Source organism: Shewanella waksmanii ATCC BAA-643 (assembly GCF_000518805.1).
Lineage (GTDB): Bacteria > Pseudomonadota > Gammaproteobacteria > Enterobacterales > Shewanellaceae > Shewanella > Shewanella waksmanii.
Map to the genome: position 1 here is coordinate 1 of NZ_JAEH01000008.1, position 115,343 is coordinate 115,343.

At 46.0% G+C, this 115,343-nt stretch carries 98 protein-coding genes, 1 pseudogene and 1 riboswitch (1 of these 100 running past the window's edge); of the genes and pseudogenes, 63 read left to right on the plus strand and 36 right to left on the minus strand.

The features are described 5' to 3' along the window. Positions 1–105 precede the first annotated feature (105 nt). From dapD to map, 3 genes are read right to left on the minus strand one after another with little or no spacing between them, the layout of a single operon-like run. Positions 106–930 (minus strand): 2,3,4,5-tetrahydropyridine-2,6-dicarboxylate N-succinyltransferase, encoded by an 825-nt coding sequence (gene dapD, locus L865_RS0105125; RefSeq protein ID WP_028772242.1) that lies wholly within the window; start codon positions 928–930, stop codon positions 106–108. 47 nt (positions 931–977) lie between these two features. Further along, positions 978–3,551, minus strand: a complete 2,574-nt coding sequence (gene glnD, locus L865_RS0105130) for a bifunctional uridylyltransferase/uridylyl-removing protein GlnD (protein WP_028772243.1) — start codon at positions 3,549–3,551, stop codon at positions 978–980. 54 nt (positions 3,552–3,605) lie between these two features. Beyond that, positions 3,606–4,403 carry a type I methionyl aminopeptidase gene (gene map, locus L865_RS0105135; protein WP_028772244.1) on the minus strand — a complete coding sequence of 266 codons (798 nt, stop codon included), beginning with the start codon at positions 4,401–4,403 and terminating at the stop codon, positions 3,606–3,608. Positions 4,404–4,678: 275 nt separating this feature from the next. Here map and rpsB point away from each other — a divergent pair, with 275 nt between their 5' ends. The 17 genes from rpsB to tilS all read left to right on the plus strand — a co-directional run bounded on the left by rpsB (position 4,679) and on the right by tilS (position 24,347). Then, on the plus strand, positions 4,679–5,407 hold the full coding sequence (gene rpsB, locus L865_RS0105140; protein WP_028772245.1) for a 30S ribosomal protein S2: 729 nt from the start codon (positions 4,679–4,681) through the stop codon (positions 5,405–5,407). Between the two features lie 121 nt (positions 5,408–5,528). Then, a complete protein-coding gene (gene tsf / locus L865_RS0105145; protein ID WP_028772246.1) occupies positions 5,529–6,377 on the plus strand; it encodes a translation elongation factor Ts in 849 nt (282 codons plus the stop codon). A 135-nt stretch (positions 6,378–6,512) separates the two neighbouring features. Further along, a complete protein-coding gene (gene pyrH, locus L865_RS0105150; protein ID WP_028772247.1) occupies positions 6,513–7,250 on the plus strand; it encodes a UMP kinase in 738 nt (245 codons plus the stop codon). Between the two features lie 49 nt (positions 7,251–7,299). Next, positions 7,300–7,857 carry a ribosome recycling factor gene (frr, locus tag L865_RS0105155; RefSeq protein WP_028772248.1) on the plus strand — a complete coding sequence of 186 codons (558 nt, stop codon included), beginning with the start codon at positions 7,300–7,302 and terminating at the stop codon, positions 7,855–7,857. Positions 7,858–7,939: 82 nt separating this feature from the next. Further along, the gene (locus L865_RS0105160; RefSeq protein WP_028772249.1) at positions 7,940–8,731 is read left to right on the plus strand and encodes an undecaprenyl pyrophosphate synthase; all 792 of its coding nucleotides are present in this window, start codon (positions 7,940–7,942) and stop codon (positions 8,729–8,731) included. Between the two features lie 15 nt (positions 8,732–8,746). Further along, the gene (locus L865_RS0105165) at positions 8,747–9,604 is read left to right on the plus strand and encodes a phosphatidate cytidylyltransferase (protein ID WP_028772250.1); all 858 of its coding nucleotides are present in this window, start codon (positions 8,747–8,749) and stop codon (positions 9,602–9,604) included. Positions 9,605–9,608: 4 nt separating this feature from the next. Next, a complete protein-coding gene (gene ispC, locus L865_RS0105170; protein WP_028772251.1) occupies positions 9,609–10,799 on the plus strand; it encodes a 1-deoxy-D-xylulose-5-phosphate reductoisomerase in 1,191 nt (396 codons plus the stop codon). 17 nt (positions 10,800–10,816) lie between these two features. Then, complete coding sequence (gene rseP / locus L865_RS0105175) at positions 10,817–12,178, plus strand: sigma E protease regulator RseP (protein ID WP_028772252.1); 1,362 nt, start codon at positions 10,817–10,819, stop codon at positions 12,176–12,178. Between the two features lie 31 nt (positions 12,179–12,209). Further along, the gene (gene bamA, locus L865_RS0105180) at positions 12,210–14,693 is read left to right on the plus strand and encodes an outer membrane protein assembly factor BamA (protein WP_028772253.1); all 2,484 of its coding nucleotides are present in this window, start codon (positions 12,210–12,212) and stop codon (positions 14,691–14,693) included. Positions 14,694–14,761: 68 nt separating this feature from the next. Beyond that, positions 14,762–15,256 (plus strand): OmpH/Skp family outer membrane protein, encoded by a 495-nt coding sequence (locus L865_RS0105185; RefSeq protein ID WP_037470575.1) that lies wholly within the window; start codon positions 14,762–14,764, stop codon positions 15,254–15,256. Between the two features lie 6 nt (positions 15,257–15,262). Then, complete coding sequence (lpxD, locus tag L865_RS0105190) at positions 15,263–16,288, plus strand: UDP-3-O-(3-hydroxymyristoyl)glucosamine N-acyltransferase (RefSeq protein WP_028772255.1); 1,026 nt, start codon at positions 15,263–15,265, stop codon at positions 16,286–16,288. A gap of 33 nt (positions 16,289–16,321) precedes the next feature. Beyond that, positions 16,322–16,783 carry a 3-hydroxyacyl-ACP dehydratase FabZ gene (gene fabZ / locus L865_RS0105195; RefSeq protein ID WP_028772256.1) on the plus strand — a complete coding sequence of 154 codons (462 nt, stop codon included), beginning with the start codon at positions 16,322–16,324 and terminating at the stop codon, positions 16,781–16,783. After that, entirely contained in the window at positions 16,780–17,547 is a 768-nt protein-coding gene (lpxA, locus tag L865_RS0105200) for an acyl-ACP--UDP-N-acetylglucosamine O-acyltransferase (protein ID WP_028772257.1), read from the plus strand. Before fabZ ends, lpxA begins: the two co-directional genes overlap by 4 nt. Positions 17,548–17,621: 74 nt before the next feature. Next, positions 17,622–18,770: a lipid-A-disaccharide synthase gene (lpxB, locus tag L865_RS0105205; RefSeq protein WP_028772258.1), complete on the plus strand. Its 1,149-nt coding sequence runs from the start codon at positions 17,622–17,624 to the stop codon at positions 18,768–18,770. Continuing rightward, complete coding sequence (rnhB, locus tag L865_RS0105210; protein ID WP_028772259.1) at positions 18,770–19,390, plus strand: ribonuclease HII; 621 nt, start codon at positions 18,770–18,772, stop codon at positions 19,388–19,390. The genes lpxB and rnhB overlap by 1 nt, the downstream gene beginning before the upstream one ends. Before the next feature lie 104 nt (positions 19,391–19,494). Further along, the gene (gene dnaE / locus L865_RS0105215) at positions 19,495–22,968 is read left to right on the plus strand and encodes a DNA polymerase III subunit alpha (RefSeq protein WP_028772260.1); all 3,474 of its coding nucleotides are present in this window, start codon (positions 19,495–19,497) and stop codon (positions 22,966–22,968) included. A gap of 2 nt (positions 22,969–22,970) precedes the next feature. Further along, entirely contained in the window at positions 22,971–24,347 is a 1,377-nt protein-coding gene (gene tilS, locus L865_RS0105220; protein WP_028772261.1) for a tRNA lysidine(34) synthetase TilS, read from the plus strand. A 35-nt stretch (positions 24,348–24,382) separates the two neighbouring features. Here the strand turns inward: tilS and dgcS are convergent, their stop codons facing one another. Beyond that, positions 24,383–25,261 carry a diguanylate cyclase DgcS gene (gene dgcS, locus L865_RS0105225; protein ID WP_028772262.1) on the minus strand — a complete coding sequence of 293 codons (879 nt, stop codon included), beginning with the start codon at positions 25,259–25,261 and terminating at the stop codon, positions 24,383–24,385. 437 nt (positions 25,262–25,698) lie between these two features. On the opposite strand from dgcS, the gene L865_RS0105230 reads away from it, so the two are divergent. Then, positions 25,699–27,648: a monovalent cation:proton antiporter family protein gene (locus tag L865_RS0105230; protein WP_028772263.1), complete on the plus strand. Its 1,950-nt coding sequence runs from the start codon at positions 25,699–25,701 to the stop codon at positions 27,646–27,648. A gap of 156 nt (positions 27,649–27,804) precedes the next feature. Then, positions 27,805–28,563, plus strand: a complete 759-nt coding sequence (locus L865_RS23185; RefSeq protein ID WP_084632472.1) for an SGNH/GDSL hydrolase family protein — start codon at positions 27,805–27,807, stop codon at positions 28,561–28,563. Here L865_RS23185 and L865_RS0105240 read toward each other — a convergent pair. Beyond that, complete coding sequence (locus L865_RS0105240) at positions 28,538–29,662, minus strand: patatin-like phospholipase family protein (RefSeq protein WP_028772264.1); 1,125 nt, start codon at positions 29,660–29,662, stop codon at positions 28,538–28,540. The two genes, L865_RS23185 and L865_RS0105240, sit on opposite strands and share 26 nt — an antisense overlap. Before the next feature lie 204 nt (positions 29,663–29,866). After that, positions 29,867–31,576 (minus strand): proline--tRNA ligase, encoded by a 1,710-nt coding sequence (locus L865_RS0105245; protein WP_028772265.1) that lies wholly within the window; start codon positions 31,574–31,576, stop codon positions 29,867–29,869. A gap of 307 nt (positions 31,577–31,883) precedes the next feature. Here L865_RS0105245 and L865_RS0105250 point away from each other — a divergent pair, with 307 nt between their 5' ends. The 3 genes from L865_RS0105250 (at position 31,884) to L865_RS0105260 (ending at position 34,381) form a co-directional block, all read left to right on the plus strand. Continuing rightward, positions 31,884–32,315: a GNAT family N-acetyltransferase gene (locus L865_RS0105250; RefSeq protein WP_028772266.1), complete on the plus strand. Its 432-nt coding sequence runs from the start codon at positions 31,884–31,886 to the stop codon at positions 32,313–32,315. Beyond that, positions 32,312–32,809, plus strand: a complete 498-nt coding sequence (locus tag L865_RS0105255) for a GNAT family N-acetyltransferase (protein ID WP_028772267.1) — start codon at positions 32,312–32,314, stop codon at positions 32,807–32,809. Before L865_RS0105250 ends, L865_RS0105255 begins: the two co-directional genes overlap by 4 nt. A 270-nt stretch (positions 32,810–33,079) precedes the next feature. After that, positions 33,080–34,381, plus strand: coding sequence for a phosphatase PAP2 family protein (locus tag L865_RS0105260; protein WP_028772268.1), 1,302 nt, complete (start codon positions 33,080–33,082; stop codon positions 34,379–34,381). A gap of 61 nt (positions 34,382–34,442) precedes the next feature. Here L865_RS0105260 and L865_RS0105265 read toward each other — a convergent pair whose 3' ends face one another. The 6 genes from L865_RS0105265 to L865_RS0105290 form a co-directional block, all read right to left on the minus strand. Then, complete coding sequence (locus tag L865_RS0105265) at positions 34,443–35,069, minus strand: acyltransferase (RefSeq protein WP_028772269.1); 627 nt, start codon at positions 35,067–35,069, stop codon at positions 34,443–34,445. A 21-nt stretch (positions 35,070–35,090) separates the two neighbouring features. Then, a complete protein-coding gene (gene tsaA / locus L865_RS0105270) occupies positions 35,091–35,804 on the minus strand; it encodes a tRNA (N6-threonylcarbamoyladenosine(37)-N6)-methyltransferase TrmO (RefSeq protein WP_028772270.1) in 714 nt (237 codons plus the stop codon). A gap of 21 nt (positions 35,805–35,825) precedes the next feature. After that, positions 35,826–36,209: an Rcs stress response system protein RcsF gene (rcsF, locus tag L865_RS0105275; RefSeq protein ID WP_028772271.1), complete on the minus strand. Its 384-nt coding sequence runs from the start codon at positions 36,207–36,209 to the stop codon at positions 35,826–35,828. Between the two features lie 64 nt (positions 36,210–36,273). After that, on the minus strand, positions 36,274–37,548 hold the full coding sequence (locus L865_RS0105280) for an amidohydrolase family protein (protein ID WP_028772272.1): 1,275 nt from the start codon (positions 37,546–37,548) through the stop codon (positions 36,274–36,276). After that, positions 37,548–40,598 carry an amidohydrolase family protein gene (locus L865_RS0105285; protein WP_028772273.1) on the minus strand — a complete coding sequence of 1,017 codons (3,051 nt, stop codon included), beginning with the start codon at positions 40,596–40,598 and terminating at the stop codon, positions 37,548–37,550. Before L865_RS0105285 ends, L865_RS0105280 begins: the two co-directional genes overlap by 1 nt. 164 nt (positions 40,599–40,762) lie before the next feature. Further along, a complete protein-coding gene (locus tag L865_RS0105290) occupies positions 40,763–41,155 on the minus strand; it encodes an H-NS histone family protein (RefSeq protein ID WP_028772274.1) in 393 nt (130 codons plus the stop codon). A gap of 309 nt (positions 41,156–41,464) precedes the next feature. Here L865_RS0105290 and L865_RS0105295 point away from each other — a divergent pair, with 309 nt between their 5' ends. The 5 genes from L865_RS0105295 (at position 41,465) to L865_RS0105315 (ending at position 47,244) form a co-directional block, all read left to right on the plus strand. Then, on the plus strand, positions 41,465–42,214 hold the full coding sequence (locus tag L865_RS0105295) for an electron transfer flavoprotein subunit beta/FixA family protein (protein WP_028772275.1): 750 nt from the start codon (positions 41,465–41,467) through the stop codon (positions 42,212–42,214). Then, positions 42,214–43,137 carry an electron transfer flavoprotein subunit alpha/FixB family protein gene (locus L865_RS0105300; protein WP_028772276.1) on the plus strand — a complete coding sequence of 308 codons (924 nt, stop codon included), beginning with the start codon at positions 42,214–42,216 and terminating at the stop codon, positions 43,135–43,137. The genes L865_RS0105295 and L865_RS0105300 overlap by 1 nt, the downstream gene beginning before the upstream one ends. Positions 43,138–43,293: 156 nt before the next feature. After that, a riboswitch (Lysine riboswitch) is annotated at positions 43,294–43,513 on the plus strand. Between the two features lie 79 nt (positions 43,514–43,592). Further along, positions 43,593–45,158, plus strand: coding sequence for a Na+/H+ antiporter NhaC family protein (locus tag L865_RS0105305; RefSeq protein WP_028772277.1), 1,566 nt, complete (start codon positions 43,593–43,595; stop codon positions 45,156–45,158). A 531-nt stretch (positions 45,159–45,689) separates the two neighbouring features. Then, the gene (locus L865_RS24490) at positions 45,690–46,460 is read left to right on the plus strand and encodes a transporter substrate-binding domain-containing protein (RefSeq protein ID WP_051484455.1); all 771 of its coding nucleotides are present in this window, start codon (positions 45,690–45,692) and stop codon (positions 46,458–46,460) included. A 202-nt stretch (positions 46,461–46,662) separates the two neighbouring features. After that, positions 46,663–47,244: a thymidine kinase gene (locus L865_RS0105315; RefSeq protein WP_028772278.1), complete on the plus strand. Its 582-nt coding sequence runs from the start codon at positions 46,663–46,665 to the stop codon at positions 47,242–47,244. A 15-nt stretch (positions 47,245–47,259) separates the two neighbouring features. Here L865_RS0105315 and L865_RS0105320 read toward each other — a convergent pair whose 3' ends face one another. Further along, positions 47,260–47,682 (minus strand): hypothetical protein, encoded by a 423-nt coding sequence (locus L865_RS0105320; protein ID WP_028772279.1) that lies wholly within the window; start codon positions 47,680–47,682, stop codon positions 47,260–47,262. Between the two features lie 313 nt (positions 47,683–47,995). On the opposite strand from L865_RS0105320, the gene L865_RS0105325 reads away from it, so the two are divergent. Continuing rightward, positions 47,996–49,573, plus strand: a complete 1,578-nt coding sequence (locus L865_RS0105325; RefSeq protein WP_028772280.1) for a methyl-accepting chemotaxis protein — start codon at positions 47,996–47,998, stop codon at positions 49,571–49,573. 117 nt (positions 49,574–49,690) lie between these two features. Here the strand turns inward: L865_RS0105325 and L865_RS0105330 are convergent, their stop codons facing one another. From L865_RS0105330 to L865_RS0105365, 8 genes are all read right to left on the minus strand, one after another. Next, positions 49,691–50,347: a 3-oxoacid CoA-transferase subunit B gene (locus L865_RS0105330; protein ID WP_028772281.1), complete on the minus strand. Its 657-nt coding sequence runs from the start codon at positions 50,345–50,347 to the stop codon at positions 49,691–49,693. Between the two features lie 15 nt (positions 50,348–50,362). Beyond that, complete coding sequence (locus L865_RS0105335) at positions 50,363–51,061, minus strand: CoA transferase subunit A (RefSeq protein WP_028772282.1); 699 nt, start codon at positions 51,059–51,061, stop codon at positions 50,363–50,365. A 47-nt stretch (positions 51,062–51,108) separates the two neighbouring features. Next, positions 51,109–51,999 carry a hydroxymethylglutaryl-CoA lyase gene (locus L865_RS0105340; protein WP_028772283.1) on the minus strand — a complete coding sequence of 297 codons (891 nt, stop codon included), beginning with the start codon at positions 51,997–51,999 and terminating at the stop codon, positions 51,109–51,111. 1 nt (position 52,000) lies between these two features. Further along, positions 52,001–54,019 carry an acetyl/propionyl/methylcrotonyl-CoA carboxylase subunit alpha gene (locus tag L865_RS0105345; RefSeq protein ID WP_028772284.1) on the minus strand — a complete coding sequence of 673 codons (2,019 nt, stop codon included), beginning with the start codon at positions 54,017–54,019 and terminating at the stop codon, positions 52,001–52,003. A 60-nt stretch (positions 54,020–54,079) separates the two neighbouring features. Continuing rightward, positions 54,080–54,919: an enoyl-CoA hydratase-related protein gene (locus L865_RS0105350; protein ID WP_425423607.1), complete on the minus strand. Its 840-nt coding sequence runs from the start codon at positions 54,917–54,919 to the stop codon at positions 54,080–54,082. After that, positions 54,919–56,526 carry a carboxyl transferase domain-containing protein gene (locus tag L865_RS0105355; protein ID WP_028772286.1) on the minus strand — a complete coding sequence of 536 codons (1,608 nt, stop codon included), beginning with the start codon at positions 56,524–56,526 and terminating at the stop codon, positions 54,919–54,921. Before L865_RS0105355 ends, L865_RS0105350 begins: the two co-directional genes overlap by 1 nt. 78 nt (positions 56,527–56,604) lie before the next feature. After that, positions 56,605–57,774: an isovaleryl-CoA dehydrogenase gene (locus tag L865_RS0105360; protein WP_028772287.1), complete on the minus strand. Its 1,170-nt coding sequence runs from the start codon at positions 57,772–57,774 to the stop codon at positions 56,605–56,607. A 96-nt stretch (positions 57,775–57,870) separates the two neighbouring features. Beyond that, entirely contained in the window at positions 57,871–58,272 is a 402-nt protein-coding gene (locus L865_RS0105365; RefSeq protein ID WP_028772288.1) for a MerR family transcriptional regulator, read from the minus strand. A 465-nt stretch (positions 58,273–58,737) separates the two neighbouring features. Between L865_RS0105365 and L865_RS0105370 the strand changes: the two genes are divergently transcribed. From L865_RS0105370 to L865_RS0105390, 5 genes are all read left to right on the plus strand, one after another. Next, a complete protein-coding gene (locus tag L865_RS0105370; protein WP_028772289.1) occupies positions 58,738–60,642 on the plus strand; it encodes a propionyl-CoA synthetase in 1,905 nt (634 codons plus the stop codon). 706 nt (positions 60,643–61,348) lie between these two features. After that, positions 61,349–61,774 carry an MAPEG family protein gene (locus L865_RS0105375; RefSeq protein WP_245608396.1) on the plus strand — a complete coding sequence of 142 codons (426 nt, stop codon included), beginning with the start codon at positions 61,349–61,351 and terminating at the stop codon, positions 61,772–61,774. A gap of 144 nt (positions 61,775–61,918) precedes the next feature. After that, positions 61,919–63,028, plus strand: a complete 1,110-nt coding sequence (locus L865_RS0105380) for a serine hydrolase domain-containing protein (protein ID WP_245608397.1) — start codon at positions 61,919–61,921, stop codon at positions 63,026–63,028. Between the two features lie 52 nt (positions 63,029–63,080). Further along, on the plus strand, positions 63,081–63,428 hold the full coding sequence (locus tag L865_RS0105385) for a hypothetical protein (protein WP_028772292.1): 348 nt from the start codon (positions 63,081–63,083) through the stop codon (positions 63,426–63,428). Between the two features lie 126 nt (positions 63,429–63,554). Next, positions 63,555–65,012: an amidohydrolase family protein gene (locus L865_RS0105390; protein WP_028772293.1), complete on the plus strand. Its 1,458-nt coding sequence runs from the start codon at positions 63,555–63,557 to the stop codon at positions 65,010–65,012. 83 nt (positions 65,013–65,095) lie between these two features. Here L865_RS0105390 and ggt read toward each other — a convergent pair whose 3' ends face one another. Both ggt and L865_RS0105400 read right to left on the minus strand, forming a co-directional pair. After that, positions 65,096–66,823: a gamma-glutamyltransferase gene (gene ggt / locus L865_RS0105395; RefSeq protein WP_028772294.1), complete on the minus strand. Its 1,728-nt coding sequence runs from the start codon at positions 66,821–66,823 to the stop codon at positions 65,096–65,098. Between the two features lie 275 nt (positions 66,824–67,098). After that, entirely contained in the window at positions 67,099–67,755 is a 657-nt protein-coding gene (locus L865_RS0105400) for a class I SAM-dependent methyltransferase (RefSeq protein ID WP_028772295.1), read from the minus strand. A 357-nt stretch (positions 67,756–68,112) separates the two neighbouring features. Here L865_RS0105400 and L865_RS23195 point away from each other — a divergent pair, with 357 nt between their 5' ends. The 8 genes from L865_RS23195 to L865_RS0105440 all read left to right on the plus strand — a co-directional run bounded on the left by L865_RS23195 (position 68,113) and on the right by L865_RS0105440 (position 73,789). After that, entirely contained in the window at positions 68,113–68,385 is a 273-nt protein-coding gene (locus L865_RS23195; RefSeq protein ID WP_037470577.1) for a hypothetical protein, read from the plus strand. 27 nt (positions 68,386–68,412) lie between these two features. Next, positions 68,413–68,628 carry a hypothetical protein gene (locus tag L865_RS0105410; RefSeq protein WP_028772296.1) on the plus strand — a complete coding sequence of 72 codons (216 nt, stop codon included), beginning with the start codon at positions 68,413–68,415 and terminating at the stop codon, positions 68,626–68,628. 68 nt (positions 68,629–68,696) lie between these two features. Then, positions 68,697–69,167 carry an SPFH domain-containing protein gene (locus L865_RS0105415; RefSeq protein ID WP_028772297.1) on the plus strand — a complete coding sequence of 157 codons (471 nt, stop codon included), beginning with the start codon at positions 68,697–68,699 and terminating at the stop codon, positions 69,165–69,167. Positions 69,168–69,201: 34 nt separating this feature from the next. Beyond that, complete coding sequence (locus L865_RS0105420; protein ID WP_037470578.1) at positions 69,202–69,765, plus strand: GNAT family N-acetyltransferase; 564 nt, start codon at positions 69,202–69,204, stop codon at positions 69,763–69,765. Between the two features lie 99 nt (positions 69,766–69,864). Further along, complete coding sequence (locus L865_RS0105425) at positions 69,865–70,350, plus strand: hypothetical protein (protein WP_157577457.1); 486 nt, start codon at positions 69,865–69,867, stop codon at positions 70,348–70,350. 28 nt (positions 70,351–70,378) lie between these two features. After that, a complete protein-coding gene (locus tag L865_RS0105430) occupies positions 70,379–70,861 on the plus strand; it encodes a WbuC family cupin fold metalloprotein (protein ID WP_028772300.1) in 483 nt (160 codons plus the stop codon). Between the two features lie 139 nt (positions 70,862–71,000). After that, entirely contained in the window at positions 71,001–71,594 is a 594-nt protein-coding gene (locus L865_RS0105435) for a GNAT family N-acetyltransferase (RefSeq protein ID WP_028772301.1), read from the plus strand. After that, the gene (locus L865_RS0105440) at positions 71,591–73,789 is read left to right on the plus strand and encodes a hypothetical protein (RefSeq protein WP_028772302.1); all 2,199 of its coding nucleotides are present in this window, start codon (positions 71,591–71,593) and stop codon (positions 73,787–73,789) included. The genes L865_RS0105435 and L865_RS0105440 overlap by 4 nt, the downstream gene beginning before the upstream one ends. A gap of 60 nt (positions 73,790–73,849) precedes the next feature. Here L865_RS0105440 and L865_RS23200 read toward each other — a convergent pair. After that, positions 73,850–74,850, minus strand: a pseudogene (locus tag L865_RS23200) (NADP-dependent oxidoreductase). A gap of 229 nt (positions 74,851–75,079) precedes the next feature. On the opposite strand from L865_RS23200, the gene L865_RS0105450 reads away from it, so the two are divergent. From L865_RS0105450 to L865_RS0105470, 5 genes are all read left to right on the plus strand, one after another. Continuing rightward, entirely contained in the window at positions 75,080–75,535 is a 456-nt protein-coding gene (locus L865_RS0105450) for a MarR family winged helix-turn-helix transcriptional regulator (protein WP_028772303.1), read from the plus strand. A gap of 297 nt (positions 75,536–75,832) precedes the next feature. Next, complete coding sequence (gndA, locus tag L865_RS0105455; protein WP_028772304.1) at positions 75,833–77,374, plus strand: NADP-dependent phosphogluconate dehydrogenase; 1,542 nt, start codon at positions 75,833–75,835, stop codon at positions 77,372–77,374. A gap of 147 nt (positions 77,375–77,521) precedes the next feature. Then, the gene (locus tag L865_RS0105460) at positions 77,522–77,797 is read left to right on the plus strand and encodes a hypothetical protein (RefSeq protein ID WP_037470580.1); all 276 of its coding nucleotides are present in this window, start codon (positions 77,522–77,524) and stop codon (positions 77,795–77,797) included. Between the two features lie 29 nt (positions 77,798–77,826). After that, positions 77,827–78,387 (plus strand): protein tyrosine phosphatase family protein, encoded by a 561-nt coding sequence (locus tag L865_RS0105465; protein WP_169732691.1) that lies wholly within the window; start codon positions 77,827–77,829, stop codon positions 78,385–78,387. Between the two features lie 141 nt (positions 78,388–78,528). Beyond that, positions 78,529–79,551, plus strand: coding sequence for a phospholipase A (locus L865_RS0105470; RefSeq protein WP_342666125.1), 1,023 nt, complete (start codon positions 78,529–78,531; stop codon positions 79,549–79,551). Between the two features lie 50 nt (positions 79,552–79,601). Here L865_RS0105470 and L865_RS0105475 read toward each other — a convergent pair whose 3' ends face one another. Further along, positions 79,602–81,134, minus strand: coding sequence for a DUF3612 domain-containing protein (locus L865_RS0105475; RefSeq protein WP_028772308.1), 1,533 nt, complete (start codon positions 81,132–81,134; stop codon positions 79,602–79,604). A gap of 184 nt (positions 81,135–81,318) precedes the next feature. On the opposite strand from L865_RS0105475, the gene L865_RS0105480 reads away from it, so the two are divergent. Continuing rightward, a complete protein-coding gene (locus L865_RS0105480; RefSeq protein WP_028772309.1) occupies positions 81,319–81,876 on the plus strand; it encodes an aldolase/citrate lyase/malate synthase family protein in 558 nt (185 codons plus the stop codon). A gap of 91 nt (positions 81,877–81,967) precedes the next feature. Here L865_RS0105480 and L865_RS0105485 read toward each other — a convergent pair whose 3' ends face one another. Beyond that, the gene (locus L865_RS0105485) at positions 81,968–82,888 is read right to left on the minus strand and encodes a 1,4-dihydroxy-2-naphthoate polyprenyltransferase (RefSeq protein ID WP_256871083.1); all 921 of its coding nucleotides are present in this window, start codon (positions 82,886–82,888) and stop codon (positions 81,968–81,970) included. Between the two features lie 366 nt (positions 82,889–83,254). Here L865_RS0105485 and L865_RS0105490 point away from each other — a divergent pair, with 366 nt between their 5' ends. The 6 genes from L865_RS0105490 (at position 83,255) to ompW (ending at position 87,683) form a co-directional block, all read left to right on the plus strand. Beyond that, positions 83,255–84,172, plus strand: coding sequence for an SDR family NAD(P)-dependent oxidoreductase (locus L865_RS0105490; RefSeq protein WP_028772311.1), 918 nt, complete (start codon positions 83,255–83,257; stop codon positions 84,170–84,172). A 103-nt stretch (positions 84,173–84,275) separates the two neighbouring features. Beyond that, positions 84,276–85,133, plus strand: a complete 858-nt coding sequence (tesB, locus tag L865_RS0105495) for an acyl-CoA thioesterase II (protein ID WP_028772312.1) — start codon at positions 84,276–84,278, stop codon at positions 85,131–85,133. A gap of 33 nt (positions 85,134–85,166) precedes the next feature. Further along, positions 85,167–85,565, plus strand: a complete 399-nt coding sequence (locus L865_RS0105500) for a YbaY family lipoprotein (RefSeq protein WP_028772313.1) — start codon at positions 85,167–85,169, stop codon at positions 85,563–85,565. A 206-nt stretch (positions 85,566–85,771) separates the two neighbouring features. Continuing rightward, the gene (locus L865_RS25415; protein WP_157577463.1) at positions 85,772–85,909 is read left to right on the plus strand and encodes a hypothetical protein; all 138 of its coding nucleotides are present in this window, start codon (positions 85,772–85,774) and stop codon (positions 85,907–85,909) included. 232 nt (positions 85,910–86,141) lie between these two features. Beyond that, entirely contained in the window at positions 86,142–86,720 is a 579-nt protein-coding gene (locus L865_RS23205; protein ID WP_051484458.1) for a nucleotidyltransferase family protein, read from the plus strand. 300 nt (positions 86,721–87,020) lie between these two features. Then, the gene (gene ompW / locus L865_RS0105515) at positions 87,021–87,683 is read left to right on the plus strand and encodes an outer membrane protein OmpW (RefSeq protein ID WP_028772314.1); all 663 of its coding nucleotides are present in this window, start codon (positions 87,021–87,023) and stop codon (positions 87,681–87,683) included. Positions 87,684–87,751: 68 nt separating this feature from the next. On the opposite strand, the gene L865_RS0105520 is transcribed toward ompW, so the two are convergent. Continuing rightward, positions 87,752–88,525: an SDR family NAD(P)-dependent oxidoreductase gene (locus L865_RS0105520; protein ID WP_028772315.1), complete on the minus strand. Its 774-nt coding sequence runs from the start codon at positions 88,523–88,525 to the stop codon at positions 87,752–87,754. 119 nt (positions 88,526–88,644) lie between these two features. Here L865_RS0105520 and L865_RS0105525 point away from each other — a divergent pair, with 119 nt between their 5' ends. Continuing rightward, positions 88,645–89,052 (plus strand): YbaY family lipoprotein, encoded by a 408-nt coding sequence (locus L865_RS0105525; RefSeq protein WP_028772316.1) that lies wholly within the window; start codon positions 88,645–88,647, stop codon positions 89,050–89,052. 74 nt (positions 89,053–89,126) lie between these two features. Continuing rightward, on the plus strand, positions 89,127–90,071 hold the full coding sequence (gene metA, locus L865_RS0105530) for a homoserine O-acetyltransferase MetA (protein ID WP_028772317.1): 945 nt from the start codon (positions 89,127–89,129) through the stop codon (positions 90,069–90,071). Positions 90,072–90,085: 14 nt separating this feature from the next. On the opposite strand, the gene L865_RS0105535 is transcribed toward metA, so the two are convergent. Next, a complete protein-coding gene (locus L865_RS0105535) occupies positions 90,086–90,952 on the minus strand; it encodes an RluA family pseudouridine synthase (protein ID WP_037470582.1) in 867 nt (288 codons plus the stop codon). Positions 90,953–91,216: 264 nt separating this feature from the next. Here L865_RS0105535 and L865_RS0105540 point away from each other — a divergent pair, with 264 nt between their 5' ends. From L865_RS0105540 to L865_RS0105555, 4 genes are all read left to right on the plus strand, one after another. Next, positions 91,217–92,212 (plus strand): hypothetical protein, encoded by a 996-nt coding sequence (locus L865_RS0105540; RefSeq protein WP_211237690.1) that lies wholly within the window; start codon positions 91,217–91,219, stop codon positions 92,210–92,212. A 139-nt stretch (positions 92,213–92,351) separates the two neighbouring features. Beyond that, a complete protein-coding gene (locus L865_RS0105545) occupies positions 92,352–92,735 on the plus strand; it encodes a VOC family protein (RefSeq protein ID WP_028772320.1) in 384 nt (127 codons plus the stop codon). 59 nt (positions 92,736–92,794) lie between these two features. Beyond that, positions 92,795–93,241 (plus strand): GyrI-like domain-containing protein, encoded by a 447-nt coding sequence (locus L865_RS0105550; RefSeq protein ID WP_028772321.1) that lies wholly within the window; start codon positions 92,795–92,797, stop codon positions 93,239–93,241. A gap of 110 nt (positions 93,242–93,351) precedes the next feature. Beyond that, positions 93,352–94,032, plus strand: coding sequence for a helix-turn-helix transcriptional regulator (locus tag L865_RS0105555; protein ID WP_028772322.1), 681 nt, complete (start codon positions 93,352–93,354; stop codon positions 94,030–94,032). 10 nt (positions 94,033–94,042) lie between these two features. On the opposite strand, the gene panP is transcribed toward L865_RS0105555, so the two are convergent. The 7 genes from panP to L865_RS0105590 form a co-directional block, all read right to left on the minus strand. Continuing rightward, the gene (panP, locus tag L865_RS0105560) at positions 94,043–95,701 is read right to left on the minus strand and encodes a pyridoxal-dependent aspartate 1-decarboxylase PanP (protein WP_028772323.1); all 1,659 of its coding nucleotides are present in this window, start codon (positions 95,699–95,701) and stop codon (positions 94,043–94,045) included. A gap of 210 nt (positions 95,702–95,911) precedes the next feature. Next, on the minus strand, positions 95,912–97,048 hold the full coding sequence (locus L865_RS0105565) for a glycerate kinase (RefSeq protein WP_028772324.1): 1,137 nt from the start codon (positions 97,046–97,048) through the stop codon (positions 95,912–95,914). A gap of 74 nt (positions 97,049–97,122) precedes the next feature. Further along, entirely contained in the window at positions 97,123–98,481 is a 1,359-nt protein-coding gene (locus L865_RS0105570) for a GntP family permease (RefSeq protein WP_028772325.1), read from the minus strand. Positions 98,482–98,759: 278 nt separating this feature from the next. Next, positions 98,760–99,914 (minus strand): sugar diacid recognition domain-containing protein, encoded by a 1,155-nt coding sequence (locus L865_RS0105575; protein WP_028772326.1) that lies wholly within the window; start codon positions 99,912–99,914, stop codon positions 98,760–98,762. An 88-nt stretch (positions 99,915–100,002) separates the two neighbouring features. Next, on the minus strand, positions 100,003–101,007 hold the full coding sequence (locus L865_RS0105580; RefSeq protein ID WP_028772327.1) for a sensor domain-containing diguanylate cyclase: 1,005 nt from the start codon (positions 101,005–101,007) through the stop codon (positions 100,003–100,005). Positions 101,008–101,039: 32 nt separating this feature from the next. Next, positions 101,040–101,645: a uracil-DNA glycosylase family protein gene (locus L865_RS0105585; protein WP_028772328.1), complete on the minus strand. Its 606-nt coding sequence runs from the start codon at positions 101,643–101,645 to the stop codon at positions 101,040–101,042. Next, positions 101,645–102,220 (minus strand): hypothetical protein, encoded by a 576-nt coding sequence (locus L865_RS0105590; RefSeq protein ID WP_028772329.1) that lies wholly within the window; start codon positions 102,218–102,220, stop codon positions 101,645–101,647. Before L865_RS0105590 ends, L865_RS0105585 begins: the two co-directional genes overlap by 1 nt. A 440-nt stretch (positions 102,221–102,660) precedes the next feature. Here L865_RS0105590 and L865_RS0105595 point away from each other — a divergent pair, with 440 nt between their 5' ends. From L865_RS0105595 to L865_RS0105615, 4 genes are all read left to right on the plus strand, one after another. Further along, positions 102,661–104,874: a winged helix-turn-helix domain-containing protein gene (locus tag L865_RS0105595; RefSeq protein WP_028772330.1), complete on the plus strand. Its 2,214-nt coding sequence runs from the start codon at positions 102,661–102,663 to the stop codon at positions 104,872–104,874. Between the two features lie 563 nt (positions 104,875–105,437). Further along, positions 105,438–107,492, plus strand: coding sequence for a GEVED domain-containing protein (locus tag L865_RS24495; RefSeq protein ID WP_051484459.1), 2,055 nt, complete (start codon positions 105,438–105,440; stop codon positions 107,490–107,492). Between the two features lie 1,041 nt (positions 107,493–108,533). Next, complete coding sequence (locus L865_RS0105610) at positions 108,534–111,371, plus strand: TonB-dependent receptor plug domain-containing protein (RefSeq protein ID WP_028772332.1); 2,838 nt, start codon at positions 108,534–108,536, stop codon at positions 111,369–111,371. Between the two features lie 181 nt (positions 111,372–111,552). Continuing rightward, on the plus strand, positions 111,553–113,973 hold the full coding sequence (locus L865_RS0105615; RefSeq protein WP_028772333.1) for a M6 family metalloprotease domain-containing protein: 2,421 nt from the start codon (positions 111,553–111,555) through the stop codon (positions 113,971–113,973). Between the two features lie 180 nt (positions 113,974–114,153). Here L865_RS0105615 and L865_RS0105620 read toward each other — a convergent pair whose 3' ends face one another. After that, positions 114,154–115,343: the 3' portion of an MtrB/PioB family decaheme-associated outer membrane protein gene (locus L865_RS0105620; RefSeq protein WP_028772334.1), read on the minus strand. It continues 910 nt past the right edge of the window; the window shows 1,190 of its 2,100 coding nt (coding positions 911–2,100); its start codon lies beyond the right edge, outside the window — the gene reads right to left on this strand; the stop codon is at positions 114,154–114,156.

The window sequence follows — 115,343 nt, forward strand, 5'->3', positions numbered from 1 at the left end:
GAATGAAAACCCCAAATGAGGTGCATGAAAAAGCCAGTTGGGAATACCAACTGGCTTAATAAAAACCGTCAACCTATTTTAGGACTAGACACTTACTGTTGCGAATTAGTCTACGATACGTAGTAACTCGTTTATGCCCACTTTACCGCGGGTTTTTTCATCGACTTTCTTAACGATGATTGCCGCATAAAGGCTGTAAGTGCCACACTTTGATGGTAGGTTACCAGATACTACTACTGAGCCTGCTGGAACACGGCCGTAATGTACTTCGCCGGTTTCACGGTCAAAAATACGGGTGCTTTGACCAATGTAAACGCCCATTGAGATAACACTGCCTTCTTCAACAATTACACCCTCTACAATTTCAGAGCGCGCGCCAATGAAGCAGTTATCTTCAATGATAGTTGGGCCAGCTTGTAGTGGTTCTAAAACACCACCAATGCCGACACCACCAGATAGGTGAACGTTTTTACCAATTTGCGCACATGAACCAACCGTTGCCCATGTATCAACCATAGAGCCTTCATCAACGTAGGCACCTAAGTTAACGTACGATGGCATCAGTACGGTATTTTTGCCGATGTATGAGCCTTTTCTCACTGCCGCTGGTGGTACGACGCGAATCGCTTCTTCTTTGAAGCGAGCTTCGTCATAGTCGGCAAATTTCATTGGGACTTTATCAAAGTACTTGGTTTCGGCACCATCAATAACACCGTTATCGAAAATGCGGAAAGAAAGTAGCACAGCCTTTTTTAGCCATTGGTGTACATGCCACTGGCCATCAATTTTTTCAGCAACACGCGCTTCGCCTTTGTCTAGCATCGCGATAGCTTTTTCAACATCAGCACGAACACTTGGATCTACTGAGTTCGGTGTAATTTCAGCGCGAGCTTCAAAAGCTGCTTCTATACGTTGGCGTAAAGCCTCCATTAATGTCTCCCAAATTTGCTATATAAAATCGATAAAATGAATATTTTCTATTGTGCTGCTGGCTTTTGTAGCGCTTCGACAAGCGCCTCAGTCAATTGCTGTTGTGTCTGCTCATCTAGCTGCTGACCCTCGGCCGTTTGCAGGATAAAGAAGTCTTCGGCGCGTTCCCCAATGGTCGTGATCTTCGCTGCCAACAATTTGACCCGACAACGATATAAAATATCGCCGACTTTTGCTAGTAGGCCAGGGGTATCCAAGGCGATTAATTCCATCATACTGGTGCCAGGTTTAGGCGATGGAATAAATGTGATCTGAGTGCGAACGTTAAAAGGCTTCATGCGACGCGGCAGTTTTCTGAACTTAGGTAGCTTGGCAGTGTCACCTAAAAGCGCCTTATTGATGGCTTTTTTAATGCCCTGAATCCTTGATGGCTGGGCGACAGGGCTACCATCTTGTTCTAAAATCACAAATGAGTCGATGGCATAATTGTCCTTCGAGCTCATAATGGTTGCATCATGTACATTGATATTTTTATTGTCCAATACCGCCATAACCGTGGCGAATAACTTAGGCTTATCTGGACTATATACAAATAGCTCAGTGCCGCCACGGGTCGTGTGTTTTGATATTAGAGTCAGCACTTCTTTGCTTTTGTGCTTCAATATGGCTTCAGCGTGCCAAGCTAATTGATTAGGCTGGTGGCGCAAAAAATAGTCAGCTTTGAAACGTTGCCATAATTTATCGAGCTCTTTCTCTTTCACTCCGCGTCTAAGGAGATCTTTCTTAGCTTTTGCTTGATGTTCACGTACGCGAGCGCGGATATCAACAGGCTTTTCTTTGCCGCGAGCCAATACCCGCTGGGTTGAAAAGTAGAGATCTCGTAATAGTGAGCCTTTCCAGTTGTTCCAGGTTTTTTCATTGGTGGCGCATATATCGGCCACCGTTAGACAGTAAAGGTAACTTAGGTGCACGGCATCGCGTACTTTCTCGGCAAACTCAGCGACAACATCGGGATCAGATATGTCACGGCGCTGCGCAGTTACTGACATTACCAGATGATTTTTCACTAACCAGCTCACCAAACGACCGTCGTGTTTATTCATGCCATGCTTTTCGCAAAACTCCAACGCATCCACGGCGCCAAGCTGGCTGTGATCGCCGCCGCGACCTTTACCTATATCATGGAATATGGCTGCGAGAACCAACAGACCTTTCTTCGGCAGTTGATTGATTAACACTGATCCCAGCGGAAACTCCTCTTTTTGTTCAGGCTGCGAGAAGCGGTCAATATTTTGCACTAACCTATGGGTATGTTCATCGACGGTATAGGCATGGAACAGATCAAACTGCATCTGGCCTTCAATTTGTCGCCAAGCCGGCAGATAGGCCGACAAAATGCCATGTTGATGCATTAGCGAAAGCGCGGCTATGCCCCGTGGATGACGCAGAATTTCTAAAAACAGTTGCCGACAGGGTGCGAGCTCCATCAGCGGCGTCCTTAATGCGCGGCGTTGACGGCGCAAACTACGCAATGTTGGGGCATAAATACCTTTGATATTTGAGTTTTTAGCAATCTGTAAAAACAGGTTGAGAATTTCGGTCGGTTGCTCAAACAGTTCGGGATTTAAGCTCTCAATGTACATACCACGGCGCTGGTAGTTGTCATTAATCGGCTTGATTTCCAGCGCCTTTGTATGGCCTAACGTGGCGCGTTTAAACAGTTGCAGCAGCATTTGATTCAGTTCCATTACGCGCCTAACTGTGCGGTAATAGCGTTTCATCATTTTCTCTACTGCTAACACGGTCCCGTCGGCATAGCCTAGCAATTCTGCCACTTGGCGTTGCATGTCAAACAGTAATCGGTTTTCATCGCGGCCAGAAATCAAATGTAAGGCAAAGCGCAATTGCCATAAAAAGGCTTGGCATTCGAGTAGCTCTTGCAGCTCATCGGGTTCAAGAAAACCGTGCGCGACCAACTCTTCTGCACAAGCAGCGTCAAAATAGCGCATTGCAACCCAAGCAATGGTATGAATATCTCGTAATCCACCGGGGCAGGATTTGACATTGGGCTCAAGATCAAAGGCATTCGCTTTCTCATGGCGGGCAACTTGCTCGTCGCGTTTGGCAATGTAGAAAGCACTGGCTGGCCAAAAGTCAGCTTGTCTTATGCGGTCATATAACTCATCAAATAAAGATTGCTCGCCGATAAGCTGGCGAGACTCTAAGAGGTTAGTGGCAACAGTGACATCGTTTTTGCCCTGCTCGATGGTTTCATCGACAGTACGTACGCTATGGCCGACCTCTAAGCCTGCATCCCACAAGAAGGCGATAAATGCGCCGAGGCGCTCTTCATCGGCTTTGCTTAGGTCGGGGGCAATCAAAAACAATAGATCAATATCAGATTGTGGATGTAGCTCACCGCGGCCATATCCCCCCACGGCAATCAATGAAATAGGCAGTTCAGTTAACCCTTCGTCTTTCCATTGATTAATGAGGACCTCATCGACAAACCGGCACCGTTGGCTAACGAGTTCGGTGATCGAGTCTTTATTACTAAATTGTTCGAGCAACTGCTGATTAAGTTCGGTTAATGACAGCTTGGCAGATAAGGCGTTTTCCATTTGACGTCCTGTAGCACAACAAAGGCAACCATGAGGTTGCCTTTGTGAGGAGAGTTAATGATTAATGCTGCGAGCGATATCTTCTTCGCTACGTAAGGTGAGAATTTCAACCCCAGTGTCAGTCACCAACAACGTGTGTTCCCATTGTGCTGAATTCTTACCATCTGAGGTGGTAACCGTCCAGCCATCATCTTTATCCAGTATACAAGTATGGCGACCGGCATTAATCATAGGCTCAATGGTGAAGCACATGCCTGGACGTAATACGGTTTTGTCACCATTTTTGTAATGCATGACCTGTGGTTCTTCATGGAACGTTGAGCCAATACCGTGACCGCAATAATCTTTTACGATGGTGTATTTCTCAAGACCAGTTTTCTTACTCTTGATGTATTTTTCAATGATGGTGCCAATTTCACCCAGTTTCATTCCTGGGCGAACTTTCTTGATGGCTTCGTATAAGCTCTCTTGAGTGATACGACAAAGACGTTTGTTCTTAGGAGATACATCACCAACAAAGAACATTTTTGAAGTATCGCCATGGTAACCATCTTTAATCACAGTAATATCAATATTGATAATGTCGCCATCTTTGAGTGGGGTGTCATTGGGAATACCGTGACAAATAACATCATTGACCGAGGTACAGATAGATTTAGGAAAACCGTGATAATCTAGCGGGGCCGAAATTGCACCATGTTCTTGGGTATATTTAGCACAAATGTCATTGAGGCTATTGGTAGTGACACCGGGCTTCACATGCTCGGCAATCATCTCTAATACATCAGCCGCTAGCTTGCCTGCTGCGCGCATTTTTTCGATCTCTTCAGCGGTTTTAATCACAATACTCATTCAGTGTTCTCTTGTCTGTCTACGCGATTTTTCAGATGGTGATTTTACGCCAAAAAGTTGTGTTCTGGCTACCAATATGGTATAAAGCGCGCCGTTGTGTTTGACTCTTACTTGATCAATTTTATTGGTATACGTAAGAGTTGATATGGCGGCCATTATACATGGCTATTTTAAAATACTAAATCACACACGTATCGACACGTTCTTCGGGGTGCCAATTAATTGGTCGGAGATATGGGATACGTGGAGGTCTAACCCCTAAATAAGGTAATAAAATGACTACAGTTTCAATGCGCGACATGCTTCAAGCCGGTGTTCACTTCGGTCACCAAACTCGTTACTGGAACCCAAAGATGAAGCCATTCATCTTCGGCGCTCGTAACGGTGTACACATCATTAACCTAGAGCACACTGTGCCTATGTTCAATGAAGCACTAGCGTTCATCAGCAACGTTGCATCTAAAAAAGGTAAAGTTCTTTTTGTAGGTACTAAGCGTGCTGCAAGCGAAGCGATCAAAGAAGCTGCTGTTTCTTGTGATCAGTACTACGTTGATCACCGCTGGTTAGGCGGTATGTTGACTAACTGGAAAACAGTTCGTCAATCAATCAAGCGTCTAAAAGATCTAGAAAGCCAGTCTGTAGACGGTACTTTCGACAAGCTAACTAAGAAAGAAGCGCTAATGCGTACTCGTGAACTTGATAAGCTAGAGAAGTCTCTAGGCGGAATCAAGAACATGGGCGGTCTTCCTGACGTTATCTTCGTTATCGGTGCTGACCACGAGCATATCGCTATTAAAGAAGCTAACAACCTAGGTATTCCAGTTGTAGCTGTTGTTGATACTAACTCTTCACCAGACGGTATTAACTACATCATTCCAGGTAATGATGATGCGATGCGTTCTATCCGTTTGTACACTGAATCAGTTGCTGCTGCGGCAAAAGCTGGTCTAGGTCAAGATCTAGCAGTACAAGCTGAGCAAGACGGTTTCGTAGAAGCTGAATAATAAGGCGCGATGATTTTCATCCCCCCTTATTAACCAAAAAGAAATGATTGGTGAACAGGGGCCACAAGGCCCCTGTTTTTTATCAAATGAATTTGTAGAATTATCTGTAGAGGATTTAACAATGGCAATTACTGCTGCCCAAGTTAAAGAACTTCGTGACCGCACTGGCGCTGGCATGATGGACTGTAAAAAAGCTCTAACTGAAACCAATGGTGACATTGAGCTTGCAATTGACAACATGCGTAAAAGTGGTGCTGCGAAGGCTGCTAAAAAAGCAGGTAACATCGCTGCTGAAGGTACTATCCTTATCAAGAGTGGCGAAGGCTTCACTGCACTTCTAGAAGTTAACTGTCAAACTGACTTCGTAGCAAAAGATGCTAACTTCCTAGCATTTGCTAACCAAGTTCTTGAAGTTGCTACTGCAGCTAAAGTAACGATTGAAGACTTAAAAGCACAGTTTGAAGAAACTCGTGTTGCACTAGTTGCTAAAATCGGTGAAAACATCAACGTTCGTCGCGTTGAGTACATCGACGGTGCTAACGCTGCTTCTTACCGTCACGGTGAGCGTATCGGTGTAGTTGTTACCGGTGAAGCTGACGAAGAGACACTAAAGCACGTTGCTATGCACGTTGCTGCTTCTAAGCCAGAATTCGTGAACCCAGAAGATGTTCCAGCTGACGTTGTTGAGCGTGAAAGAACTCTTCAGGTTGAGATCGCGATGAACGAAGGTAAGCCTCAAGAAATCGCTGAGAAAATGGTTACTGGCCGTATGAAGAAGTTTACTGGTGAGATCTCTCTTACTGGTCAAGCTTTCATCATGGAACCTAAGAAAACTGTTGGCGAAATTCTTAAAGAGAAAGGCGCAACAGTATCTAACTTCATTCGTCTAGAAGTTGGTGAAGGTATCGAGAAGAAAGAAGAAGATTTTGCTGCTGAAGTAGAAGCACAAATCGCCGCTTCTAAGGCTTAATTCGTTAAGCTGTAAGATACCCCCAAAACCGCAGCAATCGCTGCGGTTTTGTTATATCAATTTTTTATTTGTAGCATGCATTTTGTCAGCCAAAATTGGTATGATACTCATCGACTCTAATCAGGAATAAAAACTATGAGCACAAATCCTAAACCTGCATTTCGACGTATTCTATTAAAACTCAGTGGTGAAGCACTGATGGGTGAAGAAGGTTTTGGTATTGACCCTAAAGTCCTTGACCGTATGGCTCAAGAGGTAAAAGAGCTGGTTGAGTTAGGCATTCAGGTTGGTGTTGTGATTGGTGGCGGTAACTTATTCCGTGGTGAAGGGTTGGCGACTGCGGGGATGAATCGTGTTGTTGGTGACCATATGGGTATGCTAGCAACAGTGATGAATGGTTTGGCAATGCGCGATGCATTGCACCGTGCCTATGTTAATGCACGCTTGATGTCGGCAATTCCGCTTAAAGGTGTATGTGACGATTATAACTGGGCTGAAGCTATCAGTTTATTAAAATCTGGCCGCGTAGTGATATTTGCTGCGGGCACAGGTAACCCATTTTGTACCACTGATTCAGCAGCCTGTTTGCGTGGTATTGAAATTGAAGCCGAAGTAGTATTAAAAGGCACTAAGGTCGACGGTGTTTATTCAGATGACCCAGTTAAAAACCCTGAAGCCGTTAAATATGACCGTATGGGTTATGATGAAGTCCTAGACAAAGAATTAAAAGTGATGGATCTGGCGGCGTTTACGTTGGCGAGAGATCACGATATGCCTATTTTGGTATTTAACATGAATAAGCCTGGTGCGCTTCGTCGTGTTATCATGGGTGAAGACGAAGGCACTTTCATTAAAAAACAAAGTGCTGAATAATCCAGAACATAAATCAATTAAAAACTGAGTGATCAAAAGGATATTTAACGTGATTAACGAAATCAAAAAAGATGCTCAAGAACGTATGGCTAAGTGCGTTGAAGCAACAAAAACTCAAATGGCTAAAGTACGTACTGGTCGTGCTCACCCAAGTTTACTTGATTCAATTAAAGTGTCTTATTACGGCTCATTGACACCACTTAAGCAAGTGGGCAACGTATCTATTGAAGATTCTCGTACTTTAGCGGTAACTGTATTTGATACCACTATGATCCCTGTTGTTGAAAAAGCGATCATGAGTTCTGATTTGGGTCTTAACCCAATGTCAGCTGGTACGACTATTCGTATCCCGCTACCTGCATTGACAGAAGAGCGTCGTAAAGATTTAATCAAAGTGGTACGTGCTGAGGCTGAAAACGGCCGTATTGCTATTCGTAATGTTCGTCGTGACGCTAACTCTGATGTGAAAGCACTAGAGAAAGAGAAAGAGTGTACTGAAGATGATGTGCGTCGCACTGAAGACGAAATCCAAAAATTCACTGATGCGCATATTAAGCAAATCGAAGAAATTTTGGTTGCAAAAGAAGCAGAATTGATGGAAGTCTAAACTCCCTGTCTCAAGACTAGAGTTAACACGCCGTGTAGGGGTATACTACACGGCGTTTGTCTATTTTTAAGGGTTGTACTAGATGTCAATCGAATCCCAGTCAGATACTGATAAAGTTGCTGCGGATCTAGCGGAACTGGTTAAACAGTCAATACCAAAGCATGTTGCTATCATTATGGATGGCAATGGTCGTTGGGCACAAGCTCAAAGCAAGCCACGTGTGGTCGGCCACAAAGCCGGTGTTAAAACGGTGCGACGAGCTGTTAGCACTGCACGTGAGTTAGGTATTGGATCGCTGACATTGTTTGCATTTTCGAGCGAGAATTGGCGTCGTCCCGATAAAGAAGTCACCTTGTTGATGGAGCTGTTTTTTACGGTTCTGCAACGGGAAATCAAATTACTGCATAAAAATGGTGTTCGCCTAAATATTATCGGTGATATAAGCCGTTTCTCCGAAAGACTTCAGAAACAAATTGCAGCCGCCATGGCCAAGACTGCTGATAACGACGGTCTCATTCTTAATGTTGCCGCTAACTATGGCGGCCGTTGGGATATCTTACAGGCTGCTCAAGCATTAGCTAAAAAAGTAGAAACTGGTGAAATCAGCAGCAGTCAAATGACCGAAGAGGGGTTAAGTGAGCATTTGTGCATGCAAAATCAACCTGAAGTTGATTTAATGATCCGCACTGGCGGTGATTACCGCATTAGTAATTTTGTGCTTTGGCAAGCAGCCTATGCAGAGTTGGTATTTACCGATATTTTATGGCCTGATTTTGATGAACATGCATTCAAACAGGCGATTGATACTTTTGCCAGTCGTCAACGCCGCTTTGGGTTAACGGGTACGCAAATAGAAACGTTACAAGCCGAGTAATAAAGAGGGAAGGTTTTGCTAAAACAACGAATAATAACAGCAAGTTGGTTAATCCCTTTAGTGATAGGCGCAGTCTTTTATGTGCCAAGTCAGTATTTTTCGTGGGGACTTGTCGCCGTTTTCCTTATCGCAGCTAAGGAGTGGGGACGCATTATTGATAAAAATTGTAATATTACCCAGTGGAGCTTCACCATTACCATTGGTTTTCTTTTAGTTGCGCTTAATTTATTTGTGCCATCCCATGAGGTTTGGTTTAAAGGGACCTTGCACCCGGTGATGCTGGCTATCATACTGATAGGGGCAATGTGGTGGGCGATATCGTTAGTTTTTGTGATTAGCTACCCTAAAAGCGCAGCATTTTGGCGTAATAGCCCCACTTTTAAATCGATGTTTGGCCAGTTAACTTTGGTTCCTTGTTTCGCATCTCTTATCGCGCTTAAATCATTGAGTTCTGCTGCGATGCCGTTTTATGGCGGCACACTGATTTTCTTTGTGATGATGGTTGTGTGGGCGGCCGACACCGGTGCGTACTTCGCGGGTAAGCAATTCGGTAAACGTAAGCTAATGCCCAATGTGAGCCCAGCCAAAACCATTGAAGGTTTGCTCGGCGGCCTAGTTGCAACCATGCTGGTTGCTTATGCGGTAATGACAGTTTCGCCGGAGCAAGAGCTTGGGTTAGTAGTGTCAGTGATTTTGTTCGTTGCATTGGTCTCGGCACTGGGAGATCTGTCAGAAAGCATGTTTAAACGCGCAGCTCAGATTAAAGATTCAGGTACCATTTTACCGGGTCATGGTGGCGTGTTAGATCGGATTGATAGCTTAACTGCGGCGTTGCCAGTGTTTACACTGTTATATATCGCCTTCTGGATGTAATCTAATGCAAAATTTGGTTGTTCTGGGTGCGACCGGTTCTATTGGAACCAGCACTCTTAGCGTGGTTGCCGCTAACCCTGCTGCCTATAAAGCATATGCATTGGTTGCGCATAGCAATGTAGATAAGATGCTGGAGTTGTGTTTGCAATTTAACCCCAGTATTGCGCATATGGTCGACCCGAAAGCGGCAGCTGAGCTACAGCGGCGTTTGCCTGCTCATATGGCTATCTCGGTTTCTTGTGGGGCTGATGAGCTTGCCAGTATCGTTGCACTGCCCGAAGTAGACACAGTAATGGCAGCTATCGTCGGAGCAGCAGGTTTACCATCAACCTTAGCCGCAGTGAAAGCGGGCAAACGAGTGTTACTGGCTAACAAAGAAGCCTTAGTTATGTCGGGTCGCCTGTTTATCGATGAAGTTGAGCGTTCTGGCGCGCAGCTGCTACCTGTAGACAGTGAGCACAATGCCATATTTCAATGCTTACCGGAGACAGTGCAAACTCAGGTGGGTCGTTGCAATCTTAGTGATGCCGGCATTTCTCATATTTTGCTAACTGGTTCAGGTGGACCTTTCTTACAAGTGCCCATCGAAAATTTAGCGACCAAAACCCCTGATCAAGCTTGTAAGCATCCAAACTGGTCAATGGGACGTAAAATCTCGGTAGACTCAGCATCAATGATGAACAAAGGCTTAGAGTATATTGAGGCCCGTTGGTTATTTAATGCCAGCCGTGAGCAGATACAAGTGGTAATTCATCCGCAAAGTGTGATTCACTCAATGGTGCAATATATTGACGGCTCAGTTGTTGCGCAAATGGGCAATCCAGATATGCGTACACCGATTGCTCATTGTATGTCCTATCCACAGAGAATTTACTCTGGCGTTGAACCTTTAGACTTTTTCAAAGTCGGACAGTTAAGCTTTATAGAACCAGATTTTGCTCGCTTCCCTTGTTTAAAGTTGGCGATTGATGCCTGTGAGCAAGGGCAGGAAGCCACAACAGTATTGAATGCTGCAAATGAAATCTCAGTGGCGGCTTTCTTAGAAGGTGGCATTAAATTCACCGATATCGCTAAAGTGAATGAGTTAAGCTTAAATCGTGTTGCTCAGCGTAATTTAAATAGTATTGAAGATATTATGCAGCTTGATGCTCAAGCACGAATAGTCGCTGCAGAATTAGTCAGTGACTTAACCTAGTCATGTAAAGGAAAAGGATGTTTGATTTTCTCTGGAACTTAGGGTCTTTTATTGTTGCCCTTGGCATGCTAATTACCGCCCATGAATACGGTCACTTTTGGGTGGCACGTCGTTGCGGTGTGAAAGTTGAGCGTTTTTCTATCGGTTTTGGTAAAGCGATTTGGCGTAAAGTTGGCCAAGATGGCACCGAGTATGTGGTGGCACTGATTCCGTTAGGCGGCTATGTCAAAATGCTCGATGAGCGTGTTGATGAGGTGCCTGAATCACAAAAAGATCAAGCATTTAATCGCAAAAATGTCTGGCAACGTATCGCTATCGTAGGTGCTGGTCCTATGGCTAATTTTATTTTTGCCATATTTGCACTGTATATCATGTACCTGATTGGCGTTCCTGCGGTCAAACCCGTTATTGAATCGACGCAAACTGCTACGCCTGCTGCGGTTATCCAAGTAAATGAACCGATGCAGGTCACAGCTATTGGTGGCAAGTCGGTGCGCACTTGGGAAGAGGTTACCTATGCGCTAGTGAGTCATATTGGTGATGATAAACTGGATATGACGTTAACACCGCTAAACCAAGGCTATGGCAAGGCACAAAGCTATCAGCTTGACATTAGTCAGTGGCAATTTGATCCCGACAAGCAATCACCTATCACTTCGCTTGGTTTAGAGGTGTTTAGGCCTGAAATTACCCCTGTGATTGGCATGGTCAGCGATGACGGTGCTGCAGCAGCGGCAGGAATGAAAGTTGGCGATAAACTGATTGCCGTCAATCAGCAGCGTTATCAAGGCTGGGAGCCATTTGTAGAGCTCATCAAAGCCTCGCCAGATAAAATGGTCGCGATTACCGTCCAACGCGATGGAGAACAGTTGATACTTGAGGTTACACCTAAGTCGCGTCAAAACGATGCGGGAGTGAGTGAAGGTGTGATTGGTGTTGCACCGACTCAGGCAAGTTGGCCAGAGAATATGAAACTGCAACTTGAATATGGGGTAATTGATTCTTTTGCGGTTGCGGCAGATAAAACATGGCAACTTATCTCTGTGAGCATTAAGATGATTGCCAAGCTCTTTACTGGCGATGTTTCGGTAAAGAATTTGAGCGGTCCGATTTCTATTGCACAAGGTGCGGGAAGCAGTGCAACATACGGATTGGTTTATTTTTTAGGATTCCTAGCATTAATCAGCGTAAACTTAGGCATTATTAATTTACTGCCTTTGCCAGTGCTTGATGGTGGGCATCTTGTTTATTACTTCATAGAAGTAATTACGGGTAGGCCTGTACCAGAAAAGGTACAGGAAATTGGATTCAGATTTGGGGCAGCCTTGCTGCTAATGTTGATGAGTATAGCCCTTTTCAATGATTTTTCCCGACTCTGAGCAAGGACACACAAATAATTAGAAGTGCTCTATGAGATTGAATAAACTTTTTGCCTCGATGTTATTAGTCGGTGCGTCTTTATCAGGGAACGGTTGGGCCGATACATTCCAGCCATTTGAAGTAGCCGATATCCAAATTCAAGGCTTACAACGTGTTGCATTAGGTGCTGCACTGTTGAACATGCCAATTAAAGTGGGTGATACGGTAGATCAGCAACGTCTTCAACAAGCGATAAAAAGCTTGTATGCATCGACCAACTTTGAACACATTGAGGTTGATCGAGATGGCGATGTGCTTGTTGTCCGCGTTAAGGAGCGGCCAACTATCAGTACGGTCACCTTCGAAGGCAATAAAGATATCAAAGATGAGCAGCTACAAGAGAGCTTAGACAGCTCTGGCGTAAAAGTGGGTGAATCTTTAGATAGAACCATGCTTAGTGGCATCGAAAAAGGGCTGCAAGATTTCTATTACGGTGTCGGTAAGTATGGCGCCAAAGTAGAAGCACAGGTGATTAACTTACCGCGTAACCGCGTCGAGCTTAAGTTTAACTTTACTGAAGGCTTAGCGGCAGAGATTGAGCAAATCAATGTCGTTGGTAACACTGTATTTACCGATGCTGAACTTATCGGCATGCTTGAGCTTAAAGATTATGTAGCATGGTGGGATCTGTTTGGTGAGCGTCGCTACCAAAAACAGAAGTTGCAAGCCGATTTAGAAACCATTAAAACTTTCTATCATAACCGTGGCTACATCCGTTTTGATGTGACGTCAACTCAAGTTGCGATGACACCGGATCGCAAAGGCCTGTATATCACCATTAACGTTGACGAAGGCGAAGTATATACGGTCAACGAGGTCAATTTGACCGGTGAGTTAATGGGGCGCGAAAAAGTGCTGGAAGCGATTTTGCCAATTAAGAGTGGTGAAACGTATAACGGCGCAGATGTGACCTTTGCAGAAGAGATGTACAGCAAGTATTTAGGCCGTTTTGGTTATGCTTACCCCGAGGTGAAGACCTTCCCTGAAATTGATGACGAGAATAAACAGGTTAACCTCAATATCAATGTACAACCTGGTAAACGTGTCTATGTTCGCAGTATTAACTTCGCTGGTAACCAAGTAACCAAAGATGAAGTGATGCGTCGTGAGTTACGTCAAATGGAAGGGGCTTGGTTAAACTCTTCGCAAGTTGAACTTTCTAAGGGTAATTTGAACCGCTTGGGCTTTTTTGAGACCGTCGATACAGAAACAGTGCAAGTGCCTGGTACAGATGATTTAGTTGATGTTGCCTTTAATGTTAAGGAGCAACCATCAGGGTCATTTAATGCCGGTGTGGGTTATGGTACAGAATCTGGGTTGAGCTTACAGTTTGGTGTGCAGCAAAGTAACTTCTTAGGCACGGGTAACCAAGCGGGTATTAACCTTAATACCAATAAATACTCGAAGAATGTGAATTTATCCTTCACTGACCCTTACTTTACTAAAGATGGTATCAGTTTAGGTGGTAGCATATTCTGGAACGAGTTTGATGCACAAGAAGCTAACCTTGAGCGTTATAAGAATAGCTCTTACGGTATTGCAGTAAACTCAGGCTTCCCAATTAACGAATATAACCGTATTAACGGTGGTATTGGTTATCGTCATAACAGTATTTCTGAAATTTCTGCTTATGAGCAAGCGCTGCGTTTCTATAATATTTACCGTGATCCTAACGATCCTAATGCAGATTTAGCTTTTGATAACTTTGAAGCCAATATTGGTTGGTCTCGCCGTACGTTAAACCGCGGGACATTCCCATCATCAGGTTCATCACAGCGCTTTAATGCGAAGATGACGATTCCTGGATCAGATTTACAGTACTTTAAGACCGATTTTAATACTGATTTCTATTTCCCACTTAACCGCAGCCATAGTTTCGTACTATTGACCAAAGCACGTTTAGGTTACGGTAACGGTTATGGCCAGTTTAATGACAATGATCAGATTCTACCGTTCTGGGAGAACTATTATTCCGGTGGTAGTAGCTCGCTACGTGGCTTTAAGTCGAATTCGGTAGGCCCTCGTTCGTTCTATCTTTACCGAGGCGGTGAGCCATGCTCGCCAGATCCATCAGGCGATGGATGTACGTTGCCAGGTGATCCGAATCGAATTGACGTGAGCGAAGGGCGTTCAATTGGTGGTAATGCAATTGCAACCGCGACAATCGAGATGATTGTACCGACGCCATTCTTGGATGAAGCTTACACTAACTCTGTACGTACAAGCTTCTTCGTAGATGCGGGTAACGTGTGGGATACTGAGTTTGATTATGATTCGTATCGATTCCTTCCTGCTGAGCAGTTTGCTAAGCTAGAAGATTATTCAGACCCTGGTCGTATTCGTGCATCAGCAGGTATGAGTGTTCAATGGTTATCGCCAATGGGCCCAATGGTATTTAGCTTAGCCTGGCCAATTAAGGAATATGAGGATGATGATACTGAAATTTTCTCATTTAATATTGGTCAAACTTTCTAGAATTTTATTAATTAATACAGTTTAATCTGCAGTTGTTGCAGAGTAAAAAGGAGTCTATTTTGAAAAAGATGTTTAATCGCGCAATGATGGTATTGGTTCTTTTAGGTGCCCCACTTGCCGCTCAAGCAGAAAAAATTGCTGTTGTAGATATGCAGGCAGTTTTTGAGCAATTACCACAGCGCGAAGCAGTGAACCAAACACTAAAAGCTGAATTTGGTGATCGAGTTGCTGCAGTACAGAAGATGCAAGATGAGTTGCGTGACATGCTAGAGAAGCAACAACGTGATGCAGCGCTAATGAGTGATACTCAAAAAACTGAACTTGTACGTAACATGGATTCAATCAAAGCTGAGCTGCAACTAAAAGGTAAAGCACTTGATGAAGATATGCGTCGTCGTAATGGTGAAGAGCAAAATAAATTGTTAGTTGAAGTACAAAAAGCCATCAATGAAATTGCTGAAAAAGAGCAATATGATGTGGTACTTCAGCGTGGTGCTGTTATCTATGTTAAACCAACATCAGATATCAGCAGCAAAGTTGTTGATGCATTAAGCAAAGGCTAATTGTTGATGAGTCACTTTACTTTAAGTGAGATAGCGTCAAAGTTAGACGGAGAAGTGGTTGGCGATGGTTCAATCACTATCTCAAGCGTAGCAACACTTGAAAAAGCGCAGGCTGATCAGCTTGCGTTTCTTGCCAACCCTAAATATCGCAGTCAACTTGAATCGACTCAAGCTGGTGCTGTCTTGTTAACCGAAAGCGCGCTGGTGGGCTTTGCTGGTAATGCGATTGTGCTTAAAGACCCCTATGTGGGCTTTGCTCGAGTAGCTCAATTGCTTGATAGCACTCCAAAAGCTGCAGATGCGATTCATCCTAGTGCGGTGATCGATCCCAGTGCTATGCTCGGTGAAGGGGTAGCCATCGGTGCAAATGCCGTGATTGGCGCCAACGTTATTTTAGGTGAGCGGGTTCAGATTGGTGCTGGGTGTGTTGTTGGCCAAGATAGTGTAATAAGCAGTGATAGTAAGCTTTGGGCTAATGTCAGTGTTTACCACAATGTACATATTGGTCAACGCTGTATTATTCATGCAGCAGCAGTGATTGGCTCAGACGGTTTCGGCTACGCCAATGATCGCGGTCAGTGGATTAAAATTCCACAAACTGGCGGCGTGCGGATCGGTGACGATGTTGAAATTGGTGCCAGCACCAGTATCGACCGTGGCGCGTTAGATCATACCGAAATTCATGATGGCGTGATAATCGATAACCAAGTGCAAATTGCACACAATGTGGTAGTTGGGGCGCACACTGCAATTGCGGGCAGCACCACTTTAGCAGGCAGTTTAACGCTAGGTAAGTATTGTATTATTGGTGGTAATACCGCCATTGCAGGTCACTTATCTATTGTTGATGGTACGCATGTGTCTGGTGGCACTAATGTCACCAGCGAAATAAGAAAGCCTGGACTATACTCGTCAGCAACGATCGCGACAGAGAACAAACTGTGGCGGCGTAATACGGTTAGGTTTAGGCAGTTAGATAGCTTATTCCAACGAGTCAAAAAGCTAGAACAAAACGTAAAGTCAGATGATTAACTGCCAATTGATGGCGGCTAAGGAAGTAATTTAGTGTCAAACGAATTAAATACCATGGATATCAAAGAGATCTTGAAATTTCTGCCACATAGATATCCATTCCTGTTGATTGATAGAGTATTGGATTTCACACCGGGTGAAACATTGCATGCGATCAAGAATGTCACCATCAACGAGCCATTTTTCCAAGGACATTTTCCGGTACAGCCGGTTATGCCTGGTGTGTTGATCTTAGAAGCCATGGCACAAGCAACTGGCTTGCTTGCATTTAAAACCATGAGTGATGCGCCGTCAAATGACGCGCTATACTACTTCGCTGGTATCGATAAAGCGCGTTTTAAGCGTGTTGTAGAGCCAGGTGATCAAATTCACTTTGAAGTTAAAATGATAAAAGAGCGCCGCGGGATAGGGGTGTTTACTGGTGAAGCTAAAGTGGATGGTGAACTAGTTTGTTCAGCTGAAATTATGTGTGCACGCAGAGAGATCAGCAAGTGATAGATAAGTTAGCTTATATTCATCCCGATGCCAAAATTGGCAACAATGTCACTATCGGACCTTGGACCTATGTGGGTGCAGATGTTGAGATTGGTGATGATTGTCATATTAGCTCGCATGTTGTCATTAAAGGCCCTAGTGTCATTGGTAAGGGCAACCGTATTTTTCAATTCGCTTCGGTGGGTGAAGATTGCCAAGATAAAAAGTACGCCGGTGAGCCAACACGACTAGAGATCGGTGACAATAACGTGATTCGGGAGTCGGTCACGATACACCGTGGTACCACTCAAGATGAGGGGATCACCAAAATTGGCTCAAACAACCTGTTTATGGCCTATGTGCATATCGCTCATGATTGTGTCGTGGGGGATAATGTCATCATGGCCAATAATGCCTCTATTGCTGGCCACGTGCATGTGGGAGATTGGGCGATTTTAGGCGGCATGACTGGCGTTCATCAGTTTGTCAAAATTGGCGCCCATGCATTTACCGCTGGTTATTCGTTGATCCTTCAAGATGTGCCACCATTTGTTATGGCTTCAGGACAACCGGCGATACCTCGGGGGCTTAATAGCGAAGGCCTGAAGCGTCGTGGTTTCTCTAAAGAAACGCAGCTTGCAGTGAGACGTGCGTATAAGACACTTTACCGTAAAGGGTTGACCGTAGAAGAAGCCGTAGTCGCCTTGTCTGAAGATCTGCAAGACGATCAGGTTAAACTGCTAACTGAATTTGTTAAGCAGTCAAGCCGCGGTATTATTCGTTAAGCAGCTTACCTAACTAAAGAGCTCGTTGTTTAACGGGCTTTTTTTTTATATTGATTTTATAACAGTGCAGTTTTATGAGCGAAGTAGATCAAAAAGTTTTTGCCATGGTCGCTGGAGAGCTTTCCGGTGACATTTTAGGTGCTGGTTTAATTAAGGCACTAAAACAGCAATATCCCAATGCACGCTTTGTTGGCATTGGCGGACCACAGATGGATGCGCTGGGCTTTGAATCGATATTTTCATTTGAAGAGCTAGCAGTCATGGGGATTGTTGAGGTATTGTCGCGTTTACCACGCTTGCTGCATGTTAGAAAGACCTTAGTCGATACGATCACCAAGCTCGAACCAGACTGTTTTATTGGCATTGATGCGCCTGATTTCAATATAGGGCTTGAGTTAAAGCTAAAGCAGCATGGCATTAAAACGGTGCATTATGTGAGTCCCTCGGTATGGGCATGGCGACCTAAGCGGATTTTTAAAATAGCAAAAGCAACCAATATGGTATTGTCGTTGCTACCATTTGAAAAAGCGTTTTATGATAAGCACCAAGTGCCTTGTACTTTTGTCGGCCATACTTTGGCTGATGATATCCCGCTACAATCAGATAAACTGCAAGCGCGAATGGAATTAGGTTTAGTCCCTGAAGCGGAATACCTTGCGATATTACCCGGATCTCGTGGTGGCGAGTTAAAGCAGTTGGCGCAGCCGTTTGTAGAAGCGGCGCAATTGCTTAAGCAGCAATACCCTGATCTTAAATTTGTTACTCCTTTAGTGAACGCTAAGCGTCGAGAACAGTTTGAAACGGCACTCAAACAATATGCGCCCGATCTAGAAATTACCTTAGTTGAAGGCAAATCCAGACAAGTGATGGCGGCTGCAGATACCATTTTGCTGGCATCGGGTACGGCGACATTAGAAGCGATGCTAGTGAAACGGCCCATGGTGGTGGCTTATAAAGTTAATGCCCTAACTTATAAGATTGCCAAAGGCATGATGCAAATCGATAGTTATTCTTTGCCCAATTTACTCGCTGGCGAAAAAATAATTCCGGAACTGATTCAAGATGATTGTACAGCACAGAAAATTGCTCAAGCAGTCGCGCTGCAGCTTGATCAAGATAGCCGCCCATTAATGCAGACATTTTTGCAGATGCATGAGTCGCTGCGCTGTAACGCCAGCCAAGTCGCGGCGCAAGCTGTCAGTCAACTTGTGGAGGCAGATTAATGGCCATTTATAAAGCGATCACAGCTGAGCAGATAAGTGAACTGACCTGCGGATATTATGCGGGTGTTGATGAAGTGGGTCGTGGTCCGCTTGTTGGCGATGTCGTCACGGCCGCAGTCGTTCTCGACCCTAATAATCCCATTTTAGGCCTAAATGATTCGAAGAAGCTGTCAGAGAAAAAGCGTGATGCTTTGTATGAGCAGATTTTAGAAAAAGCACTCGATGTGAGTGTCGGCCGTGCCAGTCCGCAAGAAATCGATCAAATCAACATATTACATGCGACTATGCTGGCCATGCAACGGGCAGTTGCGGGCTTAAAAGCGCGCCCTGACAGAATATTAATTGACGGCAACCGCACGCCAGAGCTAGATAATGAAGCCCATGCAATTATTAAGGGCGATGGTTTGATTGATGGTATCAGCGCGGCGTCAATTGTTGCCAAGGTGGTTCGCGACAGGGAGATGGCCGAGTTAGATGAGCGATATCCGCAATATGGTTTCGCTAAACACAAAGGTTATCCGACTAAAGCCCATTTTGAAGCATTAGCCGCCCACGGCGTATTAGCGGAGCATCGGCGCAGTTTTAAACCTGTACAAACTGCACTCGAAAGCGACTCGTAGAATAAAAGTTTAGTTGAATAAAATACTCAACTTCTAGTGAGTTTGTCCTCAGTCTGTTAACCTCAAAGGCAGCGATTAGTTGCCTAATGATAAAAGTATAAAGTATGTCTGAACCCCGTTTTGTGCACCTACGTGTTCACAGTGACTTCTCTATGTGTGACGGCCTAGCCAAAGTGAAACCTATTTTGGCTAAGGCAACTGAGCTTGAAATGCCGGCGTTAGCGTTGACTGATCAAACTAACTTATGCGGCCTAGTTAAATTTTACGGCGGGTGTCACGGAGCGGGAATAAAACCCATTATTGGCGCTGACTTTTCGATGTTGGTCCCAGGTTTTGAAAAAGAGTTTTGCTCAGTCACTGTCATTGCTATTAATAACGAAGGCTATAAGAATCTTACGCTATTGATCAGCGATGCATTTTTACGTGGTCATGTTAACGACCGCGCGGTGATCGACCAAGCATGGCTAGCTAAGTATAGTGAAGGCCTACTGCTGCTGTCCGGTGGTCGCGAAGGCGATGTAGGTAAGGCATTACTTAAAGGCAATCAAAATCAAGTTAATGAACTTATTGGTTTTTATCAACAGCACTTTGCTGACCGATTCTATCTAGAGTTAATTCGTACCGGACGTGCAGACGAAGAGCGCTATTTGCATATGGCAGTCGAACTGTCTGCGCAGACGGGTGTGCCGGTGGTGGCGACCAATCAGGTCGTGTTTATGCAGCCTGATCAGTTTGAGGCCCATGAAATCAGGGTTGCTATTCATGATGGTTTTACCCTTGCTGATCCTCGTCGCCCCAAGAAATACAGCGAACAACAGTATTTTCGCAGTGAACAAGAGATGTGTGAACTGTTTGAAGATATTCCCGAAGCCCTGGCTAACAGTGTCGAAATCGCTAAACGTTGTAATGTCACTGTGCGTTTGAATGAGTACTTCCTGCCCAACTTCCCTACCGGGGATCTGAGTATTGAAGACTACCTTGTTGCAGTTTCTGAAAAAGGCCTGCAGGAAAGGCTTGAGTTTCTGTTTCCCGATGAGCAAGAACGCGCTGAAAAACGTCCCGAGTATGATGAACGATTAGATATCGAGCTTAAAGTTATTAATAACATGGGTTTCCCTGGTTACTTCTTGATTGTAATGGAGTTTATCCAGTGGGGTAAGGACAATGATATCCCCATTGGTCCAGGTCGTGGTTCGGGTGCGGGCTCGCTTGTGGCCTATGCACTGAAAATTACCGATCTTGACCCACTGGAATTTGACCTGCTATTCGAGCGCTTTCTAAACCCTGAACGTGTATCGATGCCTGATTTCGACGTCGACTTTTGCATGGACCGTCGTGATGAAGTGATCGACCATGTTGCCGACCTTTATGGTCGTGATGCGGTATCGCAAATTATTACTTTCGGTACCATGGCCGCCAAGGCGGTGGTACGAGATGTTGGGCGTGTGCTCGGTCACCCCTACGGTTTTGTTGACCGTATTTCAAAAATGATCCCTGCAGAGCCGGGTATGACATTGGCCAAGGCTTTTGAAGTCGAACCTGGCTTGCCAGAGTCCTACAATGCTGATGAAGAGGTCAAAGACCTGATTGATATGTGTCGCATTCTAGAAGGGGTGACACGTAATGCGGGTAAACATGCCGGTGGTGTGGTTATTGCACCCACGGTGATCACCGACTTTGCACCTTTGTATTGTGACTCTGAAGGCCAGAACCCGGTAACTCAGTTTGACAAGAACGATGTTGAAACCGCAGGGTTAGTTAAGTTTGACTTTTTAGGGCTAAGAACCCTAACCATTATCGACTGGGCGCTGCAAATGATTAACCCGCGCTTACAAAAGCAGGGTATCGAGCCAGTAAGAATCGAGGCCATTCCCCTCGATGATCCTAAGTCATTCAAGTTGCTGCAGCGTTATGAAACCACTGCCGTGTTCCAGCTGGAATCTCGCGGTATGAAAGATTTGATTAAACGTCTGCAACCAGACTGTTTTGAAGACATGATTGCATTGGTGGCACTGTTCCGACCCGGTCCGCTGCAATCAGGCATGGTAGATAACTTTATTGAGCGTAAACACGGGCGTGAGGAAGTCTCTTATCCAGACGCCCAATATCAGCACGACTCACTGAAAGAGTTGTTATCGCCAACCTACGGCATTATTTTGTATCAAGAGCAGGTAATGCAGATCGCGCAGGTACTGGCGGGCTATACGCTTGGTGGAGCCGATATGTTGCGCCGTGCTATGGGTAAGAAAAAACCCGAAGAGATGGCTAAGCAGCGCGGCACCTTTAAAGAAGGTGCTGTCAATAATGGCGTTGACGGCGACTTGTCGATGAAAATCTTTGACTTGGTAGAGAAGTTTGCCGGTTATGGTTTCAACAAATCTCACTCTGCGGCCTATGCTTTGGTGTCCTATCAAACATTATGGCTAAAAACCCATTACCCCGCCGAGTTCATGGCTGCGGTTATGTCTGCCGATATGGATAACACCGATAAGATTGTGATCTTAGTTGATGAGTGTGAACGTATGGGGTTGCCGCTGATCCCGCCCGATGTTAATAAAGGCTTATTTAAATTTACCGTAGATGATGAGCAAAACATTGTTTATGGCATTGGTGCTATTAAAGGGGTTGGTGACGGCCCAGTAGATTCAATTCTCCAAGCAAGGGAAAATGGCCCGTTTAAAGATCTGTTTGATTTTTGTGCCCGAGTCGATTTAAAAAAACTCAACAAGCGCGTGATTGAGAAGCTTATTTGCGCCGGCGCATTAGACAATCTAGGCCCGCACCGCGCTGCAATGATGGCAACCTTGCCAGAGGCGATTCGAGCGGCAGCGCAGCACGCCAAAGCACAAGAAATCGGTCAAGAGGATCTGTTTGGCCTACTCAATACTGAGCCTGAAGATAACAAGCAGCAGTTTGTTGAGTGTACGCCTTGGCCTGATAAAGTGTGGCTAGAAGGGGAGCGAGATACCTTAGGTTTATACTTAACCGGTCACCCCATTAATCAATACCTTAAAGAGCTTAAGCATTACACCTCTGGGCGACTAAAAGATGTCCACCCGACAGAGCGCGGTAAAACCATGAAAGCGGCTGGCTTAGTGGTCGCTACGCGAGTCATGATGACTAAGCGCGGTTCCAAAATGGGCTTGGTGACTTTAGACGATAAAAGTGCCCGGCTTGAGGTGATGCTATTCACTGAGGCCTTCGAAAAGTTCAATCACCTGCTAGAAAAGGATCGCATTTTAATTATTGAAGGTGAGGTTAGCTTCGATGATTTTTCTGGTGGCAACCGCATGACGGCGCGAAACATCATCGATATGGGCGAGGCTCGTAGTCACTTTGCCAGTGCGGTAGAAGTTGATCTTGAAGCCAGTAGCCTATCGGTACAATGGCTGGAGCAATTCCGCTCGGCGGTCGAGCCGTGGAAATCAGGCGCTGTGCCAATGAAAATCAACTACGCCCAGCCGCAGGCCAAAGCGCAATTTAAGCTAGGGGATGAGTGGCGGGTGAATCCAACAGATGAGCTGATGTTGGCCCTAGAATCACTAACAGGCTCTGGTAAAGTACGGATCTTGTTTTAACTATGACCTTAGCTGTAGCAGACCTTATTGAGCAAAGTATTGCTCCGCTAGCACTTAAAGACGGTGCTAAGTTAGTACTTGCCTACAGTGGCGGCGTTGATTCAGCGGTGTTGTGCCACGGTTTAGCGCAGTATGCTCAAGCTCAGCCGCAGTTTCAATATTTACTGGTTCATGTTCATCATGGGCTCAACCCCGCTGCCGATAGTTGGGTGGCGCATTGTCATCAGCAGGCATTGCAGTACCAGTTGCCCTTTAAGTGTCAGCGAGTCACCTTGACGCTTGGCGCGAGAATTAGCACTGAAGCTGCCGCTCGTGATGCTCGCTACGGTGTCTTTACTGAGTTAGTGAACCCAGGTGATGTGTTATTAACAGCACATCATCAAGATGATCAACTGGAAACTGTGCTACTGGCGCTCAAGCGTGGTTTAGGGCCCAAAGGGCTCGCGGCAATGGGACAAGTACAAACATTCGCTCAGCAAGCCTGGTTGGTACGGCCGTTGCTGTCAGTGAGCCGTGAACAAATAGAAGCCGCAGCGAAACAACATCAAATTGGTCATATCGAAGATGATAGCAATCATGACACTCAGTATGACCGCAATTTTCTTCGACATGAGATAATACCGCGCTTAAAGGAGCGCTGGAGCGCCATTAGCGTAACCAGCAGCCGCAGCGCCGCTTTATGTGCCCAGCAGCAGACGTTGCTTGATGAAGTCGTTAGTGAGCGCTTACCGGCATTGATTGAGCATAACGCTGCGCTAGGCAAACCTTGTATGGATCTAAGCCTGCTTGCAAAGCACAGTGAACATTGGCAAGCGGTTTATTTAAGGGCGTTTATTGAAGCGTGTGGTTTTAACCCACCTTCGCAAGCCCAGTTACAAAACCTGTTGCTGCAAGTACTGCATGCCAAAAGTGACGCGCAAATCAATATTGTCCTCAACGGCTTATTGGCCAAACGCTATCAACAGCGATTATATTTGCTTGAGGCGAAACACTATCAGCAGCCGTTGTCGGTAGACAGTGGAGTCATATTCGATGTCAATGAGCATAAGACTCAGCAGCAAATTGCCGTTAGTGACGGCAGCTGTATTCGTATTCATCGACTTGAGAATACATCTGGCCTTAAATTGCCAAACTCGACACAGCAAGTATCGATTCAATTCGGCGCGCCGGGCAGCACGGTAGTGCATCCATCAACACGGCAGAAAAGTAGAGAGTTGAAAAAAGTCTGGCAAGAGTTTGCCGTTCCGCCTTGGGAGCGCAGTCGCGTCCCGTTAGTGTATTTCGATGACAAGCTGGTGTGTGCTGTAGGCTATTGGATAGAAAAAGCCTATCTAAGCCGTAAAGGCGAACCGAGCATACAGCTGCAATATCACCAGTAAAGATCACCGCTTGGCTGTTACTGAGTAAAACGGTATTAAGACGCCACTTTGTAGCAGTTTCTACCAGCAGCTTTCGCCTCATAAAGCGCTTTGTCTGCTTGGTCATAGAGTTGGTCTGCGTTTAGTTGCGCATGCCACTGGGTTAGACCTAAGCTACTATGCACTGAGTATTTACCCAATTGAATGTTGTCACCTATCGCGGTGAGAATGCGGTCGCAAAGAATCGATGCCGCTTGCTTGTCGCCTTGAACGATAATGACAAACTCATCTCCCCCAGTGCGAAATGCCTGATCTGTGGCTCTAATGCTGTTGGATAGTATTTGTCCGAAAGCCGTCAATACTTGGTCGCCAATAAGGTGTCCATAGCGATCATTGAGCATTTTGAAGTTATCTAGGTCTAACACAATCATGGATAGCGCTTGGTGACTGCGGCCAGCTTGTGCAATGGCTTGTCTTATACTTTCATTGTAATAGTGACGATTGCCTAGCTGAGTAAGCGAGTCGAACATGGCCTGTTTTGCCATCTCACTATACCGAGTTGCATTAACTAAAGGCTGGAGTAAGTAGCCTTGAATTTGCTGCATGATCTCCGCTTGAGAAGGCATCAGTGGAGAGTTGACGTGATAATTTAAAGTCACGGTTTCGCCACTGACCTCAAGATGTTGTTTGATCTCAAGCCCTTGCTTACGGCCCCAAGCAAACTGATAGTCCTTGTAGCGCAATGCAACACCTTGGATCGGCAAATGTTGGCCCATGACTTTGCCAAAGCAGGCAAAGACTGTCCGCGGATCTAAGCTCTCATGTAGCTGTTGTATAATTTTCGTCATATCGGGTGTGTTACCAAGTCTTGCATTGTGTGCATTTTGATAACGATATTCTTCAGGGTAATAAGCCGTAGCTAAACCAAAGTCCATAATGTTTACTCCACCAAAAACGGACCATCAATGGTAGATATAAAGCAATATGCATGCCGATGTTTAAAAATAGTTATAAATTGGCTTGAAACTGCCGTGCTGAGCGGAAATGGAGGAAGTTTTGCTTCCGCCATGTTTTTGACAGTTAAGCGGCTGTATTTGATTAGATACTATGTTAGCGTAATGTTAATAGGGTCGTTTTGCCGTGAAATGGTGTCTCAATCGCCCAAGGGGCGTTTGTAGCCGAAATCAGCCGTATCAAGTTAGGTGATTTAATATATAACTTTTCAATTGGTTATGTCTATTGTTGTGCTAATGTAACTGAGGTGGCTAATTCGCTCAATCATGACAGTAGCCATAGAGCCAAATGTATACAAGCTGCGCCAATTATTCTCCTGGCGCAATGGATGGTTTTCAACATTGATGTTGGTGAGTAGATGGAACATAGTTTTCTGATCCAAGTGTTGCTAATGCTGGTTATTGCGATTATTGCTATCGCACTATTACGTCGTGCCGGATTGCCGGCAATTTTGGCTTATCTTGCCACCGGGGTGATCAGCGGCCCAGCAGGATTCAATTGGTTTAGCCAACATCAAATGCATTCGGTGGCTGAGCTGGGTGTGGTCCTACTGATGTTTAGCTTAGGGCTGGAGTTTTCGTTACCTCGATTGTGGGCTATGCGCCGGACGGTGTTTGGCCTAGGTAGTGCGCAAGTCTTTGTGACCGCGATTGTAGCCATAGGGGTGAGCCTAGTCAGTGGTTTGTCATTAGTCGAAGCCATTGTTGTTGGCTCAGCGATTGCCCTGTCGTCAACTGCAATTGTGCTCAAACTGCTCAATGAGCAAGGGTGGTTACGTCGCCGCCACGGTGAATTATCTGTCAGTGTCTTGTTGTTCCAAGATATTGCTGTTGTCCCTTTATTAATCTTACTTCCTTTACTTTCTGCTCAAGGCGAGCCTATGACATGGCAAAGTATTAGTTATGCCATGTTAGAGGGGGTCGCCGCGTTTGTATTGTTAATGGCTTTTGGTAAATGGGCATTGCCCAAGCTATTTGATGAGGTGGCTCGCTCACGCTCTAATGAGCTATTTGTGCTGTCGACCTTGGTCGTGGCATTAATTACTGGTGCGTTTACGCAGTGGATAGGTCTATCAATGGCGCTTGGCGCATTTATGGCGGGTATGCTGCTGGGTGAAAGCCAATATAAGCGCCAACTAGAAGCCGATATTCGCCCGTTTCGTGATCTGCTAATGGGGTTATTTTTTATCTCAATAGGGATGTTACTCGACTTCTCTTTAGTGCTCGCTTTCTGGTGGCAAATTCTGTTGTTAGTTGTGGCGGTGATTGTTGGTAAGGCCGTCATTGTGTTTGGACTGTTGCGCTTAGCGAAAGAGTCGTTTAGAACTTCTGTGGCCACCGCAATTAGCTTAGCCCAAGTGGGTGAGTTCAGTTTTGTGGTGTTAGCACTGGCGGTGAATTACGAATTATTGGCACCCACCTTAAGCACTAAATTAGTCATGGTGGCAGTCTTGTCGATGGCTGTCGCGCCATGGTTAGTGCGCCATAGCGTCGATATTGCTAGGCGATTACAGGGGGCCAGAGGGCGTAGCCCCGAAGATCTGCACATCGATCCCGCGTTAGAACATGCCAACGATTTAGTATTGATTTTAGGTTATGGCCGAGTGGGCCAAACCATTGCTCGCTTTATGAAGACTGAAGCGGTGCCGTTTCTGGTACTTGATTTAGATCCCACTCGAGTCTCTGAAGCACGGCGCGCCGGTGAGCCGGTGTATTTTGGTGATGTGAGCAAACGCAGTATCTTAAAACAGGCGAAAATTAAGCAAGCCAAGCTAATCGTTTTAACCTTTAGCGAAGGGCGCATATTAGAAGATGTGTTGCCACTTTGTCGTCAGCTGGCACCAGATGCCAAAATCTTAGTTCGTACTCGAGACGATGAGGGCATGGAAGAGCTAGAGCAGGCAGGGGCTAGCCAAGTGATCCCAGAGAGTTTAGAAGGCAGCTTAATGTTGGTCTCGCAGGTGTTATATCAGTGCGGGGTGCCGTTGAACCGCATTCTTAAGCGCTTGGAGTATGAACGCCGTAACCATTATCAATATCTGCATGGCTTTTTCTCAGGTGCAGAAACCGATTTCACCTTAGAGTTGCTGCATGCCGTAGCATTACCTAAAGGGGCACATGTTGTAGGTGTACCTTTGTCCGATATCCCGTGGGATAAACTTCGGGTTGAAATTAGAGCGGTGCGCCGCGCAGGCGCCGAGGTGGAAAGCCCTGAGCTAGATTGGTGTATTAAAGCCGGTGATACCTTGATTTTACTGGGTAAGCCTCGGCGAATTGAGAAGGCCGAACATTACTTGCTGCAGGGTTAGTGCTTAGCACTTAGCCTGCAGTTCATTAAAACCAGCAACCAGAAACTAGATGCCCGCAAGCCGCCAATAAAACGGCAGTGTTTAAGTTAGCGGGTGGCATCAGTAAGCCAGTGGCTTATAGAGATTGATGTCATTGGACAACCGCTAAGGAGAACAATGATGTTGACGCTTTATTATCGGGTATTGCCTTTGTTGTTGAGCCCGCTACTGCTAATTCAGGCACTGAAAGTGAAAGCATCGACGTTGCGTTTACCTGAGCCCAAAGGGGTGAGGCACCATCAAGCTGCAGCGTCTCAGTCGGACAAGACCTTGTCAGTATTAATCATTGGAGATTCCGCAGCAGCAGGTGTGGGAGCAAGCCATCAACAACAGGCGTTAAGTGGCGCGATCGCTACTCGCTTAAATCAGCACTTTAATCTGGAATGGCGCTTACATGCCCGCTCTGGCCTTGCCACCAAAGGGGCGTTTCGTTGGTTAGATAAGTTGCCTGAGCAGCATTTTGATGTAGTTGTGATTTCACTAGGGGTGAATGATATTTTTAGCCCGATTAGTCAACGCGGCTGGTTGAGGCTGCAACAACAATTTTTACAGCAAATACAATCACGATTGCAGCCACAGTTAGTCATCTTAACTGCAGTGCCGCCATTAGAGCACTTTAGTGCATTACCGCAGCCGTTGCGTTACTGCATGGGCTTACGGGCGAAGTTGTTCAATCAAGGTTTGATGCAACAGGTTAAGCGCAATGCCAACGTGATGCTGCTGGCAATCCCAAATGAAAATGGGCAGTTATCGTTAGCCCAAGATGGCTTTCATCCCAGTGAAGCGAGCTATCAAATTTGGGCGGAGGCTATCGCTTCAGCGTGCAAGAAACACTTCAATGTGGCCGAGATTAATCAATATCAAAAAACTGCTTAATCTCATCAATCTGACACATGGCATCTTGGTAGCCAAGATTAATCAGTGCGCTGCAATATGATTGCTCAAACAGCAGGTAAGAGGCGATACTTGAGTCGGTTTGCTGATTGACACCAATCGGGCGCAACATGGTGCGTACTGCAAGTGGCATCTCTTGATAGTATTTGGTGGCAATCTGACTCAAGTCTTCACTGGGTTTAATGACTAAGGTCTCAATTTTCTTCAGTGGTAATGTTTTACGCTTTTCAGCCTCAATCAAATCAAGGGTGCTATTCACCCGAGAAAGCCGCTCCAAATCACTGTTTAATGTATCGGAGAAGATGGTATCTAATAGATGACCTGTGATAGTCGCTGTTTTCGGATGATGCTCTAAGTCTTGATGCTGAGTCTTGTGCAGGCTTTCTAAGTTAATCACCATAATCTTCTCCGCCCCGAGGTGAATAGGGCTACTGAGCGGAGCTAACTGATGCACAGAGCCATCACCAAAATAGCCTTGATTGAGCTTTACTGAGGGAAAAACCAATGGAATGGCCGAGCTCGCGAGCAAGTGTTCAGTATTCAACTGTGCTCGTTGACCACCACGTCTGGCCCGATGCCATTCATCAATATGTCGATTGCCCTGAAAAAAAGTGATTGATTTTGCCGAGTTATAACAAGAAGTATCCACGCTTAAGGCTGCTAATGCCCCACTGGCAATATTGCGGTCGATACGCGCGAAACTGATCAATTGATTGAGTAAGTCCCGCAGCGGATCGTTATTAAATAAGCTGCCCGGGTTAGTATTGATTTTCTCATCTTGCAGGCCCATTAAGGCCATGCTGCCTAAGTGCGATAAAATTCCTGGGAACGATGACTTAAACACCTTGTGACAGGTAAAATTACGCCAAACCCATTCAAGTTTGCGCACGCCGAGATGAAAACAAGAAGCATGAGTCGCAATAGAGGTGCCATTGATGGCGCCGGCTGAGGTGCCGCAAATGATTTTAAACGGTATACCATGATTACGTGGATAGAACTGCACTATCGCTTTGAGCACACCGACTTGGTAGGCCGCTCTGGCGCCACCGCCGCCGAGTACAAGTGCTGTTTTTGCTGCCAATATCACCACTCCATCGATTAGGGCTACTTTTATTAAAGCGCTTAATATGGCTTAAAATCAAGTAAGTAAGTAGATTATTATCAGATTTACGGCGGCTTTTTTTGTTAAAGACACCTGTAGCGGGCTGCTCATTCAGGTAATGACGGATAGGAGTAACAAAAATGCCGACCCTAAGGTCGGCATTTAGCCTAGCAAGCTAATGAATTAGGCTTGTGACTTTAAGAAGTCAATCAGTTGATCAAATGGGATATCTTGTTTCTCACCCGTACGACGGTTTTTGTATTCAAATACGCCGTTATCAATGTTGCGATCGCCAATGACAACAACATGAGGTAAACCAACCAGCTCCATATCGGCAAACATCACACCTGGGCGTTCTTTGCGATCATCAAATAACACTTCAAAACCCGCATCATTTAAGTCTTGGTAAAGTTGCTCAGCCATATCCTTAACGCGATGAGATTTGTGCATGTTCATCGGCAGAATACCTACCTTGAAAGGTGCAATCGCATCAGGCCAGATAATACCGCGATCATCATGGTTTTGCTCGATAGCGGCAGCAACCATGCGGCTTACACCAACGCCGTAGCAGCCCATTAACAAGGTTTTAGACTTACCATTTTGGTCAAGTACGTTGGCGTGCATTGCTTCAGAGTAGTTGCTACCCAGTTGGAAAATATGGCCAACTTCAATACCGCGTAAAAGTGCGATAGTGCCTTCGCCACATGGGCTAGGTTCACCTTCAATAATATTACGTAAATCAAAGGCTGGTGCTTCTGGTAAGTCACGCTCCCAGTTGATACCAAAGTAATGCTTATCATCTTGGTTTGCGCCAGCGCCAAAATCGCTCATTATCGCAACGCTATGGTCAACAAATACTGGAATTTCTAAACCGACAGGGCCAATTGATCCTGGTCCGGCGCCAATGACTTTACGGATCTCGGCATCGTCTGCAAACTCAAAAGGTGACAGTACTGCATCGATTTTTTCAGCTTTCACTTCGTTGAGTTCATGATCGCCACGGATCACTAAGGCAACGAGTGGTGCTTCTTCAGTTGCACCTTTGACGATTAAGGTTTTTACCGTCTTTTCGATGGCAATGTCATGTTGCTCAACCAGCTCAGCGATAGTTTTAGCATTGGGCGTGTCGACTAAAGTCATGTCGCTGCTCGCAGCTTGACGAGTCGCTGTGGGTAACGGCGCTTCACATTTTTCGATGTTTGCCGCGTAATCGCTAGCCGTTGAGTAGGCAATAAGATCTTCACCACTATTGGCCAACACGTGGAACTCATGGGATAAGCTACCACCGATAGAGCCGGTATCGGCCATTACTGGACGATATTCAAGCCCAAGACGACTAAGAATATTACAATAACCTTGGAACATCGCTTCATAGGTTTCATCCATACACGCTTGATCTAAGTGGAAAGAATAAGCATCTTTCATCAAGAATTCACGTGAGCGCATGACACCAAAGCGCGGACGAACTTCATCGCGGAATTTGGTTTGGATCTGATACAAATTCAAAGGCAACTGCTTGTATGAGTTAACTTCTTTACGAATGATATCAGTGATCACTTCTTCATGGGTTGGACCTAAAACAAAATCACGGTTATGACGATCTTGGAAGCGCAGCAGCTCAGGGCCAAATTTTTCAAAACGACCCGTCTCTTGCCATAAGTCGGCTGGTTGCACCATAGGCATTAGGATCTCAACCGCACCTGCTTTGTTCATCTCTTCACGAACGATGGCTTCAACTTTACGTAATACACGTAAACCTGTCGGCAACCAGCTATATAGGCCAGAAGCGTTGCGGCGGATCATACCGGCACGAAGCATTAATTGATGACTGATCACCTCAGCATTTGCTGGGGTTTCTTTTTGTGTTGAAAGCAGGTACTTGCTAACTCGCATTCCCAATATCCAGGTTAGAAATAAATAGGCCGATATTTTAGCACCGTTAGCGCCTATGTCACCTAGTTTATTGGCGGCTTAGCACCGCAAGCTGAGAAGTCTCAGTCCTAGGTTAATGAGGCAATCGATTATCGTCGAGAAATTGTTACAAAAGCGACTTTGTTGTCGCGCCAAATTAGGGTAACTTAAATGAAGGTGGCAGCGACTTAACTAATTTTTTCAGTCACATAGGATTTGGTTAAGCTTGGACAGTTGATTGGCAAGGCATGAGAGTGAATAACCCTGTGTTAGGGAAAGGAGTGGATAAATGGAATATCAAATTACTGAAGATATTGCGCAGATGGATATCGATTTGATCCACCAAGTGATCAGCAGTAGCTATTGGGCCAATTCTATCCCAAGGGAAACATTGGAGCGTAGTATGCAAAACTCGCTGTGTTTTGCTCTGCTAAATAGTGCTGAACACACAGTTGGGTTTGCCCGGGTGATTACCGATAAAGCCACGTTTGCTTACCTTGCAGATGTGTTTGTATTGCAGCAATACCGCAATAACGGCTTAAGTAAGCAGCTGATGGCCTACATTGGTGCACATCCACAGTTACAGGGGTTACGGCGACAAATGCTTGCCACACGGGACGCCCACGGGCTTTACGCCCAATTTGGTTTTGAGCCGGTGCCTAACCCAGAAATTTTAATGCAAAAATGGCAACCCAATATTTATCAGGACAGCGATAAATGACCGTTAATATTCAAGTTAGACACAGCAGTGACAGCGATATTGCAGCCATTAAGGCCATTTATGCGCAACCTTCGTGCTATGCCAATACGTTGCAATTGCCACACCCCAGTTTTGAGCAATGGCAAGCGCGATTATCAGGAACCCATGAACATTTTTATTCATTAGTGGCTGAAGTTGAGGGGGCGGTAGTGGGGCAACTAGGCATGGAAGTTTTTGCCAGCCCTAGGCGCAAACATGTCGCCAATATCGGTATGGCCGTCGATGAAAATCATCGTGGCCAGCAAGTGGGTGAGGCACTCATGCAACAAGCTGTTGAATTGGCAAATGACTGGCTGGCAATCACTCGTATTGAGCTGGAAGTTTATACCGATAACCACGCTGCTATTAGCCTATATCAGCGATTTGGCTTTGTTATTGAAGGTACCGCTAAAGCGTATGCGTTTCGTGGCGGTGAATTTATTGATGCCCACCTGATGGCCAAAGTTGGCCGTTAATCGTTTCTGTAAAAGCCTTGTAATGAGCCACAGTTGCTCATTGCAAGCGAGCTAGTCTGCGATAATTTTTTACATTTCTTATGCCACTACCGTTTGCGTTAGCTTAGATGGTAATGGTGCTATTACGCTGAAAAATATCGTAATAATCCAGCAGCTTTCCATTAATGTGTTACCATTTGTTGGTGGTATGTAAATAAGCGTGACTTAAGTGTGCTGCCAGCATGTGCACAATAAGATTGTTAATGTGTTTGTTCCGATTAAGGGTATTTTATGAGACTGACTCCAATTGCGACTGCGTTGATGGCTTCGCTGTGTGTTTTGCCAGTGTTAGCTGATGAGAACAATGGCCTTGAAGACAATGATATTAACCGCTCAGTTAATGACTCGATTGTAAAAGCCGGTGATATGCTACAAATATTACTGCCGGCAACGGGTTATTTTGCTGCTTGGTTACATGATGATTTTGAAGGTGCTAAACAGTTGACCTATGCGACGTTAAGCACCCAGTTGATTATTCATGGTGTTAAAGAAGGGGTTGGACGTAAACGCCCGAATGAGAGTAGCTGGAACTCTTTCCCGTCAGGGCATACAGGTGCAGCCTTTTCTGGGGCAGCCTTCTTACAAAGTCGATATGGTGCATATTGGGGAATTCCCGCCTATGCGGCAGCTACATTTGTCGGCGCAAGTCGTATTCATGGCAATCGTCACTATGCGGGTGATGTTGTCGCTGGTGGCGCCACGGCGTTTTTGATGAATCAATATTTTGTCTCTCCTTATCGCACTGAAGGTGTATATATCAATGCAACACCAACCGCAGACGGCATGGCAATGGGGGTGACGGTAACCGGTGAAGCGTTTGAGTCAACTAAGCCAAAGGCGCAAAAAGTTGAGAAGTTAAAACATCGTTTAGAGTTGGGGATAGGGGCTAACTTTGCTGATAGCTCTGCACAGGCCGGTGCGGCCGAATTTTTGACTAATGATGAACTTATTGATGAAGCGCAGCCATTTTCGTACGTGAATTATCAGTATGAGCTTGGCGGTGGTGATTTTATTGAGGCTGAGTTTTTACCATCTGAAACCCGTCGTCGTGGTGTGGTTGCGAAAGACTTTACCGTGGATGGTGTCGAATATCGTGTCGGTGATGAGGTGTTGACTGCGTTTCGCCATTGGGTATTAGGCGGAAACGTTTATAAAGGTTTGTCATTAACTGATAGCCTGCAGCTGGATATTGGACTAGGCCTTTATGTACATTTGATTGGGCTTGATGTTGATCTTGATGATGGCGGCGGACGCTATTCAGATGATGAAGATTGGAAGGCGTTACCAGCGGGTACTGCCAAATTGAATTGGAACATGAGTGAGAGCTTTTCGCTGCAAACCAATTTACAGTATCAAACTTGGGAAAGTGACAGTCATTTAGTCGCTGAAGCAGGTATTAGGTACCAGTTAAACAAAGCTTGGGATATCGGCGTAAAATATAGCTATACCCAAACCGAATTAGATCAAAAAACCAGCTTTTTATATGATTATGATAGCAGTAGCGTAGTACTTACTTTTGCTAATCGATTTTAAGTCGATATAGTAAATAACAGGCCAAACAGTGTGTTTGGCCTTTTTTATGCAATTAATTGACTTACTTGTCGCGCCTATCGCCGATTATTCTCGCCGGATTACCCGCCACAATGGCATACTCAGGCACATCTTTCGTGACGATAGCCCCCATGCCTATGACGGCGCAGTTGCCAATGTTAACTCCGTCCACTATCCCTGCTTGTGCACCGATCCAAACATCTGAACCAATGATAATACCCTTTGAGTCAACGACTTGTTGATAGATTGGCTTGTCAGGTGACATGCCATGGTTGAATGCATAAATAGTGACATTATTGGCAATACGCGTTTGCGAGCCGATAACAATTTTGCCTTTACCACCATCTAGCGAGCAGCCATGGTTAATCGCCACCTCATTACCTAACTCAATCGGTCCGTGAAGAAAACTGTCGGCGGCAATCATACAACGCTTACCTATAATGATATCGCGTCCGGGTTCGGCAAATAGGTTAACGTTTGGCGCAATGAAACAATCTTCACCTATTTGCACCGTTTCTAGGGCTGAAAGCTGTTGTTGAATTTGCTGTTGCCAAGGTTTAGCCCAGTTTAAATGTTTGGCTTTTAATGAAAAGTATAGCCACGGCATGTAAGCGAGGCGACGCTTATGTTGGCCTTGATAGTCGATATTGCTGCTTTCATTACTGCTCATCATAATGTCTATTTACCAAAGTTAACACTGACCCGGGCGAATCGCCTCCACGATGATCTGCTCATCGATAACACGCCATAATATATCTAAATCATACAGTGCGACCTGATATTGTTTGTCATCCTGTTTAGCCTGCTTATAAGCTGGCCTTGGGTCTTGTCCTAGCACTTGTTCAATCAACATAAGTAACTGTGGATAGCGACTTTCGGCGGCTAAGGCGGCAGATTTGGCACTATCGGTAAAGCGCACCGCTAAGGTATGTGGCGCTTCATGGGCAATCCCGCCTTGTGCGTTAGCAATTGCATCGGAAAAAGGGATATAAGGTTTGATATCTAATATGGGAGTACCATCAAGCAGATCCATTGCGCCAATGCCTAATCGTACTTTGCCGTTGACCTGGCTTATGTCACGCAATTCAACCACAGACTGGCCAATACCATTGGGTCTAAAGGTTGAGCGAGTAGCAAACACACCGAGCTTTTCATTGCCGCCTAGCCTAGGTGGACGCACAGTGGTTTTCCAGCCTTGAGCCAAGTTCTCATGAAAACTGAATAATAGCCAAATGTGCGAGTATTGCTCCAAGCCCCTGACCGCATCGATATGATTAAATGGTGCTTGGAGTTCAATATATCCATGGGCTGCTTTTACTAACCCCGGCTGGCGTGGGATACCAAATTTCTGTTTGTAGGGGGTATGGCAAATCGCCACCGCTTGCACTTGATTGGTGAATGTCATTGGGTTGATTACGCGCCAAGTTTACTGTTCGGTGGTGTTTAATGAGATGGCTTGCGCGACACAAAAAGCTCGGCTATAACAGCTCTCGGTACGCTCTTCAAACAACATGCACTTTTTAACTATCATGCCATTGGCACCTTTGTCGGCTGCAGCTCTGCGGGCAATAGTGCGGGCTTCAACAATCGATGCAGGTGCATCGTTAAGGCTGATTTGGCATGTCTCGCCTTCAACCATACCTTTTAGCTCATAGGGAGTTCGAGGTTGCTCGCCCTCATTGAATACGCTGACATCAGATGCTTTAAAGTACTCATCAATGGCTTCGCCGTTGAGGTTGCTATTAAAGGTATAATTACCTGCACATGCACTCAATAACAGGGTACACAGCAAAGGAAGGGTGATTTTCATATAAGCATCCGTGATGAGGTTCGGTTAAAGGAAGCCGCCTACATTTAGGCGGCTTGGTAAAATTCTACCGTTTTAGATACTTTTGATAAAGCTGTTGATGGCGATTATTAAGATCAATTTGACGACCATCGATAAATAGCTGCTCTATGCGACTGGTCATAGGATCAAGTAGGTCACCTTCTGCAATGATCACATTGCCACGATAGCCGCTGGCTATATCACCCATATCGGTCACACCAAGTATCTTAGCTGCATCTAAAGTGATGGATTTTAATGCTTGCTGTTGGGTCAAACCATAGGCTGCCGCTTGCCCTGCTGCATAAGGAAGGTTACGACTGTTCCAATCTGAGCTAAAACCTAAAGCAAAAGGTATTTCAGCCTCTGCGAGTAAAGAGGGGATTTTAAAGCTCATCTCTAAAGGTTCATCATGGCGCATTGGTAGACTAAAGGTACGGGTGTAAACCACGCTGGCATTAACTTCATTAAGCAGATCAGCCAGTCGCCAACTGTCATAACCGCCGACAATGACCAACTTAAAATCATATTGCTTGGCTAACGCAACAGCTTCTTCTATTTGCAGCTGTTTATTTGCATGCACAAATAGTTGCGCTTGGCGCTGGTAAAGTGGCTGCAGCGCTTGCCAACGTAAATCGATTTTACTGACTTGCTTATCACGGTTTGCTAGGTGATAGCGTTGACCGTCGGCGAACATCTGCTCAATCTGTTTCAGCTGCTGCTGGTACTCATCGAGCTGTTCTTTGCGCTTGTCTTTATCTTGAGATAAGCGACGAATTGACGGCCAGTATAAATGAAACCCTTGAGTTGCGGGTACGAGTGCATCTTCAATTGTCCAACTATCTAATGACACTAATGAAGACTGACCGGCTAATAGATCACCTTGAGGCACCACTTGTGCATGGGTGATACCATTAACCCGCACGGTAGGGATAATTTCAGAATCAGGGTTGTAGGCGCTGACGGCGATGATCTGCGGATTACTTTGACCAACCTCGTAGACATCATTGCTGGGACGCATCATTTCAACTTCAACTAAACCTAAGCTGGTATCGAGTGCAATAACCCCTGGATAAACCTGCTTATTAGTGGCGTCGATGACAGTGGCATCTGCGGCGTTAAGGGTCGGGCCAACAGCAGTAATTTTACCCTGTTGAATCAACACATCTGTATTAGTTAACACACCCTTAGAAGGTGAGTGGACCGTGGCGTTTTTAATTAATATGTCTTGTGTCTGCGCAGGCGCAGGCACCATATCATGGGCAGCGACACTGAGTGAACTTAGACTGAATACGGCTGCGGCTAAAGAGATAATTGTTTTCATTATTTTACACTCCCTGCGTGCTGTTGGTCCCAAGCATTGTAATGGGTATCACAATGCCATTCGGGTTCTTGTACCAACACTTCAGGTTTACCCATTTCTGTGGTTGCATCTCGGTTAAGAATTTTTTGAATGAGCGCGGCACGCTCTATATCCATGGCTTGCTGAGCTTGTCGGTTTTGCTGTTTGTCATAGTAGCGTTTACCGTCTATCCAAGTGGATTCAACCGTGGCATAAATCGACAGTGGGTTGTCGCTCCATAATACGACATCTGCATGTTTGCCTTCCTCAATAGAACCGACATAGTCATCAATACCGAGTTGGATAGCGGGATTAATGGTAACCATGTTCCAGGCATCCGTTGCACTCATGCCGCAATACATCATTGATTTAGCTGCTTCTTGGTTTAAGCGGCGCTGCATCTCATAGTCATCAGAGTTGATACTGGTCAATACCCCTTTGTTTTGCATTAAGCAGGTGTTTTGGGGAATGGCATCGTACACTTCGAATTTATAAGCCCACCAGTCAGAGAAGGTTGATGCATGTGCGCCATGTTGCGCCATTTCATCCGCTACCTTGTACCCTTCAAGGATGTGAGTGAAGGTATTTGCCTTAAAACCGTATGCTTCAGCTAAACGCAGAAACATCAGGATTTCAGACTGCACATAGGAATGAATATGTACATCGCGCTCGTCTGCTAACACTTCAGCAATCGCTTCTAGGCGATAATTAGGTTGAGGCGCAATTTGTCGGCGTTTTTCACTTGAACGCATTTTTGACCAGTCTTGCTTAGATTGTCGATAAGCTTTGGCTTCATTAAATGCTTCTTCAAATAATGACTTCACCCCCATGCGCGTTTGTGGGAAACGTTCATCGTAGTCATCGCCCCAGTTGCTTTGCTTAACGTTTTCACCCAGTGCAAATTTAATACTCTTTGGTGCTTGCGTCATTTTCAGCTCGTTGGCACTCACGCCCCAGCGAGTTTTAATTACCTGAGCTTGTCCACCAATCGGATTAGCACTGCCATGTAGTAATTGCGCCGTGGTGACTCCGCCAGCTAAGGCACGATAAAGTGCAATGGCATCGGGGTCGAGAATATCGCCAATACGGACTTCTGAGGTAATGGCATCGGTAGCTTCATTGGTGCCGCCATTGATGGCGATATGCGAATGCTCATCAATGATACCCGCTGTAAGGTGTTTACCCTTTGCATCAATGACTTGATATCCAGAAGGCGTGGAAAGATTTTCGCCAACCTCATCTATCTTTCCGCGGGTGATAATGACGTCATGATTGGCTAACACGCCATCAGAGGTCGAGGTCCACACGGTGGCATTCTTGATATGAACTTTTTCAAGTTCTGGAGCTTGGGTTAAGCCGTAAGCGACATTGGGCTTGGTGACGCTTGATACGTAGTGCGCTTTTTCCGCAGCTTTTACTACCGCAGGTTGCGGCGCTTTAGGCGAGGCAATACCCGCCACTGGCCACTGTTGATTACTTGAATCTAACATTCTGCCACGGGCGCCTTTATCGTCAAACCACAAGGTAAAACGGCTGACTCCTGGGTAGCCTGCTTCACTGAGATCACCCGTAAATGTTAATCGACCAGCTTGATAGGCAAGCGCTTTTAGCTCAATACTTTGTTCGCCGCTACTGAGAGTGCCGCTGAGTTTGTCACCTTGCTTAAGATCTAAACTTAGATTGATATCACCCAACTGTAATAGGTATTGCTGCTCTAAATGAGCATTACGGCTATCAATGAGCTGTTGTGGTTGGCCTTGCAGCCAAACCGTGTGGATGGTTCCGTCAGTAAATAGGTTACCTTTAGCAATAACAAAATCGGCCGTATAACCAGCTTTTAGCTTGCCACTAAACTCTGCAGTGCCCACCATTTCCGCAGCATCTGTGGTTAATGCTGATAGTGCTTGCTCTTCAGATAAGCCCGCTTCGATAGCGCGGCGAATGCGTGGCCAAAACTCTTCGGCTTCAATACCGTGTTGTGTTAAGGCAAAGGGGATCCCCGCACCGGCTATGACTGCTGGGTTAGCAGGAGCACGTTCCCAATGTCTCAATAGTGATAATGGAATATCACGTTCGCTGTCGGTATCAGTAATATGCGGGGCGGCCGGGAAGTTGAGCGGTAATACTAGGCTATATTGGTTGGCCTTTATCTCATCGACTCGGGCATATTCTCGACCATTACCCACCAAGGTGCCGTTAATCTTTGCTTCTTTTAATAAGGTACTTGCGCGCAATAGATTATTGAGATTGCGGGTTTCAAATAGAACATGTTCTTTGTCAATATTGGTTAGGTTGGCTAATGCAGCATTATATTCAATATTGTTTTTTGCTTGTTTGGAATGGGCTTTATCGATATTAGCTTTATACCACTGCACATCTGAAAATGTCTGTCTTATAAGCGCAATACTGCCCATCAATGAGTTGGGGTAGTCTTGAATTGAGCTGCCTTTATCAAAGGCCATTAAATGGCTCGCTGATGCGTTATAAATCACCTCATTTGCTTTTTTATCCGCCAAGGATATGGTCGCGCCGCGGCCACGAAAAATACCATCATGAATACCAGCTTGCACCGACGTGAAGCCGTTATTGATCCACGCTTTAGCGCTGTCTTTATCTGGGTATATATAGTCGACCCAGTTTTGCTGTGAGTGGATAGCACCGTTTGCGGCATTGCCGCCAATACGTTTGATATCCGTCACCGGACCAGAGCTTGATTGTTCGGGATACTGGTAATCAACGCCGTACTCAGTAAAGGGATCGATAAAGCCGGGATAAATAGTATATCCGCGCATATCCACCACGTACGCTCCTTGAGGAACCTCATTGTCTTTTACCACTGCTTTGATTTTGTTGTTCTCAATAATAAGCGTGGCATTATCAAGCTGCTTACCTGGCTCGAGCATTAACCTAGCATGGGTTAGCGCCGTGAGTTTTGGTGTATTATCAGTGAGTTGCGAGTTGGCGTGTAAGCTAGGACTAAGTGTAATACCTAGCAAAGCGCAAGTTAGCGCAGTTTTATTATTGTTATGCATATATAAAATGATTTGATAAGTATGGCCTAGGTTGTCAAAGAATATCGTAATTAGTGCTGAAACACCAAAGTGGATTTGTTACGGATAGTGTCAACGGCTGTGCTTAAACAAAAAAAGCCGAATTGATTCAATTCGGCTTTTTAAATTCGATAAAACAATCGTCGTTAGATTAGGAAGTCATCCATACTACGACCTTTATCTAATTCATTTTTGAATACTGTTGGTGTACGGCCTTGGCCAGTCCATGTAATGGTTTCACCATTTACTTCAATCTTATATTTCGCTGGACGTGGAGCACGTTTTTTAGGTGCGGCTTTTAATGCTGCTGCGCCTAGGTCATCTACTGATAAACCAACTGCTTCCATTTGTTTACGAATTTCATCAATCTTGGCATTACGCTCCGCTAATGCTTCAGATTCAGCGGCAATTTTTGCCTCTCTATCTGTGATGATTTTTTCAAGCTTACCCGATAGCTCTTTTAATTCATCAATTGATAACTCTTTGACTGCCGCTTTAAAGCGACGGCCGTGAGTTAATATATCTAAAAAATCGCTCATAATAATAGTGGTCCTATTTATGTAACTTTGTTTATTTGTATCACCGCTAATAATAGAAAGGATTTAACTCACAATCAAATAAAAGTTTAAAATATGTACGTATATAAACAAAAAATAATCAGGAAATAGTCTTTTTATATAAATAACGACTTATTCGGGTGGTAATAATCAAGTCGGCAAGTTCTCAATACAAACGGGCGTTTGAATCTCTATTGACGTTAACGTCAACAGCACGTAAAGTGACTGCTATTCTGTATAGCCTAAGCTGTACCATTGTATGAGACCGAGAGACGTATAAAAGGAAGCCTTATGAAAGTTTTGGTGCCAGTAAAACGTGTCGTAGATGCAAATGTAAAAGTCAGAGTGAATGCTGATAATACTGCTGTCGACACGGCTAATCTAAAAATGGCTATTAATCCATTTTGTGAAATTGCTGTTGAAGAAGCAGTACGTTTAAAAGAAGCAGGCGTTGTCAGTGAAATTGTCGTTGCGACAGTAGGCCCTAAAGCTGCGCAAGAACAACTTCGTACGGCAATGGCATTAGGTGCAGACAGAGGCATCCATGTTGAAACAGATGACAGCTATTGTGCACTATCAATTGCAAAAATCCTCAATGCCATTCAAACCAACGAACAAGCAGAGCTGATTATTCTCGGCAAGCAGTCTATTGATGGTGATAATAATCAAACCGGACAAATGCTGGCGGCATTAGCTAAGTTACCACAAGCGACATTTGCTTCAGAAGTCAGTGTTGCCGACGGTGCGGTTAGCGTTACTCGTGAGATTGATGGTGGTTTACAAACCATTAAGATGCCACTTCCTGCGGTGATCACCGCTGATCTGCGCTTAAATGAACCTCGTTATGCCAAATTACCCAACATTATGAAGGCGAAGCGTAAACCACTTGATACCGTGTCTGTAGACAGCTTAGGGGTAACCTTAGGGGAGCATCAAAAGGTGATCAGTGTTACGCCACCTGCTGAGCGTCAAGCGGGTGTTATGGTGGGTTCAGTTGAAGAGCTGGCTGATAAGTTAAAGAACGAAGCGAAGGTGATCTAATGACAACTTTAGTAATTGCAGAACACGATAACCAAAGCTTGAAAGCAGATACTGCCAAAGTTGTAGCCTGTGCTCAGGCAATCGGCGCTGATGTGGATGTACTTGTGGTTGGTGCTAATTGTGCAGCGGCAGCAAGTGAAGCGGCTAAACTTAATGGCGTATCTAAAGTATTGGTTGCAGACGCTAGCGCTTATGCCCATGGCTTGGCTGACAATTTGGGCGAGCTTATCAGCGGGATTGGTGCTGATTACTCTCACATTTTGGCGAGTGCATCGAGCTTAGGTAAAGATGTATTACCCCGCGTAGCAGCACTGCTTGACGTAGCGCAGTTGTCTGAAGTGGTTGAAGTAAAGAGTGACGATACCTTTGTACGTCCTGTTTACGCTGGTAATGCGATGGAAACAGTACAAAGTCTTGATGCAAAGAAAGTCATGACAGTACGCTCTAGCGCGTTTGATGCTGTGGCCAGTGACGGCAATGCAGAACTGGTTACGCTTGATACTGTGATTGAAAGCCAAGTGAGTTTTGAATCACAAAGCTTGACTGAGTCTGAGCGTCCTGAGCTTGGCAACGCTGCCGTGATTGTTTCTGGTGGACGTGCGTTAGCAAGCAGTGAAAACTTTGCCATTTTAGAGGCCTTGGCTGATAAGTTGGGTGGTGCATTGGGCGCGTCTCGTGCTGCGGTTGATGCAGGGTTTGTTCCTAACGATCTGCAAGTGGGTCAAACGGGTAAAATTGTCGCGCCTGATTTGTATATTGCTGTGGGGATCTCCGGTGCCATTCAACACTTGGCTGGCATGAAAGATTCAAAAGTGATTGTGGCGATTAACAAAGACCCAGAAGCGCCTATTTTTCAGGTGGCTGATTATGGATTAGAAGCGGATTTGTTTGATGCCATTCCAGCATTAACTAAGTTGGTCTAAGCTAAATATCAATAGGTTGTAATTGTAAGGTTATAGCCTTGGTGTCAGCATTATTATTAGTGTGACATCGATCACATCAAGCGGTTTTGAGGTGGCATCCTCAAAGCCGCTTATGTTTTGATGAGCCTCACGTTTTCAGCCTAGGTTGAGAACGTCCTGAAAAGTAGAGGTGCATGAGATATAAGTACCTGCAGCGAGGGTGATGCCTAAGACCTGCAAGGAAAGGATTGAATGCCGAAGTTGTTACACTCATCAAAGTTAACTGCTGGGGCTGTTCTCGAATAGAGACAGCACTGCCATAGACTTCTTATCCGGATGATAAGAAAATGTTATACCTATATAATGCTGGGTATTACTATGGAGCGCTACTGAAAGGACAGGTGTTTTTGATATCTTCATCCATATCCCACCAGTTCAGTCGCCTCCATTCGTACTCAAAACGAAGAAAATAATAAATGACGACTCTAAGTTACGCTGATTCAGCGCTCTCGTTGCTACCACCTGTGGTTGCAATTCTCATGGCCATATTTACTCGTAAAGTGCTGCTATCTCTCGGTGTGGGTATCTTATTGGGTATCTTGCTCATTACCGATTTTGCCGTAGTCGATTCAGGTCAGTACTTGGCTAACCAAGCCGTAGGCCTGTTTTGGGAAGACGGTGCCATGAACAGCTGGAATGTTTATTTGCTGGGCTTCTTAATCCTACTAGGAATGATCACAGCGTTAATTACTGTGAGCGGAGCAGCAAAAGCGTTTGCAGAATGGGCAAGAACTCGTATTCGCAATAAGCGTGACGCCAAGTTGCTGACCATGTTCTTGGGTTGTGTGGTTTTTATTGATGATTACTTTAATAGCTTAGTTGTGGGTAGCGTTGCGAGACCGCTCACCGATCGTTATTACATCTCTCGTAGTAAATTAGCTTATCTACTCGATAGCACCGCAGCACCTATCTGCGTTATATCACCAGTGTCGAGTTGGGGCGCATATATTATTGCATTAATCGGCGGTATTTTAACTGCACATGGCTTTACCGATACCGGCCATTTAAGTGTGTTTGTGCAAATGATTCCCATGAATTTCTATGCCATTTTTGCACTATTATTGCTGCTGTGTGTGGCCTTTATGGGGCTAGATGTTGGCCCGATGCGTCAGCATGAGTTAAATGCACAAAAAGGCAATCTTTACGATGAATCAAAAGGCTTACCCCCTGGGGCTAACAGCGATTTACCTGAGGCTGATTCAGGTAAAATTATTGGTCTTTTCTTACCGATCACCGTACTCGTTGCCGCGACTATTTATTTCATGATCAGCAGCGGCGCTGATGCATTGGCAGCTGACTCGATTGAATTCTCGGTTATTGGTGCCTTTGAGAAGACTGATGTTGCCTGGTCATTGTTCTATGGCGCTTTGATTGGTTTAGCGGCAACAGTTGCGTTGGTAGTCAGTCAAGGGCTTGAGAAAGGGCTACTGGTTAAAGGTTTAGTTGCCGGTGCGCGCTCTATGTTACCAGCGATATACATCTTACTGTTTGCGTGGACTATTGCCGGTGTAATTGGCCAACTTGAGACCGGTAAATACATGGCGAGCTTAGCTTCTGGCAATATTCCGTTCGCCTTGTTACCTGCGGTACTGTTTGTGCTAGCTGGCCTAACGGCATTTTCAACCGGAACTAGCTGGGGCACCTTTGGTATCATGCTGCCGATTGCCGCGGATATGGCGATGGGTACGCACACTAATATGATGTTACCTATGTTGGCCGCAGTGCTTGCAGGTGCGGTATTTGGAGATCATTGCTCGCCAATATCTGATACAACGATTTTGTCTTCAACTGGGGCAAACTGTCATCACATCGACCACGTATTGACGCAACTTCCTTATGCAGTGATTGTGGTAATAATCAGTTTGGGTGGTTACACCGTACTTGGTTTTACTGAGTCATTAACTGCTGGATTACTGACGTGTACAGTATTGTTCATTATTAGTGTGTTAATTCTTAGAGTGAAGTCAAAGCAACCTGCATAGTATTGAGTCGTTATTTGTAACAACTTAAGCAGGGTTAAATACTAAGCACTTTATCGATTGATAAAGTGCTTTTTTATTTTTAGATTGCCGCTGTCTTTATTGGGGTGGGTGTAATACCAATCAGTATAAGAATTTGATCTACTCAGCGCGCTTTGGGCAAACTAATTCAAGGCGAATGATTGAAACAATGGTTGTTCCCTTGTGAAATTATTCAACGCAGAAGTAGGCAGCCAAAAACGCGCCAGAATGGCGAGTTTTAGCGATTCTGATGCTGTGTTAACGAGCTCAACCGTAGAATAACTATGCTCTTCACTCGTTGCAAGCCACATGGATGTGGTGAATGTCATTAATGCAGGAGCATTTAAGGACCTTACCTCAGAACCGCTAAACTCTCGCTGAGTGACTAAATGTTTATACTGATTGGTATAAGCTGCTAACAACTTCTTGAAATTGGGCTCTATCACTAATAATGGTTTTTTTAATACTGCTATAATAAATGCATTAGTACTCAAAAAGGGTTAACTGGACGTAATGTACAGGCTTAACCATTTAGCCAATCCCATCTTATTTTATTTAGCTTTGCTGTTCACGGCGCTGTTTTGTGCGCCTAGTTTGAGTGCCGATAACACACCGCTAAAGTTCGGCATATCCATTGGTTTTCCACCTTATCAGTACCAAGTAGATGATTATCCCGCTGGTTTCGATGTCGATGTAGCCAAGCTTATTGCAAACAGCTTAGAGCGAGATTTTGAGTTTGTTCAGGGGCAATGGGATACCGTGCTCAATCAACTAAGGTTTGGTGAAATAGACCTGATTGTCGGCATGGAAATTAATTCTATTCGTGCGCGTGTATTTGATTTTTCAGCACCTTATTATGAACGCCGAGATGCGGTATTTGTATTGAGTGGCAATCAGTCGATTAAACAGTTGGCTGATCTCGAAGGCCGATTGGTTGCGGGCGATCGGCATTCAACCTTACAAAGCCAGTGGCAGCAACAGCAGAGCTTATACCAATATCGATTGCAAAATACCGCCAGTAAAGCAGTGTCGATGCAGCGTCTTGATTCAGGCCTTGTTGATGCGGCCATCATGCCTGAGGCGGTGGGACTATTTTTAGCAAAACAGCGTGGTGTTAAAGTGAGTATTTTAGCGCAACCTGCATCGGGGACGCCGGTTGCTGTGGCGGTAAAAAAGGGCAATGCCAGTCTGCATCAAGAGGTTAATCAGGCGGTTCAGCAATTGCTGGACTCTGGTGAAATTCCCCAGCTGTATCAGCGATGGTTCCATCGTAGTGATAATTAGCGGCTAGTTAGTCGTCAGGTCATGATCGGTATTTTGGCATCGAGTGATAGCCAATAAGCCGGGCCAAACTTCATCATAGTTACTCAAGTATCCTATATGTTTGCTAAGGATCAAATTTCCCGTTAGCTGATAAGTTATATCTGGAATGGGATACGGCGACGCGGTAAACTTATCAGCCTTTTTCCCCGCTAAGGAAGCAGTTTTGGCTCAGCTTTATTTTTACTACTCGGCAATGAACGCCGGCAAGTCGACATCGCTATTACAATCCTCATATAACTATCGTGAGCGCGGCATGAATACCTTAGTGATGACTGCATCGATAGATGATCGTTATGGCGTGGGTAAAGTGGCTTCTCGTATCGGCATCGAAACTGATGCGCAAGTCTTTGGTAGCCAAGATGATATCGCTAAGGTCATTGAGCAAGCACATCAACAAAAACCGCTGCATTGTATTTTGATTGACGAGTCGCAGTTCTTAAGTAAGCAGCAGGTTAAACAACTGACCTATGTGGTGGACGTGCTCGATATTCCGGTGCTGTGTTATGGCCTGAAAACTGACTTTCAGGGCGAACTGTTTAGCGGTAGCCAGTATTTACTCGCTTGGGCAGACAAGCTGATTGAGTTAAAGACCATTTGTCATTGCGGCCGCAAAGCGAACATGGTGTTGCGCCTAGATGGCGACGGCAAGCCAATGCGTGAGGGTGAGCAAGTGGCCATTGGTGGCAATGAGAGTTATGAGTCAGTGTGCCGAAAACATTTTCGTGAGTTTCTTTGGGATCAATAATCTCGCGCTAACGCACTATTGCAGTGACGCCAGTAGCTGACGCACACTGGCGCGACTGTTGTCTATTTCGGTAATAATTGCGCTGGCGCTTTGTTGATCTTGTGCCATGGATGACCAATGTTGTTGCCATACATTTTTTAGCTGCTGTGATTGTTGTTGCAGTGGCACTGTAGTGATCATCGATAGGTCAAAAACCAAGTTTACTTTAATCCAGCCTTTGCGCGGATTGCCACCAATAGGATCCTTGTCATAGTGAGCGGCATAGACAATCGCTTCTAACTCGGACAGCTGCAGTAATAACTCAAAGCTGGCCGCACGCATGGTATTGTTATGCTCACTGATCTCCATCCGCCATACGTTATAGCTAAAACCCACCAACGCAAACAGCATGCTAAACAATGCAGTGAATTGAAATAACTGACGACGAGATATCAACATGTCTGTAGTCATCCTTTTGTTATGGCTGCCATCGTGCCTCTATAAATGTGCTTGTGAACAAGTGTAGTGCCTAATTCAATGGCTTGTCACAAAATTAGGCGCGTTTAGCGTCGCGAAAGTCAGGCTTTTTAATCAGCTTTTCAAACGCTTGCCTGCTTAATCTAATTTAGCATTCGTGGTATTTGCGATCTGCTTCAAAATTCAACAAATGTAAACGCCGCTGATACATTTAATCTTGCACTGGGTCACAAACTCTCTGCGGCTAACAAGGCAAAATCCCGCCACCTTACTCTATATAACTAATTGAATCACAATGCGTAATAACCAGCCTGTGACAAACCAACAAGTGAGTTTGGCGGATGAAGATATCTTACTATCCACCACAGATCTCAAAGGTAACATTCGCTATGCCAATGATGATTTTTGCCGCATTTGTGGTTTTGAGCAGCAAGAGCTTGTCGGCCAACCTCATAATATTGTGCGTCACCCAGATATGCCCGAGCAGGCCTATAAAATGCTATGGCAAAGCTTGCAGCAAAACCAGTCTTGGATGGGGGTGGTTAAAAACCGCTGTAAAGATGGCGGCTATTATTGGGTTAATGCCTATGTGGCACCAGTGGTTAAAGATGGTAAGGTAGAGGAATACCAATCGGTGCGTCGCCGCGCCAGTGAGTCGCAGATTGAGCGTGCAAGTAGTGCCTATGCCAACATACAAAGTGGTCAGTCTCCGGCAGAACTCGATAAGCCGTTATTGAGTTTCACAGGGCAAATCAAATTGCATGCATTGGCGATGCTCATACTAAGCTTAGGCTGCGCTTTGGTATCACCTTGGCTAGCACTGGCGATGTTGTTGCCGATGTATGTTGGCCTTAATATGATTCTAAAGCCACTTAAGCGCCTCAACCAGCAGGCACAAGCGGTAATTGATGATCCGGTGGCGCGGCATATTTATACCGGACGTAATGATGAGATTGGTAATATCGCCTGCGCCATGGAGTTTGTAAACGCAGAAATATCGGGTGTAGTGGGGCGCATGGCTGACAGTGCAGCATCAATCGCCAATGATAACCAACAATTACTGGGCTCAATCACCGAGGCTGCTGGCAGAGCGGATGGTCAAAGCCAGCAAACCGCTCAAGCAGCTGCTGCGGTTGAGGAGCTAACAGCCAGTTTTAGCGAATTAAGCGGTCAGATCAAGCAAGTTGCCACCGAAGTTGAGCACAGCCAAGCCGCCGTTGCCAATGGCTATCAGCAGCTTGATGCCGTGGTCGCAACCATAGATGCATTGAACAGTGAAGTCGGTAATTTTGCCACTGTGGTCGCTGAGATTGAACAAGACAGTGTTGCCATTAATCAGGTGCTAGAGGTTATCAGCGCCATTGCTGAGCAAACCAATCTATTGGCGTTAAATGCCGCCATTGAAGCGGCGAGGGCTGGTGAGTCGGGTCGCGGTTTTGCCGTTGTTGCCGATGAAGTGCGGCAACTATCAGCAAGAACGGCAGAGTCGACTCGGCAGATAGATCAAATCATTGCCAAGTTTCAATCTAGCACCGCCAACGCCGCAACCACATTGGCGGCCGGTCAGGCACAGGCAAGTCAAGCAGTGGCATTAGTTAAAGACGCCGAGAGCGTATTTGCTGGGTTAGTGGCGACGATAGACAGCATAAATCAAATGACCGACCACAGCGCTAATGCCATGGGCGAGCAGGGAGAGGCGGCCACCGAAATCAGTGATTCATTGCAAGCGATAAGTGAACTGGCAAACGAAGGTTACAGCCAAGCGCAGCAAGATAAACATTTGGGTGAAAACACCGCTGATAAGTCATCAATGTCAAGGCAGCTTGCGCAGCAGTTTTGGCAACATTCGGTGCAACGGCTCAAGCGTAATTGAGCATAGTTATTGTTGGTGAGGCGAAGCTAAGCACTCGATGATTATTGATCAATATTACTGATTGAAAAAACAAAGCCACTCATATGAGTGGCTTTTTGTTGGCGCTTATTTGGCTTGTTATAACTGCATTTCAGGTACGTTTTCAGGCACTACTATTTTACCGGCAGTTTTGGCCACAATTTCTTCTACCGACACGCCAGGGGCGCGCTCTAATAAATGGAATGCACCGTCCTTTATTTCAATAAAGGCCAAATCGGTTAACACGCGCTTTATGCAGCCATATCCTGTGAGTGGCAGTTCGCATACTGGCAGCAGCTTAGAGTTACCTTTTTTATCGGCGTGCATCATAGTGACAATGATGTTGTCTGCACCGGCAACCAAATCCATTGCGCCGCCCATGCCTTTAATGAGTTTGCCTGGGATCATCCACGAGGCAATTGAGCCATTGACGTCGACCTCGAAGGCGCCTAACACAGTCAAATCTACGTGTCCGCCACGGATCATGGCAAAGCTCTTTGCCGATGAGAAGAACGATGCGCCGTCGATTGCGGTAACGGTTTGTTTACCGGCATTGATTAAATCAGCATCGATGGTCTCTTCTGTGGGAAACTCCCCCATGCCCAGAAGGCCATTTTCAGACTGCAACATGACTTCCATGCCCTGTGGAATATAGTTAGCAACCAAGGTTGGTATGCCTATGCCAAGGTTAACGTAGAAGCCGTCTTGTAGCTCTTGGGAAACACGCTGTGCTAATTGTTCTCTTGATAGTGCCATTATCGCTGCTCCCTTTTATGCTTTGACTGTGCGTTGTTCAATACGTTTCTCGAAGGTACCTTGAATCAATCTATCGACGTAGATCCCCGGCGTGTGGATGTGGTCAGGGTCAAGCTCACCAGGTGCGACAATATGCTCAGCTTCAACGACAGTGATTTTTCCGGCCGTTGCCATCATTGGGTTGAAGTTGGCTGCGGTTTTACGGAATACCAAGTTTCCCATGGTATCGGCTTTCCATGCTCTAACTAGGGCAAAATCAGCAGTGAGTGCAGGCTCTAGAACATAGTGTCGGCCATCAATTTCACGGGTTTCTTTGCCTTCAGCGACTGGGGTGCCGTAACCGGTTGCAGTGAAAAATGCCGGAATACCTGCGCCACCGGCACGGATTTTCTCTGCTAAGGTACCTTGTGGAGTCAAGATAACGTTGAGCTCTCCTGATAGCATTTGCTGCTCAAAGGTGGCGTTCTCGCCAACATAGGAGGCAATCATGGTATCAATCTGGCGACTCTTTAGCAGTAAGCCTAAGCCAAAGTCATCGACACCGGCATTGTTTGAGATAGCGGTTAAACCTGTGACACCCGTTTTTACCATTTGAGCAATCAGCCCCTCTGGAATGCCGCATAAGCCAAAGCCGCCAACCATCACGGTCATATCATTGCTAAGGCCTTCAAGGGCAGCTTCATAGCTGCCGACCAGTTTATTTAATCCTGCCATTATAATTATCTCCCTCAAAAGGTTGCAGCTATTGCGCTGCAGCCAGATTAATTCTTGATCGCCTGAGCCACTTTCGAACCATTGTTTCTGCCTACGGCTTGGCTGATCTGATCACCCGCTTGTGCAAGTAACGCTAGGTCAATACCAGTGTCTATGCCCATACCGTCAAGCATATAAACCAGATCTTCGGTGGCAAGATTACCTGACGCTCCCTTGGCATAGGGGCAACCACCGAGTCCCGCAACTGAACTATCAATGACACTCACGCCGGTTGCTAAACAGGCAAGAATGTTGGCTAACGCTTGACCATAGGTGTCATGGAAATGCAGCGCCAATTTATCAACCGGTACAACTTCAGCCACAGCCTCAACCATTCTACGGGCATTGTGTGGTGTGCCAACGCCTATCGTGTCGCCAAGCGAAATCTCATAACAGCCCATTTTGTAAAGAATCTCTGCCACACGTGCGACTTCAGCAACCGCGATATCGCCTTCATAAGGGCAACCTAATACGCATGAGACATAACCTCTCACCCGCACATTGTTCGCTTGAGCGGCTTGCATGACGGGGGCGAAGCGTTCAATTGACTCTTCAATGGAACAGTTAATGTTCTTTTGACTAAAGCTCTGTGAAGCTGCGCCAAAAATGGCAACTTCATCCGCACCAGCGTCAAGCGCAAGTTCCAAGCCCTTTAAATTAGGGGTCAAGGCGCTGTACGTTATGCCATCAACACGCTGCAGCTGGCGAAAAATATCTCCAGAATCGGCCATCTGTGGCACCCACTTGGGTGAGACAAAACTGCCAGCTTCAATGCGCTTAACGCCAGCTTGCGCCAATTGCTCAATGAGACGCAGTTTGTCTGCAGTGGTGACGGCTACTTCATTTTGTAAACCGTCACGGGGACCCACTTCAAAAATCGACACCTTATCGGCAAACATATTAGGCCTCTTGCTCGTTGGGTGTAACTTCTAAAAGCTGCGCACCATCTTCGACAAGCTCACCTGCATCAAAGAAAAATGCACTGACAACCCCATCAAATGGCGCTTCTATGGTGTACTCCATTTTCATCGCTTCCATCACTAACAGGCCTTGGCCTTGGGTCACTGCGTCGCCAACTTGAGCCAAGTGGGTGACAACCGTGCCATTCATCGGCGCTTTGAGTTTGTCTTCGTGGCTTGCTTGCTCTTCCGCTATTTCAGTTTGCACGGGTTTAAAGTGGTAACTGCCTTGGGGTAAAAATAAGGTAAAGCCTTCAGCATCTTGGCTAACGGGTACCTTGCTCTTGTGGCCATTAATTTCACCATGCAGCACATCGTCTTTAAGTGATGCCGATAACAACAGCTGCTGCTCATTAATTGTGACGCTAAATTCATTACCCACTTGAGTCAGCTGTAACTGTTGTAGCTGGTTAGTATCATCTAATAGTGCAATAGGGTGAATACTGGCACTGTTAAGCCTAAAGCCATTGGCGAGTCCCCAAGGAGAGTAGGGATCTTGGCTGTTTACGGCGTCGGCTTTAGCTTGTTGCTGCTGGGCGCAAACGGTGTACAAAGCGGCCATGGCTAGCGCTTGATTGTGCTGGTCTTCATTGTCGTCGAGTCTCGGCCCAATCAGGCTGTCTCCATAACGCTCAATAAAGTCGGTACAAAAATCGGCATCGGCAAAGGCTTGATGCTCTGCGATGTTGGCTAAAAATTCGATATTGTGTTTTAGCCCAGTAATTTGATATGAGCCTAACGCGTGCACTAGGCGTTGTAATGCCCGTGGGCGTGATTCATCCCAAACTATCAATTTGGCGATCATTGGGTCATAGAAATTGCTTATGACATCGTTTTCGCGGATCCCAGAGTCGATACGCACAAACTTATTCTGTTGTGGCTCACGCAAGAAATTGAGCTTACCGCTGGCTGGCAGAAAGTCATTGTGTGGATCTTCCGCATAGATACGCACTTCGAACGAATGGCCGTGAATGCGCACTTCATTTTGTTTCAATGGTAGTGGCGAGTTACTGGCGACCATTAACTGCCATTTTACCAAGTCTTGGCCGGTGACCAGTTCAGTGACCGGATGTTCAACCTGCAAGCGGGTATTCATTTCCATGAAATAAAAACTGTCGTCAGTATCCAGTAGAAACTCCACGGTACCGGCGCCTACATAGTCAATGGCCTTGGCAGCAGCAACAGCCGCTTCACCCATTTGTTTACGCAAGGCATCGCTCAAACCCGGTGCAGGTGCCTCTTCTACCACTTTTTGGTGGCGACGTTGAATCGAGCAGTCGCGATCTGAGAGGTAAATGCAGTCACCAAAGTTATCGGCAAATACTTGTACTTCTACGTGGCGCGGTTGACGCAAATAACGTTCAATCAGCAGCTTATCATTGCCAAATGAAGATGCTGCTTCACGTCGTGCAGAGTTGATGGCTTCTAACGCCTCAGCTTGGGATTCAACAATACGCATCCCTTTACCGCCACCGCCGTAGGCTGCTTTAATGAGTTGCGGGAAGCCAATCTCGGTTGATGCTTTTAGCAGTACTTGATCAGATTGTTCATCACCATGGTAGCCCGGTACTAGCGGGACGTTAGCTTTGCCCATGATCTCTTTAGCGGCACTTTTGCTGCCCATGGCGTCAATTGCTGCCGCGCCAGGGCCAACGAAGGCAATATCGTTCTGTTCACATAGGCGAGCGAAATCGGCGTTTTCAGATAAGAAACCATAGCCTGGGTGAATTGCCTGTGCGCCTGCTCGTTTAGCGATCTCTATGATTAATTCGCCCTTCAGATAAGAATCTGCTGGTGCGCTGCCGCCAAGATAAAATGACTCATCGGCCATGGCAACATGGCGGGCCTCTTTATCCGCATCGGAGTAGAGGGCAACGGTGCTAACGCCCATGGCTTTAGCGGTTTTTATGATACGGCAAGCAATCTCACCGCGGTTTGCAATCAGTAATTTGGTAAACATATCAGGACACTCTCTGTGTTGTGTTTACAAAAGGGCCAGTGAGGATATTATTCATTGTTGTTATGCCTCAGTGTGCCATTGGGGGGGGGCGCGCTTATCGAAAAAGGCATTGAGCCCTTCTTGACCTTCATCGGAGACTCGAATGCGGGCGATACGCTCACTGGTGTGGGCACGGGTATCGTCATCAATCTCGCCATTTTCTAAGTGGCTTAACAGTGCCTTAGTCCAAGCCATACCTTGTGGGCTATTGGCTTTAAACGCATCGATAAAAGGTTGTGCTGCGGCGAGTAAGTCATCGTTAATTTCGTGGATGACTTGAAGGTGTTGTGCGGTAGTCACATCGAATCGCTCGGCGGTCATCATATAGCGCCGCGCTGCGCGTTGGCCCATGGCACGAGTAACGTAGGGACTAATGACTGCTGGAATTAAACCGAGTTTAACTTCGCTTAGACAAAAACTGGCGCGCGAATTAGCAATTGCAATATCGCAGCAGCAGATCAAGCCGAGTGCGCCACCGAAAGCGGCACCTTGCACTAATGCGATGCTAGGTTTAGCAAACTTATCCAGTTCATGCATTAAGGTGGCGAGCTCATTGGCATCGGCTAGGTTTTGTTGAAAGTCCATCTTGGCTTGCTTACGCATCCAATTAAGATCGGCGCCTGCGCTGAAGTTTTTCCCCGCGGCGCTGAGCACTAACAACTGGCATTCATCGCGTTTAGCCAATACTCGTAGACTCGTGATAATTTCATTAATCATCACCTCGTCAAAGGCGTTGTGTTTGTCTGCTCGGTCAAGTTCAATATGGCCGATGCCATCTTCAATATGGCAGCGGACAAAATTAAAATGTTGGGTTTCAGGTAGCATGGTTAAGCCCTTATTGTGTTGATTGGCTAGTGCCATTACATTCTGAAAACACCAAACTTGGTGTCAGCGATTGGCGCATTAAGTGCCGCAGATAGGGCTAAGCCCACCACGTCACGTGTTTGTGCTGGGTCAGTAATGCCGTCATCCCATAATCTGGCACTGGCATGATAAGGGTGGCCCTCTTTATCATACTGCTCGACAATCGGTTGCCTGAACTTGGCTTCATCTTCTGCTGACCATTCAACACCTTTACGGGCCAAGCCATCACGGCGCACTGTTGCCAAAACGCCAGCAGCTTGCTCTCCGCCCATTACCGAGATACGCGCATTGGGCCACATCCACATCATAGTGGGTTCGAAGGCGCGGCCACACATACCGTAGTTACCGGCGCCGTAACTGCCACCTATGATGACGGTAAATTTAGGCACGGTGGCGCATGACACTGCCGTGACCATTTTGGCGCCGTGTTTAGCAATGCCTTCATGCTCATATTTTTTGCCGACCATGAAGCCGGTAATATTTTGTAAAAACAGCAGCGGAATTTTGCGTTGGCAACACAGTTCAATAAAGTGCGCGCCTTTTTGTGCCGACTCTGAAAATAAAATGCCATTGTTGGCCACTATCCCTACGGGGTAGCCATGAATACGTGCAAAACCACACACTAAGGTATTACCGTAATTGGCTTTAAATTCATCAAAGTCTGAGTCATCAACAATACGGGCGATGACTTCTTTAACATCGAAAGGTTTTTTCAGATCGGTGCCAACGATACCGTAGAGCTCATTGATATCAAACTGCGGCGGTTTAACTGCACTCAGTTGCGCTTCAATTTGCTTATTGTGGTTGAGTCTAGCAACGGACTTACGGGCCAGTTCAAGCGCATGGTCATCATTTTGCGCCATGTGATCAGCCACACCCGATATTTTGGTGTGCACTTCAGCGCCACCAAGTTCCTCGGCCGAGACCTCCTCTCCAGTTGCTGCTTTTACCAGTGGTGGACCGGCTAAGAAAATGGTGCCTTGCTCTTTAACGATAATTGACTCATCCGCCATGGCTGGCACATAGGCGCCGCCAGCGGTACAAAGTCCCATCACTACGGCGACTTGAGGGATACCTTTGGCAGACATTTGCGCCTGGTTATAAAAGATACGGCCAAAGTGGTCACGGTCTGGAAATACTTCATCTTGGCGAGGCAGGTTAGCGCCGCCAGAATCGACAAGGTAGATACACGGTAGGTGACAGCGTTCAGCAATTTCTTGGGCGCGAAGGTGTTTTTTTACCGTGATGGGGTAATAGGTACCGCCCTTAACGGTCGCATCGTTGGCGATGATCATGCATTCAACACCGCTCACTCGGCCAATACCGGCGATAATGCCAGCGGCAGGTACTACATCATCATACACATCATATGCGGCAAACTGTGACAGCTCTAAGAAAGGAGAGCCAGCATCGAGCAGTTTTTCTACTCGTTGTCTCGGTAGCAGCTTGCCCCGTGACAAATGACGCTCGCGGGCGACGGCACCGCCACCTTGTTCAATAGTATGCAGTTGCTGTTTAAGGTCGGCCACAACGGCGGCCATCTCTTGGTGTTTGGTTTTAAACTCATCGCTACGAGCGTTGATTCGGCTGCTTAATTGCGTCACGGCAATGTCCTTCTTAGCACAAAATGAGGAGAGGTCGGCAAAGACGCAGCAGCGGGGAATCTGCTGCGCCTCAATGAACTATTTAGATTCGTTAAATAGTTCACGTCCGATCAGCATGCGGCGTATTTCAGAGGTGCCCGCACCAATTTCATACAGCTTAGCGTCACGTAACAGTCGCCCTGTGGCGTATTCATTAACGTAACCATTACCGCCTAATAATTGAATGGCATCTAAGGCCATTTTGGTGGCTAACTCAGCACTATATAAAATGGCGCCAGCAGCATCCTTACGGGTGGTTTCACCACGATCGCAAGATTTAGCCACATTGTAGATGTAAGATTTAGCCGCATTCATTCCGGTGTACATGTCGGCAAGTTTGCCTTGTACCAGCTGGAATTGACCTATGGACTTACCAAACTGCTCACGTTCATGAATGTAAGGAACAACAATGTCCATGCAGGCGGTCATGATGCCCAGAGGGCCGCCTGATAACACAACACGTTCATAATCTAGGCCGCTCATTAATACTTTTACGCCATTGTTTAAGCCACCAAGAATGTTTTCTTCTGGTACTTCTACATTATCGAATACCAGCTCACAGGTGTTGGAACCACGCATGCCTAACTTGTCGAGCTTTTGCGCTTGGGTAAAGCCTTTGTAACCACGTTCAACAATAAAGGCAGTAATACCGTGGGCACCTTTATCTAAATCTGTTTTGGCGTAGATAACGTAGGTATCGGCATCGGGACCATTGGTGATCCACATTTTATTGCCGTTTAAGATGTAACGGTCGCCTTCTTTGCGGGCGTGCAGTTTCATCGACACTACATCTGAGCCCGCGTTGGGCTCGCTCATGGCGAGCGCACCAATATGCTCACCGCTGACCAATTTTGGCAAGTACTTGGCTTTTTGAGCATCGTTACCATTGCGGTTGATTTGGTTAACACACAGGTTAGAGTGTGCACCATAACTCAGACCAATTGACGCCGAAGCTCGAGAAATTTCTTCCATGGCAACCACATGGGCCAAATAGCCCATATCTGCGCCGCCGTACTGTTCTGGTACGGTAACACCTAACAAACCCATCTCACCGAGTACCGGCCAAAGTTCATTTGGAAAGGCGTTCTGTTCATCGACTTGCGCGGCAATTGGCGCAATTTCATTGGCGGCAAAGCTCTGTACCGCATCGCGGAGCATATCGACATCTTCACCGAGGCCGAAATTGAGAGATGAGTAGAGTTGAGTCATGGTTGATGTCCTGTCATGTTCTTTTATTAGTATTGTTATTTTTGCTAACTATTTGCTTGTGTTAAATTTTTAAGGTCTTGCAGTATGGCTAATGACTTAAACTTTTTGTTGTTCTTCTAGGGCTGCGCGGCACTGCTGCTCAGCACTGTTAAGCTCCATCAGTACCACTTTGATGTCATCCATTTGCTGCTGCAGTGCTGATTTTTTCTCTTCGACTAAATCGAGCATGGTTTGCAGCTGTGAAGAGCTGTTTTTATCGGCATCGTACAGTTCGAATAGTCGACGGGTTTCTGCCAATGAAAACCCTAAGCGCTTACCGCGCAAAATCAGTTTCAGGCGTACTCGATCTTTTAAGCCGTAAATACGTGTTTGCCCACGGCGCTTAGGTTTGAGTAAGCCTTGGTCTTCGTAAAAACGAATACTACGGGTAGTAATATCGAACTCTTTTGATAACTCACTAATGGAGTAAGTCGTCTGTGGGGCGTGGTTTTCGCTCATTAATAACACCATAAAATTTAACGTTTCCAGCACAATATATGAAGTTTACGTAAAGGTAAAGCTTGTGGGTGGCGCAGAACTTGAATTTGACTCAAAAAGGTGTCAGGAAAAACTGACGTTTTACTGACTAAAATGACTAACTTATTAAAATAATTAAATTTTTAAACGGGTGTTTAAATGGGGTTAGCTGATGGTTTTACCACTTAACGTCGACGATAGCCCTAGTTATTCTAAGGTCTAATGGGCAATTTTACTTAGCGCGCGATAATTGAGCTATCAGTATTGCCCATTATATAAACAATATTTGCCACTTGGCAGGGCGCTGTCACTGAGGGAATAACACGTAGATGTTTATACCTTCAATCATACAAGCAAGGGGAAGGACAAGTTGGTTTTGCATGGCGCTACCTTCACCACAAGGTGGTGGCCAAATTAATGCAAGTTGACTTGCCAAGGAGACTAACTATGAAGGATTTACATCAGCAGCTGCATCAACAAGCAAACCAACATCCCGATGAGTTTTGGGCACAAGCTGCGCAAAGCATTGCCTGGCAAAAAACTTGGGATAAAGTGCTTGATAGCGACAACGCTCCAATGTACCAATGGTTCAGCGGCGCCGAACTGAACACCTGTTACAACGCGGTCGATCGCCATGTTGCTCAAGGGCGTGGCAATCAGGTCGCGATCCAGTATGTCAGTCCTGTCACGGATACCGAATACGGCATCACCTATGAAGAACTCCAAGCCCAGGTCAGCCGGCTGGCGGGCTTTATGGCACAGCGCGGGGTGAAAAAAGGCGACCGGGTGGTGATATATATGCCGATGATCCCCGAAACGGCATACGCCATGCTTGCCTGTGCGCGCTTAGGGGCTATCCATTCAGTGGTTTTTGGCGGCTTTGCTGCGAATGAGCTAGCGACCCGAATAGATGATGCTAAGCCGACTATGATTTTATCTGCCTCTTGCGGTATTGAGCCCTCTGGCGTGGTGGCATATAAACCGTTATTGGATGAAGCTTTGCAGCAGGCGCAACATCAAGTGAGTAGTTGCGTGGTGCTCAATCGCCCCCAATATACCGCTGAGTTGCTACCCGGCAGAGATTGGGATTGGCAGAGCTGTGTGGCTGCGGCTAGCCATATCGATTGTGTCAGCGTGAGCGCAACTGATCCGCTATATGTGTTGTATACCTCAGGTACCACAGGCCAGCCCAAAGGGGTGGTACGCGACAATGGTGGCCACGCGGTCGCCCTGAGTTGGTCGATGAAACACATTTACGATATTGAAGCTGGCGATACTTTTTGGGCCGCATCCGATGTGGGCTGGGTAGTGGGCCACTCTTATATTGTTTATGGCCCTTTGCTGGTGGGCGCGACCACACTTTTATATGAAGGTAAACCGGTTGGCACGCCAGATCCCGGGGCATTTTGGCGCACTATTGCCAAGTATAATGTCAAAAGCTTCTTTACGGCGCCAACAGCAATACGTGCGATAAAGCGTGATGACCCCACTGGTGAATACATCAAAACAGTCGATTTAAGCTGCCTTAAAAATCTATTTTTGGCTGGTGAACGATGTGACCCAGACACCTTGTATTGGGCGCAAGAGCAACTGCAAAAACCGGTGATAGATCACTGGTGGCAAACTGAAACTGGTTGGCCAGTGGCCGCAAATATGATGGGCACGGCACCCGTAGAGATAAAAGCGGGATCGCCAGCGCTGCCGGTACCTGGTTACGATGTGCAAGTGGTTGATGAAATGGGCGAGCAAGTTGCAGCCAATGAGTCTGGCAATGTGGTGATTAAGCTGCCACTACCGCCTGGCACATTAGCCACGTTATGGGGTAACGAAGCACGTTATAAAGACAGCTATTTGAGTATGTACCCCGGCTTTTATCTTACCGGAGATGCCGGTTATATGGATGAGGACGGTTATCTGTATATTATGAGCCGCATTGATGACATCATTAACGTTGCCGGACACCGTTTATCCACCGGCCGTTTTGAGGAAGTACTTTGCCAGCACGACGCCGTAGCGGAAGCAGCGGTTATTGGTGTCGATGACAAGCTAAAAGGGCAGGTGCCATTGGGATTGGTAGTACTTAAAAAAGGCGTTCATTTAACCGATGAACAGCTTTACAAAGAGCTTATCGCGTTAGTGCGTGAGCAAATTGGTCCCGTAGCGGCATTTCGTTTAGTCAGTGCCGTACAAAAGTTACCAAAGACCCGCTCAGGTAAAATCCTACGCGGCACCATGCGTAAGATTGCTGACAATCAAGCCTTTAATATGCCAGCGACCATTGAAGATCCACAAACTTTAGATTTAGTGCGTAATGCGTTGACCCGCATGGGTTATGCCGATGCCCATGTGTAATGCCTTGCACCTGCAAGCGTGATAACAGGGCCGCAGCTAGTAGGTCTATATACCTGAATTAGCCTGGCTATACCTAGCTGATATAGTATCAGCTAGGTTTATCGCTTGCGGTGGGTAATATACAAATCACTTGTAATACCAATCAGTATAAGAATTTGATCTACTCAGCGCGCTTTTGGCAAACTAATTCAAGGCGAATAACTGAAACAATGGTTGCTCCCTTGTGAGGTTATTCAACGCAGAAGTAGGCAGCCAAAAACGCGCCAGAATGGCGAGTTTTAGCGATTCTGATGCTGTGTTAACGAGCTTAACCGTAGAATAACTATGCTCTTCACTCGTTGCCTTGCCTCAGAATCGCTAAACTCTCGCTGAGTGACTAAATGTTTATACTGATTGGTATAACACACCATAGATACTCCCAAATTGGCTTACCGGCGATATCCTGTCGCCGAGAGTCAATGCGCATTGACATTATTGCAGTTTTTTCTTCGACTTGCTGTTGCTGTATAACTTAGCAGAAGGGCAAATGTGCGAGTAACAAGTCTCAAAAACTATAGACGAAACGGCGATTGCAGTAGTATTCGTGCTCTGTTAAGTTGCTAATATTATTGCGTTAAAGTTAGCGTGATTGTCGATTTATGATGATTACTTGCTCGGATGTCGCAAGGAGCCGGCGGTAATACATTGGTAACGTATGTAGACAGTAATGAATATTGGAGTTTATCGAATGGAGTTGGTTTCTCAATATGGCACAAGTGTGTTGGTGCTAGGTTTATCAGGGATGTTGTTTTTTATCCAATTGTTAGTTGCGGACATTACCGGCATAAAACAGAAACAGATCCCAGGTACAGCTATTACAGGCGGCCATGATAGTTTTTTGTTTGGTTCTAGCCGAGCATTCGCCAATAGTAACGAAACAGTTGGCATATTGGTTTTATTTATTCTGTTCTCGATTTTCTCCTCAGCCAACCCGACTTGGGTAAACAATTTGTCGCTAGTGTATTTGTTTGGTCGCATTGGTCATATGATGTGTTATTACGCAAATTTTCAATTGATGCGTAGCGTCTCATTTGTGGTAAGTGCGATTGGCTTAGCCGGTATATTTGTTTCAGGTATTCTCCGTTGGCTGTGAACTTCCCCTTAAACAGGTGGAAATTTTCAAGCAACCACGATATGAAAATAGCACGGAGCGTAGTAACGAGTTTTTGCTATGTTGTGCTTGGTTGCGCAAATTAGGCAAACAATTGTTATGTTTTAGGACGGGACACCAGCAGGGATGATGATCAGATATCTAATTTTTATTGCTTCACTCAATGTAAGCTACGCGGCTGCACAGCCTGGCTTAAATTTCTCAGCACTGAAAACTCAGTTAGATAACCAAGCCCCTAAAATTTTGCAAAAGCATGGCGCGCCTGGCGTGGCAATAGCCTTTGTGCAAGGTGATGACGTAGTCGGTTTTACAGCATATGGTTTTGCTGATGTTGCCACCCAAAAGCCAATAACAAAAGATACCCTGTTTAATGTTGGGTCCATTTCAAAAGTGGTGACCACATGGGGTGTGATGCAACTCGTAGTTGAGGGAAAGGTAGAGTTAGATAAACCCATCAATCAATATTTAAAGCGCTGGAAAATTCCTGACTCTGAATTTGGCGTCGAAAAGGTGACTTTAAGAAATGTGTTATCTCATACATCTGGACTGTCTTTGGGGCCCTATAGGGGTTGGAACTCTGCTGCGCAGGTTCCATCTTCAATTGTTGATTCGTTGCAAGGCAATAACAATGGCGCTGGGCTAGTTAAATTGCTACACGCGCCAGATTCAAAGTGGTCATATTCCGGAGGGGGGTATTCGGTTGTTCAACTGTTAATTGAAGATGTATCAGGCTTGAGTTTCGAAAACTATATGCAACAGTCGGTACTTAAACCCTTGGCGATGAATCACTCTACATTTAAGGTGACACCGAAGGTTATGGAGCAATCGGCAACGCCATATACCGACAGTGGCGATATAACCTCAATGGTCTATTTTGTAGAGCATGCCGCTGCAGGTCTGCATACAACGGCGATGGATTTGGCTCGTTTCAATTTGGCAATTCTTAAAAACGAGCAAGGTGAATACAATGGTGCTCAGTTGCTACCTAAAGCATTGATTGCAGATATGACTACCCCTGCTAATACTGGCGGACGCTGGAGTATGAGTTACGTGGTTGACCAAAGTAATGCCAGTTTAGGGTTTGCTGGATTTAATCGTGGCTGGGTGTCGTTGAGTCGTTCGATGACGGCACAAAACATCGGTTATGTCATTCTAACTAACAGTAGTATTGGCCAGATTACTAACGATCTTGATAGTTTTATTTTGTCTAAAGTGGCTGAATCGCAAGCTAATTAGGCGCTTAAAGGCGGCTTTGTAATAAGCTCTTTAAAAAGGATTTAAATCAGTTGTGGTCAAAAATATTAGCAATAACTCTGTGTGTTCTGCTCGGCTACTCGGTTGCCAGTTTTCAGCTAGCCGTGCAGAGCTTAACGAGGAGATCGGTGACTATCAAAGGGAGATCCTCATCGCAGCAAGATTACTGCAAGAATACAGCGACAATTGTGCCACGGTAAAGCACAGTAATTTCTCACCTTATGTTGAGCACTCGGTAAGTCGTTACGCTTTATTGGTTGATAAAGCTGAGGGCTTTCCCTATTTTATGGGCGAGTCTTTTACTTTAGATCATCAAGAGTCTGTTGTTGGGTTCGAACAACAAGTTGAGCAGATGCATAAGGCGGTGAGTTTGTGCGAATAAAGCCAGTCCAGATCTAAATTGACTAAGCGATAGCTATTTAGCGACTGAAGCAAACCGATGCAGGCTAATTCTTCATGGAATGAAATGGCTTTTTAAAGTGCCCAATTGGGCTATCAGGGACGATTAATGAATAAATTTGTAATACTCATAGGCATATTTTTTTCTGCTGCTTTAGCGGCAAATGACAAGCTGCTAATAGAAAATATCACCATAGTGTCATCGCATTTAAGCGCGCCAAACACGAATATGAATGTGCTGCTTAACAATGGTCGAATTGAGCAAATCACCTCGCAAAAAATCACTGATTACGATGCTAAAATAGACGGCGTTGATAAATTTCTGGCTCCAGGGTTGATGGACAGCCACGTGCATGTTTCCTCTGTGCCAGGTATGGGGTTTGGTGTAGAACCCTTGGCGGTCAAGCATCCGCAAATTGTTGCGGCGTACTATGAGCAGCAACCAAAAAGCTTTTTATATTACGGTGTGACCCAAGTACTGGATCCTAACCCAGGCTTAAACTCCAAGCATTTTACCAATGCGGCTAACCATCCTGATTATTTTCGCTGTGAGGTGATCACGTCAAAAGACACTTTTCCTTATGTAGAAAAAACAGACTCGCTTTCTCAGTCTATGTATCGTTATTTAGTCGATGAGGCGGCGGCAGCGAATAAGCCTGATTCCGCAGAGAGTTTAGTGCAACAAATAGCCAGTTCGGGGGCTTCGTGTATTAAACTCTACTTTGAAGACGGCTACGGTGATGCCAATCAATGGCAGCTGTTATCTTCAGCGACGCTAAAGCGCATTAAAGTGGAGGCTGATAAACATAATCTTTTGATAGTGGCCCATGCCAATGCGTTTGATATGCAGCAGTTGGCCCTTGCTGCTGGCGTAGATGTGATTGCCCACGGCATGTGGAACTGGGGTCAATTTCGTCGCCACCGAGATGTGCCTGCAGAGATAGCTGCCACGCTCGATGTTATCATTGATGAGCAAGTAGGTTACATGCCAACCCAAAGAGTGATTGCTGGACTAGGAGAGGTTATGCTCCCCACAACGGCAAGTTCTCCGCAGTTTTTAGCTGTGACTCCAGCGCCTCTTTTAGACTGGTACCAAACTCCACAGGCGCAGTGGTTCAAAGAGGAGTTACGCATAGGGTTCGACGGCATGGCCGACAACGCGATTGCTGAGATATTTTTATATGGGCGCATCGGCAAGGGCAACAAAGTGATCCAGTATCTTAATCATGCTAACCATCCAATATTATTGGCCTCTGATTTTCCTGGTAGTCCGAGCTATGCCAATCAACCGGGATTAACCACCTTCCAAGAGATGAAAGCGATGGCAAATGCGGGGTTATCTCCTGCACAAGTACTGGCGGCCGCCACGATAAATAATGCCAAGCAGTTTAAGATGGATGCTGACTATGGCACGGTGCAAGTGGGTAAAAAGGCTAACCTGTTAGTCCTTGAGCGTAACCCGCTAGCGTCTGTTGAGGCATGGGATAGTATTGAAACCGTTATATTGAATGGTAAGCCAATTGCTAGGCAGGTGTTGGTTGCAGGCAATGAAAAGTCGCTGAATTAAACTCGGTTAATATTGTTGGTGAATTACCGATATTCAACACTGATGTTGAATATCGGTAATTTTAACAGCAATAGACTGCGCTATTAACGACCCATGGCTGTTGATGCTCGGCGTCTATCGCTAGCGCCAGTAATCTTGCCATTGTTGATTTCAACAGCGTTTAGTCCACTGACCATAGGTAGCACATACACCGGATAACCATAGTCGATAAATTCCGGCACCAGCATTTCGGCGAAAGTGGTTTTTTCAACCAGTAACCCGGTGGTGTATTGTGACTTAGTGCGATCGACTTTGGTGCCATATTGGATATTGGGCAGATCAATGGCTTCTTGCGCTGTCAGTTGCCAGTCAATCACCCCGACTAGCGTTTTGAGCACATACCCCGGGATTTGCCCGCTGCCGGGCGACCCAATAACCAACCTCAGCCTGTTTTGATTGTCTAAAACCATTAACGGTGTCGTGGCTGAACGAGGTCTTTTTCCCGGCGCTATCGCATTTTGAGCCGGTTTACCATCAACTACGGGGTTGTGAGTAAAATTGTCCATCTGTGCATTCAATATTAAACCATCGACCATCACGCCTGAACCCATCCCGGTGCCGACGGTACTGGTCATGGCAATGGCATTGCCTTGGGCGTCGACAATCGAAATGTGGCCAGTATCTCGACCTTCTAGCTTACTGTCGCTGCCAGGCATTTGCGCTAATAGTGCTCCGGCTGCGGGTGGCTGTGGCATCACGCCGTTTTTAGGTAGCAAGGTTCTGCGCTGAGCTAAATAGGCTTTATCTAATAACGCTTGGCTGGGAACTTCGACATAATCGGGGTCGCCCGCATAGGCAATACGGTCGGCCTGAGTGATACGCATGGCTTCGGTCATCAATCGCCACGCCTGCGCATCTGTTGGCTGCATATCGTTAAGTTGGTAAGGCTCAAGTAATGCCAGTGTTTGCGCGACCATAGTGCCACCCGATGACGGGTAACCAAAAGAGATAATTTGATGCCCACGGTAGTCAGTTTTAACGATGTCGCGGTGCTTGAGCTGATAGTGATTGAAATCATCCATCGTCAATTGAGGTTGATCGGCTTCCAGTCGCTGGTTGACGGTCTGCACTATCTGCTGACCTAATGCCCCTTGATACAAATAGTCATCGCCCTGTTTGGCTATGTTGGCCAAAGTGTTAGCTAATGCGGGATTGGTCATTAAGCTGCCGGTGGGTTTTATCTGCTCATCTTGCCAATAAAGCGCCTTGATTTCAGGGTCGTGTTGCAGGCGAGCTTGTTCCCTAACAACAATATCGTGGGTGTAGCTGTTTAATGCATAACCTTGGTTAGCTAAATCTATTGCCGGCTGTACTAATTCTGCCCAATCGAGCTTGCCGTATTGTTGATGGGTCTGATATAGCAATTTCAACGTACCGGGAATTGCCACCGAGCGCGGACCCAATACCTCACTGTTATCGACCGCTTTGCCTTGGTGCATAAACATATTGGCGTGGGCACTTGCCGGTGCGGCATCTCTGCCGTCAAACGCGTGAAACTGTTTAGCTTGGTGGTGATAAAACAGTGCGAAAGTGCCGCCACCAATACCGGTCATATCTGGTTCAACCACAGTCATGACCATTTGCATCGCAACCATGGCATCGATGGCGTTGCCTTGCTTGTTCAATACATCATAACCGGTTTTAGCCACGTAAGGGTTGGTGGCACTCACCATAAAAGATTCACCTGTGGCGGTAGGCGTTAGCGGTAGCTCTTTGGCCGCTACGATAGTTGAGGTGAAGTAGAAAAAGCCAGTCAATAATGATTTTCGCATGGTCTAAACGATTAATGAAACGAGCGGGTATTATTTCATAGTCGCATACTTGCTGCTGAGCAAACCTAGGCTTGGTTTAGCTGCGGTACAGCTTGTTGTACAAGTTGTTAGCACCATGTATTTACCTAGGTTTTGCTTGTTGTTATTGCGTGACGTTGGCTAAGGTCATCAGTGCATCAGTGCATCAGTGCATCAGTGCATCAGTGCATCAGTGCCTTAGTCGCATGATGCTAAGGCGTGATGACAGGCGTTGTTGATATTAAGACAGTCAAAAGTTACTTATTACGGACAAAGTTTAGAATGTGACCTTTAAAGTCACTGTCTAGGTAATCGGTATGTTCTGGCTTAGAAAAGGTGGATAAATAGCCCATCTTAAGCAGGCTTTTGGCTAGTTTGGTTTTTCTTCCCCTTCCAGGGTCGACGATGATCACTTCACATTGTGGCTTTGAGTGTTCGTGGATGAAATTTGACAGTAAGTCGATATGTTCATCTTCATATAATAGATCGCTACCAATAATTAAGTCGAAGCGACCCAAACTATCATCACTATCGCCCCAGCCCGTGCGCTCAAAGGGAATAAGATCGTCACCATTTAACTCAGAGTTTCTGGCAAGAAAGGTCTCCACCTCGGGGTGGTAATCCGTTGCGGTAATATCCACTTGGCGTTTATTGAGTAACAAACTGCTAAGCGCTGTGCCGCAGCCAATTTCTAACACCCGTTTCACCCCAACATCATAGTCAGCAATATGGTGAGCCAACACTAAACTTGATGGCCAAACCACACCAAAAATCGGCCAAGTAGCAGACGAGATGCCTAGCTCTTCGGCAATGCCATCGGGGTCGTGGAATTCCTGTTTATTTCGCAGTGTGCACAGGTGAATATCGGTTTTTCCAAACTCGATGGTTTGGTAACGTAAACGCAGATCTGTCATTTGGCCGCCTCAATCATTGAGCGCTCAGCCAGGTATCAGTGATAAATGACAAAACGAAGAACTACAGGTTATAGTGATTGGCCTGCAATTGAAAGTAATATATTTAACAATAGATTATGCTGCTAGTAGTGATGTTGCGCCCGTATGAACTACTCCAGTCAATTATTGCGACACTGCGCCGTTTCTTTTATCACGGGTGAGAGCACCCTAGTGAATCACAGTCTGTTAAGAGACTCCTTAACCGTCGAACTGGTAATCAAAAGTGACTAAAACGGGGGCTGCTAGCTAAGTGCCTTGAATCGTGCTGTTTTATCCCCATCTCTTATTTAAGGGAGCAATGGAGCGATGGAGCGATAAATGCAAATCCTGGATACCGTAGCTGGATTGAATATTGATGGGTTATCCTTAGTAGCCTACTGCGCAGCGACTGTAGTGTTGCTGCTATTGTTTTGGCTGATGTATCGCATTGTGCTGTGGGCGAAAAACATGCCGAAAGGCGCTTTTATTATGCTCGCAGTGTTTCCTCTTATTTCACTGTTTCCCATTCCCCATCAAGAAATTAAAAAAATTGAGCGTATCAAGCAGCAAGAGATAAAGGCTGAAGATGAAAGTGGTGAACCGCCGGTTTAGACCAAGATTTAACAAAAGGAGTAAACCATGGATTTTTGTATCAGCCGCATAAATACGCCACAGGGAATTTTTAAGCTAACGGGTCGCCGCGTCATTGTTGGCAGCCAAACGGTAATTCACTATCAAGGTGCCAAATTTATGAGCACTGACGGTTGGGTAGAGCTCGATCTTGATTCATCAAAAGCAAAGCAAGTACTCGATAAAATTGAAGCTGTGGTGATTAATCATCTGAATCAAGATTGATTTTATTAAACCGATTCAACATTATAGCTAGACTTGTTTTTAGCAATTCGTAGTTGAATGGAGTCAGAATGTATCAAAATAAACAGGCACTCGCTTTGGGCTCTGTCGCCTTTCTTACCATTATTGGACTGCTAACTCTGGTAATGGCCTTTTGGGCTTGGCCTAAATATAACGTGTATAAAATGGAACTTAATGGTCAAGCGGCACTAAAAGAGGCGCAATGGTCAAAGCAAATACTCATTGAAGAAGCCAAAGCTCGCGAGCAAGCGGCACTCATGCAAGCTAAGGCTAAAGTCACGCTAGCTGAGGCAGAAGGCGAGGCGCGGCTAGTACGTGCAAAAGCCGAGGGACTAGCAGATATTGAGCGCGCTAAAGCGGCTGCGCAAGCGAACAAAATTATTGGTGAATCATTGAAAGATAATGAAGCTTATTTGCGCTACGTGTGGATAAAGGGACTGCAAGATGGTGCTGGTGAGCGAATTTATATTCCAACTGAAGCTGGGTTACCGATTTTAGAAGCCGGTAAAGCGGGCCAATAACTGGTGTGGGCAACTCAACTGTTTAAGGATTGCAGTGTTAGATAAACTAGAATCAGACAGGTTAACGTTAACACCGCCTTCGATGGATTGGCAAAACACGATGTTGCAGGCAGTTGTTGATAGTCAAAATACATTGCGGCAATTTTTGCCTTGGGTGCCGAACGCCTTGACTGAGCAAGAATCAATTAATGACATGCAGAAGGCGATAGATAATTTCGAACGCTTCGAAAATGAGTTGCGCTTTGGCCTGATAGAAAAAACTTCGGGTCAGCTTGTTGGGGTGATTGGTTTAGTGATACGAGACAAATCGGTGCCATTTTTTGAGATAGGTTATTGGCTGCGTAGCAGTTGTGCGGGAAAAGGCTATATTACCGAGGCGGTGACTCGGCTTGAGCGTTATGCATTTACTGAGCTTAGCGCCAATAGAGTAGAAATTCGTGTCGCTGAAACTAACTTGAAGAGTCAAGCGGTTGCCGAACGTTGTCAGTATTTACTCGAGGGTATGTTGGTAAATGAGTGCCGACTGCCCAGCGGTGCACTCAGCAATACACTGATCTATGCCAAGTCGCAGCAAACATATAGCTCTTCATCGATGTAAAAGGATTTGTATGCCGTTTTCCCTCTATACTCCGTTGACTGTCATCATCTTTAGGCCGACTAAAGTTTGGCAAGCAGATAATCTTTATTCCGGCGCTCAATGATGAGATTTGGCCGCGCTTGGTTTACCTCCTATGTTCTGATGCTATTGAGCATTCAACTTGTTGGCTGTGCCAGTGGCGAGGTTGATGTGCTTGATGCCGAGGGTCGGGTGATTGGTCAATGTAGCGCCGAATTCAACTTTCATCGCTACGGCGCGCAAGATTCGGTGGATTACATCCTACATTTATGTGCTCAAGAGCATGTCGAGCAGGGGCGTTTGATTGCCGATCAACGTTATATTGAGCAAGATTTTAGCTTACCCACGCCGCCTAAAAACCGTCAGTGGAATCAAAGTCTGGCACATCAAGCCTTTGTCGATAAACAGATCACTGAACAGCAACTGGGTTATGTGTTGGCTGCGATTGAGTATCACTATTGGATGCAACGCCAACAAGCGCAAGCATTGCTCGAACAGGGGCAGTTGACAACTGCGCAATTTGAGCAACGATTAGCCCAAGCCAAGCGCGAGTTAACCGGAGAGTGAGTATTGCGGTTAAGTTTAAGGGATAGGAATGAAGTTAGACGATGAGTTGTTTAGCCAGTTATTAGCCACCGCTGGCGCCAGTGAGCGCCTGCGAGCACACCTAAATTTGCATCAGAGTTATGATGAACCGGTGCAGCGGCTGTGTATCGCACTGCAACATGGCAGTTATGTGCGCCCCCATCGGCATGTGTTAGCCAATAAATGGGAGCTAATAATGGCTTTACGTGGTGAGGTCGTTTTAGTGCAATTTGACAGTACAGGTGCGATTACCGATAAAACCCGCTTAACGCCGGGGACGGCAGTCTCGGCAATTGAGTTACCGGAAAATAGCTGGCATTGCTTATATGTCCCGTCTGAGCACGCAGTGATTATGGAGGTAAAGCCAGGCCCTTATTCAAGCATTGATGCGGCAGAGTTTGCTTCATGGGCACCTGCAGAAGGCGAGAGTCAATCGATTGATTTTCTCAGTTGGCTGTATCAAGCCCGGCTGGGTGATAGGTATTTACCCTAAATTTAAATCGGCTATGTGACCTAGTTCAGCGACTTGCTAGCTGACGTAATAAAAATTGATACAGCCCAACGATGGCTTTTTCTAGCCAGCTGAATAGCTATTTTGTTATGATTTCGCAAACATTAATAGACAGCAAATCATGCAGATAAAACAATTACATCACGCTGCAGGCCCGTTATGGGACAGCGCCATGTCGATCTATTGTGAGGTTTTTCCTCAGTGGGAGCGTGAGCCCATAGAAGAGTTAAAACAAGCGGTCGATACTGGTAAATCCCGTTGTATAGTCATTCATGCTGGTGAGCAAGCATTAGGTATGTCACTTACAGAGCTGTATCCGCAACACAGGTTTGCCATGTTGGGCTATCTATTCATTGCGCCAGCGATGCAGGGTCAAAGGCTGGGAAAACAGCTTTGCGATGAATTGTTTGAATTTTTCGATCCAAGCACCGAGTATAGCTGGCTGTTGGTCGAGGCTGAAGCTGGGCCTGAAAAGTTTTATCAGAAGCTAGGTTTTAGCACTTTTAATATTGATTACCTATCGCCCCATTATGATGATCAAGCGTCAACGCCAATGGCGTTAATGTATCATTGTAAATCGCAGCAAGCACTACCCACTTTGCAACAGTTATGGCAGGTAGTCGCACACATTTTTACCAGCAGTTACTATCTAGATAGCACTGATGCCCGCTTTGTTGAACAACGCCAACGTATACTTTCTAAGGACAGTTTATGACGCTTGACAGTGATGTCGAATTACAGACAATTTTAGGCCGTTTTTTTGACTTTATTGGTGAAGAGGATTTTGAGCAGTGCTTTCATTGGGCCAAATCAGAGTTGCAGCTGGTGGGGTCGCCAGCCTATCAATTAGCAGAGCAATTTGAACAGCAACCTAAGGTTGAGTTAGCCGAGCTCGCTGATTTGCCTAAGCGCGATGCACTACTGCTTTTTTGTGCTTGCTACGGCTATGCTAGGCATGAGGTAGAGGAAAGTAATTGGTATTTGCACGCGGAAACGCTAGTGCGTTCAAGCATTACCGCTTTGGATGCCTTACCGTCATCACCTTTGGTTAAAGTACTGCAGAAGTTTGCGGCGATTCAAATCGATGTGTGCTACATCGACAGGGGCATATACACCAGTCAAGAGTGGCTGATGGCAGAAGCGACCCAAAATATCGATACTCACTTAGCTTGTGTGAATAGTTTTGCCGCCGAGTTTAGCGAAAAAGAAAGTCAGCTTTATGCCCAGTACCTGCGGCCCGAATTTAGCGCTTATCGCCATTTTAGTGAAGGGGTAGCGATAATTGCTCAGCTGTGTGACATGCGCTGGAATGATCCTGTCAAACTTACTGCGACCATGGCGAAGCTGCGCCCGCAGTTTATTGCCGCGGTAAAGGCGCTGACCGCCGCCGATAAATACATCATGTCGACGGATTTGGAAGCACTGTGGCCACCGTTGACATTTTTCAGTGAAAATCGACAACCGGGCTCAGGTGAACTGTTTGTTGAGCGCGGGTCAATCAGTATCTCCTATTTTGCCAACGTCAATCACATCGTTACGCGGGAATTGCGTCAAACCTTAACTGAGGTAGTGGCGAGCGCGCCACAAAACCATGCTCTGTATTTATCTGACTGGGGGGCACAAACACCTAAAAGCAACATGCTTAATGATATTTGGGCGGGTATTGCCAAAGATTTTGAAGATATTTACTCATGGCAACTGCCACAATTGAGTTTGCCGTTTCGTAATAAGGGCGGCCGAGACACTGAGCTGGTGTTTGATGTTGAGCTTATTTACTACCCAATGGGCATTTTCGCGCTTAATTTACGGGCACCGTTAGAGTATGTCAGTGCCAGTGGTGTGCGCCATGCCATGTCACTGGGAACCCCATTTGCGATGGATCAGCAGATGCACTGGAATGGCCAACAAGTTGGGCTGTTAGAAGAGTTTGCCGAGCAGCGTTTTGCTGAGTTAGCCGACCTACTCAACGAGTATTTCAGTCACTATCAAAACCCGGTGGCGGATCTGCTGTTTTACAATGCATCAGAGAACCGCTTTGTGTCGACCTTATTAGATAGGGTGGTAGAGCGCATTGATGGCAAAGACACCTCCATGACCGCCAAGTCATTAAAGGGTCACTTTGCCTACCCAGTATTTGTGTTGCCGCAGCGGGAACTGCGCAGCGCGGTTGATGACTGGTGCTTACGCACCGTGACTTCTGATGAGTTCAATCTTAATAAAGATTGCTATAACCATGATGAGTTTGTGTTTACCAACCATCATGAGTGTATTTTAGGCTTGTTGCAGCAACCTAATTGGGTGTTAGAGCAATCGGCGGAGATGATGGAGGTGGCAGCAGCGGTAAATAACCTATTCCACCTGACCAATAAGTTGCTTGATAAGCAGTTACAATATAGCTTGGAGCATGCGGTTCCTAGCTTGCAAGACAAGAAAATATCGGCAATTAAGTTGCGTGCACAGGTGAAAAAGCTAACTGACGAAGGCGCGTGTTTAAAGCAATTTACCCAGGATGCTCATTGGCTACTAGAGCTCATTAACGCCGGTAGTATGATGACCTTTCCCGATCATACCCGTATGGTGCAGAAGGTATTTAACCATATGGACTTTGATAAATTACACACCCGCACCCAAAAGACGCTAGATAAAATTCACTACCGCCAAGAAGAGATCATCTCTGAAACTGCCAAGCTGTATGAAAAACTGCGCACCCGCAATGGTAAACGTTTTACTCGAGTGTTATCAGGCTCCATGGCCCTGATATCCATCGGTGCTTTGAAGGATATCTTTGATATTCTCAATGGCAGTGAAATGGGCTTTAACATTTCTGGTCCACTGCAAGTCAGTATTGTCACTTTCTTTGGTATGTTGCTGATTATATTGCTTATCAATAAAAATGAAACGGACAAGTAATTGCCAAAAAAAAGCTGACGTAAGTCAGCTTTTTTGTAACTAAAATGGCAAGGCTTAATATTAGTCCGTTAATTTAACGACCATTTTGCCTTTGTTTTTCCCTTCAAACAGGCCAATAAAGGCACTAGGGGCATTGTCTAAACCTTGATAGATGGTTTGCTCCGCTTGTACTTGACCAGTCGCCAACCATTGGCCCATCTGCTGGGCATACTCACCGTAGTGATCCCAGTGTTCAAATACGATAAAGCCTTCAATTTTTAACTTTTTGATAATGATGTTGGCGAGGTTACTTGGCCCCGGTGTCGGTGCAGTGTCGTTGTATTGTGAAATCATGCCACACACAGCAATACGGCCATGATCATTCATGTTATCTAGGGCGGCGGTTAAATGCTCACCACCGACATTTTCAAAATATACATCAATACCTTGCGGCGCAGCTTGCCCGAGAGCGGCGCTAATATCATCGCAAGTTTTGTAGTTAATCACCTTATCGATACCCAGTGCATTAAGGTGGGCTGCTTTTTCGTCACTGCCGACAGAGGCCACAACCGTTGCACCCATCAATTTACCTAGTTGACAGGCAACGCTGCCAACTGCGCCAGAGGCTGCTGAAACAAACAAGGTTTCGCCGGCTTTTAACTCAGCGATGCGATTCAGTCCGGTCCAGGCTGTCATACCTGGCATACCGAGCACACCCAAGAAGTGAGATTCACTGAGGGGATATTAGGTAGCACAGTGTGATCGCTGCCATCACTAATATAGTGACTGCGCCAACCTAACATGCTGCTGACTTTGCTGCCCACAGGAAAATCTGGGTGCTGAGATTCGATAACTTCACCAATCGCCCCACCTTCCAAGACTTCGCCAATCACAAAAGGCGCAATGTAGCTTTTTCTATCAATCATGCGGCCGCGCATATATGGGTCAACCGACATCCACAGGTTTTTAACCAAAAATTGACCTGCTTGAATTGCGGGTAGTTCGACACTATTTTGTTTGAAATGTGCTGCCGTGGGCAACCCTTCAGGGCGTGATGCTAATACGATTTGCTGAGCTTTCATAATTCCTCTTTTTACTTTGCGTGCAAACTAATTGTTGGTTAATCTACATTTAATTTGTGCGCAAAGCAAATGCTTTGTGCGCAAACTAAAATAGCGTACACTAGACTCAATGCAGAACAACTTAACTTGGCTTAGCGAATAATGATGGCTACTATGTGCCTGCAAATGGTTGCGGGATCTGTTGTCAGCCAATTAGCCACAGTGACATTTTAACGATGAAAGGTAGATTTTGAGCGATAACCAGCATGTAGATTCAACAGCGGAAACATTGTCATTATCTGACAATGTTTGTTTTGCGTTATATACCGCAGCCAATGCTTTGGTGCGTGCGTACCGACCACTACTGCAGCAGTGCGATTTGACCTACCCACAATACTTGGTGATGCAGGCGTTGTGGTTGCAAGATGGCGCCAGTTTGACTGATCTGTCACGGGCAACCAAGCTCGATTTGGGAACCTTGACGCCAATTGTTAAGCGCTTAGAGAGCAAACAGCTACTCGCTCGCCATGTTGATGAGCATGATGAGCGCAAAAAACTCATCGTGATCACCGCCGAGGGAGCAGAACTTAAACAGCAAGCACTGGCGCTTAAGCAGGTGTTGTTAAGTAAAGTCTCGGTATCAGAAGCTAAGCTCGATGAGTTACGGGACTTATGTTTGGTACTGACTGAAGATCTCAATCGCTAGTGGTTATAGCTGGGTTGTTGTTGGTAGGGTAAAGCCTATTGCGCCAATCATTTAGCTTAGAAAAACCCTTTTGTTATACATATGAAACACACTGTTTTGTATATGGTTCAGTGATGTTGGCATTTTCCTAGTAATTAAGTTACCAATTTTTGTATAATCGCGACCAATTCGTGCCTATCAACTATGCTTAATGGCATTGTCGAAATCAGTTACTAGCAAGTTTATGATTTCATTACTATTGAGCAGAAAACTATAAACGATAGGTTAAAGTATTCTCTGTTCCCCTTGGAAAACCCAATGCAAAACCACACAGACCTCCTTGATATAGGCGTGATTGGCTTAGGTGTCATGGGCAAAAACCTTGCTCTAAACATTGCTGATAATCAATATCACGTTGCCGCATTTGACCTTGATGCTAATAAGGTTCAGCACCTTGTTGAACAAGAACAGAAAGAGCGTAAAGCGGGCCTCAGACCAAGAGTATTAGGCTGTAGCAATCTTACAGAAATGTTATCCAGCCTCAGCAAACCGCGTATCTTAGTGTTGTCGGTTCCTGCGGGCGCCCCAGTAGATGGTGTGTGCCAATCGCTAATCGAAGCCGGTATTGAGCAAGACGATATTGTGATTGATACCGGTAACAGCTTGTGGACAGATACCGTTGCCCGCGAACAGCAATATGCGGATCAATTTACTTTCTTCAGTTGTGCGGTATCAGGTGGTGAGATGGGTGCGAGGTTTGGTCCATCATTAATGCCAAGTGGCAGCGAGAAGGCCTGGCTACGTATCGCACCGATTTGGCAGGCCATTGCCGCCAAGGTCGACCCAGAAACCGGATTGCCAATAGAGCGTCAAGAGCCGGGTAATCCAGTAACTGAAGGCGAGCCTTGTACCACTTATATTGGCCCTGCTGGTTCTGGGCATTATGTCAAAATGGTGCATAACGGCATTGAATATGCTGATATGCAGTTGATATGCGAAGCCTATCAATTACTGCATGATGGTTTTGGTATGAGCCAATATGAAGTTGGCGATCTGTTTGCCAAATGGAATAAAGGCATACTTAATAGCTATTTGATGGAGATCAGTGCTGACGTATTGCGTCAAGCGGATCCGATCACAGGCCGCCCTTTGGTGGAAATGATTTTAGATAAAGCCGGCCAAAAAGGTACCGGGCTTTGGACCGCGGTGAGCAGTTTGCAGATTGGTTGCCCTGCGCCCACAATTGCCGAAGCCGTATATGCTCGGGCTGTGAGCACTCAAAAAGGCCAGCGCAAGCAACTCTCTAAGTTATTGAGTGGCCCACAGCCACAACAGGTAGATGAGCAAGCTAAGCAGCAGTTTATCGACCAGTTAGAAAACGCGCTGTACTGCGCAAAGATCGCCAGTTATGCCCAGGGTTTTCAGTTGATGGCCATGACAGCAAAAGAAAAGCAGTGGCAGCTCGATTTTGCTGAAATCGCTAAAATTTGGCGTGCAGGTTGTATCATCCGCGCAACGTTTTTGCAGTCAATCACCCAAGCTTATCAGCAAGCTAATCGTCAAAAGCAAGAGTTAGCCAATTTGTTGATGGCCGATACCTTTAGCAATCACCTTTCGGCTAAACAACAAGATTGGCGTTTAGCGGTATCACAAGCGGTATTGAAAGGGATTCCTGCTCCTTGTATCAGCTCTGCCTTGGCTTACTACGACAGCTATCGCTGCGAAACTCTGCCAGCCAACCTATTACAAGGCCAGCGAGACTTTTTTGGTGCGCATACTTTTGAACGTACCGATGCGCCAGACGGTGAAAAATTTCACCTTAACTGGAGTGCAAAAACACGCACACTAGATAAGCTGTAATACGAGACGTTGTTTGAGAAAAGGAGCCTTATGGCTCCTTTTTTAGTGGCTAAAATAGTGACCTTAGTAGTTGAATACTTGTTATACGGCAACTACTCTAGACTGAGAAATATTGTTAGGTCAGGTGCTTAAACCAAGGACGTTACTATGCCGCAAATCACTCAAAATAAACCAAGTCAAAAGATGTTCTTATTCGCTGCAGCTATGGCCGTGCTAATGGGGTGCAATAGTACTGCTAATCAGCCGGCACCCAAAGAGTCAATGGTCGGGGCCGATCGCACTGAGCAAGGCTGCATTGCGTCGGCAGGTTATGCCTGGTGCGATAAGCTACAGCGTTGTGTGCGCCCATGGGAAGTGGCGGATCGCGAAGGGTTTGATAATACTGAACAAGCTTTTAATCAGTTTTGCCAATCAGATAAATGAGTATGCTTAATAATTTCAAGGAAACATGGATGCGTGAATGGAATGCAAGGTGGGTTGTGATGGGAGTGCTACTTTTGAGTGCATTATCCTTACCTGCTTGGAGCAATAGTGATGCACTGGCGGCGAGTCAATCCACTTTATCGGAAATCAAGGCGGTGCAGTTTCATGACGGCAACGTCATCACTGCGGGATTGCCAACGGCTGAACAGATCAGCGCGCTAAGTGAAGCGGGCGTTGATCTCGTCATTAACTTGATCCCCAAGAATAACCCTCATGCCATGGGTAATGAGCAGCAACTAGTGCAAGATGCTGGCATGGCGTATATCAATATTGAAGTCGACTGGCAGCAGCCCAAGTCGAGTGATGTAGAACAGTTTTTCGCCGCCATGGAGCAAAACAAAACTAAGTCGGTATTTGTGCATTGCGCGGCTAATTATCGTGCTTCGGCTTTTTATTATCTTTACTTAGACAAGTTAACGCCGCAGCAGGTGAACCAAGCCGAAATCATGGCACCTTGGGGAGATTTGCAGCAGAGCTTGAAGCAGTATCCTCAATGGCAGCAACTGATTGAGCAAATGCAGCGTCATTAAACTGCATTAAAGAATAGGCAAAATAATCATTTAGTCGTTAAACTAGTGTAAGTAATTTGCCGTTTGTAGGACAAAATGAGGCTCGGCGATGCAACTAATTATTGTGTCCCTGTCATCATTAGCATGCACAAGGAGGCCATAGTGCCACTAAGTATACGAAGCTTTGTATTATCAGGCGTTTGTTTGGCCTTATCACATCAAGCCTTGGCAAGTGAGTTTGAAGCTTGTATGGCTAAACAGATGGCGACGGCCAATGATGAGATGACGATAGGGGAGCTGCGTAAGTTATGTGAGGCTGAAACCCAACTGCAACGTGACGGTACCATTGACATTGACGGCAAGACCATCAAAGGTGGCGTGCTGTCGAAACGTATTATTGCAGAGCGTCAAACAGATCAATCAGAATTTGTGTTAACCCCCCATCACACCAACTACTTTTTACCGGTCTATTCCACCAATGAGATCAATCCGACCGCCTATGGTGAAGATCAGGCTTATGCGGATAACTTTAAAGATATTGAAGCTAAGTTCCAAATTAGTTTTAAGTTTCCATTGAGCTATGGTTCACTGTTATTTGAAGGCGATCGAATTTATGGTGCCTTCACGTTAGAAGCTTGGTGGCAAGTGTATGCCGATGATATTTCATCGCCCTTTAGAGAAACCAATTATCGCCCGGAATTCTTTTACGTAACGCCATTGGGCTGGCATCCGTTTGACGGCAATACTGGCTTAGTTGTTGGCGTTGAGCATCAATCTAATGGTCGTTCTGGTACCTTGTCGCGTTCATGGAATAGAGTCTATGCCGAATTGCTATATGAAAACGGCGATTGGTTGTATTTCCTCAAACCTTGGTACCGTATTCAAGAAGACGAAAAGTTAGATCCCAGCTTGCCCGAAGGCGATGATAACCCGGATATAGCCGATTACATGGGCCATGCTGAGTTTGGCTTTGGTTATGATTTTGGCGACTATGAAATGGTAGTGAGAGGGCGGCAAAATTTCTCCACTAACAAAGGCGCAATTGAAGTGGAATTTACCACACCGCTATACGGTAAATTACATGGTTATGTGCTGTTGTTTAACGGCTATGGTGACAGTTTGATTGACTATAACCATAGCCAAACTCGCCTTGGTGTAGGTATTGCACTAAATAATATGTTCTAGACGTATCTGCCATTACAGCAGGGCTAATCAAGCATTAGTCCCGCTATTATTTAGCCGCCACATTTACCACTGGTATAGCAGCTAGGTTTACGCGGGCATACCGAACCGCGTGAACAAATCAACTTAGCGTCGGTTTCTATGCCACGTTCTACCCAGTTAATATTCAGAATTTTGGCAACACTTTTAAGGTCAGATTTAATGGCTTTTGGTATGGCTGAAGAGCCGCCATTATCAACGCAGGCAGCCTTTAGGGCCTGGGCGATGCCTTTGGCGTCGCGCCCCTGTGCTTCAGTGGCGGGGTTGAGGTCAATTCCGGCGCAAAGTACATGATCGTTGCCCGCTAAATCGGCCACCCGTATTGACTCACAGGCGTAGATTTTTGGCTCCTCTGCGACATCCAAAATCGATATTTGTGCTGAGCTGCCGGTATTGGTTTCACTGAGCTTTCTGAAAACCGCCCAATGCTGACAGGGATCTTCCACCTGACGCATATTGCCCCAAGGCAATGGAATGCCATTGCCACGGTATACCGCTTTAAGCTTGCCGGGTGAGTAAGCATCAAAATAGTGCCAATGGGAGTAGGGGGAAACTGCGGTCATTCTGCGCATGGCCACAGAGGCAGAGACCCCTACTTTTTGGTTAATGTCTATCTCGTAGCCATGGCGATCTAACAGTTGTCGGTAGGGCACTTTAGGGCAAAGTAATGCGCCAGCAAAGAAGCTACTTTCAAAGTCGCGCCAGGCGTGCAGAATATCTTGAGCATCAACAGTGGATGAGGTGGGGTGAGTACTACTGTCGTCAGCCAAACTGGTGCCATGACTGCGCCCCGCCACCATCACGCTGCGCATACCATCTTTGTTGTGTAAAATGCAGTGGCCAATATGTACTGCTAAGTCGTATTTAAGGCGGTGCTTATGGGACTTAAGTAACTTATTAAGATAAATATGATTTTTAGGCTCAAAGTAGGAGGTAACAATATGCTGTTCGCTAATGCCTTGTTCATCCATCACCGCTTGTGGCAAGCGTTCAAACCAATGTATTTTCATGCCTAGCTGGGCGACGATATCCAGCAAATCATCAAGGCTAAGCGGCATCCGTTTGAGGCCAACTTCTTCAGCTGCACGTTCTAAATCAGGAAAGTGGTTTTGGTGATGCTCTTGGTGGGCTCGGATCAGCAAATGAGCAAATTGCCTGCCTGTAATCCCGGTTTGCGACAGCATTTCAGGGATGGCGATTTGTAAAATCTCATTCGAGAATAGAAAGCTTGGCTCCAAGGCCATACCGCTAATACCACCACGGGATCCTTTTACCGGGGTAATGGCTTGCTCTTCTGGGGCATCATCTAAAAACCAGTCAACTTCTTTTTGAAAAACCGCGGCGATGACCGCTAGCATCGCGGCACTTGGCACACGCTTACCGCGCTCAATCATTGATAGGTATGACACAGAAGGTGCTGAGTTCGCATCGACTCTGATACACCGTGCTGACAAATCTTCCATGGTTAAGTTATTGCGTTTACGCAAGTTTCTTATTTTTGTACCAAGGAAATGTGACTTTCTCATCAAGCTGCTGTTGTTTTTCATTTTGTAAAATTCACACTGTGAAATTTTTATTGTGAAATTGTAATGAAAAATTGGCTAGACTACAAATTAAGCAATCGGGACAGGCTTTATTGTGAATACTGTGACAGACAATGTCAGATTAGAAGCAACAAGTGACTGTGTTAAAGATGCTGACAACCATGAATCGCTATAAGAGGAAGCAGCTATGAATATGTCAACAGAACAACACCAGCAAATTGATCAGAGTATTTACAACTTCATTAAGCAAGTGCTTCCAGTGGCTGCCGCTGAGCAGACCTTAGGCAATACAGCCTTAGGCGTCGAACAGCAGCGCATGGCCTCTATGTGTTATGCCAAGCAAGTGCTAGATACTTACTTTCCATTAAGCCAAGGCTCGCATCAAGATGTGCGTAGTTACGTTGTTTACTACAACCAGCTATTAGCTTTCTTCAATGACGGCACTCAAAGTGGCTTAGCGCAACCAAAGCAGTTTGTGGCACTGTGTGGTCACAAATGTGAGCCTAGCTCGATTGTACTGAAGAACAATGGTTTCCATATAGAGATATCGATAGACCCACGTGGTGAATATGGCAGCCGAGATTGCGCTAACATTGAAGATGTGCAAGTAGAAGCGGCACTAATGACCATAGTCAATACTGACCAACCTCAAGGGCAACACAGTTGGGCGAGTCTAGTTAAAGGTGGGATTGGTCGTGGTGATAAGCAGTTTACCGCAAAAGATGGCAGTGATTACAGCTTGTAATAGCCATCGCTAAAATTCAAAGCCGCGCCGACATACCATGTCGACGCGGCTTTTTTGTGATTGCGATTAGCGAAACTAATACAATAACGTTTTAGTGACTGGCGACTTGGACCACAAAACCAACACTAAATAGGGTACTGAAAATCATGGTTAATTTTGCGGTTCTACCCAGTAACGGGTTTAATTCAGCACCGGATGTTTGGCTGAAATCACCATTAAGTTTACGTGCCAGAATGAGTGCTAATCCTGATAGTAGGGTTGGCCAGCCAGGCAACACGCCTAAAAGAAAACCGCCGATAATTAACGCAAATGGAATGTAAATAAAAGCTTGGTATAGCACGCGAGCTTGAGACAAACCAACACGAACGGCAAGGGTGTTTTTGCCCGCTTTGGTATCGGTATCAATGTCTCGGGTGTTATTGACTAGCATCACTGCGGCATTAAACAAACCGATAGCACTGCCAAGTATCCAAGCTGCAGTAGTGGTGTGGCCTGCTTGCAAATAAAAACTACCCACTACCGCAACTAAGCCAAAAAATACAAATGCAGCGACTTCGCCTAACCCATGTGAAGCTAGCGGGTAGGGGCCGCCGCTGTATCCTAACGCGCCTAAAATAGCGGCGACTGCGAGTAACGCAATCGGCCAGCCACCGTGATAAATCAATATAGAGCCCACCACTAGCGCTGCGATTAAGCATAGAATCATGGCATTTTTGACGGCGCTAGGTGCTAACAAGCCACTTTGGGTGACTCGCACGGGGCCAAGGCGCTCTTCAGTATCGACACCGCTTTTAAAGTCAAAGTAGTCGTTGGCTAAATTAACCGCAATTTGCAGCAAAATGGCGCACAGCATTGATGCAAAGGCAATCAATAGACTGAATGACTCTAGCTGTAATGCCAGTATGTTACCCACCAAAAGTGGGCCGATTGCAGCGGGCAGAGTGCGCGGTCTGATGGCCAAGATCCAAGGGTTCATGGTTGATTTCGTTGTCTTTAGTGTGTGAACAGCCAAGTAAACTGGCTGAGATCGTCATTTAATTCGCTAGCATAGCAAAATTAGCCTAATGGATGAAGGGTTAGCGATTTAACAATTTACCAAGCATGAGCTAGGTCAAATGCTTCTTTGTTACAGGTGACGGGGGATGTAAGCAAAAGCTAATGTAAATACGGTCTTAAAAACCATATTTGATTGGCAGGTTTTCATCGTTTAGATTTTTGACCTGGCGCACATTTTTGATTAAGTGCAAAAGCGAATATGCAGCCACAGTCAAAGAAAAGCCGCCAAGAGTGTGATGATATAAGTTTAACTTAACTCAGTGTTGTTAAGGATTGGCTCAATATTTTTGGAGTCGTAAACCACATACAGTAGGACGGTACTATGCGCTTTGATGAACAAGTCGCAATCGTGACTGGAGCAGGTGGTGGGCTGGGTCGTGCCTACGCGATTGCTTTGGCGGAGCGTGGTGCTCGGGTTGCATTGATAGATAATGGTGAAGCGGATACCCAGTCGGGTGAGCCCCGTGGAACGGGCCTGAAACAAAGCCATCAAACCCTAGAGCGTTTGGGTGCTGCTGCTTCAATGTTCTTAATTGATGTGACAGATGAGCATGCCGTCAGCGAAGTGGTTGAGCAGATTTATGCCACTTGGCAGCGCATCGATATACTTGTTAATAACGCTGGCCATCATCAGTCGAGTGCATTCGATCTTTTAGACAGTGCGCTGTGGCATCAGCATATGGATGTCAATGTAAACGGGAGTTTTTACTTTACCAAAGCGGTTTGGCCGCTAATGAAACAGCGAAGCTATGGCCGCATTATCATGGTGTCTGCGTCGAGTGGCTTATATGGCAACATGCATGAAACGGCTTATGGTGCTAGCAAGATGGCGTTGATTGGCTTAGTGAACAGCCTCAGTCATGAGGGACGTGACATGAATGTACACGTCAACACATTAGTTCCTCATGCGTTAACCAACATGACAGCAAAACACCTTGCGCCTGCAGTAAAACCCATGTTTTCGAAAACATCAGTGAATGCCGTAATGCTATTTTTAGCGCACAATGACGCGCCAACGGGTCAACATTTATTGGTGGCTGCCGGCAGTGTCAGTCATGGGCAATTTACCGAATATGATCCACTGTATTTTACCTCTGAACAATGTAAACCGGAAATGATCAGCCAACAGTGGCCGCAGCTATATCGTGCATTGCCTGTTCACTTTCACGAAAGTGGCGAAGCGCAGGTATTAGCTTGGTCCAAACGTGGTGCATCGCAGCGAAAAATTCGCATCGAGTAACAAAGCGTAAAACAAGTACTGGTCGATGTAGGAGTATCTAAGGTAAGCTACATGATTAAGGTTTAGCACAGCCTAATCAATACGTAACCGGATAGATATAATCATGAGCCAAGTATTAGATGATTTACTCTCACTATTATCACTTGAACAAATTGAAGAAGGGCTTTTTCGTGGTCAAAGCCAAGATTTAGGCTTTGGTCATGTGTTTGGTGGACAGGTGATGGGCCAAGCCCTCAGCGCGGCCAAGCAAACCGTGGCGATAGATCGCCAAGTGCACTCATTTCACGCTTATTTTTTACGTGCAGGTGATGAAAAATTACCTATCGTCTATGACGTGGAAATTATGCGCGATGGCGGCAGTTTTAGCGCACGGCGAGTCAAAGCGATTCAAAAAGGCAGACCAATATTTACTATGACTTGTTCATTTCAGGTAGTGGAGCAAGGGTTTTGTCATCAGGCACAGATGCCCGATGTTCCGGGACCGGAAGGGCTACTCAATCAGCAAGAGTTGGCGATGACGCTACGGGATAAAGTGCCGCCAAAAATGCTAGAAAAATTTATGGCTGATGCCCCAATTGAGATGCGTCTGGTTAATCCTAGTAACCCGCTCGTGCCTAAAGCCACTGAACCCAAAAGGTATGTATGGATACGTGCCAATGGCCAAGTCCCCTCATCTCACGCGGTGCACGAGTATTTACTCGCCTATGCATCAGATTTTAATTTTCTGGTGACGGCCGCTCAGCCCCATGGCGTTTCTTTTCTTACCCCCGGTATGAAGATGGCGACGATTGATCATGCGATGTGGTTCCATAGATCATTGGATTTAAGTCAGTGGTTACTTTACAGTGTCGATAGCCCCAATGCTGGCGGTGGGCGTGGCTTTGTCCGCGGTGAATTTTTTAATCAGCAGGGGGAGCTGGTGGCCTCTGCAACCCAGGAAGGATTGATGAGGTTGTCCTAGCCTCATTTGATATGCAATAGAAGGTTTATGTTTATGATGGCAAAATTAAAAGCGCTGGTTGTTGGTGCAGTGGTATTAATGCTAGCGGGATGTGTGACAGTAGAGCCTGAGCCGCCGGTGATCGTCAATGGTGCAGCGGGGTATTTGGAAAAAATTGCCTTACCTCAGGGAAGTGCGATTACGATTGCGGTGATTGATTTAGATACACCGGGTGTCATCATTGCCCAGAAAAGCTTTGATATAGCCCGCGCTCCGGTGCCGTTTAAATTTACTTTTCCGGCCGATACCATTGATGAGAGTATCAACTATGGTGTGGTGGCGATGATTCAGTATCAAGGTCAGATAATTTTCCAGACCTATGATCGCTTTCCTGTGATCAGCAACAATAAATTCACTACCGAAGTGCTGATGAAAGCCGTGAAAGGTCGATAGTCGACATTTTCTTGCGAGCATATAAGAGAAAAAAGGAGCCAATGGCTCCTTTGTTGATCGAGTGGCTAAATCCTTGTGCGAGTTACCTTTGTACCAACCAAAGCCAGTTAACTTTGTGCGCTAGATGAATATTTCTCACGTCATGTTGCTTGAATGTTAATTTTAAATTCAATACTCTGAAATATCTGTATTTGAGAGAATTATCTATGTCATTTTTTGGAAGTCATCAGCTATTTCATACCGACCAAGGTGAGCCACAAGCCGCCAAGATCAGCGCATCGGCCAAAACATTATTGGCAGTCGGCCTTGTGTTAATCACTTCAGCGATGTTCTTACCTGGCTAAATTCCTTAGATTTCTTACCTGGCTAAATTCCTTAGATTTGTTACCTGTCTTAAGTTTGCCTGCAGTTTTGTACAGTGATGTAAGCTGATAACCGTTTGGTTCTATGTAGCTATTTACCCATTCAGTATCTGAGCCTCCCCCTAGATTTGGGCCGCGACATTAACCATGAAAGTTGTCCTCAAAAACCGCTACAATGAGTCTATCGAGTTCAAAAGACTAAAAGTACAGAGACTTGAGTACCCCTAATCGATTAAGTCCTGCTCCTTGCGAGCAGCCCTATGTTGAGCAGTTAACCCATTGGTTAAACAGTGACGAGATTCGGCTTGCAGCACTGCAAATGGTGGCGCAGCTGAATCTTCCACAAGGTATGGTTGCTGCCGGTTTTATCCGAAATTTAGTTTGGGATAAACTGCATCAATGCCACTATCCCCTTAATGACGTTGATGTCATTTACTATGATGCATCCGATGTCAGTATTGCTGCTGAACAAGCTTACTGTGCACAGTTGCATCAATGGCAGCCCGCTTTGCCATGGTCGGTGAAAAATCAGGCAAGAATGCACCTACGTAACGGTGATGAGCCATATCAAAGCTGTGTTGATGCCATGAGCTTCTGGCCTGAACGTGAAACGGCAGTGGCGGCCAGTATCAATGAACAGCAGATTGAGTTATTCACTCCATGGGGATTAAGCTCTCTATTTCAGCTGTTATTGACGCCAAATTCTCGCCGCGATCGGCGTATTTTTCAGCAGCGTCTTGCCAGTAAAAATTGGTTACAACGATACCCAAAACTACAACTCGTCACGCCCTAAAATCGCCATCTCTCATGTTGCTAAATTGTTGTGTTGCGCAGGTCGTTATTTAAGCGATAGTGCGCGCTATGTGCGGGTAAAGCTCACTCAATGGTGATCTGTATCGACCTTTTTAAACGTGCATTATCAATGTTTGTTTAAAAAGCGTGATTTTGATCGCCTATCGCTACTTATTTATAGGTATTACTTGGTTTTATTGATTTGGATCAATTTGTCACATTTGGCTATCTGGCAGGATACGCGCAAATGTAAGGAACTTGCTAAGAATAACAACCAATGATGTTGTATTAATGGAGTAGTATGATGAGAAAAAATATCCTATCTGGTTTGATTGCCACCGCCCTATTAGCTACCGGTTTTACCTCTTCTGTTGCCGCTCACCAAGCCGGTGATGTTATCTTCCGTGCTGGTGCTGTCATGGTATCACCCAATGAATCTAGCCAAGATGTGGCTGGGTTTGGTGAGTTTGGTATTAGTGACGACACCCAAGTCGGTTTGAACTTTGCGTATATGGTAACTGACAACTTTGGTATTGAATTGCTAGCAGCAACGCCTTTCAGTCACGATGTGTCGTTAAACCTAGGGGACGGCAACGGTCATACTAAGATTGCTGAAACTAAGCACCTACCACCAACCTTAGTGGCCCAGTACTATTTCGGTTCTTCAGATTCTAAACTACGTCCATACGTAGGTGCAGGTGTGAACTTCACTAACTTTTTCGATAACGAATTTACCAATGACCTAGGTGGCGCACTGTCTGACCTAAGCTTATCGAACTCTTGGGGCCTAGCGGCACAAGTAGGTCTTGATTACCAAGTGAATGATAAATGGTTAGTTAATGCATCTGTATGGTACGCACAAATTTCCACTGATGTTAGCTTCAATCTGGGTGCTGATCCTGTGACCATTGAAACTGATGTTGACCCATGGGTTTACATGGTGAGTGTCGGTTACAAGTTCTAAGCTTATTGAACATGAAAAAGGCGCCTTAGGCGCCTTTTTTGTTATCAGTTATAAGCTCAATCAAGCCATTACTGCTGTTGTTTCTTGGCTGCTTTTTCGGCTTGTCGCTCGGCTTTAGTACGCCAATGGCGAGTGTTATAAATGAACTCGGGTAGCAATTTAGTTAACCAAGCCACTAGACGCCAACGTTTAGTGACGTAGACTTTTCGTTTACCTTTTTCCATTGCGCTGACCACCTGATTTGCCACTTCTGCCGGCGGAGATAGCCATAAGCGACTTTTTTGCATGGCGGCTTTGTCGAGTAAACCAAGCTGAATGTCGGTAATGGTGATAGGCAGTTTTAAGCGCTGCGCATGCATGCTCAGCCCTTCAAGGTAGTTGCTGGCAAAGGCTTTAGATGCATGATAAGCCACACTCGGACCACCACGCAGACCGGCAATTGAGTTGATTGCAGCAAGTTGGCCATAGCCTTGATCTGCAAACAGTTTAAAGGCGGTATTGCATACGGCGGAGAAGCCCTGCACATTAACGGTAATAATGTCCTGTTCTGGCTGCCAAGGTAAGGCGGCATCGTAACTGTTCAGTCCGGTGTTGACTAACACTAAGTGCGCGCCCCCTAAAGACTGCCAAACTTGTTCTAAACTGGCGATAACACTCTGGGGATCGGCGATATCTAATTGATGCAGGCTTACTTCAGTTGGCAAGCTAGTGGCGAGATCTGACAAAGAGTTTGGGTCTTGCGCAAAGAGCGCCAGTTTTACCCCTTGAGAGGCAAGTTTTTTGGCAATTTCTTGGCTGAGTAGTGAGCTAGCGCCCACAATAATAGCTGTAGCTTTGGTCATGAAGGTATTCGACATCAAATGGGTAGCCTATGATATGAATATCTGGGTCTTAGGACAAATTTTTATATAACAGACGTATGGACATCTAGAGGTCTTGATGTATGATTAGGAGCATTAATATGAAAAAGTGGTTAACACCTGTATTGCCATTAATGATGGCTGCCAGTGTATTAAGTGGCTGTGCAACGCCAAATGCGAGTGTGGCGATACAGGGAGAGGTTTGGTACAAGGAACGAATCGCACTGCCACCACAAGCAGTATTAACTGTTCAGGTGAAAGATGTATCGCTGATGGATGCACCGGCAGTGGTGATTGCAGAGATAGAGCGCAGTGGCGTCACGACACCAGCGCCATTTGAGTTTGTGATTAATCGGGATCAATTTGAGTCTGGGCATACCTATGCCATTGGGGCGAAGATCATGCTTGATGACCAGCTTATGTTCATTAATACCCAAGCCTACAATATTGATTTATCAAGCCAAGAACCGCTATCAGTATTGGTACAAAAGGTGGGCGCAGGACGATAGTCATCGCGCCGCACTCGACAGACAGTAGGAAGTTCGAAAGAGCTTCCTTTAACCTAAGAGTATAAGGGCGCTCAATGCCAGTAAGAATTCCAGACAATTTACCCGCAGCCGGGATCTTAGAGTCAGAAAACATCTTCGTCATGTCAGAGACGCGTGCTGCCAATCAGGATATCAGACCGATGAAGGTGCTGATCCTCAACCTGATGCCCAACAAAATTGAAACTGAAACCCAGTTGCTGCGATTATTGGGTAACACGCCGCTGCAAGTGCATGTTGATCTACTGCGCATTCATGACAAAGTCTCTAAACATACGTCTATCGATCACATGGATAACTTTTATCGTGATTTCGAGGCGGTCAGACATAACAACTATGATGGCTTAATTATTACTGGCGCACCTTTGGGGCAAATTGCCTTTGAAGAGGTGAGCTATTGGGACCATATTCGCGAAATCATCGACTGGTCACAGCAACATGTCACCTCAGTACTGTTTCTTTGCTGGGCAGCCCATGCGGCCTTATATCACCTGTATGGATTGGAGCGTAAGTTACTGCCCACTAAGCGCTCAGGGGTATTTAGTCATCAACGTAGTAGCAAGCATTACCCGTTACTGCGCGGCTTTGATGAAGAGTTCTACGCGCCGCATTCTCGCTTTGCCGAAATGGAAGTCAGTGAGCTAGAAGCCCATCCAGAGCTGAATGTGTTGACCCAGTCCCAAGAGGCTGGCGCTTATATGGTGTTAAGCAATAGCAATCGCAACCTGTTTGTAATGGGTCACCCTGAATATCAAAAAAGTACTCTTAAAGATGAGTATTATCGTGATCTCGCTGAGGGGTTACAGCCTGAGGTGCCACAAAACTATTTCAAGCATAATGACCCGGGCCTTGAGCCTATTGCGCGTTGGCACAGTCATGGCAGCCTATTGATCAGCAACTGGCTTAATTACTATGTTTACCAGTTAACACCGTACGATTTGGCGGACATGAGCGCCATAACCCCTTGGGAGAGTGACAATTAGTTGTCATGCTAACCCTAGGCTGTTTTAAGGGCTTGCAATTGTGGTCGATACTGTTCGGGCAAGGTAAATTCAATGCGTTTGCCGTCGGTCGGTGAATTAAACGCAAGAAAGCAGGCTGTCAGTTGCAGGTTAGCGTCATCACCGCTGGCATGACCATGTTGGCGGTCGCCTACCACAGGATAGCCACTGCTCGCCATATGAATGCGGATCTGGTGTTTACGGCCGGTTTCTATTTTTACTTCAACTAATGTGCGTTGCTGCTCTGAATCGTAGTGCAGCGCGCGTGCATGGGAACATGCCGGTTTACCGTCGACATCCGTGGTTAAGGTTAGCGGTGTGTCGGGAAATTGGCCTTCGACAATAACTTGATAAACTTTCTCCGTTTGGCGCAATTCAAACTGTTTGGCTATTGCAGCCGTTGCCGACTTAGTATGGCCTAGTACGATCAAGCCCGTTGCCGCGCGATCTAAACGGTGAATAATATTTGCCGTGCGCTGTGGCGTGAGGTTGAGCTCGGCAAAACGATTAATGGTGGTATGGTCGCTCCATTTGGAGCCTTGGCAAAGCATGCCATAGGGTTTATACCAGATACTGAACTGTTGTTGATCGCTCAGTAATATCGCGTCGTCGATCTGTTGGGCCAATACCGCCTCATTGTAGTATATATGCAGTGTATCACCGGGCTTTAACGGCTTTTTCGCGCGTCTTAATCTGGCAGTATATTTACCTCGTGTTAGCCATACCGCACCTTTGGCCATGGCTTGTTTTACCTGTTGTTTGGATAACGGGCATTGGGCGGCTAATAAGCTGGCTGGGTCAGTCTCTGGCTGGCCAATATCAAGATGTTGTTCAAGCTTTAATGGTGTAGTTGGCGCAGACACGATCGCTCCCGATTTTACCCTGCATGGTTAGGCGTTGGCTGACTAGTTTACACTAAATAGCCTGTGGATTAGAGCGTTCTGGCAGACAATCATGCTAATGGCTGTAATTTAATCAGCCAATGCAAACCGATGGATAAATGCAACGTGGGCTGAGGTTAATTTGCTTAAAAACGTGGTAAGAATGATACAATTGTTAGCCGCGGCTCATTTTTGCGGCTAAGTGTTAAAAGCTCAGGTGGTTAACGAATTGCAATAGGGATAGAAGTGATTGCCAATAAACTAAGTGTTACGTTGACCACCGCACTGCTGACTGTTTGCCTTTCGCTGGCGACAGAGGCTACAGCAGGTGAAAAGGACCAGCAAAAGCCGGACGAGGCCGAGGTGGGTGAAACTGCAACCCAAGCGCTAGACCCTTGTGATGCCGGTATTAACCCAGACGAAATGATTGATATTGCCTATCAATATCTCAACACCAAGTTTTGCCAGCCGGCTTTATGGTTCGACAGCTTTTTTCTTGATGATCGCGTTGAAGAAGATTCGCGCGCCGGTACCCAAGTGCGCTGGGGCAATGATTTTTCTTACTGTGGGGTCGATGGCTTTAAGTACCGTGCGCAACTCAATGCCCGATTTCATCTTCCCGGTGCCAGTAAAAAACTCAAACTCATTATCGACTCTCAAGGTGATGACGATCCGTTTGCTTTTCTAAGAAGCCCCGATGATGACGGTGAACGCGACATTGGTTTGCGCTATGACTGGTATTCTAGCGAGCGGGTGAGTTTTAATATTAAGGCAAACCTACAACCCAAAATTGAAGCCCGTTGGGGATATACCTACCCGCTATCAGAGGCGACCACCACTCGACTGACGCAAAAATTGTATCAAAAGAAAAAAGTGACCGGCGAGTCAACAGAATTCGATATTGAGCATGTGTTTAATGACTACTATTTACTGCGTTGGAGCAGTGTGGCGCAATATGAAACCCGCGACAATGGTTGGGAGTTTGGCAGTAGTTTACGCCTCTATCACTACATAAGCCCAGTGCGCGCCTTGAATTATATCGCCAGTATTTACGGGGTAGATACTCCCTATCACTATGTCGAAAACGCGCGTATTGCGGTGACCTATCGACAGCAATTTTTACGTGAGTGGTTATTTTTTGAGATCACACCAGAATATAACTGGCATAAAGAAGTCGATGAAGATCGGGTTGAACAGGTTATCTTAACGTTAAGGCTAGAGGTGCTGTTTAAAAACTTTTGAACAGGCTCCGTTAATTATTTTCGGCCGCTGAATGTCTACTGACACTATGCTGTCAGTAGGGGCTATTTATACTCTGTTTTGTCATCTTATACAGCGATGACGTAAGGAACTAAAGTTAAATTTCTATAAGGAGCAGAGTATGTTAACCCACACACCTTTGGTTTGGGGTGAAATCCCAGTAGCAGATATGGCCCGCGCAACCGCTTTTTACCAGCAACACTTTGATGTGGAGTTTAAGCATCAAGACAGTGATGATATGCAAATGGCCATTATTGCGACACAAGACCCGCAAGCCGCCAGTGTTGGCTTGGTGAAACACCCAATGATGCAACCCAGCGGTGATGGCAGTGTCGTGTATCTACATTTAAGCGAGCAATTGTCACCATTAGTGGCTAAGTTAACCCAAGCAGAGGTCAATATTGTATTGCCAGTGATGCCGATCAATGACGGTGAATGTGGCTACATTGCGTTGTTTGTCGATAGCGAAGGTAACAAAGTCGGCCTGTGGTCAGCACAGCAATAGTAAACTGCCGGCAGTAATTGCAAGCGCCGATTATCTATAGCACAAGGAAAGGAGTCGATATGCAACCTATTACTTTGACAGCCAAGCAAATTGTTGGCCATATGGTTCGTACTGATAATCAGTTGGAAAGTCAGCAACCCAGCCAAAAAATCGCACCAATGTGGCAAGGTTTTATGAGTCAGTATGGCCAAAGCTTGTATCAGAAACATGAGGTTTATGGCGTGTATTTTGATTATGAGTCAGACCATACAGGCAGCTACAGTGCAATGGCTGGTGCCGCGAGCGGTGTGATTGAAGGCAGCGAGCTGCATCCTTGTGCAATAGCCCCAGGCCAGTACCTTAAGTTTACCGCCCAAGGTAAGATGCCTGATGTTGTGGTCAATTTATGGCAAGATGTTTGGCAGTATTTTGCCGACGCAGAGTGTCAGTATCAACGAGCATTTGATAGCGATTTTGAATGCTATACCAGCACCGATAGTGTCGATATTTACATTGGGATCCACTAGTACGTATGCCGCTAACGAATAAGGTTGGCGGCATTAACTCGTTTAAGGCAGGTAGGTAATGGGCGAACGCTCGTTATCATCTTGCCATTACACCATTTATTGAGGTGAGCATGCGTCGAGCAGACCGCCTGTTTCAAATTGTGCAATTACTGCGACATCGGCGGATGATGACAGCGCAGCAATTGGCGCAGCGATTAGATGTCTCTGTACGCACCATATATCGTGACATTCAAGACTTATCCTTGTCGGGCATTCCTATTGAGGGTGAGGCCGGTGTGGGCTATTTGTTGCGTCAAGAGGTCAATGTGCCGCCACTGATGTTCAATGAACATGAGCTAGAAGCCATTCAGGTGGGGATGCGCATGGTGCAAACCTGGGGCGGTAAAGAGTTGGGCCAGGCCGCTAAGCAGGCCATGATCAAGGTTGAAGCTGTGTTACCTGAGCGTTTGCAGGCATATCAATCATTGATGTTCGCCGTAGACTATTTTGTGGATGACAGTGATTTTAAATATCTCGATATCTTACGAACGTCAGCGAACCAGCGTCAATGTATTGAAATCGAGTATCAAGATGCGCAGCAAGCTAACAGCAGCCGTCGCCTGAATCCATTGGCAATCTATTTCTGGAAAGGGACGTGGACGCTACTTGCTTGGTGCCTGTTGCGTGATGATTTTCGTAACTTTAGAGTAGATCGTATTGTCTCAGTAACAGCCACGCAAACCCATTTTACGCCAACACCGGGGCAGGAATTGTCAGACTACCTTGCCAGTTTACAAGATAGTCATCATTAACCGAGTTCAGTTAACTATTGGCTAGCTCAAGCAATGCCGGTAGGTAAGGATTAGCTTGCTTAGCAATTTGGGCTTGCTCAATCAAGACTTGCTGCAATATCTCATCTGTGGTTAAAGGATTCGCCAATACCACTCTAAATACGACTGATTTTAAATCTTGAATGATGCGTTGTGGTTCTGGGTTGATACGAGTACGCGATACAAACGAGGTGCCTTGTTCACGTTGACGCTTTTGGATGAACTTGGTCAGGCCATCAAGCAGTTGATGATATTGCTTAAGCAAATCGTGATCTTGTTGTTGCCGCGCCTGTGCCATTGCTTGCTGCACGACACGCGGTACATAGCGATAGGTTAACAAACACAGCTCTGGTTCGGTGATTAACTCAAAATCCGCTTGGGCGTGGATCATGTCGGCAAATCGTCGCGCTTTTTCAAGGCTGTTGTTGATTAAAATCTCATAGCCGTCTCGCCCGACTACATTTAAGCAAGCGTGTACCAGCATTGCCATGCCTGAGCGCGAACCTTCTAAGGTCTGGCTACCTAAATCTTTTGAACCTTTACGCAAAATATATTCAGCATGATGCTTAATGGCGTTAGCAAACTCGGGATCTTTAAATAACACCATACCGGCGCCCATTGGCACATACATCTGCTTGTGAGCATCGATGGTAATCGAGTCGGCGTGTTCAATACCGCTCAGTAGGTGGCGATATTTGCTCGACAATAAGCTCGCGCCGCCCCATGCTGCGTCGACATGGAAATGGCAGTCGAGTTCTTTAGCCAGCGTGGCAAGCTGCTGCAGCGGATCAATACTGCCGGTTTCTGTGGTGCCAGCAACACCCACAATGGCCATTACTTTGATGTTGTCTTGAGCCAGTTTTGCGGCGGTTTGGCGCATCAGTTCGACATCAACTTTATTGTTATTGTCGGTGGCAACTTGAATGATATTGCTGCGACCAATGCCTAATAGATCTGCGGTCTTACCCAGCGAATAGTGACCGCGCTCAGAGACCAATATTGCTAAATCATCATAGCCATAATGACGTAAACCACGCACTAAGCCATCTTGGGCCACGCCGTTAAAGTCGCCATCGGCGGCTAATAAGCGGTTACGCGCAATCCATAATGCGGTGATATTAGCGATAGTACCGCCGGAGCAAAACGCCCCAAGAGAGTGGCTGGCACTGTGCATCCAGTTTTGATAGAAGTAGTCACTTTGGCCATAAATCATATGGTGCATCATGCCGAGCACTTGGCGTTCAAGTGGCGTGAATGCTTTAGAGGTTTCTATTTTGACTAGGTTTTGATTGAGCCCCACCATCATTTTCGATAATGGCAGTACAAAATAGGGTAATGCTGAGGTCATGTGGCCGATGAAGCTTGGTGACGACGTATGGACGCTGTGGGCCACTAACGTTTGCATCATGTCATCGGCGTAGTCTGAGACAAAGCTTGGAGATTGTGGAATTTGGTGCGCTTGAAAGTCTTTTTCAACTTCCGATAGCGGCTTTTCAACGGCAACGATGCTTTCTTTAAGAAAACCCATCAAGTTTTCGGAAATATTTTTCTCAATTTTTCCAAGGGTTGAATCGGGCGCTTCCGGCAGAGTAAATATCCGCATTAGCGCTTCTTCAGAAGCTGTTGCTTGTCGTTGTTGTTTGGCAGCCATCAAGACTTATTCTCTCACACAATCCGCTCACGCCCTTATTCTGAGCATGTAGTCTAAAAAAAGGAGCTAACTTTACTTTATGCTTTATATCGCATCAAGGGGAAAAGTGAAATGGCTTTGTAATAAATAACCCCAGAGGTCAGCCACATGATAGGCTCAATCTCTGGGGTTTAATCTACAGCTCTAGGCGGTGCGAGTGAGCTGACGCGCCTATTTTTGACCGAGCTGATACATTGCAGCGACATTCACAGCCGTAGAGTATAAGTTGTGTTTTGCCCCCGCTAATACCTCGGCAAGTGGCAAGCTACGTGGCGTCACTGAGAATATTGCTTTAAAACCATGTTCAAGCAAAATGTTGGCATCTTCACTGACGCAACCTGCGATAGCGATCACTGGGATCTGTTGCTGACTGGCTTCACGTAATACGCCCATGGGGGTTTTACCGTGCAGTGTTTGGCTATCTAATCGACCTTCTCCGGTGATAACTAAATCAGCACCGTTAAGTTTGTCTGCTAGCTCAACGGCGTGCATCACAATGTCGATGCCAGGTTTAAGCTCGGCATCTAAAAAGGCCATAGTGGCCAATCCCATGCCGCCTGCTGCTCCGGCGCCTGCAACCTGTCGATGGTCGATCATATCAGCTTGAGCAATGATATCGGCAAAATGGCCTAACGCAGCATCTAGCTGACTGACCATGGCAGGACTGGCCCCTTTTTGCGGGCCAAATATCGCAGATGCGCCTTTTTCGCCGCATAACGGATTGTCGACATCACAGGCGATTTCAAAGTGGCAGTCCGCAATAGCAGGGTGAATATTACGGCTATCAATGCGATGTAAATCAATTAACGCTGCGCCGCCTGGAGCAAGCGGTGTACCGTTTTGGTCGGTGAGATGGACACCTAAGGCTTGCAACATACCAGCACCGGCATCGTTTGTGGCACTGCCGCCTAGACCAATAATGATATGACGAATACCGCGATTGAGGGCATGACAGATCAGCTCACCAGTACCATAACTGGTGGTGATTAATGGGTTGCGCTGCGTGTCACTGACATGGTGCAAACCCGATGCAGAAGCCATTTCAATCACTGCGGTGATCCCGTCACCGAGCAAGCCATATTGCGCGGCCACGGGCTCGCCAAGGGGGCCGATAACGGTCACATCAATTAGTTGGCCATAGGTGGCATCGACCATTGACTGTACCGTGCCTTCACCGCCATCTGCGACGGGAACTTTCAGGTAATCTGCCTGGGGAATTATCTGCCTAAATCCGCGTTCTATCTCGTTGGCGACATCCATGGCGCTAAGGCTTTCTTTGTATGAGTCTGGAGCAATGACGATTTTCATTGGATGTTCCTAACAGAGCTAATTAATAATGTCGAGAAAAACCCCCGCCGATATTATCGGCGAGGGTCAACGCTCTAAAGTAAGATAAGGCTTAGAATGTACACCAACGTCATGGCAGTTAGACCTTGGATTAAGGTCGCCATGGTTTGGGCTTTATAGGCTTGTTTAACGCTCATGCGGCTAAATTGAGTCACTACCCAGAAGAAGCTGTCATTGGCGTGAGACACAGTCATAGCACCTGCACCAATGGCCATTACCGTTAACACGCGGCCCATATCGCTGGCTAATCCAATATCACCTAACATTGGCGCGACTAGCGCAGAGGTTGCCACTAAAGCAACGGTTGATGAGCCTTGGGCTGACTTAAGCGCCGCCGCGACAATAAATGGCATGAAGATGCCAATGCCTAATGCTGACAGTGATGTGCCAATCACGGTACCGATATCGGCCGCTTTTAGTACTGCACCAAATGCACCGCCGGCACCGGTGATCAACAAAATAGGGGCTGCAACGGTTAACGCCTGAGTAATGCGCTCGCTAAACTCTTTGCTCTTGTCATCGGCTTTAAGTAAAAACAATGACAGCAGTAGGCCGACCAATAAGGCATTAACTGGCTGACCGAAGAACGCAAACAGCTCAAAGGCAAAGCCTTCACCGATAGGCGCGGTAGGGAAGTTGGCGATAGAGCCAAAACAGATCAGCAAAATTGGAATGAAAATAGGGGCAAAAGCACGTGTTGGTGATGGCAACTTGCCATAGGTGGCTTTTAGTTTTTCAAAATCTTCTACTTTTGACTTAAGCTCTTCTGCGCCTTCACCGTCAGGTTCAACATTTTTAAAACGGTTGGCCCATAAGGTACCCGCCAAAGCAGCGGTTGCGGCAACAAACACACCAATGAAGATCACTAGGCCCAAGTTCGACTCTAAACCGAGATTACCTGCAGCAGCAATAGGGCCTGGTGTTGGCGGTACAAACGTATGGGTCGCATACAGACCGGTTGCCAGTGCCACACTCATGGCGACGCTAGAAACTTGCATGCGGTTCGCCATTGATTGTTTTAGTGAGTTGAGAATTACAAAGCCTGAGTCACAAAAAACGGGAATCGATACAATATAACCAATGATTGACATGGTGAGTGTCGGGAAGCGTTTACCGAGGACCTTGATGACAAAGTCTGCCATGGTAATGGCGGCACCACTTTTTTCAAGAATGGTTCCGATAATGGTACCCAGGACGATAACTAGACCAATATAGCCTAGAATCCCACCAAAACCGGTGGCGATAGTTTTGGCAATTTCAGCACTCGGCAAGCCATAGGCAAATGCGGCAATGAACGAGGCAAAAATTAGCGTTAAGAAGGGGTGCAACTTGAATTTTGAGGTAGCGATTACAATAAATGCAATGACCGCTAGTAGGATCAGTACTAAGCTCATAGGGTGTCCCTGTATGGGTATTTTTAGTTAAATTGTTCTGTTTGCTGAACAGTGGACCCAACTCAAGAGGGACAAAAGTCCTCGATGCTGAGCACATTGGTATTTCAGGCTTGGGCTATTATCAACACAATCGACAAGCTTGGCTTCGTGTTATAGAACAGATATGACTAAAATATCCTAGGCATCTTTGTGCGTATGCACAAAATTGCCTGGACTGGGGCAGATATTCATCGGTTTATTGTGCTTTAGTACATAGCTAGTCAGCGGTTTTTTGCCCGCTAAGTGCCATTTTGAGATAAGTTTTGGCCGACGTATAGGCGCAGTAACCCATCTAAAGATTGTAGGTTTATTCCGGTGAGTTGCTCAATTCGCTCTAGTCGATATCTAAGGGTATTACGGTGAATGTATAAGCTCTGGGCGCAGGTTTGTAAATCGCCAAAGTGCTGCAAATAGGCCCGCAGCGTTTTATCTAGCTGCTGGTTTTTGTCTGAGTGCAGTAAACGTTGATAGGGAGCCAATAGCTGATCGGCTCGCCAACTGTCCTTTAACCCGGCTAACAACACTAAAAAAGAGTAATCTTCATATAAATGCTTGCTTTGGCTTGGCTCAATTTGGCTGCCGATGCGCAGGGTTTCTTTTGCCGTTTGATAGGAGCGGTTGATATCTTTACTGGCCGTAAAGTAATGACCCAGTGCGATTTTGCATTTGGTCGACATCTCAGCAGGCAGGCGTTTTAATAATTGATCAATGCGCTGGCTTTCCGCTTCTGCGTCCCACTGCTTGCCATCCAAAAAGGCCGGTTTTAGGATCACCAGCTCGGTCATTGAGGTCAGCGCCACCAGATTCCCCCGAGGTGGATTTTCCAATAAATTGACCAAGTGTTTTAACAATGAGTCAGCAAAATCTTGTTGGGTGTCCTCCTCAATGGCGATCACCGCCGCTACCCGAGGCAGGTTTAGGTCAATATCTAGTCTGGCCGCCCAGTCCTGTAAGCGTTCAAAATCGGGCCGTTTTTGCCGAATAAGTTGCAGGATGAACTCTTCTTTTTGGCGATTTTGCCACTGGGCGAGCTCAATAGAGTTGGACTGTTCAACAATCATCTCTGCGGTCATTTTCAGCAGTTCGCCATAGGCACGTAGGCTATCGGGTTCGCCAGTAATACCAATGACACCGATAATCTCGCCTTTATAATGCAGTGGTAAGTTCATGCCGGGCTTCACGCCTTGCAGACTGCGTGCGCTACCACTGTCTATTTCTACCGTTCGATTTTGACTGATTGCCAGCAGTGCACCTTCATGGGTAGAACCAATACGCGCAGGCTCGCCGGATCCTAAGATCACCCCTTGATTATTCATGACGTTGATATTGTGACCAATGATTTTAATGGTGCGATCGACAATTTGTTGGGCGATGTTGGCGTCTAGAAAGTACATGGACTGCTCATGGTTATTGACTGACTTGGCTTAGCTTATGCGCTTGCCGGCAAATAGCCTAATGTTGATGCAAACTTCGCAACCGAGATCACTGCCTCAGCTGCGATGCGGTTTTTTGCTGTTTGTTTTCAAATAACCTTTGGTCGGCAGTCACAATAAGATTATCTAGTGACGATTTTGCCCCGGGCTTGATGGTGGTGTAACCCACTGAGTATTCAAATTGTGGAACGCCAACATCACTGGCAGCAAGTGCTTGATTGAGCCTGTCGGTGTAAAGGGTAATACAGTGCTCATTTTCGGCATGCAGTAACACCAAAAACTCATCGCCCCCCCAACGGGCGACTAAATCACAGCTACGACTGTTATCTTTCAAACTCTTAGCAAAGTGCTGTAACAGGCGGTCGCCAACATCGTGGCCATAGCCGTCATTGATCTGCTTAAAGCCATCTAAATCAAAATATAGCAAGATCAACTGTTTGTTCAGACGGTGGGCCAAATCTTGGGTGGGGGTCATGAGTTCACTAAAACCACGTCGATTATAGATCTGGGTTAACGGGTCGGTGTAACTGAGTGTCAGCAGCTGGTTTTCTCGATACAGATGTTTGAGATCGCTGTTAATGATCTCTTTGATTAGATCGAGTGTGTCTATGTATTTTTGTGGATAGTTGGTGGTCTCAGTATCGAGTACACACAAGGTGCCAAATACTGAACCATCGGGCCAGCAAATCGGCAAGCCTAAATATGAGACATAGTTATCTTCGGTATACTCAGGGTTATCGGCCCAGCGCTGTTCACCACTGGCATCTTTTACGTATAACTCTTGGGAATTTTTTACCACCTGATGGCAATATACATTGGTATTGAAGTCGGCATAGCCGCCAGGCTTATAGTGGGTATCAGGTGTCTGCGAGGCGATGAGCACTTCAATGCCTTTTACATTGGCTTGAGTGATAAAAGTTGAGGGGGCATCAAACATATCAGCGACAGTATTAACTAGACGTTGCCAGCGAAGCCAGTCTATTTCTTCAATTTCCATATCGAGTATAGAATTGTATGGATAAGGACCAAATGCTGGATTAGAGTCTTCTTTCATCGCTGCACCTTTTTTCGACTGTCTTTATTAGTTTAGCTAAGCAAATCTTTTACGCGAGTTTTCAATTGCGGTAATACCTGCAGTGCAAACTCAGGGTGGCGTTTTAGCCAAATATTATTGCGTGGACTCGGGTGTGGCAACACCAAAGTATCTGGCCAAAATTGTTGCCATTGCTGTACTGATTCTGTCACTGTCGTCGGTTGTTGTAAATGCCAGTCGATAGCATACTTGCCCACTAAAAGTGTCAGTTCTACTTGGGTTAATTGCGCCAATACGGCTTGTCGCCAGTGGTCGGCACACTGTTTTAATGGCGGTTTGTCGCCGCGTTTATTTTGTTCTGCACTGTAGGTACCTGGATAGCAAAATCCCATCGGCAATATGGCAAATAGTTGCGGGTTGTAAAACTGCCCCTCGGTCACGCCAAGCCAATCTCTAAGCCGTTTACCACTGGCATCATCAAAAGGCCGCCCAATATCGTGGGTTTTACGTCCCGGTGCTTGGCCTGCAATGAGTATTTTGGCATGGCTATGCAGTTGCACAATGGGCTTAGTTGCTAACGGCAGTTGCTCGTGACACAACTGACAGCGGTTTATCTGCGCTATCAGCTGTGTCAGGCTCAGTTGTGATGGGGTTGGCACTAGATATGTTGGCTAAATTGGTACAGCCAATACCCTATGTAGCCATAGCCCCAAAGTGCAATGCCATGTGCAGCAATTTTGATGGCGATGTGTTTGGCATTGAGGGCGGCGACATGGGCGCAGGCAATAGCAAATAGGGCGATAGGGGTGAGGGTGTATGCTGCCAGCATGAGTAACACGGCAGCCATCAGCAAGGAAGCGGTTGCCCAACTCGGTTTACTTTTGTCGACATTGACTAAATGCATTGGCAGCAGTGCCAGAGATACCGCCACAATGACGACGCCCAGATTAAGCATAATGGCGCCAACACCTTGTAAGTATATCAAGGCTATAGCCAGCGCGGCTGCGGCAACAAACAAACTGATAGCCATGTGAGCCTTGGCAAAACCGCGACTGCTGTACTGTCCGGTGAAATGAAACAAGCCAATTAACAATAGGTTAAAAATACAAAAGCCACCTAAGCCAATGGCCAACAACAGGATATTGGTGGTGTCTGACTGAAAGGCGAATGCCGGTAATGGAAAAAGTAGGGCGGCGAGGGACAAGCGTCGTATTAAAGGAGATTGGCTTTGCATCGGGTGTCTTGATAAATAAATTTGTGGTTAAGATCGCTTAAACTTGGGGAGAGTTCAACTTAAATTGCCGCCCAATGTTTAAAATTGCAAGCTTGACCAGTTTCACCACCCAGCAGCCTTGGCAAACTAGGGGAGTTGTAGCGCCTAGGCGGCGGATAAAGGTCAATATGGCTTGGTTAATGACAGAGTCAATATCGTTGCGACATTGTTCTTAAAGTTAATGATTGCTGGCTTGGTTAGCGATGTTGGCGGCGTATCTTGAAACAATTTCATTGAAGAAACTGATGAGTCAATAAGGTGGTGCTGATCTGTAAGTTATTGTTTTTAAATTTATAAATAGCTTTATGTGGTCACGCCAGCTTAACTTGCTTTGCTTGTTTTTGAGCCGGATGTGGGATATGTTATTGTTCTAAAAAAAGAATAATAACGACCTTCTGTTTATGGCTAAATTTTCTGCAGTATATAAAGTCGGTAAAATCGAGGTAGATCCCAAGTCAGATCAGTTGCGCTGCGGTGATCAGCTTATTGAAATTCAATCTATGGTGATGAAGGTACTGGGGTATTTTTGTCATCACAGCGACCGCTTGATAACCCGCGACGACTTAAGGCAAGAGGTATGGCAAAACACCGCGACCTCCAACCACACCATCAATAATCATATTTACAGTTTACGTCGTCATATCGCTAAGCTTGATCCGAGTGTTAAATATATTCATACCGTCACTGGTGGCGGGGCAAATGGTTATCGGCTATCTGAGCCTATGATCTACTGCGACCAGATGAGCGATGATGGTGATGTTAACCAAAACACTGCCGATATTGCAGGCGATAGCAGTGCAGCAAATACAGATAATGTCGACGCAACAACCAAGCATACAGCTGATAACTCGGCGACCCAAGTTGATAGCAAACAGTGGCAGCGGCATTGGTTCAAGTTAGGTTTAGCATTGATAGGATTGGGGGCGCTGCTAGCCGCCATTGGGTTGTATCTGTCTTCTGACCCCATCCGCTATGACAATGTCAGTTTACTATCTGCTCAACCAGGGCGTGAGCAATCGCCCAGTATTTCAGCTGATGGTCAGATTGTGGTTTATGCGAGTAAACACACTCAGGATGATGTTTGGGAGCTGTATGCCTCAAAGTTAGATTCCTCCTTTAGTGGGGTAAAGGTCTTTGCCGGCAATGATAACTATGACAACTTTGCTAGCCTATCACCCAGTGGAAATAAGCTTGCGTTCCATCGTTTACGTTTTGGCGAGGAGGGCATTTATGTTGCAGACTTCGACCGCGATACGCTAACTGCAACCAATGCCCGTAAGCTAGTTAGCTTAACTCGAGATAATTTATCGCCAGCGATCAGTTGGTTGGACGAACAGCGCTTTTTCTACAATGCACAAGAGGCTTCTTGGGCGCCAAAGAAAATCTACCTATATGACATTAATACGGCTAAGAGTGAGCAAATTAGCTCGCCAGCCATCCAGTCCAATGGTGATTTTGCCAATGTCGTATCCCCTAATAAGCGATGGTTGGCAATAATGCGTGCCTCTGAGGGGTATGACGGCGTCGAGTTGGTTTTGTATGATATTGATGCAAAAAGCTTTATTAATACTGAGGTTAAACTCACCCATACGCGGCTGAATGTCAGTTTTAGTGATGACAGTGAGTTGGTGTACTTTATTGACGATGCGGGATATTTAGCTCAGTTTGATTTGGCACAAGCGCAAGTCACGCGAATTTCTAGCGCCGTCGTCAATGGTTATTGGCCACTAAAAGTACCGGGTAAGTCGCAGTTTATATTGCAACAAGATTGGGGCTTGTCCTCTCTGACCACTGAAATTGTTCGCTATGCTAATCCGCTGCTGGGCGAGACAAGTCGCCCGCAGGTTGTGGTCAATAATGGCTTATCAATACGGGCAATAACTGGGGTGGCCGATAACGGCTTTATTTTTGTGTCTGTCAACCCGAATCATCAGATTGAACTGTGGCGGTATCAAGCTGGCAAGGCCTACAAACTTGAGGAGTTTCAGCAGCAAGCTTCCTATCGGTATCCGTTGAGCTTAAGTTGGCTTGCTGGCTCGGATCAAGCGCTATTAAGTGTTAATGGGACCTGCAGAGTGATTGATATTAATACCGGCAAAGACACACCTTTGTGTCCTAAAGGCGAGCTGGTCTACGCTGGTACCTACTCTGCCGATGCGCAGTCTATTTACTTTGCAGCCTTTGATGATAAGTACTCTAAGGCCGTCAATATGGGTATGAGTGGCTACCCTCTGGTTGATGTACCACAGATGGAGCGTGCCAATATGATACAAGATAGTGGCAATGGCTTATTGTACTATCGGGTTGAGCCTGGTACCGATATTTACCAGTATGACGCCAGCACTCATCAAACCCAAAAATTGATATCAAGACACTACATTGCCAACGGTTATACCACCAATGATTTTGTTGTTACGCAATCCGGTATCTATTTTATGGATAGGCCTAAAGGTGGTCGAAATGCCGTTTATTATTATGATTTGGCCACACAGGTGACCACTCACCTATTTGATACCCCCAACCTTTATCCTAATATTGTGCTTAGCGATGACCAGCGCCATATATATTTGATTCAATCGGCCCATAACGATACTGGCTTACTGTTGGTCAAATAGCGCTTGAGTCATATTGATCCATTAATAGCAGTCAATAGCTGCTATTAATGGATTGCTCAATGTCATACTGCCAATCATCAAAACCTCGATAGCGATAAGGCGTTCAGCATCTTTTTCAAAAGCCCCCTTGCTGCGTTACCTAATAGTGTTATCTAAGCGGGTTACTTAGCCACACCTTCAAGGCTGAATCTTGTCATGTCAGTCATCTCGATGAGTCACGATTTATCATCTGAATCTTTATTGATCATTTCTTGGTTAGGGTCATAGAAATGAAACAAAGAAGCTAAGCTTATGTTTTAAAAGGTTTGTTTGTGTTGTTTTTGGCGCCATTTTGCTCAAGTTGGCGTTTTAGCCTCCCTTGTTGGCTGATTTAATGCGTGACTAGAATCCAAGTGCTTATCTTTTGTGCACAGCAAAAGGCTTAAGTTTTATATCTCAGGTTTTAGGTGGCATCAGTCACCACTGCGCCGGAGTTAAGCATTGCAATTTAAATCAATGGATTACCATATTCTGCAGTTTAGAAAATAGTGAACCGCTTTGTCTTTCAACATGGAAAGCGACATATGAACAACAATAATAAATCTAACCGTGCGGCCAACAAGCTTACGAGAGTGACAAGTAAAACTCGTATAGCGAGTACCGCTTTACTGGCGTGTTTTTGGGCGAGTCATGCCAATGCGCTATGTGATATATCACCCGATAATCGCTACGAATTTATCGAGAGTATCAGTCTCGATGGTAGTGAATTGACCGATAACGCTGAACTCAGTAGCTATCCGACATTAATTTTACAGCCTGGATATAGCAGCTATCGATATAGAGAGTATTGGAGTATTTGGATTGACTTGAATAAAGACGGTGACTTTTCCGACAGTGGCGAGTTGCTGTATCAAAGCCAAACCGCCAGCAATGAGTCGGTTACCGTGCAACTACCTATCACTGAGCAGATGACAGTTGACCAAACCCAAATGCGAGTCTTGTTGCATTCCGATGCCGTTGCCAGCGATTCGTGTAATTACGATGGTTATGGCGATGAGCAAACGGTGACAGTAAGCATTAATTCACATACAGCGCCCGGTGGTGGTGATAGCAATTACCAACTTGAGATCACACCCAGAGGTGGGTCCAATGAGCACATTGCCAGCATTACGTTAGGGCAGGAGCAACGTGTCTCAGGCGATAACAGTGGTTATGCGGATTTTACTAGCAGTACAGTGCTTAATATTGCCGATGGCGACCAAATTGCTTTGCAGCCCGTTACGAGTTGGAGTACCGACTGGGCCGTATGGATTGATAGTGACGCGAGTGGCAGCTTTGATGTTGATGAATTGGTATTTAGTGGCCAAGGACGCCGAGATGCGACGGTGCAAGGTTCGCTCGACTTGTCCACCATCGCAACGGGTAGGGCAAGGATGAGAGTGGCGATGAACGGTGACGGTACCGCCTTAGCCAGTGGTTTCCGCTATGGTGAAATTGAAGATTATAGCGTCAATGTTGGCGATGGTAGTGGCAATGATGACGGTAATGATGATAGCAATGAGCCACCGGTGGATCCCGGCGATAAACTCTATGGCTCCCACGTACAATGGCTGCACGACTCGGTGAAAGTCAAAGTGTTCAGATTTGAATTTACTGATGCAAAACTGTCTTGGACTGTTAATCGCATCGAGTCCGAAATGCAGGAAATCATCGATTACTTTGATGAGCAATCCTATGGGCGTTTTGCCGTGAACTATGATATTTACGACTCGGTAGTACAGGTTGGAGAGAGTGTTTCGCAATGGGACAATCGTGACCCCAACGACTGGAAAGCCTACTTCGCAGATAAGTTAGTCGCACTGGGTGAAACCGAGTACTGGAATATTGATGATGACACCATCTATTTGATTTTAGCACCACAAATCTCTGATTGGGGCATTAAAGCTGGAGTCAACCCTGGTGCCATTAGGATGTATGATACAGGTGATACACGCTCACAAGCTGGTGGCCTTGCCCATGAAATGGGTCATGCCATGGGGCTACATCATGCCCAAGGACTAGACGGCCACGCTAGCGTATTTGGGACGGGTGACTATGACAGTGAAATGATCGGCTATGGTAATGCGTTTAGTCTAATGGGTAACAATGCTTGGGACTTTGGTGGCTTAAACCTTTACTACAAAAACTTTTTCAAAAGCTGGAATATTACCGACGAAGTACCACAAGTTATTGAGTCAGGCACCTACCGAATTTATGCCTTAGATCATGGTCAGATTAATGGTGATATCGGTATTCGTCTTAAATCAGGTAACGATCAAGTCACCTACTGGGTTGAATACCGAACTAAAGATGGTGCTGACACTAATGGGGTGCAAATAAACACTGAAGGCTACTTTGCCGATGAAGATGCCAGATCATATTACTACGGCACTTCATTCTTATTAGATATGACACCGAACACTTTCCCTGACGATCTCAACGACGACTATGACGACTTTGACGACTTTATGGATGGCGCGCTAGTGATTGGTAAAAGCTATACCGATAAATGGGGCGCGTTCACCATTACCCCGGTGAATAAAGGTGGGGTAGTCGGTACCGCTTCGGCTTGGATTGATTTGGAGGTCGAGTTACATTAATTCGTATATGAACTTGGCGGCGTGAACTCGTCCACGCCGTTCGATAGTGTGGCCCCTAATCACTGGCTTATAGCGCTATGGGGCGTGACAGATAACATCAGGCTTGGTATTCAAACTTTGAATACCAAGCCTTTTTATTTTCTGCATGGCGCCATGCCGCCATTTAAGCATCACGAGCTAGTCGCCTACCTGGGTCACTGCTGTATTAATGCTGGTGGTATCTGTTTCGGCGTTTATTGGGGTTGGCGTGTTTGGCACTTATCAAGCTAGTTTCACCGAGTTATAGCTAATGGCTTTCTACGTAGCTAATGGCTTTCTATTTAACTAATGGCTTTCCATATAGCTGACAGGTCTATGTTTACTGCCAGTTTTTGCTTGGTTTTTATCAGCGTTTACGTCACCACATGCCTTAAAGCGTAAATCAGCATCAGCTTAATTGACTGCAATGTTGAATCAGCACTTATCAAAATCGCCGGTTAAACCAAGCTGAGTTGAACGATGCTAGTTAGCCACAAGTTGGCTGTCATTGGCCGCATTTCTCAAGCGCACCTTGCGCTAAATGCAACGGTGTTTGTCAGATATATTGCCTAGAAGCAGGCCTGTGTTTCACGACTGGCAACGACGGGGTTAACACAGTCAAATGCCTTTTATGTGGTGTTGCGCCGAGCAGGTATGGCCCATTGTGTACTTTTGGCAGTCATCTTTAATCATAACTCATCATTTAACATCATCTCGGTGCAAATCTGGTCGCAATAGCTGTTAGTTCCTTTTGGTGTGTAAGTTTATGTTGTCTTTTGTTTTCAGTGCTTTACAAGTAAGTTTTATGGTCTTTTATTATCATATATGACCTTGTTACAGATCTGTTGCGATAGCTTTAAAGCTGTTTTTTTATATTGTATAAAATTGGTTGTGAGATGAAGTGGTGTTGCGCTGATAAGTCCAACTGATATGCCTGCATGGGATCAGCTGGTGGCCTGACGATTTATTTAAAACCGCTCTAACAATAACAAAAATTGAAAATAGCAATAAACAAGGAAAATTATGAAGCACGTTAAATTAAAGCCACTATTTGTGGCGATTATGTCTGGCTTAGTGAGTCAAGGTGCTGTAGCACAAGCAGTGAACAGTGAGGAAGTGGCGACAGAGGAAGTGTATGAAAAAATCTTAGTCACCGGTTCTCGGATTGCTAGAGCGGGTGCCGACACCACGGCACCCGTTACCGTGGTTACCGCAGAAGAGCTGGCGATTTCTGGCAGTATGAATCTCAATGAAATGCTGGCGACGTTGCCACAGTTTCAAGGTATCAATGCCTCAACCAATGCCTATAACCCAGAAAATGCGGGTCTATACACAGTTGATTTACGTGACTTAGGTGCTGTACGTACCTTGGTTCTAGTTAACGGTCATCGCCCAACCCAAACCGCTAACTCTTCAGATCTTTTAGTTACCGACGTAGGAAATATCCCGGCTAGCTTAGTTGATAGAGTTGAAATCCTCACCGGGGGGTCGTCTGCGGTTTATGGTTCAGATGCCGTTGCTGGCGTAGTCAATATTATTCTTAAGAAAGAGTTCAATGGCGTTGAAGTGGATCTTTATGGTTCAACAACGGAACGCGGTGATGGCGAGCAAACGGGCGTCACGATTACCGCTGGTAATAGCTTTGATGACAATAAGGGCAACTTTGCCGTTAGCCTAGATTACTTTAAAGAGAACGAGCTGCGCTATGCAGATCGACCTGGTTCGTATGGGCAAACCAATTTTGTAGCCAACAAACTGGACCCAAGAGGTGACATTGCCGGTATTCCCGATCAAATCACCTTAAACAATATTGGCTGGGCAGATTACAACGTGTTGGCCGAGCGTCCGACTATCATGATGGATAATTATGATTACTTTCAGTTTGGTCGCGATAGCAGTGGCGAGCTCAACCGCGGTTTCCTCGCGATCACTGATGCTGAGCTGTATGACTACTATAAGCAGTCTAGTGATGTTAACCCTTATATGTACTCCAGTGTTGGCCCAATCCAAGCTGTGGTGCCAAAAGAAAAGTACAGTGTCTATGCAGATGGCAGCTATGACTTTGACAATGGTCTGCTGTTATCGGGTGATGTGCAATACAGCCGCAGTAAATCTAAGCAAAACCTAGATCCAGAGTTCGTGTTTTCTTGGAACGGCTGGATTAATGTCAATGACGCGCCATTTGATGTACCACAAGCTGTGACAGATACGGTTGCCGACCACAACAATGGCAGCAGCTGGTTTGCCGTACCATACACCTTTAACGATCTAGGTAATCGCACCACAGAAGTCGACAGAGAGTTTATCTCGGCTTCGGTGACGCTAGAAGGTGAGGTGTTCAACGATTGGTATTGGGATGTTTATCTAGCCAGCGGTCAAACCTCGAAAGAGACCACCGCCTATAATCGTGTTAATACCGAAAGGTTCTACGCTTTTGAAACGTTTGGCGAGTGTGAAGCTGACAACAGTTGTCCTGAATTCAATCCATTTATGCCATTGACCGATGAGCTTAAAGATTATGTACGCATTGACCCGTTTACCGATCAAACAACGACATTCCAACATACGCTTGCGGCCAATATAAACGGCGCAGTAATGGATATGCCTGCAGGTGAACTCATGCTAGGCGCGGGTCTTGAGTATCGTCAAGAAGGGCTAAAAGTCGAGCCTTCTGATGTGATGCTATCGGGAATTAACCGTGGCAATACAAAGTCAGCGCAAGATGTCGATCGTGATATTGCCGAGGCATACGTTGAGGTTGTTGTACCTGTGCTCGCCGATATGACGCTCGTAGACAGCTTAGATGTTGAAGCGGCTTATCGTGTGGCAAACTATACCTATGCAGGTACTAACGATAGCTGGAAGCTGGGTATTAACTGGGCGCTGAATGATGATATTCGTCTACGTAGTGTTTACGCAAAAGCGGTTCGCGCTCCCCAGTTGACCGAGCTGTTTTCACCAGAAGAGACTGATTTCTTCCGCATGTCTGATCCTTGTGACATCGATGAAATTCCATTTGCCGACGATCCAGACCTGCGCGCTGCAAACTGCGCGGCGTTAGGTGTACCAGAAAACTTTGAGTCTGAAATGCGTATTACCGGTGGCAGCTATGGTTCAACCAAAGGCAATGAGGAGCTCGACCCTGAAGTGGCACACACACTGACTGCGGGTTTAGTGTTACAGCCTTCAAGTGTAGACAACTTAGTTATCTCACTGGACTATTTCAACATCAAGATTGAAGATGTTATTGGCCGCTTTGGCGCAGAAGAGTTTGCCGAGCGCTGTGTTGATGCTGATTCAGTCAATAACCCATTTTGCGGCCAAATCACCCGTGAAGCTGATGGCAATATTAGCTACGTGAATGACACTTATGTGAACTCCGCACAGATGATTCGTGAAGGTGTGGATTTCCAGGTTAACTACGACATTGAACTCGGGCAAGGTAGCGGTTTAGATTTCGCGTTATATGGAACCTACCTGACTAAGAGTACTTGGCAAGATACCGTTGATACTGAAGAGTATGATTATGTGGGTGTTGTTGGTGTACCAGAGTGGAAAACTAGCTTGAATACCCGCTACACCTTAGCTGACTTCACGGCATCTTGGCAGATTAACTATGTATCAGGAGCCAAAGTGTCACGCACGGCAACAGCTGAGAAGTATGACCGACCTGAATTACCATCATCAATCCTGCATAACGCTCGCTTAGGTTTCGACTTTACCGATAGCGTCAGTGCGTACATCGGTGTGACCAACGTGTTCGACCAAGATTGGCTTGGTATTGCTAGTGCCAGCAGTGGCGGGACAACTTACCCCATTCGCGGCCGTAGTTACAATGCTGGTCTGAACGTACAGTTCTAGCCCCTTGAGCGAGTGTGGTGACCGCCCCTGTCCCACATTCGCTCCTCCTTTTAGACATTGATTCAGGCTTAGCAGCTTAGCTGCATAGGCCGCAACTTTTAATGCCAATAACTTACTAAGGTGACGTTTTTTATCTACTGATAAATCGTCGTATGTTGCCGAGATAACTTAAGGAAAAATAATGAATAACAAACTTAAGCTAGCACTGTTGACCAGTATGGTCAGCACCATACTCGCACTACCTAGCCCCCATGCTATCAGTGCGCCGGCGGCCACGCAGCTTGTTGAAGTGACGCGGCCAGACGGAAGCCGTGTGTGGCTGCGCAAGTGGGGTGACGAATTTGCCCATGGCTGGGAGACAGCCCAAGGTGTACCTGTGGTAAAAGATGACGCCAGTGGTTACTGGTATGTCGCTGAACTGGATGACGCTGGCAGACAAACTCAATCAGCACAGCGACTTGATTTACGCCAGGTACTACAACCTAGCGCACAGCATAAATTAGGTGGCCGCAACCTTAAGCGTGATGCCCAATGGCATGCGCAAAAAAGGCGTAAACAAGCTCATCAGACAAACGTATTTGCCCGGGCATCAGCTAATGGTCCTAGTGCCCAAAATAGTGGTGTTAGCCAGACGGCCATCATGCCGATAACTGGCACGATTGATGTGCCGGTAGTGATGGTCAATTTTGCCGATACCCAAACAACTGCGACACGAGATGAGTTTGATCATTTCCTTTTTCAGGACTCCCAAGGACTCACCGCCTATTATCAAGAGGTGTCATATGGCCATTTGAATTTGGCTGGCGGCAACAGCGGTGTGATTGATTGGGTCAAGCTGCCTAATGATCACGCTTTTTATGGGCGAAACAACAGCGCTGGTTATGATAGCAATATTGGCGTAATGATAACCCAAGCCTTAGATGGTGTTGACCAAAATGTGGACTTTTCGCAGTTTGCTGATATTAATCAAGACTGTCAGGTTGACCTGATTTCCATTATCTATCAGGGCAATGGTGAGCACCAAGCGGTTGGGGCAGCTAATGATATCTGGGCACACAAATACAGCCTATATTGGCTGCAATCTGAGGGTGATGGCGACGGTGTTTATACCACCAATGATACGTGTCTAGCTGATCCGTCTAAACGAGTAACCGTTAACGACTATTTTGTGGCGCCGGAGTTAAGCAATGCTGGACAACGGGCCAATGTAGGCACCTTCGCCCATGAATTTGGTCATGTGTTTGGTCTACCTGATCTTTATGACACGGGTGGCACCAATTCAGGCCAAACTGCTGGTGCGGGCGATTGGAGCTTAATGGCTTCAGGCAGCAAAACCGGCCCTGAGCGCGATGGTGAATCACCAGCGCATCTCTCGGCATGGGGCAAATATACCTTAGGTTGGATCACGCCGACACGCCTAAATGGCATGAATCAACAGCAGGTGACGATTGGTGAGTCGGTCAATCACTCACAAGCCTACCTGTACGAAAACCCTGATAATCCGCAAGAGTACTTCTTAATAGAAAACCGTCAACAACGCGGCTTTGATGCGTACTCTCCGGGTACAGGTTTAGCAATATGGCACATTGATGATGCCCTGGCTGCCCCCGGCAGTAATGGCGAAACACAAAGTGATGTTAATGCTTACCCCTGTGATTTGGGCTATCAGGACTGTTCAACATTACACAACGGTGTGCAATTGGTGAGTGCTGATCACTATTTTGATTTGGAGCATGATTTTAATGACGGCGACCAACATGATCTGTTTGGTGAAGATGGCGATGGTGGCGCAGATGAATACAGTACCGATCAAGACTGGGACACTGAGTTTTCTGATCGTAGCTTACCCAATAACCATTGGTGGGATGATACTGAAAGTGGCTTAAATATTACCAATATCTCTGTTAAAGCCGATCAAATGAGTTTTGATGTAGCGACACCCTCAGAGCAAACCGATGACGAAATTGTGTTAACCAATGGTGTTGAGGTCGTGTTGGGTGCACAACAGAATCAGCAGATCAGTGGTTATATCGAAGTGCCAGCGGGTGCCAGTGAGCTAAGTTTGCTATTGACCCACCTTGATGGCGGAGATGCTGATTTGTATGTCAACTTTGGCACCCTTAATGACACTTCGACCGCCGACTGTTTCCTTAATACCGCTAGCCCAGTAGAGCTATGCAGCGAAACCCAATTGGGTACGACCCAAGCTGGGCGCTACTATTTTGTGGTTAAAGGCTACAACGGTCAGGCATTTAGTCAGGTCAGTTTGGTTGCTAGCTTTAGCCAAGACGATGAGCCACCAGTGGACGAGGGCAACGAAAGCCAGTTTGCAGTGAATGTGGCCAATGGCGAGTACCAACATATAAGCGTATCGGTGCCAGAAGGGACATCGCGTTTAACCATTGCGCTTGATGAGAACAATGGCGCAGCGATGCTAATGGCTAATTACGGCAGTCAAGCAAGTGCCAGAACTTACGATGTGAGAGACAACAACGGTGAGCTTGTTGAAGTTAATATGCCGCAAAGTGGCAACTGGTACATCGCTATTCGAGGGCGAAATAACGGGGTTACCGCAGGAACGCTGACGGTGACCATCGACTGATTTAGCACGTGATTGGTTTGATCTCCCGACCTACCATTTTTCATGCACCCTTAAGTCGTTGATTTTGGCTTAAGGGTTTTTTCGTTGCGATACACTGTCGCCAGCGTCTTATGTCCTATAGGCTTGTATTCTAGCCAATAAAAAACCCGCCGAAGCGGGTTTTTCTAACACACTAACCAGTTACAGCTTATAGCTCATACTTAACATGATTAGGTGGGCTGTGTAGTCTTGGCTGTTGCTGCCAAATCCTACTACGTTCCAAATGCCATCTGGCGCGATATCATTACCGGCGTCATTGTCGCGGTATTTTTCCATCTTGTAGTCAAGACGCAATGCCATTTTTTCGGTGGCTTGGTATTGACCATAGACGTTAACATTATGCGCTTTAGCGTAGTAATCGCCATAGTCACCAGTGATACCTTGAGTGACTTGAGTATTACTGTTTGAATCTGAGTAAGTGTAGTCAATGCCTAAGCGTAACTTCTTCTCCATCAAATTGTTATAGCTAAAGCCTGCGCCAATTACATCCACTTGATCTTCAACTACACCATACCAGTTTGGCGTGCTGAAGTTAGTGCTGCCTGCTTGCTCTGATTCAATGTTTTGACGGCTATAAAACGCATTAACCATCATGTCATCGTTGATCAAGTAGCTGGCGTTGATATCGTAGCTTAAGTCTTTTGACTCAGTTAGACCGATTTGGGTGTCGTTGTAGTCATCTAGCGCGTAGCGTGTACCAAAATCAATAGTCAGTGCATCGATAGGGGTATGAGTCACGCGTGCTTCAACCATAGAGCGTTTACGGTCTGCTAGATTGTATTTGCGCAGCAGATCATTTGATTCGCTCGACGTCCACTCAGAGGCTTGATATTCAGAGCCATCACGTTCGCCATAGCTACCCTTGATCCACATGTCCCACTCGTCGAAAGAGTTTAACCGGAACTTAGTCCATAGCGTATGCTCATCGGTGGTTTCACGGTCTTGGTAGCTACGCTCATCTTGACGGTAATCGTAACCGGCTTCTAGGCGCATACCGCGTGCGATACGATAGTCAGCCCCCAACTTAGCGCGTTGGGTCGTGATGTCGTATGGCGTGTTGTAGGCCACTTGACCTGTGGTAGAGTCGATGCTGATTTGCGTCCATTCTTCCACGTTGGTCTTGTTATCACGGTCGCTATAGTCGTAGCTGGCATTAAGACGCACGCTTGAGCTGATACGAGAAACCAGCTTTAAGTTAACGCCTTGCATATCAACACGGCCATCAAGCGAGTCAGCCGGCATGTCATAGCCATATCCAGAGGTCACAAATGCTTGGTCTTGTGTCATCTGGCCATAGTGGACGCGGCCACTCATGATAGTTTTACCTGCAG

Bases quoted from the DNA above. Each gene is read 5' to 3' on its own strand.
- L865_RS0105590 (WP_028772329.1), bottom strand. From the start codon at position 102,220: ATGCAAAGCCAATCTCCTTTAATACGACGCTTGTCCCTCGCCGCCCTA.
- map (WP_028772244.1), bottom strand. From the start codon at position 4,403: ATGAGTATTGTGATTAAAACCGCTGAAGAGATCGAAAAAATGCGCGCA.
- ompW (WP_028772314.1), top strand. From the start codon at position 87,021: ATGATGAGAAAAAATATCCTATCTGGTTTGATTGCCACCGCCCTATTA.
- L865_RS0105335 (WP_028772282.1), bottom strand. From the start codon at position 51,061: ATGGCAGGATTAAATAAACTGGTCGGCAGCTATGAAGCTGCCCTTGAA.
- L865_RS0105260 (WP_028772268.1), top strand. From the start codon at position 33,080: ATGAGACTGACTCCAATTGCGACTGCGTTGATGGCTTCGCTGTGTGTT.
- L865_RS0105435 (WP_028772301.1), top strand. From the start codon at position 71,001: ATGCAGATAAAACAATTACATCACGCTGCAGGCCCGTTATGGGACAGC.
- L865_RS0105565 (WP_028772324.1), bottom strand. From the start codon at position 97,048: ATGAAAATCGTCATTGCTCCAGACTCATACAAAGAAAGCCTTAGCGCC.
- L865_RS0105580 (WP_028772327.1), bottom strand. From the start codon at position 101,007: ATGAAAGAAGACTCTAATCCAGCATTTGGTCCTTATCCATACAATTCT.
- tsaA (WP_028772270.1), bottom strand. From the start codon at position 35,804: ATGACATTCACCAATCAAGTGCAAGCGGTGGCGATTTGCCATACCCCC.
- L865_RS0105185 (WP_037470575.1), top strand. From the start codon at position 14,762: ATGTTTAATCGCGCAATGATGGTATTGGTTCTTTTAGGTGCCCCACTT.
- L865_RS0105325 (WP_028772280.1), top strand. From the start codon at position 47,996: ATGCGTAATAACCAGCCTGTGACAAACCAACAAGTGAGTTTGGCGGAT.
- L865_RS0105245 (WP_028772265.1), bottom strand. From the start codon at position 31,576: ATGCGAGTTAGCAAGTACCTGCTTTCAACACAAAAAGAAACCCCAGCA.
- L865_RS0105340 (WP_028772283.1), bottom strand. From the start codon at position 51,999: ATGTTTGCCGATAAGGTGTCGATTTTTGAAGTGGGTCCCCGTGACGGT.
- L865_RS0105465 (WP_169732691.1), top strand. From the start codon at position 77,827: ATGCGTGAATGGAATGCAAGGTGGGTTGTGATGGGAGTGCTACTTTTG.
- dnaE (WP_028772260.1), top strand. From the start codon at position 19,495: ATGTCTGAACCCCGTTTTGTGCACCTACGTGTTCACAGTGACTTCTCT.
- glnD (WP_028772243.1), bottom strand. From the start codon at position 3,551: ATGGAAAACGCCTTATCTGCCAAGCTGTCATTAACCGAACTTAATCAG.
- L865_RS0105520 (WP_028772315.1), bottom strand. From the start codon at position 88,525: ATGACCAAAGCTACAGCTATTATTGTGGGCGCTAGCTCACTACTCAGC.
- ispC (WP_028772251.1), top strand. From the start codon at position 9,609: ATGCAAAATTTGGTTGTTCTGGGTGCGACCGGTTCTATTGGAACCAGC.
- L865_RS0105410 (WP_028772296.1), top strand. From the start codon at position 68,413: ATGGATTTTTGTATCAGCCGCATAAATACGCCACAGGGAATTTTTAAG.
- L865_RS0105480 (WP_028772309.1), top strand. From the start codon at position 81,319: ATGAATATGTCAACAGAACAACACCAGCAAATTGATCAGAGTATTTAC.
- L865_RS0105370 (WP_028772289.1), top strand. From the start codon at position 58,738: ATGAAGGATTTACATCAGCAGCTGCATCAACAAGCAAACCAACATCCC.
- L865_RS0105265 (WP_028772269.1), bottom strand. From the start codon at position 35,069: ATGAGCAGTAATGAAAGCAGCAATATCGACTATCAAGGCCAACATAAG.
- ggt (WP_028772294.1), bottom strand. From the start codon at position 66,823: ATGCGAAAATCATTATTGACTGGCTTTTTCTACTTCACCTCAACTATC.
- panP (WP_028772323.1), bottom strand. From the start codon at position 95,701: ATGGCTGCCAAACAACAACGACAAGCAACAGCTTCTGAAGAAGCGCTA.
- L865_RS0105330 (WP_028772281.1), bottom strand. From the start codon at position 50,347: ATGGCACTATCAAGAGAACAATTAGCACAGCGTGTTTCCCAAGAGCTA.
- L865_RS0105430 (WP_028772300.1), top strand. From the start codon at position 70,379: ATGAAGTTAGACGATGAGTTGTTTAGCCAGTTATTAGCCACCGCTGGC.
- L865_RS0105440 (WP_028772302.1), top strand. From the start codon at position 71,591: ATGACGCTTGACAGTGATGTCGAATTACAGACAATTTTAGGCCGTTTT.
- tesB (WP_028772312.1), top strand. From the start codon at position 84,276: ATGAGCCAAGTATTAGATGATTTACTCTCACTATTATCACTTGAACAA.
- tsf (WP_028772246.1), top strand. From the start codon at position 5,529: ATGGCAATTACTGCTGCCCAAGTTAAAGAACTTCGTGACCGCACTGGC.
- L865_RS0105295 (WP_028772275.1), top strand. From the start codon at position 41,465: ATGAAAGTTTTGGTGCCAGTAAAACGTGTCGTAGATGCAAATGTAAAA.
- L865_RS0105160 (WP_028772249.1), top strand. From the start codon at position 7,940: ATGTCAATCGAATCCCAGTCAGATACTGATAAAGTTGCTGCGGATCTA.
- L865_RS25415 (WP_157577463.1), top strand. From the start codon at position 85,772: ATGTCATTTTTTGGAAGTCATCAGCTATTTCATACCGACCAAGGTGAG.
- L865_RS0105460 (WP_037470580.1), top strand. From the start codon at position 77,522: ATGCCGCAAATCACTCAAAATAAACCAAGTCAAAAGATGTTCTTATTC.
- L865_RS0105290 (WP_028772274.1), bottom strand. From the start codon at position 41,155: ATGAGCGATTTTTTAGATATATTAACTCACGGCCGTCGCTTTAAAGCG.
- metA (WP_028772317.1), top strand. From the start codon at position 89,127: ATGCCAGTAAGAATTCCAGACAATTTACCCGCAGCCGGGATCTTAGAG.
- L865_RS0105255 (WP_028772267.1), top strand. From the start codon at position 32,312: ATGACCGTTAATATTCAAGTTAGACACAGCAGTGACAGCGATATTGCA.
- tilS (WP_028772261.1), top strand. From the start codon at position 22,971: ATGACCTTAGCTGTAGCAGACCTTATTGAGCAAAGTATTGCTCCGCTA.
- L865_RS0105615 (WP_028772333.1), top strand. From the start codon at position 111,553: ATGAATAACAAACTTAAGCTAGCACTGTTGACCAGTATGGTCAGCACC.
- L865_RS0105360 (WP_028772287.1), bottom strand. From the start codon at position 57,774: ATGACTCAACTCTACTCATCTCTCAATTTCGGCCTCGGTGAAGATGTC.
- L865_RS0105475 (WP_028772308.1), bottom strand. From the start codon at position 81,134: ATGAAAAACAACAGCAGCTTGATGAGAAAGTCACATTTCCTTGGTACA.
- L865_RS24490 (WP_051484455.1), top strand. From the start codon at position 45,690: ATGTACAGGCTTAACCATTTAGCCAATCCCATCTTATTTTATTTAGCT.
- L865_RS0105380 (WP_245608397.1), top strand. From the start codon at position 61,919: ATGATGATCAGATATCTAATTTTTATTGCTTCACTCAATGTAAGCTAC.
- L865_RS0105525 (WP_028772316.1), top strand. From the start codon at position 88,645: ATGAAAAAGTGGTTAACACCTGTATTGCCATTAATGATGGCTGCCAGT.
- L865_RS0105570 (WP_028772325.1), bottom strand. From the start codon at position 98,481: ATGAGCTTAGTACTGATCCTACTAGCGGTCATTGCATTTATTGTAATC.
- L865_RS0105595 (WP_028772330.1), top strand. From the start codon at position 102,661: ATGGCTAAATTTTCTGCAGTATATAAAGTCGGTAAAATCGAGGTAGAT.
- L865_RS0105320 (WP_028772279.1), bottom strand. From the start codon at position 47,682: ATGTTGATATCTCGTCGTCAGTTATTTCAATTCACTGCATTGTTTAGC.
- bamA (WP_028772253.1), top strand. From the start codon at position 12,210: ATGAGATTGAATAAACTTTTTGCCTCGATGTTATTAGTCGGTGCGTCT.
- dgcS (WP_028772262.1), bottom strand. From the start codon at position 25,261: ATGGACTTTGGTTTAGCTACGGCTTATTACCCTGAAGAATATCGTTAT.
- L865_RS0105400 (WP_028772295.1), bottom strand. From the start codon at position 67,755: ATGACAGATCTGCGTTTACGTTACCAAACCATCGAGTTTGGAAAAACC.
- L865_RS0105375 (WP_245608396.1), top strand. From the start codon at position 61,349: ATGAATATTGGAGTTTATCGAATGGAGTTGGTTTCTCAATATGGCACA.
- lpxD (WP_028772255.1), top strand. From the start codon at position 15,263: ATGAGTCACTTTACTTTAAGTGAGATAGCGTCAAAGTTAGACGGAGAA.
- L865_RS0105415 (WP_028772297.1), top strand. From the start codon at position 68,697: ATGTATCAAAATAAACAGGCACTCGCTTTGGGCTCTGTCGCCTTTCTT.
- L865_RS0105250 (WP_028772266.1), top strand. From the start codon at position 31,884: ATGGAATATCAAATTACTGAAGATATTGCGCAGATGGATATCGATTTG.
- L865_RS0105230 (WP_028772263.1), top strand. From the start codon at position 25,699: ATGGAACATAGTTTTCTGATCCAAGTGTTGCTAATGCTGGTTATTGCG.
- L865_RS0105350 (WP_425423607.1), bottom strand. From the start codon at position 54,919: ATGGCACTAGCCAATCAACACAATAAGGGCTTAACCATGCTACCTGAA.
- L865_RS23195 (WP_037470577.1), top strand. From the start codon at position 68,113: ATGCAAATCCTGGATACCGTAGCTGGATTGAATATTGATGGGTTATCC.
- L865_RS0105280 (WP_028772272.1), bottom strand. From the start codon at position 37,548: ATGAAAACAATTATCTCTTTAGCCGCAGCCGTATTCAGTCTAAGTTCA.
- pyrH (WP_028772247.1), top strand. From the start codon at position 6,513: ATGAGCACAAATCCTAAACCTGCATTTCGACGTATTCTATTAAAACTC.
- L865_RS23185 (WP_084632472.1), top strand. From the start codon at position 27,805: ATGATGTTGACGCTTTATTATCGGGTATTGCCTTTGTTGTTGAGCCCG.
- L865_RS0105285 (WP_028772273.1), bottom strand. From the start codon at position 40,598: ATGCATAACAATAATAAAACTGCGCTAACTTGCGCTTTGCTAGGTATT.
- gndA (WP_028772304.1), top strand. From the start codon at position 75,833: ATGCAAAACCACACAGACCTCCTTGATATAGGCGTGATTGGCTTAGGT.
- L865_RS0105365 (WP_028772288.1), bottom strand. From the start codon at position 58,272: ATGAGCGAAAACCACGCCCCACAGACGACTTACTCCATTAGTGAGTTA.
- L865_RS0105300 (WP_028772276.1), top strand. From the start codon at position 42,214: ATGACAACTTTAGTAATTGCAGAACACGATAACCAAAGCTTGAAAGCA.
- lpxB (WP_028772258.1), top strand. From the start codon at position 17,622: ATGAGCGAAGTAGATCAAAAAGTTTTTGCCATGGTCGCTGGAGAGCTT.
- dapD (WP_028772242.1), bottom strand. From the start codon at position 930: ATGGAGGCTTTACGCCAACGTATAGAAGCAGCTTTTGAAGCTCGCGCT.
- L865_RS0105555 (WP_028772322.1), top strand. From the start codon at position 93,352: ATGCGTCGAGCAGACCGCCTGTTTCAAATTGTGCAATTACTGCGACAT.
- L865_RS0105610 (WP_028772332.1), top strand. From the start codon at position 108,534: ATGAAGCACGTTAAATTAAAGCCACTATTTGTGGCGATTATGTCTGGC.
- L865_RS0105575 (WP_028772326.1), bottom strand. From the start codon at position 99,914: ATGTACTTTCTAGACGCCAACATCGCCCAACAAATTGTCGATCGCACC.
- L865_RS0105500 (WP_028772313.1), top strand. From the start codon at position 85,167: ATGATGGCAAAATTAAAAGCGCTGGTTGTTGGTGCAGTGGTATTAATG.
- L865_RS24495 (WP_051484459.1), top strand. From the start codon at position 105,438: ATGAACAACAATAATAAATCTAACCGTGCGGCCAACAAGCTTACGAGA.
- rcsF (WP_028772271.1), bottom strand. From the start codon at position 36,209: ATGAAAATCACCCTTCCTTTGCTGTGTACCCTGTTATTGAGTGCATGT.
- L865_RS0105390 (WP_028772293.1), top strand. From the start codon at position 63,555: ATGAATAAATTTGTAATACTCATAGGCATATTTTTTTCTGCTGCTTTA.
- L865_RS0105550 (WP_028772321.1), top strand. From the start codon at position 92,795: ATGCAACCTATTACTTTGACAGCCAAGCAAATTGTTGGCCATATGGTT.
- L865_RS0105545 (WP_028772320.1), top strand. From the start codon at position 92,352: ATGTTAACCCACACACCTTTGGTTTGGGGTGAAATCCCAGTAGCAGAT.
- rseP (WP_028772252.1), top strand. From the start codon at position 10,817: ATGTTTGATTTTCTCTGGAACTTAGGGTCTTTTATTGTTGCCCTTGGC.
- L865_RS0105345 (WP_028772284.1), bottom strand. From the start codon at position 54,019: ATGTTTACCAAATTACTGATTGCAAACCGCGGTGAGATTGCTTGCCGT.
- L865_RS0105305 (WP_028772277.1), top strand. From the start codon at position 43,593: ATGACGACTCTAAGTTACGCTGATTCAGCGCTCTCGTTGCTACCACCT.
- rpsB (WP_028772245.1), top strand. From the start codon at position 4,679: ATGACTACAGTTTCAATGCGCGACATGCTTCAAGCCGGTGTTCACTTC.
- L865_RS0105490 (WP_028772311.1), top strand. From the start codon at position 83,255: ATGCGCTTTGATGAACAAGTCGCAATCGTGACTGGAGCAGGTGGTGGG.
- rnhB (WP_028772259.1), top strand. From the start codon at position 18,770: ATGGCCATTTATAAAGCGATCACAGCTGAGCAGATAAGTGAACTGACC.
- L865_RS0105425 (WP_157577457.1), top strand. From the start codon at position 69,865: ATGATGAGATTTGGCCGCGCTTGGTTTACCTCCTATGTTCTGATGCTA.